The sequence below is a fragment of the Bradyrhizobium sp. CCBAU 65884 genome, assembly GCF_028128835.1.
GTDB lineage: Bacteria > Pseudomonadota > Alphaproteobacteria > Rhizobiales > Xanthobacteraceae > Bradyrhizobium > Bradyrhizobium ottawaense.
This window is the reverse complement of the sequence record NZ_LBJU01000107.1, coordinates 1-94,861: the sequence shown is the minus strand read 5'-3', so window position 1 is coordinate 94,861 and position 94,861 is coordinate 1. Positions and strand designations below refer to the sequence as shown.

Sequence of the window (94,861 nt, the reverse complement as noted above, 5' to 3'; positions counted from 1 at the left end):
AGCAGGGACCCATACCGCGTGATCTATCCGCGGAGGGTGGTGTGAGTACCTCGGGAACGCCGCTTCACTGCCAGTCTTCGCCAAACTTCTCCCTGTGGTTATGGGTCCCCGCGTGCGCGGGGACGACAGCAGGGACCGAAACCGCCTTGACTTCGGCCACATCTCCGCAGAAAGAGCCGGGGCCTTCGCATGATTTGACGGGCCCGCCCGCAGCACACAGGTCAACTCATTGAAGAAGCTACACTTCTTTCCGTAGGTTCGAATCCGCTTCGCCGCCTCGCCCCGTTCTCCCTATATTGAGTTGATGCAAGACCAGATGCGCAGCTATCTCGACTTCGAAAAGCCCGTCGCCGAGCTCGACTCCAAGGTCGACGAGCTCAGGACGCTGGCGGCCTCCGGCACCGACATCTCCGATGAGATCGGGCGGATCGAGGACAAGGCGGCGCAGGCGCTGGCCGACCTCTATCAAAACCTGACGCCGTGGCAGAAGACGCTGGTCGCGCGGCATCCGCAGCGGCCGCATTTCAACGATTTCATCAAGGGCCTGATCACCGAATTCACCCCGCTCGCCGGCGACCGCAAGTTCGGCGAGGACGAGGCGCTGGTCGCCGGCTTCGGCCGTTTCCGCGGCGAAGCGATCTGCGTGATGGGCCAGGAAAAAGGCGATTCCACCGAAAGCCGCATCAAGCACAATTTCGGCATGGCGCGCCCCGAGGGCTACCGCAAATGCGTGCGGCTGATGGAGATGGCCGAGCGGTTCGGCCTGCCGGTGCTGTCGCTCGCCGATTCCGCCGGCGCCTATCCCGGCATCGGCGCCGAGGAGCGGGGCCAGGCCGAAGCGATCGCGCGCTCGACCGATGCCTGCATGGCGCTGACCGTGCCGAACGTCGCCATCATCACCGGCGAGGGCATGTCGGGCGGCGCCATCGCGATCACCACCGCCAACAAGGTGCTGATGCTGGAGCACGCCATCTACAGCGTGATCTCGCCGGAAGCGGCGTCCTCGATCCTCTGGCGCGATGGCACCAAGGCCCAGGAAGCCGCCAACAACATGAAGATCACCGCCCAGGACATGCTCCGCTTCGGGGTGATCGACAGCATTTTGAAGGAGCCGGTCGGCGGCGCCCACCGCGACCCCGCCGCCATGATCGCCACCACCGGGGACGCCATCGCCAAGGCCTTCGACGAGCTCCGGGGCCTCGACGGCGACGCCATCCGCAAGCAGCGCCGGCAGAAATTCCTCGATATCGGCCGGAAACTGAGCTGATTCGTCCCGATTCCGGTGCCGTAGGGTGGGCAAAGGCGCGAAGCGCCGTGCCCACGTCTTCGCATCAATGGGGCAGAACCTGGGCACGCTGCGCTTTGCCCACCCTACGAGACCTGTCGGGCCGCCCCCGGTAACCCCGCATTAACCCTTTTTTTGCCCAAATCAGCGATCTCAGTCCCAGATGGGCCGAATGGCCCAAGTAAGGTCCAAAGTCGCGTCCATTCAGTCTTCGTTGACCATGCCGATGGGCCAACGGGCTCGTGATCCCCGCTCGGGTTGCGACCACATGACCCAGAGGTTAGAATTTTAATCAATGGCTTCAGGGCATAAGCGCTGGGGCGTGAGCTGAAAAAGCCCGTCACGACGGGTCCGGTTCTCCGGTCGGATCATGCTCCATCAGAATTGGGGTTCGCGCTTTCTGCCCGGCACGGTGTGGGGTCCATCTTGATTTCTCGTTCGCTTGCTCGCGCGCTTTTGGCTTCGGTCGCGCTGATGACGGCCAGCGTCCTGCTGGCCGGCTGCGATACCGACCAGGTCTCGCTCGCGACCAACGCCAAGGCCAACCAGCCGGTGCCGCCAAAGCTTCTCGCCGCGATGGTCGAGAAGGACATGGATCTGCAATCGCCGATCCTGGTGCGCCTGTTCAAGCAGGAGGCCGAGCTCGAGGTCTGGAAGCAGGCCCGCAACGGCCAGTTCGCGCTGCTCAAGACCTATCCGATCTGCCGCTGGTCCGGCGACCTCGGACCGAAGGTGCGCGAAGGCGACCGCCAGGCGCCGGAGGGATTTTATTCGATCAACCCGAGCCAGATGAATCCGCAGTCGGCCTATTACCTCTCGTTCAACACCGGCTATCCGAACGCGTTCGACAAGGCGCTGGGCCGCACCGGCTCGCAGCTGATGGTGCACGGCGACTGCTCCTCGCGCGGCTGTTACGCGATGACGGACGAGCAGATCGCGGAGATCTATTCGCTCGGCCGCGAATCCTTCTTCGGCGGCCAGAAGGCGTTCCAGCTGCAGGCCTATCCGTTCAAGATGACGCCGGTGAACATGGCCAAGCACCGGAACAATCCGAACATGCCGTTCTGGAAGATGATCAAGGAAGGCTATGATCATTTCGAGGTGACGCGGCAGGAGCCGAAGGTCGATTTCTGCGAGAAGAAGTACGTCTTCGACGCGGCGAAGCCCGCGGACGCAAAGCGCGATCCGGTGTTCGACGCCGCGGCAAAGTGCCCGGCCTATGTGATTCCCGAGGACGTCGTCGCCGCCGTGCGGGGCAAACAAGCCAAGGACGAGGCGGAATACGCGAGGCTAGTCGCCAAGGGCACGCCGGTGGCGCGCATGAACACCGGCATCGACGGCGGCATGAACAAGATCTTTGCGGCGAAGATCCCGGAAGGCTCGACCGGCCTGTCCGAGGGCGCCGAAGGCACCACGCTGCAGATGCTGGCGATGGCGAAGGCGCCGGGCACGATCCCCGGCCACGTCAATCCGCCCAAGCCGAACCTCGACAGCGTGGCGTCCGCGCCTGCGCCGCAGGAAGAGCCCGTCGTCGCCGTCAGCGCCCCCGCGACCGGTGCCCGCGTCGCGTCGGCTCAGCCTGCCGAGAAGTCCGGTGGCTTCTTCTCCAACCTCGGCCGCAAGATGGGCATGGGCTCATCCGACACCACCGCGACCACCCCGCCGCCGCAAGCCACGGCATCCGTGGCCCCGGCCACCACGACCACGACGCCGCCGACCGCGGCGTCGCGGCTCAAGGCCGCAGTGACCCGGTTCGTGCCGGGGCATGACAAGTCCAAGGACGCGACAAAGGAAGCGGCGAAGGACGCGCCGAAGCCGGCTGCGACCGTGGCCGCCAAGCCCGCCGAACCGGCAAAGCAGCCCGACACCCGCCTCGCCGCAACGCGCCCGGCGCTGAAGCCGTCGGTGGCGGATGGTGCGAGTGAAGCGACGCAGATCATGGGCGCCGCGCCGGTGATCTCGTCGAACTCGTTCGACAGCCGCTTTGGGGCGATGAAGTAAGCGGGCACACCGCGCACCTGTTCTCGCGATCGACCATGCCTCCCCGTCACCCTGAAGGTGGCCGCTTCTTCAGCGGCCCTCGAAGGGGGACGGCCCGGCTGGCAGCTCGCCCGTACATCCTTCGAGGCTCCCGGCGCGATGCTGCGCATCGCGCCACTCGCACCTCAGGATGACGGTGTTGGCAGGATGCGCAGTCCAAATGACGATCCATTCAATCGCCTCTTCGGATTAAATTAATTCTCTTTACCCGAACCGCGACACACCCTATACTCCCTCGCCATCTCATCCTGCCGGAAGGGGCGGGTCGCGATCGTCACGGTTCGTGGGATGAGTTGCGGTGGACGCGGGCGGTGTTGGCGCCAGGTGCGGTCGCAGGGCGGGTAGTCCCCGTGAGCGATCAGCGGGCGCGGTACGACAACGCTGGCTGCGTACGGCAAAATCGTGTGGTCCTGGCGCCCGCAGGCTGGCGTCAAGTCTCCGCGGTGGTGTGCGTGCCCGACCGGGTAGCGCACATCAGCGATCTCGCGAGGCGACGGGGGCAAGAGTGCATCGCTCCCCGGGGAGAGCGCGACATAAGCCGTCAAACCACTGCGCAGGGAAGGCCGGTTATCGGGCTGCACCTGTGTTTCCCCTGTGAGCGTCTATCTACGCATCATTGCACAGGGGCCCTCGGGTGCCAGCCGGTACCCGGCCTTCCCTGCGCCCTTCCGATTCCGAAGGGCGCCAGAAGCGAAGCAAAACCCGGGCGAAAAGCGCCGCGGGATCGCGATGTCATGTCGGCTGTTTGACGCTGGAAGAACCCGGGTGAGCGCGGATTAGCGAGGTGTCAGCCTTAGCTCGGAGAGCGAAGCCGGGAAGCGCTATCCGGCAATTTCGCGAGCGGACTCCCGCATCGTTCGCCGCGGCTCTCGCTCGGCCGAAAGTTACGCGTGCAAACCGCGTTGTCAGGACGTAATCAGATATCTTTCGACTGTCTCCGATAGAGCCAAAAGCATGCTGCAACGCACTTTCCTTCGTACGGTGATTTTTCTTTTCGTTCTGTCGGCGGTCGCAATTCCGGACCAGCACGCGCTGGCGGGACCACGCGACGATTTCAGGGGCACCGCCGTCGTCGAGCTGATGCAGAAATACGGCCACCCCGATCAGATCGTCCCTTTCGGCCGCAAGGACCAGGACCGCGCCTATCACTGGCGAATGAAGACGACGGCCACCTTCGAGGCAGCCGACCAAGGCGAGCGGCGCGGGGATTTCTTCTGCGATGTGACCGCCATCGTTGGGCAGAACGGGCGGGTCAAAACCTTCGAGGCCAGGCCCGCGGATGTCGGCGCCGGTGCCCTCGCATCCATCGAAGCCTTCGGGCCGCTGTGCCGCAAGGCATTCGGCTCACGACCGAACCGGACTCGCGGCGAAAAACTGGCCAGGATGCGGCTTTGAGCAGCGGAGGTTGAACAGAGCGGTCCATGGCATCCTTCTACGCAGAGAACCACCTTCGACACATCGCCGGGCTGGAAAAGCGCCACGGTCCGATCAGCGACGAGGTCGTCACAGCCCTGCGCACGCTGATCAAGCTGATCTGTCGTAGCGAGGACCCGGTCGAGGCCATCCCCTTTCTCGACCGCTGCATCTCGATCCAGGAGAGCCTGCATGGGCCGCAGTCCGTCCTGGGCGACCTCGATGAATGGATCGGCCATGCAGGCCGCGTCGACTTCAAATTGGTCGAGCCGTTTCAGCTGCGGCGGCTGGCTATCAGGACCAGGCTCTCCGGCGAGCACAGTTGGCAGGCCGCCGAGGAATGCGAAGCCATCGCCCGGAAATGGGCCTCCGCCGGGGATTATTCCCGCGCCAGGGCTTTTCTGGAGCGAAGCATCTCGATCCTGGAGAAGGTCCACGGCGCCGTCAGCGTCGAAGTGGCAGCCGCCGTCGACACGCTCGCCGAGATCGGCGCGCGCCTGGCGAAATGGGCGGACGCCGAGACGAATCTGCAGCGCAGCCTGCATCTGAAAGAGAAGATATTCGGGAAGAGAAGCGAGGAAGCGGCCCGGACGCTGCTCACCTCCGCCATCGTCCATGCCAATTCCTGCAAACTGCAGCGACACGGGGCCAAATTCGAGAGTCTGCGCAAGGCCGTGACCGCCTTCGCGTCCGGTCTCGACATCATCGAGGAACGATTTGGACCGGACAGCCTGGAGGTTCAGAAGGCTCTCGAAGCCATGATATCGGCCTATCTCGACTGTGGAGAGTTCTGGAAGGCCGAGCCTTTGCTGAAGCGGCTGCTGGAGATCTGCGAGCGGACTTATGGAGACGACGCTGCGGCCCTGCTCTGGATCCTGGCGGAGTTCGCCACGGGTTATGCGCGCGAACGGGTGGAAGATGCCGAGCCGGTCCTGGAGCGGGCCTTCGCGGTGCTGCGGACTTTCCTCGATGCCGGCAAGCCGATCTTTCGTCGCAGCATCCTGGACATGGCGGGCAACCGGAAGGTGCTCTACGGCGGCAGTCAGAAAGGCGTGCTCGAGACGCTGGTCCAGGCGTCGGAGACGTTTCGCGACAATCTGCGAAAGCGATGGGGCGCGTAGGTGGACCTCGGATGACAGATTACGACACCTGGAAGCTGCAATGCCATTGCTGCGGCAAGACCTCCGAGCATTCCGTGCTGATGAGCTCGAACTCGTTCGGCTCTCGCGACCTCGACCAGCGGCCGCCGAAAATGTACCGCTGGACCATCGCAAGCTGGCTGCAGGAATGCCCCTATTGCGGCTACGTCGCCCCGAGCATCGACAAGGGCGACGCGAAGGCGCGGAGCTTCCTCGATACCGCCGAATTCCGCGCCGCCTCGCTCGACCCTGCGCCCGACCCGGTATCGCGCCGCTTCCTGGTGCGCGCCGCGCAGCACGCCTATGACGGAGAACGCAGATCGGCGTTCCTGAGCACGCTGTCGGCGGCATGGGTGGCCGACGACAGCAACCGGCCGTCCGACGCGGCTGCACTCCGCCTCAGAGCCGCCGGTCATCTCGAGGGGCCCCGGATCACCTCGATCGATACCCGCCTGCTGCTGCTAGACGTGCTGCGACGGGCATCGAGCTGGGAAGCCGCCGAGGCGCTGACCGCCGAATTGACGGCCGAAGAGCTGGACTATCCCTTTGCCGAGATCGTTGCCTTCCATCGCGACAAGATCGCGGCCAGGGATGACCAGCGACATACGATCGGCCAGGCGCTCGAGGGCAAGCCGCCGCCGCCGGTCGCGGTCGAGGACCCGGAGCTGCTCAAAGCCATCGCACGGCACATCAAGATCGTTCCGAACCCGCGAAGGACGTGACCATGAAGGCCGCCGTCCTTGCCTTTGCCGTTGCACCTGCCTTGGCTCTCCTGACGGCTCCTTCTCTCGCTGCGGGAAGCTGGAAGCTGGAATTCGACAATCGCGATCTTCCCTCGCTGAGCTACAGGGATCAGGGCAAGGTGACGTTCATGCTGGGCTGCGGACGCGCTCTGGGCCTGCATGCAAGATATCCCGGCGAGGCCGGCCGCGCCGGAAAGGCAACGATCACGATCGGAAACGGCCGCAAGTCGATCAAGCTCGCTGGCGAATTCGAGGAGATTTCGGCAGACGACGACGCGACCAATTTTGTCCAATGGGATCTGGGCTACTCGAGGCAGGACCCCGAGCTGTTCGGCAAGCGCTGGAAGCGGGCCCAGGCGCGCCTGCTCGGCCTGATGGAGAGAGCGTCGCCGCTGACGATTTCGAGCAGGACGACGAGCTACCAACTTCCCAGGATCGATGCGGCCGGCTGGCGGGCCGCCATCGAAAGGTGCGGCGGCTAGACCACAATCGCCTTCAAGAAGGAACTTTCCGTGATTGGGCACTCTCGCGCGACCCGCCTTTCGGTTTCGGTCAGCGCCCTCTTTCTCGCCGCGATTTCGATCGTCTCGGCCGCTCGGGCGGGCGATTACTGGGAGCCGAAGAATTACGCACCCGTGACCGACCCCGCGAAGAAAAAGCAGATTCACGATGACGGAGCCGCCATATGGAGAGAAGGCAACGAGGTGTACGAAGCCGGAGACTACAAGAAGGCAATCGAGATATTCCAGCGGTCGATCGTCAAATATCAGATCCTTCGCCTGACTGACGACATCGAGATCGTCAAACGCGCGATAAAAGCGTCAGCCTGCTTGGATCGGCGCAAGTCCACCGATATCAACCAGCTCAAGGAGCTCATCGGGGAGCATGAAGACAAGACGTCGGGCTCGATGACTCCCTACCCGAATTCATGCCTGCCTTTTCCTGAGTTGGTGGCGGCGGTGCAAAAACGGATTGCGGCTCTTCAGAACACAAACAGATGACTCCGGACCTTTGCTCTTCGGCCGTCCATTCCTCGAGGCTCGCCGCACGATGACCGGACCAGCGGCACGTAGACCGGATGAGCGAAGCGATATCCGGGGATGCTGCGAATGCCCCCGCATGTCGCTTCGCTCATGGGGGCTACGGCAGCTCGAGCTACGGCGCCAGATACCGCATCAGCTCCGGATTGCCCCGCACCTCGCCCGCCTCTCCCTGCAGCGCGACGCGGCCGCGGTCGAGCACGTAGGCGTAGTCGGCGACGCGCAGCGCGAGGTCGAGGTGCTGCTCGACGATGATGACGGCGATGCTCTTGGCGAGCTCGATCAGGCGTTCGGTGATCTCCTCGATGACGCCGATCCAGACGCCTTCGGTCGGCTCGTCCAGCAGCAGCAGTTTTGGATCGCCGAGCATGGCGCGGCCGATCGCGAGCATCTTGCGCTCGCCGCCGGACAGCGTGCCGGCGGGCTGGTCAAGGCGCTGGCCGAGCTTCGGGAAGATGGTCAGCACCTGGTCGACTGCGTCTGCCTTCTTGCTCGCGAGCGAGCCGACGGCGAGATTGTCGCGCACCGACAGGCGCGCGAACACCGAATGCTCCTGCGGCACGTAGCCGATGCCGGCGCGCACCCGCTCCTGGGTGGCGCGGCGACTGATGTCGCGGCCGTCGAAGGCGACCTCGCCCTTCCAGGCCGGCAATTCGCCGACGATGGTCTTCATCAGCGTGGTCTTGCCGGCGCCGTTGCGCCCGAGCACGGCGACGCCGCCGCGCCAGGGAATGCCGAGGGTGACGTCGAACAGCACCTGGCTGCGGCCATAGCCGGCATCGAGATGTCTGATGTCCAAAAATTCAGGCACGGCGCAGATAAATCTCCTGGACGGCTTTGTTGGCCTGGATCTCGGACACGGTACCGGACGCCAGCACCTTGCCCTGGTCGAGCACGGTGAGGCGATCGCAGATGTCGCGGATGAAATCGAGGTCGTGTTCGACGATGACGAGCGAGCAATGCTGCTTGATCGGCTGAAGCAGTTCGCCGGTGACGCGGCGCTCCTCCAGGCTCATGCCGCCGGTCGGCTCGTCGAGCAGCAGCAATTTCGGCTTGCCGGCAAGCGCCATCGCGATCTCCAGCCATTGCTGCTGGCCGTGCGACAGCGCCGCTGCGGCCTCGAAGGCGCGATTCGCGAGACGGAACTGCGTCAGCATGGTCATGACCTGATCGTGCAGCGCGGCTCTCGTGCGCGAGAACACGAGGTCGACCAGCGAGGACTGCGCCTGCAGCGCGAGCAGGATGTTGTCGTACAGCGTCAGCGACGGCAGCACGCTGGTGATCTGGAATTTCAGGCTCATGCCGGCGCGGGCGCGCTCGGTCGGCGTGAACGCGGTGATGTCGGTGTTGACGAACGACACCTTGCCCTGCGTCGGCACCTCGGCGCCGGCGATGCACTTCATCAGCGTGCTCTTGCCGGAGCCGTTCGGACCGATCAGGCCGTGGAATTCGTTGGCGCCGACGCTGAGCGCGGCACCGTCGAGCGCGGTGAGCTTGCCGAAGATTTTCGTGATGCCGGCGGCCTCAAGGAGCATCGCGATGCTCCTTAGCGGCAGCACCGAAGCTGCCGACCCGCTCGCGTTCCCCGAGCACGAAGCTGATCAGGCCCAGCGGCCGGAACAGGATGACGAGCAGCAGCAGCAAGCCCAGAATGATCGGCCAGATATCGCGATAATTGTCCGAGAGCCAGAAGCTGACGCCCTCGACGATGACGGCCCCAATGACGGCGCCGATCAGCGTGCCGGAGCCGCCGAACAGCACGTAGAGCACGACCTGGGTCGAGACGACGACGCCGACCATGTTGGGCCAGACGAAACCCTCGTGGAAGGCGTAGAGGCTGCCGGCAAGCCCGGCAACGCCGCCGCCGATGGTGAAGATGATCGCCTTGAGGTGCTGCGCCTTGTAGCCGAAGAAAGCGATGCGCTGCTCGTTCTCGCGCAGGCCGGCGAGCGCGAGGCCGAACTGCGAACGCACCAGGAAACGGCAGAGCAGGTAGACCACGACGAGGATGCCGAGCACGAGATAATAGAACGCCGGTCCTTCCGTGAACTCGTAAGTCCCGAGCGACATCGGCGCGATCGAGGGGATGCCGTTCTGGCCGCCGAGATAGTACCAGCCGCGCGCCAGCCGATCGGCGGCGTAGGAGCCCGTCAGCGTGCCGAGCGAGACGAAGATCACGCTGGAGGGATGCCGCCCGAGCAGCAGGAAGCCGCCAAGCAGCAGCGCGAAGGTGAGGCCGATGATGGTGCCCGCCGGCAGCACCAGGAAGATGTTGGTGATGTCGAGGTCGCGCGCGAGCAGCGCCACGCCATAGCCGGCCGAGCCGAAGAACAGGGCCTGGCCGAAGCTCATGATGCCGGCATAGCCCCAGACCAGATCGAACGACAGCGCGAACAGCGCGAGAATGATCACGCGCGTCGCGAACACTGTGAGATAGTCCTGCAGCAGCAGCGGCGCGAGCAGCGCCGCGACCAGCACGACGCCCTCGACGATCGGCAGCACTTTCCGCGCCGACGCTCGCTTCGCCGTCCGACCGCTATCCATGGCGACGTCCGCCTCCCCGCCGATCTCGGCGGGGATCGCCTGTTTCACTGCGCCCATCGACTTCAGCATTCCACTTCAGCATTCCTTGGGATCGACGAGGCCGTTGCTGCGCCCGACGATCTCGTAGTTTCCGCCCTTGGCGACCGCGGTGTACATCTTCATCTTGCAGTGCCGCTTGCCCGGCACCATCTCGGCAGGCCCGCCCGGACCTTCGGCGATCTTGGCATGGTCGAGCGCCGCGGCGACCGACTCACGATCGATCTTGCCGGCTTCCTTCACCGCGGCCTCCCACAGCTTCAGGCCGCGATAGGTGCCGGTCGCCGCACTGCCGGCGGCGAACAGGAAGTTGCCGGGAAAATCCTTCTCGTAGGCCGCCTGGATTTTGGCGTCGAACGGGTTCTCCTTGGTCAACACCTTGAAATAGTCGAGGCAGCTGGCGAGTCCCTCGATCTCCGCGGCCTGATTGATGTTGAGCGTGTTCTCGTCATAGTAGACGCAGGCGAGCCGTCCGCCGTTCTTGAGGAAGCCCGCTTCATAGAGCTGCTTGAAGAACGGGCCGACGCCCGGCGGGATGACGGTGTTGAAGACGACGTCGACCTTGTTGGAGATGATGCGGTTGACGGTCGCGGAGAAATCGACCTGGTCGAGCGGGTAGTATTCCTCGAACACGACCTCGCCGCCATTCGCCTCGATCACCTTGCGGGCATAGACGTTGAGCGTGTGCGGCCAGACGTAGTTGGCGCTCGGCAGCGCGAACTTCTTGCCGCCGTTCTTAATCAGCCAGGGATGAACTCGTCGCATTGCTGCGCCGGCGTCGGCCCGGTGCAGAACAGATAGGGCGTGCACTCCTTGCCCTCGTAGAGCTGCGGATAGATGTAGAGCGTCTTGCCGCGCGCCACGATGGGATCCTTGATCGCGTTGCGCATTGAGGAGGTGATGCCGCCCAAGACCATGTCGACCTTATCGCGCTGGATCAGCTTGCGCACATTGCCGACGGCGACGGATTCGTTGGAGGCGGTGTCCTCGATGTAGAGCTCGACCGGACGGCCGAGCAGACCGCCGGCGGCATTGATCTCCTTGATCACCATTTTGGCGACGTTGGCGTCGGCATTGCCGGCATAGGCGATCGGGCCGGTGAGGTCGGTCGCGATGCCGACCTTGATCGGAGCCTCTGCGGCATTGGCCCAGGGCGCCGGAATCACCCAGCTGCCGACCCCGGTTGCGACCGCGCCGGAGGCAAAGGCGAAATTGGAGAGGAAGCGGCGACGTGAGAGCTGCGTGCGATCGAACATGACTAAACCCCTTTTCCAGCGATGAGGCCCTGCGGGCGGAATTTGATGAAGACAATGGCAAGGACGAAGACGAGCACGTCGGCGACGACGGGCGCCATTACCCAGGGCAGCGCGGCGCTGAGCGTGCCGATGACACCGGCGCCCGCGACCGGCCCGATGAAGGAGCCGACGCCGCCGACCATGACCGCGACGAACCCCTGGATCAGGAAGCGCAGGCCGAGATCGGCGTAGAGGCTGAACACCGGGACGATCAGCGCACCGGCAAGGCCGGCGAGCGCGGAGCCGAACGCGAAGGTGGCGCCGTACATCAGGGGCGTGGAAATGCCCGAGGCCCGCGCCAGCGATGGATTCTCGAGCGTGGCGCGCATGCGCAGACCAAAGTTGGTGCGCGACAGCAGCAGATAGCAGCCGGCCATCACCAGAAGCGTGATGATGATGATGGTGAAGCGCCAGGCCGAGATGTGCATGGCGCCGATGTCGATCGAGCCGCCGATCGGCTCGGGCACGGTGAGATAGAAGCCGCCGATCAGGCCGCGCACGGATTCGCGGATGATCAGACCGAGCGCATAGGTGCCGAGCATCGCCACGATCGGCGCGGCGTAGAATCTCCGGATGATCAACGCCTCCAGCACGAAGCCGAGCGCGCCGACGACGAAGGGCGCCGCGACCATGCCGGCCCAGATCGGCAGGCCCTTGGCGTAGGCGAGATAGGTGATGTAGGCCCCGAGCAGGACGAACTCGCCCTGCGCGAAGTTGAAGATGCCCATCATGCTGGCGATGATCCCGAGCCCTAGCACGATCAGGACGATGATCGCACCGAAGCTCAGGATCTCGAACGCCGCGACGAACGCGTTAGCCATGCTTTGCTGTTCCGCTCGTCTTCACTGAGGCCCCGCTCACATCTTCTTCCAGTCGCCGATCTGCTCGAAGGCGTGCGCGGCGCGGTAGATGGTGGATTCCTCGAACATCCGGCCGACCAGCATCAGCCCGACCGGCAGGCCATCGACCATGCCGCAGGGCAGCGACATCGCGGGATGATGGGTGATGTCGAACGGCGCGGTGTTGGAGATCATCTCGAGGGCGCGGGCGACGTATTCCTCGCGGCTGGCATTGGGCTCCGGCAGCTTGGTCGCCTTCATCGGCGTGGTCGGCATCAGCAGCAGATCGTAGTCCCCGAACGCCTTGTCGTAGGCCGCGGTCAGCCGGCGCGAGATGTTGAGCGCCTTGCCGTAGAAGCGTGGACCGAAATTGTTGTTGATGTAGGTGCCGAGCATCATGAACAATTTCGTGGTTTCGGACAGCGAATCGGCCTGCCGGCGCCAGCCGCGATGGAAATCCATCAGCGACGTCGAATAGAGATCGCCGCGGCTGAGGCCGTAGCCGTCGCCGAACATCATGGTCTGGGTCAGGCCTTCGGTGCCGATCGGAGTCCAGATCGCGCCGCCCAGGAGATGCATCGGGATCGACACCGTCTCGACGGTGGCGCCGATATCCTTGAAGCGCTTTGCGGCCTCGCGCACGCTTTCATTCACGGCGGCTTCTGCAACCGGCTGTTCAAAACCTTCCTTGACGATGCCGATCTTCATGCCCTTGACGCCCTGGCCGAGCGCCTTGGTGTACTCCTCGACCTTTGGCGACTTGATGCGCGGATCGTAGCCGTCGTCGCCGGCGAGCACTTCGAGCAGCAGCGCGTTGTCGGCGACCGTCGCCGTCATCGGCCCGGTATGGTCGACATAGATCTCGATCGGCATGATGCCGGTATAGGGCACGAGACCCCAGGTCGGCTTCATGCCGTAGATGCCGCAGAACGAGGCCGGCATGCGGATCGAGCCGCCCTGATCGCCGCCGATCGCCATGTCGACCTCGCCGAGCGCGACCACGACGCCCGAGCCCGACGACGATCCGCCGGCCGAGTAGCCCATCTTGTGTGGATTGTGCACTGGCCCGTAGGACCCGGTGTGGCTGCCGCCGGACAGGCAGAAGTGCTCGCAATGCACCTTGCCGGCGATCTCGGCACCGGCATCCAGCATGCGCGTGACGATGGTGGCGTCGAAATCGGGGACATAGCCTTCCAGCGTCGACGAGCCATTCGTCATGGGAACGCCGGCCAGCATGATGTTGTCTTTCAGCGCGACGGTCTTGCCCTTGAGCTTGCCGCTCGCGGCGCCCTTCACGGTCGACTTGCGATACCAGGCGTTGCGGGGGTTCTCCTCAGCCGAGGGGCGATAGCCCGGGGTGCGCGGATATTTCACCTCGGGCACCTCGTCCGGCATCGCGGCAACGAGATTGTAGGCCTCGATCGCTCCCTGCATCAGGCCGCGGAACGAGGCGACGTCGTCATCGGTGAGCGAAAGGCCGCATTGCTCGGCGACACTGCGCAATTGGGCGGGGGTGGGAAGGACAACTGTCACGGCGCTCTCCTCTGAGGCTTCTTGATCCCTGGCGTTGGACGGAGTCTCGCGGTCGCGCTTGCACAAGCGCGGCCCGTTCGGCTTCGCGTCGATATTACAGACGGAAATATTTTCCTTTTCAAGTATTATTTCGCGAAGCCGCTGCGACGTATCAACAGCCGCCCCTCAAAGCGTCTTGATGATCTTGAAGTCGAGACCGTCGGCTTCAGCGAGGTACATCGGCATCTCGGCGCGCCCGTCGCGAAGAACCACGGGACCGCGGCCCGCCGAGTAAACGGTGTTGCGTGCGGCCTTCAGCAGCGGACGAAAGGCCAGCGACCCGGCACGATTGGCCACCGACTCCAGGAACCGCAACCCCTCATAATTCGACTGGCCGACCGAGCCGACCGGCGGCGCGTGCGGGCCGAACATGGCCTGGTAGCCACCGAGGAACTCGTCATTGGCACGCGAGGCCATACAGTTGAAATAGCCGGAGGCGCAGAACAAATTCTCGGTGTTGTCGGCGCCGATGCCGAGCAGCACGGTCTCGTCCATCGCGCCGGCAAGCCGCAGCGTCGAGGTCGCAAGGCCGGCTTCCGCGAAGGCGCGATTGAAGGTGATGCTGTCGGTGCCGATCAGCGAGATCAGCACGACATCGGGCTTGGCGGCGCGGATGCGCGCCAGATGCGGCTCGTGATTGTCCTCGCCGACGGGGACAAATTCCTCGCCGACGACCTGGCCGCCGGCCTCCTTGATGTAGCGCTTCACCGCGCGATGCGACTGCCAGGGCCAGACATAGTCGCTGCCGATCAGATACCAGCGCGCCGCCTTCTTGACGTCCGCCAGCCAGTGGATCGACGGCCGACTCTGCCAGCGCGGCGTCTCGCCGATCGCCATCACGCCCGGCGTGCGCTCGCCGCCTTCATAGACGGGAGTGTAGATGTAGGGGATGCGGTTGCCGGTGACCTTGCGCAGGGCAACACGGACGGCGCTGATATGCGAGCCCATGATCAGGTCGACCTCGTCGAAGGCGATCGCCTGCTCGGCGCGTTGCACGACGTCTTCGATCGGGCCGCCGGAATCGTAGATCGAGAGCTCGAGCTCGCGCCCCAGGATGCCGCCGCGCTTGTTGATCTCGGCGACCGCGAGCATGGCGCTGTTGGTGGAGGTCGGGCCCCAGATTCCGGGCGAGCCGGTGAAGGTGAGGAAATTGCCGATGCGCAGCTTGTTGCGCGCGCCGCGGCGTTTCATGACATGCGTGTCAAACGGCGACAGGTCGAAATCCGCTGCCGCGGACGACAGATTCCTGAACAGCAAAGACGGTGGCAACGCCGGACCGCCATGAGCCGGGAAGTTTACCGTCGCGCGCACGCCAACTCCTGTCTGGCACCAGACCTGAAAGCACATTGAGCAGGCGGCCGCGGCTTCCGCCCTTTTGTTGTGCAATGATCCTATTTTGAAAATATTGAATATTCAAGAATTGAAGTGCATATAGATGCAGCATCGATTGCAAGACATTCACTCAATTAGGTCAAGACAAAGTCTTAGCCGTGGCAAAACCGTCGAAAGAAAACACCCCGATCACCGAACACCTCGCTTATTTGCTCGCGCAAGCCAACCGGGAGATCAACCGGCAGCTCGAGCTGCGGTTGAGCAAGGAAGGCGTGCCGGTCGAGCAGTGGCGCATCCTGAAGGTGCTGTCCGATGGCAACGGCCATTCGATGGGCGAGCTTGCGGGCGCCGTGCTGCTCAACCATCCGACGCTGACCAAGATGATCGACCGCATGGTCTCCGACACGCTGGTCTATCGCGTGCAGGACCCGGGCGACCGCCGCAAGGTGCTGATGTTCATCTCCGACCGCGGCAAGGTGTTGTGCAAGAAGCTCAACTCGCTCGCGGTCGACCAGGAGGAGCACATCCTGGAGAGCTACGGTGACAAGTCGACGAGCGAGCTCAAGCGGCTGCTGGAGAGCTTGATCGACAGCTCGAATTAGACCTCGTGAATTGGAGCGTGGGGGCCTTGCGAAGCCGACACACTCATATGCCATTCAATGCATGGAGAGAGGACCTCCATGAAAGCACGCGCGTTGGTCACGCTGGCATTGGTGGCGCTCACAGAGCGCAGCAGGCCTTATTCAGTTCTCAAGGCTCGCCCTCGCGTCCAGGCGGAGAATGAGCAGGCGCCGCATAATTGCATCATCGCCAGCACGAGAGGGAATAGCGTTGGCCGTTCCATGTCGTCCAGCCCGCGGACTTGTTGCTGACCGGTTTGGCTAAATACCATTTATTGCCGTCGGCATGGTTGAAGTACACGCCGCCCTGCGTTCCGCTGCGTGGATTTGTTAACCTCACCCATCGCGAGCCATTATCCGAGAAGCTGCCTGCCCAGCGTGCTCCCGAGCTGGTGGTGCAAGTGTCGCCGTTACAGCTTGTCTGACTGTCATCAACGGCGGCCCATTTCATCCGGGCCGACCGGCCGTCTATGTTGCACGACCATGTTCCGCCCCACCATCCGCCCACTTGGCTCGCAGAAACGGGACCGCAAGCGTAAAAACTCAGGGCAAGAACACACAAGGTGGTTGGCAGCACGCGTTTGGACATTGTCTGGCTCCCAATTTTCGGCCCCCGTGCGATTCAATCAAAACACGGATTGAGCTCATTAGAGGTGATCCAGATCACAATGAGCAGTGGCAAAATATTGGATGGTCTACCCCAAGGCGATCCCCGAGACACGATGCCGCGCTTTGACCGTCGGCTTTCCAGGCTTCAGCTGCGCAGCCGGACGAGCGAGTGGCCGCCGACAATCTGCTGCAGCGGCACCCGGGAGTGACCAAAGGAACAGGCGCTGCAGGCCACGCGCATGGAACAGGGCGATGCTTCTCACGAGGGTGATGAACGGGCCAAGTACCTGTTCGCTCAACATCGGGGCTGGTTGCCAGGTGGGCAAAGCGTGCTCAGCCGCGCGTGACGGAAGCCAGACCCCCTGACAAATGTGAGCCAGCCATCCTCAATGGCGTGTGCCTACCATTCGTGATGCACCTGAAGATCAGCAGGCACCATATGGATCGGAAGCATTTCAATCCCTCGCGAACTCGAAGGCCAATACAGCACCGCGAGTTCGCTGGGTATTGAGATCATCGATCAGGCATACCGCCCGTGGCAGTGCTTGTACTTCTTGCCTGAGCCGCACGGGCAATCCTCGTTGCGGCCGACCTTGCCCCAGCTTGCCGGGTTCTTCGGATCGCGCAACGCTGCATCGCTGGCCTGAGCGCCGAGCGTGACGCTGGCGAGCGCCATTTCGTCCTCGCCGGTGTTCGGGTCGAACTTGTGCGCCTCCATCGGCGGCAGGACGGGCGCTTCCTGCTCCGGCGGAACGATCTCGACCCGCATCAGCTGCGCCGTGACGGCCTCGCGCAAGTGAGCGCTCATCTCCTGGAAGAGATTGAAGGCTTCGGTCTTGTACTCCTGCAAGGGATCGCGCTGGCCGTAACCGCGCAGCCCGATGACCTGGCGCAGATGGTCGAGCATGATCAGATGCTCGCGCCAGAGATGGTCGAGCGTCTGAAGCAAAATGGTCTTCTCGACGTAACGCATCACGTCGGGACCCCATTGCGCCACCTTGGCCGCCATGTGCTCGTCGGCCTTGGTCTCGATGCGCGTGAGCAGCTCCTCGTCGGCGATGCCTTCTTCCTTGGCCCATTCGTCGACCGGCAGGTCGAGATCGAGCACGCGCTTCAATTCGTCCTTCAGGCCGGCGACGTCCCACTGCTCGGCATAGGCATGCTCCGGCACGTGCTTGGCGACGAGGTCGTCGATGAAGGCGTGACGCATGTCGGTGACGGTCTCGGCGACGCTCTCGTCCTTCATCAGGTCGACGCGCTGGTCGAAGATCACCTTGCGCTGGTCGTTCTGGACGTTGTCGAACTTCAGGAGGTTCTTGCGGATGTCGAAGTTGCGCGCCTCGACCTTCTGCTGCGCCTTCTCCAGCGCCTTGTTGATCCAGGGATGGATGATGGCCTCGCCCTCTTGCAGGCCGAGACGCTGGAGCATGCTGTCGAGGCGATCCGAGCCGAAGATGCGCATCAGATCGTCTTCCAGCGACAGGAAGAATTTCGAGCGGCCGGGATCGCCCTGACGGCCGGAACGGCCGCGCAGCTGATTGTCGATACGGCGGGATTCGTGGCGCTCGGAGCCCATGATGTAGAGGCCGCCGGGCTTGGTCACGGTCTTGGCGGGCTTGTTGCCCTTCGCCGGCTCGATCTCGACGATCTCTTCAGCCTTCAGCACGATGTCGCGGAAGCGCTCGACGTCGGCCTTGATCTGCTCGATCTTCCGGGCCTTCTCGGCCTCGTCCTCGATGCCCGCGGTCTCCTTCGGGATGCGCATCTCGAGCGAGCCGCCGAGCTTGATGTCGGTACCGCGACCGGCCATGTTGGTCGCGATCGTGATCGCGCCGGGCACGCCGGCTTCCGCGACGATATAGGCTTCCTGCTCGTGGAAGCGCGCATTCAGCACCGCGAACAGTTTCGCCGGCTTGCCGGCGCGCGCGGCAGCGTAGAGCTTGTCGAGCGCGTTCTCCTTGCCGAAATCGATCTGCTTGTAGCCGTTCTGCTTGAGAAACTCGGCCAGCACTTCCGACTTCTCGATCGACGCCGTGCCGACCAGCACCGGCTGGAGTCGCGAATTGGCCCGCTCGATCTCGGCGAGGATGGCCGCGTATTTTTCCTTGTGGGTGCGATAAACCTCGTCGTCCTCGTCGAGGCGGCCGATCGGCACGTTGGTCGGGATCTCAACGACTTCGAGCTTGTAGATGTCGAAGAGCTCGTCGGCTTCGGTCAACGCCGTGCCGGTCATGCCGGCGAGCTTCTCGTACATCCGGAAATAGTTCTGGAAAGTGATCGAGGCCAAAGTCTGGTTTTCCGGCTGAACCTGCACGTGCTCCTTGGCTTCCAGCGCCTGGTGCAGACCCTCGGAATAGCGGCGGCCCTGCATCATGCGTCCGGTGAACTCGTCGATGATGACGACCTCGTCGTCGCGGACGATGTAGTCCTTGTCGCGCGTGAACAGCGTGTGCGCGCGCAGCGCCTGGTTGATGTGGTGCACGACGGAGACGTTCTCGACGTCGTAGAGCGACTCGCCCTTGAGCTGGCCGGCATCGCGCAGCAGGGTCTCGATCTTCTCCATGCCGGCTTCGGTCAGCGTCACCGTGCGCTGCTTCTCGTCGACCTCGTAGTCGGTCTTGTCGAGCTTGGGCAGGAAGCCGTCGATGGTGTTGTAGAAATCGGAGCGGTCGTCGAGCGGACCGGAGATGATCAGCGGCGTGCGCGCTTCGTCGATCAGGATGGAATCGACCTCGTCGACGATGGCGAAGAAGTGCGGGCGCTGGACCATGTCCTCGAGCCGGTACTTCATGTTGTCGCGTAAGTAGTCGAAGCCGTATTCGTTGTTGGTGCCGTAGGTGATGTCGCAGGCATAGGCCGCCTTGCGCTCGGCATCGTCGAGGCCGTGCACGATCACGCCGGTGGTCATGCCGAGGAAGCCGTAGATCTGGCCCATCCAGCCGGAGTCGCGGCGGGCGAGGTAGTCGTTGACGGTGACGACGTGGACGCCCTTGCCGGCGAGCGCGTTGAGGTAGACCGCGAGGGTTGCGACCAGCGTCTTGCCTTCGCCGGTCTTCATCTCGGCGATATCGCCCTCGTGCAGCACCATGCCGCCGATCAGCTGGACGTCGAAATGGCGCTGACCGAGCGTGCGCTTGGCGGCCTCGCGCACGGTGGCGAAGGCGGGGACCAGCAGCTCGTCCAGCGTCTTGCCCTCGGCGAGCTGCTTCTTGAAGTCGGCGGTGCGGGCCTTGAGCGCCTCATCGGAGAGCTGCGAGACCTCTCCTTCCAGCGCGTTGATCGCGTTGACGCGGGACTGATATCCCTTCACCCGCCGGTCGTTGGCGGAGCCGAAAAACTTGCGGGCGAGCGCGCCGATCATGCCTAGTTCCTGTGTTCGCGATTCAAACGCGTTGCAGCCAAGAAGTTGTCACCCGCCTGCCTATCAACTCACCGTGACGCCTGATGGCGTCAGAGCCCGGACTGCGGGGGGTCATCCGCCATATGGGTGGGAATTGGGCAAGTCTGGGTTCAACGGCCAAAAACGCAGCAAAATAAACGCCATCGCCATGGTCGCGACCGGGCAGAGATATGGCCCGGTCAGGGCCTTGTCAACGGCGGGCGCATTGCGGCTAATTCATCATTTTGACAGACTTTTCGCGTTGCCAAGCCCCCCTGTATTGGGCGAGTGTCCGCCCCGCTCGAGCAGCCCCCTGCTTCAACATAAGGATTTTCCATGACCACCTCGTTCCCGGTAACCAAAACCGGCCTGCGCTTCGGCCTCGCCACCGCCCTCGTGGGCTGCCTTGCGCTGGCGCTGATCGCGGGTCCCGGCCGGGCCGCCGACGATCCGGTGCTGGCGAAGGTCAATGGCGCTGAAATCAAGAAGAGCGACGTCGCCATGGCCGAGGAGGAGCTCGGGCCGAGCCTCGCCCAGATGGACCCGGCGACCAAGGACGAGAACGTCCTGTCCTTCCTGATCGACATGAAAATCGTCAGCAAGGCTGCCGAGGACAAGAAGGTTGCCGATAGCGAGGAATTCAAGAAGCGCCTGGCATTCGCCCGCAACCGGCTTCTGATGGACAGCCTGCTCGCGGGTGAGGGCAAGGCCGCCACCACCCCCGACGCCATGAAGAAGGTCTATGAAGAGGCCTCCAAGCAGATCACCGGCGAGCAGGAAGTGCGCGCCCGCCACATCCTGGTCGAGACCGAGGACGAGGCCAAGGCGGTGAAGGCCGAGCTCGACAAGGGCGCCGATTTCGCCGAGCTCGCCAAGAAGAAGTCCAAGGATCCGGGTTCGGCCGACGGCGGCGATCTCGGCTTCTTCACCAAGGAGCAGATGGTGCCGGAATTCTCGACGATCGCCTTCGCGCTCGAGCCCGGCAAGATCTCCGACCCCGTCAAGTCGCAGTTCGGCTGGCACGTCATCAAGGTCGAGGAAAAGCGCAACCGCAAGGCGCCGGACTTCGAGCAGGTCAAGGCCCAGATCGAGCAGTACGTCACCCGCAAGGCCCAGGCCGACTACGTCGCCAAGCTGCGCGCCGAAGCCAAGGTCGAGCGGCTGGACCAGCCGGCGGCGGACGCCAAGCCGGCGGATGCGGCGAAGCCCTCCGACAGCAAGATGGCGCCGCCTGCAAAGAAGTAAGAATTCGCTGTCACTTCGGTGACGTGAAGAGTATCTAAGCCTTCGTGATGCCCGGCCCCCGCGCCGGGCATCTGCATATTCAGATCCCACCAAGGCGCCCCGCGATGTCCTCCTCCGTCTCCCCGCTCGCCCCGAAAACAGTTCCCGACATGCCCACCATTGCGGGCATCCGTCTCGCGACGGCCGAAGCCGGCATCCGCTACAAGAACCGAACCGACGTGTTGCTGGCGGTGATGGACAAGGGCACCGCGGTCGCCGGCGTCTTCACCAAGTCGAAATGCCCCTCCGCACCGGTGGAATGGTGCCGCGCCAAGCTGAAAGGCGGCAAGGCGCGCGCGCTGGTGGTCAATTCCGGCAACGCCAATGCCTTCACCGGCAAGACCGGCCGCGCCTCCACCGCGCTGACCGCGAAGATCGCGGCCAAGGCGGTCGGATGCAGCGAGGGCGAAATCTTCCTGGCCTCGACCGGCGTGATCGGTGAGCCGCTGGACGCGACCAAGTTCGACGGCGTGCTGGGCCGACTGGCTGAAGCCGCCGAGCCCGGCGACTACCTCGCTGCGGCCAAGGCGATCATGACCACCGACACCTTCCCGAAGGTCGCGACCGCGACCGTCAAGCTCGGCAAGGCCAAGGTCACCATCAACGGCATGGCCAAGGGCGCCGGCATGATCGCCCCCGACATGGCGACGATGCTGTCCTTCATCTTCACCGACGCACCGATCGCGCCCGCGGCCTTGCAGGCGCTGCTCAAGAGCGGCGTCGAGGACACCTTCAACGCGGTGACGATCGACGGCGACACGTCCACGTCGGACACGCTGCTGGCCTTCGCCACCGGCGCTGCCGCCGAGCACGGCGCACCGAAGATCAGCCGCGCCAGCGATCCGCGCCTGAAGGCCTTCGTCAAAGCCTTCAACCAGGTGCTCGCCAATCTTTCTGAACAAGTGGCCCGGGACGGCGAAGGCGCGCGCAAGCTGGTCGAGATCACTGTCGAGGGCGCCAAGACCAAGGCCTCCGCGCGCAAGATCGCGATGTCGATCGCCAACTCGCCGCTGGTCAAGACCGCGATCGCCGGCGAGGACGCCAATTGGGGCCGCGTCGTGATGGCAGTCGGCAAGGCCGGCGAGCCGGCCGATCGCGACAAGCTTTCGATTTCCTTCAACGGCATCCGCGTCGCCAAGAGCGGCGCGCGCGATCCGGATTATGACGAGGCGCAGGTCTCGGAAGCGATGAAGGCCCCGGAGATCGCGATCAAGGTCTCGCTCGGCCTCGGCAAGGGCCGCGACCGCGTGCTGACCTGCGACCTCACCAAGGAATATGTCGCGATCAACGGCGATTACAGGTCGTAGTTTCGCTACTCTCAGACCGTCATCCCCGCGCAATGGCGAAGCCATTGTCGCTGGAGGTGCGGGTGATGGGGCGCGAAGCGCCCCATCGGGAGCCTCTAAGGATGCACGGCCACCGCTACAGCCGCGTGCAGAGAGCCGGGCCGTCGCCCTTCGAGGGCCGCTGAAGGAACGGCCACCTCAGGGTGACGGTAAGAGAGCGCGAGAGCCGTGCTTCAAATCACCCTGAAATCCGCGCGTCCGCGACCGCTTTCTTGAACAGCGCGTTCATGGCGTCCGAGATGCCTTGCGTCGGGCTCACCTCGAAATAGAGCCCGGACGACGCGCAGCTCTGCATGTTCTGCGCGATCTCGCTGTTCGGCGACGGCCCGTAGGGGCCGGTATTGAACGGAGCGACCCATTTCATGTACCAGCTGTTGGTGGGCAGCGCGAGGTACGTGGTGTACAGCACGGCAATCTTGACGCCCCGGTCCTTCATCGTCTTGCAGAGCGCAGCATTGAGCGGCGATTGGCACCGCGTGGTGCCGGAGAGCGGTTTCAGGCATCCGGTGTTGCTCTCGTCAGCGACCCCGTCGGAGACGAAGAACAGATATTTGAGCGGGCTGGACGACGTGCCGGTTCCGGGGGAGCTGATCTCGCCGTTGATCGCAGGGAATATCGCGGTGAATGCCGTGTCCTGGTCGTTATTCTCGTTCTGACCGTTCACCGACATCAGGTCGATATTGCCCGCCGCCGATTTGGCGCTGGAGAGAGAGCCCGACAACGAAAACAGATTGCGCAGGCCGAGCGTGCTTGCGGAGCCGCCGAAATCGTAGATCGCCATTCTGAACTGGTTTGAATAGGTTTCAGTCGCACTCGCAGTATCCATCAACGACTGCGTTGCGGTCCGCAGCACGTCGATCCGGGTGGTCACGCCAAGCTTTTTGGCAAGGTCGTAGTAATTGTTCTTGTCCTTGAGGTCGTGGCAGGCGAAAGCGCACTTGTCCGATGTGTTGTTGACCATCGTCTGCACGTCGGTCGGCGTGGCGCCGACACCCATCGACGGCGAATTGTCCAGCAGCAGGTAGAAATCGATATAGAGCGGCATGCTGGCCGTCGCTTTCGACGTACCGGTCAGCGTCAGCGCGGTCTTGCCGATCAGGCCGAGAAACATGGTGTTCACGGTGGCGTTGAACGCGACGGTCGAGGTGACGGTCGATCCGGTTTTGACCACGGTCGGCGTGACGCTGTTGAGAGTGTAGCCGGTCTGATTGGCGCGATTGGCGTCGAAGATGTTCTGGGCGTCGGTGACGCCCACGGAGATCGAGCCATCCGACGTCATGGAGCCGGCGGCCTTGAAGGCCGGCGATGCCTTGGCGATCGAGCCGACGCTGGCAGCATCGGCTGCGGCCTGAAGCTTGGCCCGGGTCTGCGTCGCGCGCGAGTAGTCGACCGCGCAGCCGACCGCCGTGATCAACGGGACGCAGGCGAGCGCGAAGATCACCGCGATATTGCCGCGCCGGTCTTGGACGAACCGGCGGATGATGGTGGAATTCGCAGCGCGCATGGCTTGGGCCCGAGTGGTTTATGCGTTTCCACTCTAGGAACCGTCGATTAAATATGACTTATGGGAACCTCGAAAACATGGGCCGCAATAGGGTTAATAAACCGTTGCGGATGATCTTCAGCGAGCGAAATCGCGTATGGCCGATCTGAAACTGGCACTGGTTGTGGCTTGCGCGCTGATCGACCCCGACAAGCGCGTCCTGATCGCGCAGCGCCCCGCGGGCAAGACGCTGGCCGGCCTCTGGGAGTTTCCCGGCGGCAAGCTCGAGCCAGGCGAGCGGCCGGAGCAGAGCCTGATCCGCGAGCTGCACGAGGAGCTCGGCATCACCGTCGCCGAGCCGTGCCTGGCCCCACTGACCTTCGCGAGCTACGGCTACGAGACCTTCCACCTCCTGATGCCGCTCTATATCTGCCGGCGCTGGGAGGGACAGGTGACGCCGCGCGAAGGCCAGACCCTGGCCTGGGTCCGTGCCAACAAGCTGCGCGACTACCCGATGCCGCCCGCGGACATTCCGCTGATCCCGCATTTGATTGATCTATTGATGTGAGATGCACTGTGCCCCGGACGCAGCGCAGCGCTCCTTCAGCGATGCGCTGCAGAGCCGGGGCCCACGCTTGCCGCGGAGCTGGTCCCAGCTCTGCGCAGCAGCGTTTCACGCTGCAGCGCGTCCGGGACACGCATCACTCTTTCCCCGCCTTCTTCACCGCCTCCGCCAGGCTCGCTTTCGCCGATCCCGGCTTCAGCGGCTGCTGCTGGCTCGCATGCGGGGCCCAGCCGGAGAGCCAGATGATGTCGAAGGTCGCACGGATGCGGCCGTCGGCATCGGCAAAGCGCTCAGTGTAGATCTCGGCCATCCGCAGCAGCGTCGCGCGCCGGCTCGGTGTTCGCCGCCGCTCGATCAGCACATTGGCAGCGCCCATGCGCCGGAGATCCTGCATCAGCGCGAATGCGTTGGAATAGCGCACCACGACGCGGTCGACGTCGGTCACCGGCAGCGCAAAGCCCGCGCGCTGCAACAGCGCGCCGATGTCGCGCAGGTCAGCAAATGGCGCGACGCGCGGCGAAACGCCGCCCTCGCATTCGGCTTCCGCGGCGGCAAAGGCCTGGCGCAGCTCGGTCAGGCTGTCGCCGCCGATCATCGCCGCGAGCAGCAGGCCGTCGGGCTTGAGCGCGCGGCGGATTTGCGCGAGCACGCCCGGCAGGTCGTTGACGAATTGCAGCGCCAGCGCGGAGACGACGAGATCGAGGCTTTCGGGCGCAAAGGGCAGCGTCTCTGAACCCGCAGCATCGAGCGCGATCCGTTGGAGGGAAGGCAGGCGCGTGCGCAACGCCGCCAGCCCCTCACCAGGCGTCCAGAGATCGACCGCCGCGTGAAACTCCCGCATCACCGCAGCCAACCGGTCGGACATGTCCTCGGCGACGCGATCAAGCAGGAAGGTCACCTCGCCCTGTGTCTGCGCACGCCGCTGCCGCGATTGCAGCAAAGCGCGATCGAACAGAGCGGGCGGGGTTTGCGGGGACTGAACCATGCCGCTGGTTACGCCGATCATGCTGGTTCTGGCAATCGCTCCCGTGTCCCGGACGCGCCGCAGCGCTCTTGCGCTGCTGCGCAGAGCCGGGACCCAGACACCAACACCGGACGATGCCGTGAGATGGGCCCCGGCTCTGCAGCGCACCGCACCGGACGATGCTTCGCATCGCCGGGGGCGCTGCACTGCGTCCGGGGCACGAGAGCGTGGCTTGAGCCCGGAGCCTCAGAACGCTAGCCTTCCCGCATGGACGCCAACGCCGCCCCCACCCGTTCCATCGCCGCCCCCTTCCGGGCGGCGTGGACGGCCGGCCGCCACGCGCTGTCGCGCGCGGCACGGCTCGCGCTCGACATCGCGCTGCCGACGCAGTGCGTGTCCTGCCGCGAACCGGTCGATGGCGAGGGCGTTTGCGCTTCGTGCTGGGCGCGGCTGTCATTCATCGAACGTCCCTACTGCCCGCGGCTCGGCATTCCCTTCGTCTATGATCCCGGCTCCGACATGCTGTCGATGGAGGCGATCGCGAGCCCGCCGGCCTACCAGCGCGCCCGCGCGGCCGTGCGCTATGACGACGTCGCGCGCACGCTGGTGCATGCGTTGAAATACCAGGACCGCACCGATTTGGCGCCCGCCATGGGCCGCTGGATGGCGCGCGCGGGCGGCGAGCTGCTGGCCGGGGCCGACATGCTGGTGCCGGTGCCCCTGCATTGGCGGCGGGCCTGGCGCCGCCGCTACAACCAGTCCGGGGCGCTGGCGCAGATCATCGAACGGCAGAGCGGGGTCAGGGCGAGGGCTGCGGTGCTGCGCCGGGTGCGCGCCACCGAGCAGCAGATCGGCCTGTCGCGGGCCCAGCGCGCCACCAATGTGCAGGGCGCGTTCCAGGTATTCCCCGACCGTCAGGCCGAAATCCAGGGCCGCCGCATTGTCCTGATCGACGACGTCCTGACGTCGGGGGCGACGCTGGATGCCTGCGCCCGGGTCCTGCTCCGGGCCAAAGCCGCCCAGGTCGACGTGCTGGTCTTCGCCCGGGTTGTCGAGAGCGGCCCCCGTCCCATATAATTCAATGACTTCATGACATGAGAGCGCCGGACGCCATGACTGCTGCTGTCGAGATCTACACCAGGCCGGGCTGCGGCTATTGTTCCGCGGCGAGGTCCCTGCTGACCCGCAAGAAGGCGACCTTTACCGAATTCGACGTCGCCAAGAACCCCTCCTGGCGGGACGAGATGTACGACCGCGCCGGCGAAGGCTCGACATTCCCGCAGATCTGGATCGGCGGAACCCATGTTGGCGGCTGCGACGATCTCTACGCCCTCGATCGCGAAGGCAAGCTCGACGGCATGCTGGACAGCGTGAAGGCGGTGTCATGAGCGAGAACCGCACCTTCACGGCCGCCATGGTGCAGATGCGTACCGGCCTGATGCCCGGGCCCAGCCTCGAACAGGCCACGAAGCTGATCCGGCAGGCTGCGGCGGGCGGCGCCGACTACGTGCAGACGCCCGAAGTCAGCAACATGATGCAGCTGAACCGCAAGGCGCTGTTCGAGCATCTGCAGAGCGAGGAGGACGACACTTCGCTGAAGGCCTACCGGGCGCTCGCGGCGGAACTGAAGATCCATCTCCATGTCGGCTCGCTGGCGCTGCGCTTCTCGGCCGAAAAGGCGGTCAACCGCTCCTTCCTGATCGGGCCCGAGGGCAATGTGCTCGCGAGCTACGACAAGATCCACATGTTCGATATCGAGCTGCCGGACGGCGAGAGCTATCGCGAATCCGCCAATTACCAGCCGGGCGAGACCGCGGTGATCTCCGACCTGCCGTGGGGCCGGGTGGGCTTGACGATCTGCTACGATTTGCGCTTTCCCGCGCTTTACCGCGCCCTCGCCGAGAGCGGTGCATACTTCATCACCGTGCCCTCGGCCTTCACCCGCAAGACTGGCGAAGCGCACTGGCACGTGCTGCTGCGCGCGCGCGCGATCGAGACCGGCTGCTTCATCTTCGCAGCTGCCCAGGCAGGCACCCACGAGAACAAGCGCGAGACCTATGGCCATTCGCTGATCATCGATCCCTGGGGCGAGATTCTCGCCGAGGGCGATGTCGAGCCCGGCATCATCATGGCCAGGATCGACCCGGCCAAGGTCGAGACTGCCCGCCGCGCGATTCCCTCGCTCCAGCACGGCCGCCGCTTCGGCGTGTCCGATCCCAAGGCCGGGCCGGATCATTTGCACCTCGTGCGGGGATCGGCATGATCCGCTACGCGCTTCGCTGCGACCGCGACCACGGCTTCGAGAGCTGGTTCCAGAGCTCGTCGGCCTATGATTCGCAGGTCAAGCGCAAGCTCGTGACCTGCCCGATCTGCGGCTCCGCCAAGGTCGACAAGGCGATCATGGCCCCGCGCATCGTCGGCAAGAAGGGCCGTGGGCGCGCGGCGCCGCCGCCGGAACCGGCGGCTGCCCCCACGCCCGAGGCAGCACCATCAGGACCGACCTCGCTGATGCTGGCGCAGGAGAAAGAGCTGCGCACCAAGCTGAAGGAGCTGCGCGATCACATCGTGAAGAACGCCGACAATGTCGGCGAGCGCTTCGCCAATGAAGCCCGCGCGATGCACTATGGCGACAAGGAGCACCGTCCGATCTACGGCGAGGCCTCGCCGGAGGAGGCGAAGTCGCTGATCGATGAGGGCATCGAGGTGTCGCCGCTGCCGACATTGCCGGAAGACCGGAATTAGGCCCCCACCAGCACCGCCACACCGATGATGATCAGCGCGATACCTGCAAGCTCGCGCGGCGCGATCGGCTGCTTGAACGAATAATACGCCACCGCTTGCGCGAACAGCACCTCGATCAGAGCGAGCGTGCGGACATTGGCGGCGGCCGTCAGCGCGAACGCCAGGAACCAGAATTGTGACGCGAAGGCGCCCATGAAGCCGGCCAGCATCGACGGCTTCCACAGGCCGAGGATCGCCTGCAGCACCTTTGGCGCGCGCCAGAGCAGATAGATCGTCAGCACCAGCGTCTGCACGAACAGGCCGAGCACCAGCGTGAACGAGGCCGAGGTCACGAATGTGACGCCGGGCACGTTGATGATCGCGCCGCGAAAGCCAACCGCAGACAGCGCGAACGCGGCAGCCGCAACGAGGCCGGTGATGGTCGGCTTCAATTCGGCAAAACTCTTCTCGCCGCCGGGCCTGAGCGCGGTGATGACGACGCCGACGGTCGCGATCACGATCGCCAGCACCTTCAGCCAAGTCAGGTGATCGCCGAGGAAGACGAAACCGAAGATCGCGGTCTGGATCGCCTCGGTCTTCAGGTACGCCGTCGTCACCACGAAGGAGCGATCGTTCATGGCGAGCAGCATCAGGCCGGTGGCGACGATCTGGCTGAGCGCGCCGAGCAAGAGCCACGGCCAGAACACGGTCGGCGGCATGCCCAGACGATCGCCGGTGGCGACCAGCACCACGCCGAGGAACAGCACCGAAAACGGGAAGCCGAACAGGAAGCGGATATTGGTCGCGCCCCAGGTCCCCAGCGGCTTCGTCAACGACCGCTGCATCGCATTGCGCGCGACTTGGCCGAGCGCAGCAACGAGGGTGAAGGGAATCCAGAGGCTGGCGATGGTGAGCATGGGGTGGGCGGGCATTAGCGGGAAATAACTGCGGCCAACCTGCAAGTTGAGGCCAGCGCGGTCAACCGCACGGACGTCATGGGAGCGATGCTCTCGCCACAAACTCGGTGTCGTCCCTGCGCACGCAGGGACCCATAACCCCAGGGAGCAGTTTTGCGACGACTGCCAGCCCGCGCATCCAACACCGCGCCCCACCGATAGATCACGCGTTCGCAGGGACGACAGCATTTTCTGGGCCGCGTCACACCGTCAAACCAACAGATCACTTGGATCCCGCCACTTGGGATTATCGCGCTCGATCAGCTCGATCTTCCAGTCGCGCTTCCAGCGCTTGAGCTGTTTTTCGCGGGCAATCGCTTCTTCCGCTCGCTCGAAGGATTCGGTGTAGACGAGGCGGTGCACGCCATAGCGCTTGACGAACTCCGAGCCCTTGCCGGCGCGGTGCTGCTCCAGGCGCTTCTGGAGAGAGTTGGTTACGCCGATGTAGAGCGTCCCATGATGGCGGCTGGCGAGGATGTAGACGTAGTACATGCTCGGGGCGCCTGATTGGGCTAACTAGACGGGCCTGTGGTTATGGGTCCCTGCGTTCGCAGGGACGACATCGGCAGAGGAGTCGCAACTCGCATCACACTCACACCATCCCTTCCGCCACCACCATGTAGTTCACGTCCATGTCCGACGAGAGCGTCCATTTGTCAGCGAAGGGGCTGTAGACCACGCCGGTCTGCTCGGTGATGACGAGGCGATTGTCGAGCAGGTATTTTGTCAGCTCGTCGGGGGTGACGAACTTGTTCCATTCGTGGGTGCCGCGCGGCAGCCAGCGCAGGACGTATTCGGCGCCGACGATGGCGAGCGCGAAGCTCTTCCAGTTGCGGTTCAGCGTCGAGACCACCATGAGGCCGTTCGGCTTCAGCATCGCCGCGCAGCGCTTCAGGAAGACGCCGACATCGACGACGTGCTCGACCACTTCCATCGCCAGCACGATATCGAAGCGCTCGCGCGGGTCGATCTCCTCCACCGTGGTACAGCGGTAGTCGATCGCAAGATGGCCCTTGTCGGCGTGCAGCTTGGCCGCGGCGATGTTGCTCTGGGAAGGGTCGACGCCGATGACCTGCGCTCCCAGCCGCGACAGCGGCTCGCACAGCAGGCCGGCGCCGCAGCCGATGTCGAGCACGCGAAGCCCGCCGAGACAGTTGAGGCTGCGCACGTTGCGCTCGAACTTGCGGCAGGCGGCGTCGCGGATGTAGCCGAGCCGCAGCGGGTTGATCCGGTGCAGCGGCGCCATCTTGCCGTTGGGGTCCCACCACTCCGCCGAGAGCTTCGAGAATTTTGCGATCTCGGCGGCGTCGACGGTCGAGCCCGGCTGCGGGCTGGCGGAGAGGGAAGTATTTTGCTGCATGCTCATGGTTACGCGCGGTCCTACCGCGTGGTGATCGAACTACGGAAGGCGAGCGGCGAGGCGATGGTCTTGATCGTCTCGATCCCCTCGCCGACGCCGCGAATCGTCACGTCGCCGTAGTTGAGAATACGTCCAAGGATGGTCTGATCGACATCGACGCTCTCGACCTTGTCGAGCGCCATCTCGAAGGTGCGGCGCTTGATGAAGCCGGTCTTGTGCACGACCCTGAGATTGGTGACGTCGGTCTCGGTGGTGAAGCGGTGGAACCAGCCCTTGAGGGTCCAATACACGGCCGCCAGCGCCGCGACACTTGCGGCTCCCAGGCAAAGCAAAACGAGCCAGTCGACGGCCGCCTGCCGCGACAGGATCAGCAGGCCCAAAGCCACGATCCAGGCCAAAATCGCCGGAAAATAGAAGATCCAATGCGCATTGGTCGAATACAGCACCCGCTCCCCGGGCTGCAGGATTTCGTCAATATAGCGCGCCATAACCTCTGATAACCCATTGCCCGGATTGGCCGCAGCAGGAACCCGCTTGCCCCCGGCCCCGCCCCTCTGTATACGCGCGGTCGGGCCTGCGGCATCGCCTCGCGCGGGTCACCATACTTATCCTTATGAGGGAATGCACGCGTCGTCATGAGCCGCCTCGTGATGAAATTCGGCGGCACATCCGTCGCCAACATCGAACGTATCCGCAACGTCGCACGCCATGTGAAGCGTGAGGTCGACGCCGGCCACGAAGTGGCCGTGGTCGTCTCGGCGATGTCCGGCAAAACCAACGAGCTGGTGGCCTGGTGCACCGAGGCCTCGCCGATGCACGACGCGCGCGAATACGACGCCGTCGTCGCCTCCGGCGAACAGGTGACATCCGGCCTGCTTGCCATCGTGCTTCAGGGCATGGGCATCCAGGCCCGCTCCTGGCAGGGCTGGCAGATCCCGATCAAGACCAGCGACGCCCACGCCTCGGCCCGGATCGAGGACATCGACGGCAGCGAGATCATCAGCCGTTTCAAGGATCGCAAGGAAGTCGCGGTCATCGCCGGCTTCCAGGGCATCGACCCGAAGACCAACCGCATCACCACGCTCGGCCGCGGCGGCTCCGACACCTCGGCCGTGGCGATCGCCGCCGCCGTCAAGGCCGACCGCTGCGACATCTACACCGACGTCGACGGCGTCTACACAACCGACCCGCGAATCGTGCCGAAGGCCAAGAGGCTCGACAAGATCGCATTCGAAGACATGCTGGAACTGGCCTCCCAGGGCGCAAAAGTGCTCCAGGTCCGCTCGGTGGAACTCGGCATGGTCCACAACATGCCGATCTTCGTCCGCTCGAGCTTCGACAAGCCCGAGGATATCGACCCGCATGCCAACCAGCCGCCCGGCACGCTGATCTGCAGCGAGGAGGAGATCATGGAAAGCCACGTCGTCACTGGTATCGCCTTCTCCAAGGACGAGGCCCAGATCTCGGTGCGCCAGATCGAGGACAAGCCGGGCGTTGCGGCCTCGATCTTCGGCCCGCTGGCAGAAGCCAACATCAACGTCGACATGATCGTGCAGAACGTCTCCGAGGACGGCAAGACGACCGACCTCACCTTCACGGTGCCGGCGGCCGACTATACCCGCGCCAAGGACACGATTACCGCCGCCAAGGGCAAGATCGGCTACGCGCGGCTCGATACCGCCACCGACGTCGCCAAGATCTCGGTGATCGGCAGCGGCATGCGCAGCCATGCCGGCGTCGCCGCCCAGGCGTTCTCGGCCCTCGCCGGACGGAATATCAACATCCGGGCCATTACAACCTCCGAGATCAAATTCTCGGTTTTGATCGATACCGCCTATACCGAGCTCGCGGTGCGCACCCTGCACACGCTCTACGGTCTCGATCAGGCCTGAAACGCGACCATCGTCGCGCTTCAGGTTGTTGTTTGAGCATGGTCTTTCCGGAAAACCGTTTCGCACTTTCCGGACCATGCCTGGACTAATTTTCTCTTAGCGGTCGCAGCAAACGCGAAGGTGTACACACCTTCGCGTTTGGCAGGCGTTTTGCTTGGCAAAACAAGCCTCAATTCGCTATACGGCGAACAGGGTGGGCTGCCGCAGACTGTGTCCCAGTTAGGCGGCGCTGATTCGGTGCAAGCGCTAAATCTCCAGTGGATTTTGGGCTTGTGCCGGCGCCGGACAAACAAATTGGTTGTTTTTCTGGAATTTTAGGCCAGCCGCCGGCCGATACGGCCGGGCCGGGCACACGGAGGAGATTGACGGGACATGCGGAGCGCGTCGGGAGGTCCCCGCGTCTTGTTGAGACGGCTCCGCGAAACCATGGCGGAACAGGTCTCGGCCCAGGAGCGGCTGGACAAGATCGTGGTGCTGATCGCCGCCAACATGGTGGCCGAGGTGTGCTCGGTCTATGTGCTGCGCATCGACAACACGCTGGAGCTCTATGCCACCGAAGGCCTCAACCGCGAGGCCGTGCATCACACCGTGCTGAGCGCCCATGAGGGCCTGGTCGGCCTCGTCGCCAGTGAGGCGACGCCGCTCAACCTGAGCGATGCGCAAACCCACCCGGCCTTCTCGTTCCGCCCGGAGACCGGCGAAGAAATCTACCACTCCTTCCTCGGCGTGCCGATCCTGCGGGCCGGCAACACGCTTGGCGTGCTGGTGGTGCAGAACCGCGCCAAGCGCAACTATGTCGAGGAGGAGCTCGAGGCGCTGCAGACCACCGCGATGGTGCTGGCCGAGCTGATCGCCTCGGGCGAGCTGTCCGCGCTGGCCCAGCCGGGGCTGGAGCCGGCCGCGCGCCATTCCGCGCAGAAGGTCGGCGCGATCCTGTCGGAGGGCATCGCGCTCGGCCATGTCGTGCTGCACGAGCCGCGCGTCGTCATCAAGGACTATATCGCCGAGGACCTGCCCAAGGAAATCAAGCGGCTCGACACCGCGCTGGCCAAGCTCCGCGCCGATCTCGACCGCATGCTGGAGCGCGGCGACGTCGCCGAGGGCGGCGAGCATCGCGAGGTGCTGGAAGCCTATCGCATGTTCGCCAACGACCAGGGCTGGTCGCACAAGCTGCACGAGGCGGTCGCCACCGGCCTCACCGCGGAAGCCGCCGTCGAGCGCGTGCAGTCCGACACCCGCGCGCGCATGCTGCGCTCGACCGACCCCTATCTGCGCGACCGGCTGCACGATCTCGAGGATCTCGGCTACCGCCTGATGCGGCAGCTGGTCGGCCAGGACCACGCGCCCTCGCGCGAGCAGCTGCCCGACAACGCCATCGTCATCGCCCGCGCGATGGGCCCGGCGGCGCTGCTCGACTACGACCGCAAGCGCCTGCGCGGCATCGTGCTGGAGGAAGGCACCGCCAACTCCCACGTCTCGATCGTGGCGCGCGCGCTCGGCATCCCCGCGGTCGGTGAGGTGCCGAACGCGCCCGGCATTGCCGATCCCGGCGATGCCATCATCGTCGACGGCACCTCCGGTTCGATCTATGTGCGCCCCTCGCAGGAAGTCGAGGCGGCCTTCGCCGAGCGCGTGCGCTTCCGCGCCCGCCGCCAGGCGCAATATCTGGCGCTGCGCGACCTGCCCTGCGTCACCAGGGACGGCCAGAAGGTCGAGCTGATGATCAACGCGGGCCTTGCCATCGACCTGCCGCATATCGAGGACACCGGCAGCGCCGGCATCGGCCTGTTTCGCACCGAGCTGCAATTCATGGTCGGCCAGAGCCTGCCGCGCACCAGCGACCAGCTGGCGCTGTATCGCACCGTGCTGGATGCGGCCGGCACCAAGCCCGTCACCTTCCGCACCCTCGACATCGGCGGCGACAAGGCGCTGCCCTATATGGAAGCCGTGATCGAGGAAAATCCCGCGCTCGGCTGGCGCGCGATCCGGCTCGGGCTCGATCGTCCCGGCCTGCTGCGCGGCCAGATCCGCGCGCTGCTGCGCGCCGGTGGCGGCCGCGCGCTGCGCATCATGTTCCCGATGATCTCGGAGGTCGCCGAATTCGATTCGGCGAAGGCGCTGGTCGAACGCGAGCTCACTTATCTGCGCCAGCACGGCCACACGCTGCCGGAGCGTATCGACATCGGCACCATGGTCGAGGTCCCCGCTTTGCTCTATCAACTCGACGAGCTCTTGAAGAAGGTCGACTTCATCTCGGTCGGTTCCAACGATCTGTTCCAGTTCCTGTTCGCGGTCGACCGCGGCAATGCCAAGGTCTCCGAGCGCTTCGACACCATGTCGGCGCCGATCCTGCGCGCGCTGCGCGAGATCGCACGCAAGTCGCAGGCGGCGAAGAAGTCGCTCTCGCTCTGCGGCGAGATGGCGTCCAAGCCACTTGGCGCGCTGGCGCTGATTGCGCTGGGCTACCGCTCGCTGTCGCTTTCGGCAACCGCGCTCGGTCCGGTCAAGGCCATGGTCATCGATCTCGATGCAAAGAAGGCCGAAGCCGTGCTCGGTCCGCTCCTCGACGCGCCGGCGGGCAGCGTCTCGATCCGGCAGAAACTGACGGAATTCGCCGAGGCCGAAGGCCTGGCGTTGTAGCGGGCCTGTCGCCGCTCCCTGCCGCCTCGCCTCCTTCCGCCATTTGAGACTGAACCGATGTCGTCACTCCCCGAAGCCAAACTGGACGTGCTCCTTGCACATCATGCCTCTCTCGAGGCCGAATCGTTGGGACAGCTCGCCTCCGAGCGCTACGTGCAGATCACGCGCGAACTCGCCGAGATCACCCCGCTGATCGAAGCGGTGAAGGCATATCGGTCTGCCGTCAAAGAACTCGCCGACACCGAGGCGCTGATCGCCGATCCCGCGACCGATGCCGAGATGCGCGGCATGGCGGAAGCCGAGCGCGACGAGCTCGCGCCGAAAATCGAGGAGCTGGTCCAGAAGATTCGCGTTGCGCTGCTGCCCAAGGACGCCATGGACGACCGCAACGTGGTGCTGGAAATCCGCGCCGGCACCGGCGGCGACGAGGCTTCGCTGTTTGCCGGCGACCTGTTCCGGATGTACGAGCGCTTCGCTGCCTTGCAGGGCTGGAAGGTCGAGGTGATCTCGGCCAGCGAAGGCACCGTCGGCGGCTACAAGGAAATCATCGCGGAGGTGCAGGGCCGCGGCGCGTTCTCCAAGTTGAAGTTTGAATCCGGCGTGCATCGTGTGCAGCGCGTGCCGGACACCGAGACGCAGGGGCGCATCCACACTTCGGCCGCGACGGTGGCCGTGCTGCCGGAGGTCGAGGACGTCGACGTCGACATCAAGAACGACGATTTGCGCATCGAGACCATGCGCGCGCAAGGCGCCGGCGGCCAGCACGTCAACAAGACCGAATCGGCGATCCGCATCACCCACATCCCGACCGGCATCGTGGTGATGATGCAGGACAGCCGCTCGCAGCACAAGAATCGCGCCTCCGCCATGAACATCCTGCGCTCGCGCATCTACGACGCCGAACGCCAGCGCGTCGATGCGGCACGGTCGGCCGAGCGCAAGGAGAAGGTCGGCTCAGGCGGCCGCTCCGAGCGCATCCGCACCTACAATTTTCCGCAAGGCCGCGTCACCGACCACCGCATCAACCTGACGCTCTACAAGCTGCCGCAGGTGATCGCGGGCGAAGCGCTCGGCGAGTTGACCGACGCGCTGACCACCGAACACCAGGCCGCGCAGCTGGCCGCACAAGGCGCGGCAGCCTGATCCCTGCCTCAGCGCACTTTTGCCGGGAACGATCGCAGGATCTTGCCCAATGCGGGTGCAGCGGCGCTCAGCTCGTCCAGGTGAATGCGCGAAAGCGAGCGAAGCTTATGCTCGCCCTTGGCCGTCAGCTTGACCAGGACGCGCCTTGCATCCTCGGGATCGGCCTCCCGGCCGATCAGCTTCAACTTCGCCATGCGGTCCACCAGCTCCACCGCCGTATGGTGCCGGATCAAGAGGAAGCCGGCGATGTCGCCGACGCTGGCGCCGTTGGGGTCGGCCAGTCCCTTGATCGCCAGCAGCGCCTGGTGCTGCTGCGGCGTCAATCCGGCGTTCTGGGCCGCCGCTTCGCTGAAGGCGAGGAAGGTGCGCAGCTGGTAGCGGAATTGGGCGAGCGCGGCGTAGTCGGCCTCGCGCATCGCGCCGCCCCTCGAGGGCGCAGCACGCGCCGTGCGTCCGGTCTTCCGCTTCGAGTCAGCCATTCCGTGCCTTTCGACCTCCGCCCGCCGGTGGAGCGGGCGCTGCCGAGACTAGCAAGGAAGGCGGGGCGGAACCACCGATGGGCCTCGCAGATGCACAAATATAGCGGGCTTTGCAGCCCTCCTATTCGAAGTTGGAGAGCAGGATCTTCACCATGATGACCTGAAACGCGATCGGAATACGAACGCTCTTCCGCCTGATCGAGCGCTGGAGCGCACTGGCGATCTCGGCGCTGGTCAAGGCCCCTTCGGATGCATTCGTGATCAACTCGCCCCACATCTGCGACAGCGAGCCGCCGGGCGGGATCACCGGCTTGATGGTCACGCCGCAGCCCTGCGCCCAGTCGACGATCTCCCGCATGGTGTGAGGACCGCAATTGCGCGTCGTCGCAAGCCGCTCCGCCGTCAGTGCGAGCAGCAGCTCGCGCGAGGGCGACCAGGTCCCCTTCGGCGGCTGCTCGCCGGTGAGCTCGACCGCGAGCTCCTTCAGGACATTCTGGGCCCGCACGCTCAGTCTCTGCATCGGCACCGGCGTGCGCTTGGCCTGAACGGAGCCGATGGCCGGCCCCCGCTGCCCGGCGGACCGGCCGCGCGACTCCGGCATGCGCGAGGCATCGCCGGACTGCGGCGATGCGCGCTGGTCGCTTCCATCCCCGGCAGGCCGCGCCGCCTCCTGCCGCTCCGCCTCTTGCGGCCAGGACCGTCGCTTCCGGGTACCCGCTACTGTCGTCTGCCGCGGCATCTCTCTCGCCGAACCCGCCAATCTCGTACTCACAAAGACTAATATATATCGTGATCCGATATGTTTTCACGCGATAATTTTCGTCGTTCGACCAAAGGCGAAATTGACAGATGGTGCTCACGAGCAATGTTTAGGTCCAGGAGCTACACGCGGATGTGACGTGCCCGGTGCAGGCAGGCCTTTCGAGGCCGGTTGCCGCCGGACAGGTCGTGTTTTGCCTGAAAACAAGAACGATATCCGGAGGAAACGATCATGACCGACCATCTCATTCGCCGTGGCCTCTCGCGCCGCGGCCTGCTCCAGACCACGGCAGGCCTCATCGGCGGCTCGGTGCTGCCTGCGATGCCGGCCTTCGCCGAGGACAAGCCGGCCGTCGGCTCCTATCCCGCGGGCGTTTCGGGCTCCACCGCCTTCATCGGCATCTCCGTGCCGCGCACCGGCACCTATGCCGTGCAGGGCGAGGACGAGCTCAAGGGCTATCAGCTCGCGATCGAGCACATCAACAGCGGTCACGACCTGATCAAGAAGATCTCGCCGAAGACCAGCAAGGGCGTGCTCGGCAAGGAGCTTAAATTCGGCGTCGCGGATTCCGCGGCCAAGCCGAACGAGGCGGTGCAGGCGCAGCAGCGCTTCATCAGCGAGAACAAGGCGATCATGATCACCGGCGGCACGTCGAGCGCCGTTGCGGTCGCGCTGAACAAGCTCGCCCAGCGCGAGAAGGTGATCTTCGTCTGCGGCATCTCCGGCTCGAACGACACCACCGGCAAGGACTGCGTCCGCTACGGCTTCCGCCAGAACTTCTTCGGCCAGACCGCCGCGGCGGCGATCGGCCCCGTCATGGTCAAGGAGTTCGGCAAGGGCAAGAAGGCTGCGTATCTCACGCCTGATTACACCTACGGTCACACCGTCACCAAGTCGATGCAGGACTTCCTTGCGACCGCCGGCTGGACCACCGTCACCAACCAGGTCGCGCCGCTCGGCGCGCCCGACTATTCCTCGTATCTGCTGAACGTCGCGAATTCCGGCGCCGACGTGCTGATCAACGTCAACTGGGGCCACGACGCGGTGCTGTCGACCCAGCAGGCCAAGCAGTTCGGCGTGCTCGACAAGATGAAGCTGGTCGTCCCCTACCAGGTGCCCTTCATCGCGCGCGAGACCGGCGGGCTGATGCAGGGCGTCTACGCCGCGACCGACTATTGGTGGACGCTCGAGGACAAGTTTCCGCTCGCCAAGATGTTCAACGAGGCCTTCGAGAAGAAGTACGGCTACAAGCCGGAATGGGGCGCGGAGAACGCCTATGTCAGCTTCGCGCACTGGGCCCGCATGTGCGAGCAGGCCGGCAGCTTCAACCCGCCCGACGTGATCAAGGCCTATGAGAAGGGCGAGACGCTGCCGTCCCTGGTCGGCGACGTGCATTACCGCCCCGAGGACCATCAGTGCGTCCGCCCCGTGATCATCGTCAAGGGCAAGCAGCAGAAGGACATGAAGACCAAGGAAGACTGGTACGATGTGGTCGAGATCGTGCCCGGCGAAGGCTTGATGCAGAAGCCGGACGCCTTTGGCTGCCATCCCGGCGACTACAGCTGAGCTCGCGCTAACCCCCTGTGACGCCGTAGGTCGCTTCCGGCTCCTGCGGCGTCACCCTTTTTTGCGCACCGCCGGAACGCGCCACAACCGTGACCATTGCATGATTAGTTGGCCCAACCTCGTCTCGCAGCTCTTCAACGGGCTCGCGCTCGGCGCGCTGCTCGCGCTGATCAGCTCCGGCCTGACCATTATCTACGGCACGCTCGGCGTGCTCAACCTCGCGCATGGCGCGATGTTCATGATCGGCGGCTATGCCGGCTTCGTCGCCTACCAGTACACCGAATCGTTCATCCTCGCGGTGATCGCCGGCTCGCTGTTCGTGATGCTGCTGGGCGTTGCGATGGAACGCGTCATCATTCGCCATTTCTATCATCGGCCGCACGAGGACCAGTTGCTCGTGACCTTCGGGCTCGGCATCTGCTTCGTCGAGATCATCCGGCTGATCTTCTCCAGCCAGTCGCAGCTGGTGCCGCCGCCGGCGATATTCCAGGGCATCACCAATCTCGGCTTCATGTTCTATCCGACCTACCGCCTCGCGGTGGTCGGCATCGTCGCGATCGCACTCGGCGCGCTGTTCATCATCCTCTACCGGACCCGTCTCGGCATGATCGTGCGGGCCGGCATTGAGGATTCCGTGATGGTGGATTCGCTCGGCATCAATGTCTACCGGGTCTTCATGGTGGTGTTCGGCATCGGCGCGATGGCCGCCGGCTTTGCCGGCATCGTCAACGCGCCGGTGGTGTCGCTGACGCCGGGCATCGGTGACGACATCCTGGTCCAGACCTTCGTGGTGGTGGTGATCGGCGGCGTCGGCTCGTTTCCAGGCGCGATCCTGGGCGGCCTGATCGCCGGCGAGATCATCAGCGTCACCTCCATGTTCAACCCCGGCTACGCCTATGTGATGCTGTTTGCGGCGATGACGCTCGTGCTCGTGGTGCGACCGCATGGCCTGCTCGGCGTCCAGGGCCGCGAGTAAGTGATCTCCTGATGCTCAAGCAACGCCCCTTCCTGATCGAGACGCTGACGGCCATCGGCCTGATCGTGGCTCCCTTCGTGCTGCCCCATCTCGGCTTCGCGCCCAACACCGTGAACCGGATCCTGGTCTGGGGCCTGTTCGGCCTCGGCTTCGACATCCTGTTCGGCTTCACGGGCCTGTTGTCGTTCGGCCAGTCCGCCTTCTACGGCACCGGCGGCTTCGTCGCCGCCTACCTCCTGACCCGCGCCGGCTTCGGCAACGTGCTGGGCGCGCTGATCATCGGCATGATCGCGGCGGCTGCGACCGGCTATCTGATCGGCCTGATCGCGCTCCGCCGCACCGGCATCTACTTCGCCATGATCACCGTGGCGATCGCAGAGGTGTTCTTCTTTGTCGAGTTCAATCCGCTCTCCGACTTCACCGGCGGCGAGAACGGCCTGCCGGGCGTGCCAACGCCGAGCTTCAATCTCGGCTTCACCACCGTCCACTTCACCAATGGCTGGTCGCTCTACCAGTTCATCGCGCTGTGCTATTTCATCGGCGTCATCATCGCACTCAGGATCGTGCGCTCGCCGGTCGGCGCCATCCTCAGCGCAATCCGCGACAATCCGCTGCGCGCCACCGCGGTCGGCCACAACATCCACGGCTACAAATTGACTGCTTTCGTGATCGCAGCCGCCTACGCCGGTTTCGCCGGCGGCCTGCTCGGCGTGCTCCAGGCCTTCATGCCGCCGGACGCCTTCACTTTCGACACGTCCGGTCAATTGGTGATGCAGACCGCCATTGGCGGCCGAGGCACGCTGTTCGGGCCGCTGGTCGGCGCGACCGTCTGGCTCTTCCTCCAGGATTTCCTCCAGTCCGCGCTGGGCCTGGGCGCCGCCTGGAAGCTGGTGCTCGGCGTCGTGTTCGTGCTGCTGGTCTGCTTCCTGCGCGGCGGCATCATCGGCGGTCTTGCGGACCTTTATCGCCTTCTCTCCGGCAGGCGTAAGCGGAGCGATACGGAGGCCGAGCCTGACACTGAGACGACACTGCACCTTGCGCCCGCGCCGATGCAGGCCAAGGAGGTCGCGCACCCCGCCTATTCCGGGCCGATCCTGAAAGCCACCGGTCTCACCAAGCGCTATGGCGGCCTCGTCGCCAACAGCGACATCGATTTCAGCGTCAATCAAGGCGAGCTGCGCGGCATCATCGGCCCCAACGGCGCCGGCAAGTCGACCTTCTTCAAGATGCTGACCTGCGAGATCGCGCCGACATCGGGCCAGATCGTGTTCGAGGGACGCGACATCACGGGATTGAAGGTCACCGAGGTTTGCCAGCTCGGGCTCACCAAGAGCTACCAGGTCAACCAGCTCTTCACCGGGCTGACGGTGCGGCAGAACCTGACGATCGCCGCGCTCGCCGAGCTGCGCGGCAAGTTCCGCCTCGATCTCTTCCGCAAGCTCTCCAGCGTCAAGGGCCTGGCGGAGCAGGTGGAGCATACGCTCGCTTTGGTCAATCTGACCCGCCGTGCCGACACGCCGGTCGCCGAACTCGCTTATGGCGAGAAGCGCAGGCTCGAGATCGGGCTCGCGCTGGCGACCTCGCCGCGGCTGCTGCTGCTCGACGAGCCGCTCGCGGGCATGAGCCCGCGCGAGCGGGTCGAGACCGTCAAGCTGCTCAAATCGATCGCGCGCGGCCGCGCCATGATCATCATCGACCACGACATGGATTCGCTGTTCGAGCTGGTCGAGCGCGTGACGGTGCTTCAGGAGGGCAAGGTGCTGCTCGACGGCACGCCGGAGGAAATCAGGACCAATGCCGCGGTGCAGGAGGCCTATCTCGGCGGCGTGCACGGGGAGATCGCCGCATGAGCCTGATCGAGGTCAACGGCCTGAACAGCTATTATGGGGATTCCCACATCCTGTTCGACGTCGCCATGCACGTCGAACGTCACGAGGTGGTGGCGCTGCTCGGCCGCAACGGCGCCGGCAAGAGCACGACGCTGAAGAGCCTGATGGGCGTCGTGACGCCGCGCAGCGGCAGCGTGAAGTTCGACGGCATCGATATCGCCGGACGCAGGAGCCACAGGATCGCGCAGGCCGGCATGCAGCTCGTGCACGAGGAGCGCCGTATCTTCGGCAGCCTGTCGGTGGAGGAGAACATCACCCTTGCCGGGATCACCGCGCCGAAACGCTGGCCGCTCGACCGCGTCTACGAGATGTTTCCGCGGCTGAAGGAGCGACGGAGCAACCGCGGCACCGAGCTCTCCGGCGGCGAGCAGCAGATGCTCGCGATCGCGCGGGCGCTGGTGCGCGATCCCAAGATCGTGCTGCTGGACGAGCCGTTCGAGGGGCTCGCGCCCGTCATCGTCCACGATCTCGTCAAGGCCTGCGGCGAGCTGGCGGCGGCCGGCCAGACCATCGTGCTGGTCGAGCAGAATTTGGCGGCGACGCTGGCGCTGGCAAGCCGGATCTACATCGTCAACAACGGCCACATCGTGCACGAGGGTCCGGCGCAGGAGCTCAAGGCGCAGCCGGAGCTGCTGCAGCGCTATCTCGGCGTCTAGCCACCCGCCGATCTCGGCTGTCAGGCTCAGCCGCCAAGCGCCGCGATCATCCGCTTGGCGTGATCGGCGAGCACGGCCATATCTTCCTTGCGCGTCTGCGCCGGCAAGAGATCGACGCCGGCCCTGACAGGCATGACGTGCATGTGCAGGTGAAGCACCACCTGCCCGCTGGCCGGCTCGCTGAACTGCTGGAGGATGATACCCTCCGCGTCAAACGCCTTCATCGCCGCAATCGCGATTCGCTTGGCCGTCCGGGCGACGGCGGCCAGATCGTCCTCCGCGATATCCAGGATGCCGCGCGCCGGCGCCCGCGGAATCACCAGCGTGTGTCCGGGCGCGCGCGGCATGATGTCGAGGAAGGCCAGACTGCGGTCGTCCCTGAAAACCTCGAAGCAGGGAATCTCGCCGCGCAGGATCTTTGCGAAGACGTTCTGATCGTCATAGGCCGTCATGGACCCCTCCACGCTTGCGAGGCGCGATCAAACGCGCTCCTTTCCGTTGACGCAAGCGAGCCGGCCGATCTATCCACGATGGCAGGCAGGATGGCTCCATTGGCGACAAATATCGATCCCGGACATAATGTCGAGAGTGCGCGGCGCGCGCTCGGGGCACGGCTGCAAGCGGCCGGCATCGAGCAGGCGGCCCTCGATGCGCGCCTGCTCGTCGGGGCCGCGTTGGAGCTCGATCTGACCGGTATGGTGACGCAGGCATCGCGACAACTCTCGCCTGAGGAGACCACGCGGCTCGAACGATACGCGCAACGCCGGCTCGCGCATGAGCCGGTCGCCCGCATTCTCGGCGTGCGAGACTTCTGGGGCATGCCGTTGCGGTTGTCGGAGGCGACGCTGGTACCGCGGCCGGACACCGAGACCGTCGTCGAACTGGCGCTCGAGATCTTCTGGGGGCTGTCGATATCGGGGCGGCGCCCGCGAATCGCTGATATCGGCGTCGGATCGGGCGCCATCCTGCTCGCATTGCTGCGGGAGATTCCCGACGCGTTTGGCGTCGGCACCGATGTCAGCCCGACGGCGCTCGATACGGCGCGCGACAATGCGGCCGCCCTCGGCCTCGTTGATCGCGCCGGCTTCGTCGCCTGCTCCTATCTGACGGCGCTGCGCGGGCCATTTGACCTCATCGTCTCGAACCCGCCCTATATTCCCTCCGCCGAAATTCCGAAACTGAGCATCGAGGTGCGCGAGCACGATCCGCATCTGGCGCTCGACGGCGGCAATGACGGATATGACGCCTATCGCGCCCTGATCCCGCAGGCCGCCGAGCGTCTCGCCCCCGGCGGAGCGCTGATCGTCGAGGCCGGACAGGGGCAGGCCCGAAATATTGAAACCTTGATGATAGCTGGCGCGTTAACGGTGGACAGGCCACCCAAGGCCGACCTGGCGGGCATTCTGCGGGCCGTTTCGGCCCGAAAAATGCCCCCATAAAAGCCGGATTGGCTTGCAAAAAGCTCTTGGAATATCCCTTGGGAACGACTACGTTCCGATCAACACATCGGTGCCGGCCCCGTAGACCTACGGGCGAAAGCCGGGCTCTCGGGCGAGAGCTTTACTGATAAAGGTTCCAAGCCGCAGGTCCTGTGAAGCGCGATAGCCATTGGAGCTGCGCTGCTCTCCGACCGCAAAGTGAACGAAAGCCTGATATTGCGCTTGAAGACTTACGCAACACAGCTGGGCTTGTTTCGGCAGGCAAAATGAATGGGTTCGCTGGCGATCAGTGCTGGCGGGTGGGGAACGCGTCCTTGTTTGAACGCGACGGTCGACGAACATCGGCAGGGTTCGATCCGCTCTTGCGCGCGGTGCGCGCGAGCGATGTGAACCGCTGTCCAGGTCACTCCTAGCAATCAAGTAATGCGTGCAACGTTTAGGGCTGGAATTAAAGGCAGGACATGAGAAACGGTCAGAACAAGCAGCGGATGCGCAACCGCAACAATAACAATAACAACAACAACCGGCGCAGCCAGAACCCGATGACCCGGGTCTACGAGTCCAACGGACCCGACATCAAGATCCGCGGCACCGCCTCGCACATCGCTGAAAAGTATCTCCAGCTCGCGCGCGACGCGCGCTCTTCCGGCGACCCCGTTGCAGCCGAGAACTACTACCAGCACGCCGAGCATTATTTCCGTCTGATCGCCGCGGCCCAGGAACAGTTCCGCCAGAATCAGCAGCCGCGCGGCGACGAGCCGATCAGCAGCAACAGCGACGACGGCGACGACGACGGCGAGAATTTCTCGAATTTCGGCCAGGAGCCGGGCTTCGTCCCGCAGCCGCAACAGCAGCAGCCCTTCGCGCGCGACCGCGACGGCCAGCGCGATCATCACCAGCGTGACCATCAGCAGCGCGAAAACCAGCCTTATCAGCGCGATCAGCAGCAACCGCGCGAGCACCGCGAGCGCGACCATCGCCCGCAGCCGCAATATCAGCCCCAGCCGCAACCGCAGAATCAGCCGCAGCCCGTCGTCACCGACACCGGCAGCGTCGATCGCCTGCCCTCCTTCATCACCGGCGCGCAGCCGCAGGTGAATGGCGGCGCGAATGGCGGCCAGGCCGGTTTCGAGGGCGGTGCCGGCGGTGGCGAACGCTTCCCGCGCCGGCGGCGCCGGCCGCATGGCCCGCGCCCCGAGCGCGAAGCAGCTCCGGCCGCGTCCGGCGATGATCTCGCGCCCAGCGAGTAAGTGAGCTTCTTCTAATCGACTGATCTGGAATCGTCCCGGCCTCGCCGGGACGATTTTGTTTTTGACGACCATCGGTCGCGGCAACGCTTGTGACCTAGCCGCGCGTCACCGTCGTCGAGGATGGCACCAGCACGGGCTTCGCGAGCGAGGGAATGAGCCGCGCCCGCTCGCGCTTGGCGGGGATCGCGCGGTAGACCTGCTTGGTCGCCTCCACGATATGGACGCCGGCAAAGGGCAGCGACAGTGCCGCACCGGCGCGCTCCCACATCTGCGCCGATTTCAGCACCCAGCCGCCGGCATAGGGCGGCATGAACAGCGCCTCTCCCCAGGCGGTCGGCGTGAACCAGGTCTGGCGCAGCAGGTCGGTGATCTGCGAGCGCGAATAGGGCCGGCCGTGACCGAACGGCGTGCTGTCGGTGCGGGTCCACACCCCGCGCCGGTTCGGGATCACCGCGATCACGCGCCCGGACGGCGACAGTACCCGCCAGACCTCGCGCAGCAGCGCGGCCGGATCGTCCGACATCTCCAGCGCGTGAACCAGCAGGATGCGGTCGACCGCGGCGTCGGGAAGCGGCAGCGAGAATTCGTCGACCAGAGAGGCCAGCGCCGGCCGTCCCGTCGGCCATTTCAGGACGCCCTGGGCCGCCGGCATGAAGGCGAGGCAGCGCTCGGCGTCTTCGCGGAACAATCCCAGATAGGGGGTGGGATAGCCGAGGCCGAGCACGCGGTGGCCCTCCGCCCTCGGCCAGCGTTCCCTGATGCCGCGATTGATCATTTGCCGCGCCACGATCCCGAGGCGGCGGGAATAGAACTCGCGGAGGTCGACGACGTCGATGGTCATGACGGCAATGTAACATGCGCAAGACCGCCGCCGCGCGCGGAATATTGCATTGCCTGCGCAACGTTAACGCCATATTTGTCTGGCGGGGCTGAGCCCGATGGAGATGACATGGCCGCCGAAATTCGTACTTTCAGCTGTTTAAACGACAATTTCGGCTATCTGATCCACGATGTGGAAACCAAGGCGACGGCATCGATCGACGCGCCCGAGGCCGGCCCCATCCTGGCAGCGCTGGAGCGCGAGGGCTGGCAGCTCACCGACATCCTGATCACCCATCATCACGGCGATCATGTCGGCGGGGTCGCCGAACTCAAGCAGAAATTCAACTGCCGCGTCGTCGCGCCGCACGACAAGACCACGAAAATTGCGGACGTCGATCTGCGTGTTGCCAATGCCGACGTGATCAAGATCGGCAATTTGCTGGCGCGCGTCCTGGAGACGCCCGGCCACACGCTCGACCACATCTCCTACGTGTTCGACACCGAGAAGACGGTGTTCGCCGCCGACACGCTGTTCTCGATCGGCTGCGGCCGGGTATTCGAGGGCACCTATCCGATGATGTGGGATTCGCTTCTGAAGCTGCGTGCCCTGCCCGACGACTTCAAGCTCTATTGCGGCCACGAATACACGGCCTCCAACGTCAAGTTCGCGCTCACCGTCGATCCCGACAATGCGGCGCTCCAGGCGCGCGCGGCGGAGGTGACGAGGCTCCGGGCCGAGAACAAGCCGACCATTCCCACGCTGCTTGGCGACGAGAAGCGGGCCAACGTGTTCCTGCGCGCCGATGAGCCACAGGTCGCTGCAAGGCTGCACATGAAGGGCGCGGATGCCGCCGCAGTCTTCGGCGAGCTGCGCGAGCGCAAAAACAAGTCCTGAAGTACAAGTCCTGCAGAAGAAAGTCCTGACTGGATCGATGCCGACTGCAGCCGAGATCATCGCGCGCCTCGAACTCCGTCCGCATCCCGAGGGCGGCCACTATCGCGAGACGTTTCGCGACCAGACCACGGACGCCAACGGGCGTTCGCGCTCGACCCTGATCTACTTCCTGCTGGCACGCGGCGAGCGTTCGCACTGGCATCGCGTCGACGCGGTCGAGACATGGCACTATTACGCCGGCAGTCCCTTGATGCTGCGCATCGCCCACGACGGCTGCTCGCAGCACCAGGTGCGGCTCGGCACTGACCTTGCGAATGGAGACCGGCCGCAGGCGATCGTGCCGGCACAGGCCTGGCAATCGGCGGAGACGACGGGCGAGTGGACGCTGGTCGGCTGCACCGTGGCCCCGGCATTCGAATTCGCAGGCTTCGAGCTCGCACCACAGGGCTGGGAGCCGTAGTCCCGCACCGTCATTCCGGATTCGCCCGGAATGACGATCACCGCTTCCGTAGCACCATATCCTTCGCGGCAATCAAACCGCCGCCGGCAATCAGGATCGCAGCAATCGCGATGTTGGCGCTGGCCTTGGCGAAACCGGCGGCGATGAGGAAGCCGGTCGAGAGCAGCGGCGTCGCGTAGGAGGCAGCGCCGAGCACGCGGATGTCACCGCGCTTCATGCCGATGTCCCAGGCGTAGAACGCGGCACCGACGGGACCGATGCCGAGCGCGATCACCGAGAGCCATTGCAGCGTGGTCTCCGGCCAGACGGTGGTCTCGAGCAGGCCATGCATCAGCGCGGCAAGCAGGGCAGTGGCCAGACAGAATCCGGCGACCGCATCGGTCGGAACGGCCTTGAGCCGGCGCGACAGCACCGAATAGGCCGCCCAGACGAACGCGGCGATGAAGGCCGCAGCCAATCCCGGCACCTGCCCCGCCAAGAAGCCGGAGGTGTTGCCGGCGAACAGCAGCACGGTGCCGACAAGGCCGAGCATCGCGCCGACGATGTGATGGAGGGCGAGCCGCTCGCCCGGCAGGAAGGACGAGAACAGCACGATCAGCAGCGGCCACAGATAATTCAGCAGGCCGGCTTCGGCCGGCGGCGCAAAGCGCAGCGCGAGAAAATACAGCGCGTGATAGCCGAACAGGCCGCCGACGCCGACAGCCCAGACGACCAGCGGCTGACGCAGGCTCTTCGCCGCCTCGCCGCGGCCGATCCAGGTGAGCAGGCCGACCAGGCCGCCGATCGCGAAGGTCATCGCGGCGAGCTGGAACGCCGGGATCGTTCCGGTCGCCACCGTCATCACCGACAGCAGCGACCACATCAGGATCGCGGTCAATCCGATCAGCGTGGCTGTGCGCGGGGTCATTGACGAAGGCTCTGAGGACAACGATGCCCGGCACGAGGCCGGGCATTGTCGTCTTCACTAACGCCTTGTCGCGCCTGAAGCTACAGGCTTTTGACCTGAAGGCTTGGCGCCATATCAGGCCTGATACTGGCCGCCATTGATGGTCATCGTCGAGCCCGTGATGAAACCGGCTTCGTCGGCCGCCAGGAACACGACCGCCCGCGCGATCTCCTCGGGCTCGCCGAGCCGGCTGACCGGGATCTGCGGGATCACGTTCTTCTCCAGGACGTCCTTCGGCACCGCCTGCACCATTTCGGTGTTGATGTAGCCGGGGCAGATCGCATTGACGGTGATGCCGCCCTTGGCATTCTCCAGCGCGAGCGCCTTGGTGAAGCCGATGTCGCCGGCCTTCGCCGCGGAATAATTGACCTGACCGAACTGCCCCTTCTGGCCGTTGATCGACGAGATCGAGATGATGCGGCCGAACTTGCGCGAACGCATGCCCTCGATGACCTGGCGCGTCATGTTGAAGAGCGAGCCGAGATTGGTGTTGATGACCGCGTTCCACTGCTCCAGCGTCATCTTGTGGAAGGCGGTGTCGCGAGTGATGCCGGCATTGTTGACGAGCACCTCGATCGGTCCGAGTTCGGCCTCGACCTTCTTCACGCCCTCGGCGCAGGCATCGAAACTGCTGACGTCCCATTTGTAGACGGCGATGCCGGTCTCGGCCTTGAACTTCTCCGCCGCCGTATCGTTGCCGGCATAGCTCGCCGCAACCTTGTATCCCGCCGCCTTCAGTGCCTTGCTGATCGCAGCACCGATGCCCCGCGTACCACCCGTGACCAATGCAACACGTGCCATGTCGTATTCCTTCCCTTGGACTCTTCGGACGTTTCTGAAGCGATTGTTTTTTAACGTTGGATTATGCGGTTGGTTTGACGGACATCAAGAACAAAACGCCCGGCGTTGAGCCGGGCGTTTGTATTTAGTCGAGGCCTGCAAGATTGCGAAGAATATTTGATTTGCAACCGCTGCCTTTTTAGTCGCGTGCAACGCACTCACTGACGTGTGCAGCGCACGCGCAAACTGCGCGCAAGCTACGTGTCAGCCATCTTCAGTCGCGCGCGATGCACATCGCGATGCCCATGCCGCCGCCGATGCACAGCGTGGCGAGGCCCTTCTTCGAATCGCGCTTCTGCATCTCGTGCAGCAGCGTCACCAGGACGCGTGCGCCGGACGCGCCGACCGGATGACCGATCGCGATCGCGCCGCCGTTGACATTGACCTTGGAGGTATCCCAGCCGAGATCCTTGTTGACGGCGCAGGCTTGCGCCGCGAAGGCCTCGTTGGCCTCGATCAGGTCGAGATCGCCGACATTCCAGCCGGCCTTCTTCAGCGCGGCGCGCGAGGCCGGGATGGGGCCGGAGCCCATGATCTTCGGATCGACGCCGGCCTGCGCCCAGGACACGATCCGGGCGAGCGGCTTCTTGCCTTCCTTGGCGGCCTGCTTGGCGGTCATCAGCACCACGGCGGCGGCGCCGTCATTGATGCCGGATGCCGAGCCCGCGGTGACCGTGCCGTCCTTCTCGAAGGCGGGCTTGAGCTTGGCCATGCCGTCGAGCGTGGCGCCATGACGCGGATATTCGTCGGCGCTGACGACGATGTCGCCCTTGCGGGTCTTGATGGTGACGGGAACGATCTCGTCGGTGAACTTGCCGGCCTTCTGCGCCGCTTCGGCCTTCTGCTGCGAGGCGACCGCGAACTCGTCCTGCTGGGCGCGGGTGATCTGCCACTGCCGTGCGACGTTCTCGGCGGTGTTGCCCATGTGGTAGCCGTTGAAGGCATCCCAAAGGCCGTCCTTGATCATGGTGTCGACGAACTCGACAGGACCCATCTTGACGCCGCCACGCAGATACTGGGCGTGCGGGGCCATGCTCATGGATTCCTGGCCGCCGGCGACCACGATCTCGGAATCGCCGTTGAGCAGCGCCTGGTAACCGAGTGCGACCGTGCGCAGGCCCGAACCGCAAAGCTGGTTGACGCCCCAGGCCGGGCTCTCCACCGGAATACCGGCGGCGATCGAGGCCTGACGGGCCGGGTTCTGGCCCTGGGCGGCGGTCAGGATCTGACCCATGATGACTTCCGAGACCCGACCGGGCTCGATGCCACCGCGCTCCAGCGCGGCCTTAATGGCAATGGCGCCGAGATCGTGGGCGGGAAGTGTCGCGAACGCTCCGTTGAAGCTTCCGACCGGGGTGCGGGCGGCGCTGACGATGACGACATCGTCTGACATGGGCATCTCCTGAGGCTTGAGGTTTCTTGAAAGGGGCAGGCGGGGCTTTGAGAAAACGGCTCGCCAGTCTCGTCAGCCATCCTGTTAACGTCGTTGAGGCATGTCAATCGGCCGGCGACCGAATTCATACCGCAGCGCATTCAAAATAGCGTTCTTGGCGCTTTCGCAAGCAAGATTTTGCTCTGCGATTAACCGTGCCGCACAAAACGGTAGCGTGAGCCCTTTGAAAATGCTTATTTTGTTGCGTTGCGTACTCTTCCCGCCCTGCGGCATAGCCCGCTCGGTTCCCGTTCTCCGCGCTTGCAAGTGAGAGCCCATGGCGAAATCAGACCAACCCACGACCATCAAGAAATACGCGAACCGCCGGCTCTATAACACCGGAACGAGTACCTATGTGACGCTGGAAGACCTCGCCGCGATGGTCAAGGATGGCGAAGATTTCCTGGTCTATGACGCCAAGACCGGCGACGACATCACCCGCTCCGTGCTCGCCCAGATCATCTTCGAGCAGGAGAACAAGGCCGGCCAGAACCTGCTCCCGACCACCTTCCTGCGCCAGCTCATCCGCTTCTACGGCGACAGCATGCAGATGGTGGTGCCGAAATATCTGGAGCAGTCGATTGCGACCCTGACCCAGGAGCAAGAGAAGTTCCGCAAGCAGATCGCCAACACCCTGTCCGGCACTCCTTTTGCTCCTCTGGAAGAACAAGTCCGCCGGAACATGGAGCTGTTCCAGCAGACCTTCTCGATGTTCAAGCCGTTTGCTCCCAATGCGGGCCGTCCGGCGGCCGCCGCCGAGCCGGAGTCCGACGCGAACGCCGAGACGCCGAAGGACAGCAACATCGACGATTTGCGCCAGCAGATGAAGGACATGCAGGAGCGACTCGAGCGCATGTCGAAGAAGGACGAGTAGGACCTTTCGCGTCGACCAGCGCGTCCGCCCGCGGCGGGCGCGCGATTGGCAATTTCGCGCGCGCCTACCATTTCTTCCTCACCGGCTTTAACCAGTCATCCTCGCGCAACGGCGAAGCCGTTGTCGCTGGAGGCCTCCGCTCCGGCGCCTCAGGATGACGGGTTGACACGCACGGAGCGCGCGATGCCCGACCGCACCATGCATTGGGACAACGTCTACGCCACCAAGGGCGAGGCCGAGGTCAGCTGGTTTCAGGATAGCCCGACGATCTCGCGCGACATGATCCGCGCTGCCAATCCGGATCGCGACGCGGCGATCATCGATATCGGCGGGGGCGCTTCGCGGCTGGTCGATGCTCTTCTTCAAGACGGATATCGCGATCTCACCGTGCTGGACCTCTCCGCCAACGCGCTCGACGCGGCGAAGACGCGAATCGGTCGGGCCTCTTCCGCGGTCGACTGGATCGTCGCCGACGCCACGACTTGGCGGCCGACCAGGACTTACGATGTGTGGCACGACCGCGCGGCGTTTCACTTCCTGACCGACCCCCACGACAGGGCGGCTTACGTCGAGCGCCTGCGATCCGCGATTGCGCCTGGCGGCCAGATCATCATCGCGACCTTTGCGCCCGATGGTCCGGAGAAATGCAGCGGCTTGCCGGTGCAACGCCATGACAGCGCCAGCCTTGCTGCGGAGCTCGGGCCGGATTTCGAGCTGGTCGAGACGCGCCGCGAGACGCATCATACGCCCTGGGGTTCGACGCAGGCGTTTCAGTTCAGCCGGTTTCGAAAGCGCAACTAAGATCAGCTGTCATGCCCCGCGAAGGGGCATCCAGCACGCCGAGGCCCATCGGTTCAATCATGCTGTCTCTGGAATGCTGGATGACAGCGGAGTAAATGGCAGCTATGCCGCCAGCTTCACCGCATGCGCGAAGTCCCAATAGAGCTTGCGCGCACGGGTGTAGAACGGGCCCGGCTTCAGCTCACGCTCGTCGATGCGGATCACCGGGGCGACCTTGGCGAAATTGCCGGTGGAGAAGATCTCGTCGGCAGCCAGGAAGTCGGCATAGCGCAGCGTCTTCTCGACCACGGTGACGCCGTCGCCGCGAAGCAGGGTGATGACGCGCTGGCGCGTGATGCCGTTGAGGAAGGTGCCGTTCGGCACCGGCGTATAGACCACGCCGTCCTTGGCCATGAACACGTTGGAATTGCCGAACTCGGCGACGTTGCCGAGCATGTCGAGCATCAACGCGTTCTGGAAGCCGCGCGAGGCGGCTTCCGCGAGCGCGCGCGAATTGTTCGGGTAGAGGCAGGCCGCCTTGGCCTCGACCGGGGCGCATTCGGCGGTCGGCCTGCGGAATGGCGACAGGGTGATGGCGTTGCCGACGGGTTTGGGCATCGGCGCCTCGTAGATGCACAGGCACCAATTGGTGGTCTCGGGGTCGAACAGCACGCCGCCGCCCGAGCCGTTCTGCGCCCAATACATCGGACGGACGTAGAGCTCTGCATCGGCAGCAAAGCGGGCAATGCCTTCGGTTGCGAGCGTGAGCCAGGTGCCGGTATCGACTACCGGCTTCAGGCCAAAATTGATCGCGGATTGATTGGCGCGGGCGACGTGACGATCGAGATCGGGCGCAACACCCTCGAACGCGCGTGCACCGTCGAACACGATCGAGCCGAGCCAGGCCGCATGCGTGCGCGGGCCCATGATCGGCACATTGCCGTCGTGCCATTTACCCTCGAAGAAGGTCCAGCTCGGCGAATATTCGATCGGCTTCCTGATCTCGGCCATATCAGGCCTCCCCTTGGCGTGCTGCCGCAATATAGCGCCACTATTGGACGCAACATCTAAATGATTCCCTGCGCGGAATTGGTGGGTTACCCTCTCCTGCCAGGGGAAAAAGGAAGCAGCATGTCGCTCGATCCGCTCGCAAAGCGCTTGTTGGCCATGATGGCTGCGGCTGGGCCGCGGGCGAGGGGCCGGCCGAGCGTGGAGGCGCGGCGGCAATCGCTGGCGAAGCTGATGCAGTTCGCGCGCACCGATGCGCCGGAGGTGACGGTGCGCGACGGTATGATGCCCGGCCGCGCCAGCGAACTGCCCTATCGGCTCTACACGCCTGCAAATGCCGATCAGCGTGCGCCTGGCTTCGTGTTTTTCCATGGCGGCGGCATGGTCGCGGGCGGCATTGCCACGCATGATCGCATCGCGGCGGCGCTGGCGCATGCCACCGGCTGCCGCCTCGTCTCGGTCGACTACCGGCTCGCACCGGAGCACAAATTCCCTGCCGCCGTCGATGACGCGATTGCCGCCACCGAATGGGTCGCGCGCGAGGCCGAGTCGCTCGGCATCGATGCGGACCGTCTGGTGGTCGGCGGCGATTCCGCGGGTGCAACACTCGCTGCGATCGTATGCCAGGAGGCGGCGCAGACCGCCGGCCTCGCCATCGCCGCGCAATGCCTGATCTGCCCGGTGCTGGATTTCGAGGAAACCTCGCCCTCACGAGAGGCCTTTGCCGAGGGCCATCTGATCGACCGCGTCACGATCGAGGCCGATCTCTCCGACTATCTGCCTGACGGTATCGACACCGCCGATCCCCGCGTTTCTCCCTTGCGGGCAACACGGCTCACGGGTCTGCCGACCGCGATCATCCACACGGCCGAGTACGATCCGATGCGCGATGAAGGCAATGCCTATGCCCGCAAGCTGCTCGCCGCGGGCGTCGCCGTCGAGCATGTCTGCCATGACGGCATGGTTCACAATTTCCACGCCATGGGCGCGATCCTGCCGCAGGCGCAGCTGGTGCTGTCGCAGATCGGCGAGCAGGTCCGACGAGCGGTTGCGAGGTAAGAGCGCGAATCAGGCGCGCGCATCGATAACGGCCCTGGCTGCCACAACATAGTCAGGCCAATGCGCGTCCGCATAACGTTCGGCCTGCCGGGCGCAGGTGACATCGGGCGCATGCGCCGCGGCGATCATGCGCGCAAAACGTTCTTCGGCAACCGTCGCGTCATCGCGCACTGGCGCGGGTGCGGCCGCGACAGCGGTCGGAGCGACGGCGAGCCCCGCCATTCCGGCGAGCAGGATGCGGCGTGACGTGGTCATGGCTGTCGTCCTCCATTGCCCGGCCTGCACTCTGGCCGGCGAAGCGTATCGGTGCAATCACGACAGGGTAGCCGCGCACATCGATGCCGTCCATCGTTTGCGGATAGCGCTTGACCACGGGAGCGATCACGTTCCATCTAGCACACGATTTCGCCACACAGTCCCCGCGCGTCGGATTGTCACGTGCCCAGTCACTGCCTATCGCATCGTCCGGCTCTGCGCACTGTCGCAATGGGACTGGCCTGTCTGGCGATTTCGACCAGCGCCGCCTTCTCCGCCGAAGCCGAGGAGGGCGCACCGGCAAAGGCGGCGGTCCCGAACATCTATCTCGATCTGCGCACGACCTACGCGACGATTCCGGCGGGCGCGCTCGGGCTCGGCTTCGGCAACACGTCACTCTCGGCCGCGCTCGAGGCTTTGGCGGTGCGCAGAGGCGCAGCGCTGTCGAACGGCTTGCCGCCCGCGAAATCGATTGCCGTCGACCTGCCGCTGACCGTCGACGTCAGCGACCGCGTCTCGCTCTATGGCGGCGTGTCGGGCTCGACGACCGACATCGGCGGCGGCTGGTCGACGTCCGACATCACAAGCTGGAACATTGGCGTGCAGGCCGACCTCTATCGGCAGAATGGCGGCTCGATCCCGACCATCACGTTGCAATCGACCTTGACGCAATCGGTGCCGAACGATCAGGGCATGACGAACTCGTTCAACAACATCCTGGAATTCGACTACGCGCTCGACGAGGACGAGACGCGCGGCTGGCTGGCCGGAGTGCAGTACACCACCACCACCATCGCCAGCCCGTTCGCCAGCATCCGGCCCAACACGATCCTCTATGCCGGCGGCTATTACCAATGGCCGAGCAACTGGAAGTTCACCGGGCGCCTCGGCATGCAGTCGTTCGGCGGGGCGCAGCTCGCGGGCCGGACGCTGGCGGAGTCTTTCACGCAACCGATCCTGCGGCTCGACCTCGATCGCATGGACGACAACGACAACCGCCTGTTCGGCATCACCGCGCAGATCGCCTGGATGCCGAAGCCGTCCTACCAGGTGACCCTGCGAACGCCGCTCTATGCGATCCGCAACTGACTGGGATCATGGTGGATAGGTGGTAAACCGGATCTCCCGAGACCAGCCTGTCTCGTGCAAGGACCGTGGCCGATCGCATCCGCAAACGTGTGATGAGCGCGCAAATCGTCGCCGGCGAAATTCAGTTCGGCCTCACCGTGAGCGTCGGGATCGCCGAGGCCGCCGTCAGCATGTCCGGCATCGACGCGCTGATGGGCGCGGCCGATCATGCGCTCTACCAGGCCAAGGCCGAGGGCCGCAACCGCTGCATCGCCTTCGCGCCCCCGCCGCCTGCAAGCAAGGCGGCGGAGTGATCGAAGGACGCGGCTTTTAGTCCGGCACCGGCACGTCGAACGTGTTGAGCGTGACCGACACCATGCAATAGACGCCGACGAGATAGGACAGCTCGGCCGCGCCGTGCTCGCCGAACTCCTTCACGGCGGCGCGCCAGGTCAATTCCGGCAGCACGCCGCCACTGACCAGCGCGGACGCCACGTCATACGCGATGGCCTCCTGCCTGGTGAGATCCACCGGACGCTGACCGGCGACGATGGTCGCGAGCTTTTCGTCAGACAGGCCGCGCTGCTCGGCGACCAGCACATGGGCATAAAGCTCGTAACCGGAGCGGAAGTGCGAGCCGGTGACGAGGATGGCGACCTCGCGCACCGGGGCCGGCAGCAGCGGGTTCGACGCGATCGCCTTGACCAGCTCCCACACCGGCTTGCCGAAGCGCGGCTCGCGGACCCAGGGATTCCAGGGCCCGAGCAGCGCGCCGTCGTCGCGCATGTTCACGAAGCCCTTGAAGTGGTCCTTGATGCCGGCTCGCATGTCGTCATAGAGCGGCTTCTGTTCGTCGGTCAGATCCTTCGGATCGAGAATGGGAAGGCGCACGGTGGAGATCTCCTCGTTGAGAATACGAGGCTTGCCCGCAGGTGCGCGCAACGCAAGTGAAGTTGCCGTGACATCGCGCGCCAGGCGGGCGTTCCGACAAATTCGATTATGTCGCCTCGGGGCCTCGTGCGCTCTGGGGATTTGCGAAATCGTCGACGCCGAGCGTCAGCGGCTCACCTGTCGCGAGAAACGACGACAAATTGGCCTCGAACGGCGTCGGATCGAGCCCGCGCGCCTTCAGCCAAGCGGGCTCGTAATAGGTCTGCCGATAGCGCTCGCCGGAATCGCAGATCAGCGTAACCAGCGATCCCGTCGCGTTCGACTGGCGCATCTCCGAGGCAAGCCGGCACAGCGCCAGGAAATTGGTGCCGGTGGAGCCGCCCACCGGGCGGCGCAGCCGGCGCGACAACACGTTCATCGCCGCGATCGTGGCCGCATCCGGGATCTTCATCATGCGGTCGACCACGCCAGGCACGAAGGAGGGCTCGCAGCGCGGACGGCCGACGCCCTCGATCAGCGACGGGCGGTCGCACACACGAGACCGGTCCTGCGAGCGGAAGCAATCGAAGAAGGCGGAATGCTCGACATCGGCAACGCAGAGCCGCGTCGGATACTGGCGATAGCGCAGATAGCGTCCGATGGTGGCCGAGGTGCCGCCGGTGCCCGCGCCCATCACGATCCAGTCCGGCAACGGCCGCGGCTCGCCCTGCAATTGCGTGAAGATCGATTCAGCGATGTTGTTGTTGCCGCGCCAGTCCGTCGCGCGCTCGGCGAAGGTGAACTGGTCCATGTAATGGCCGTTCAGGCGCGCGGCGAGCGCGGCGGCCTCCGCATACAGCGCGCGGCCGTCGTCGATCAGATGGCAATTGCCGCCATAATGCTCGATCGCGGCGATCTTCTCCGCCGAGGTCGTGCGCGGCATCACGGCGTAGAAGGGCACGCCGATCATCTGCGCGAAATAGGCCTCCGACACCGCGGTCGACCCGGACGAGGCCTCGACGACGGGCGTGCCTTCACGGATGTGGCCGTTGCAGAGCGCGTAGAGGAACAGCGAGCGCGCGAGGCGATGCTTCAGGCTGCCGGTCGGATGGGTCGACTCATCCTTCAGATAGATGTCGATGCCTGATAGCGCCGGCACGATCAGCCGGATCAGATGCGTGTCCGCTGTGCGGCACTGGTCGGCCTCGATCGCGGCAACGGCCTCGTCGACCCAGCCGCGCCGATAGGCCGGTCCGGCCGGATTGTGCGGGCGGAAGGGAAATGTCTGCATCGAGCGAATCTCTCACGACACGCATTGCGCATCAAGGGCGCGCTCAAAATTCCAGCGGCGCGTTGTCGACGACTTCCTTCATCACGAAGAAGGTGCGGGTCTGGCGCACGCCGGGCAGTGCGATGAGCTGCTCGCCATGGATGCGGTTGAAATCCTCCATGTCGCCGACGCGGATCTTGAGGAAATAGTCGAAGTCGCCGGCGACGAGGTGGCAGTCGAGCACGAATTTCAGCTTGGCGATCGCCTGCTCGAAGATCGCAAAGCTCTCCGGCGTCGAGCGGTCGAGCACGACACCGACCATCACCAACGTGCCCTTCGCCACCTTCTTCGGCGCGACCATGGCGCGCACAGTGGCGATGAACCCGTCCTCGAACAGGCGCTGGGTGCGGCGATGGCAGGTGGCGGGGCTGATTGCGACCGTTTCGGCCAGCTCGGCATTGCTCAGCCGACCGTTGTTTTGGAGCAATCTCAATATCTTAAGGTCGGTCCGATCGAGCCGCGCAGCCATGAAAGAAGCTCTCATAAACAGGTAATCTTCTGGAAGGATTATTAGCGCTTGCCACTATTTCCGCAAGAAATGGCGCAACATTGGCGCAATATTCGAGAGCACATTTTTCCGACGCGATGCTAGGCAGCTGCCAACACCAACGCCAATCGGGATGACCCATGAAGCTGGACAAATTTCCGCGCTACCCGCTGACCTTCGGCCCCACGCCCATCGAGAAGCTGGAGCGGCTGTCGAAGCATCTCGGCGGCAATGTCGAGGTCTACGCCAAGCGCGAGGACTGCAATTCCGGCCTCGCCTATGGCGGCAACAAGCTGCGCAAGCTCGAATACATCATCCCCGACGCGATCGCGTCCAACGCCGACACGCTGGTCTCGATCGGCGGCGTGCAATCGAACCACACCCGCATGATCGCCGCCGTCGCCGCCAAGATCGGGATGAAGTGCCGCCTCGTACAGGAAGCCTGGGTGCCGCACGAGGACGCGGTCTATGACCGTGTCGGCAACATCATGCTCTCGCGCATCATGGGCGCCGACGTGCGCCTCGTCGACGACGGCTTCGACATCGGCATCCGCAAGAGCTGGGAGCAGGCGATCGACGAAGTGAAGGCGGCGGGCGGCAAGCCCTACGCGATTCCCGCCGGCGCCTCCGTGCACAAGTTCGGCGGCCTCGGCTATGTCGGCTTCGCCGAAGAGGTGCGCAAGCAGGAAGCCGAGCTCGGCTTCAAGTTCGACTACATCGTCGTCTGCACCGTCACCGGCTCGACCCATGCCGGCATGCTGGTCGGCTTCGCCGCCGACGGCCGCGCCCGCAAGGTGATCGGCATCGATGCGTCCTTCACGCCGGCGCAGACGAAATCGCAGGTGCTCGAGATCGCGCAGAACACCGCAAAGCTGGTCGAGCTCGGCAAGGACCTCGTCACTGAGGACGTCGTGCTGATCGAGGACTACGCCTATCCCGCCTACGGCGTGCCGTCGGAAGAGACCAAGGAAGCGATCCGCCTCACCGCGCGTCTCGAAGGCATGATCACCGACCCCGTCTACGAGGGCAAGTCGATGCAGGGCCTGATCGACCTCGCGCAGAAGGGCTATTTCGAGAAGGGCGCGAAGATTCTGTACGCGCATCTCGGCGGTGCGCCCGCCCTGAACGGGTACGCTTACGCGTTTAGGAATGGGTGAGGCTGCGCCGTACCTCGCGCCTCCACTCGCTGTCGTCCCGGGCAAGCGGAAGCGCAGACCCGGGACCCATAACCCCAGGGAGACGTTTGGCGAAGAACGTCTCCCCGCGTGCCCCAAGATAAATCACGCGGTATGGATCCCGGATCTGCGCTTCCGCTTGTCCGGGATGACGAGAAGCCCTACCGCGTCCTGACGATCTGCAGCAGCTCGTCGCCGTAATGCTCGAGCTTCTTGTCGCCGATGCCGGGCACGTTGCGCAGCTCGTCGAGTGTCGTCGGCCAGGCCCGGACGATGCCGTCGATGGTGGCATCGTGCAGCACCACATAGGCCGGCACACCGCGCTCGCGCGCAATGTCCGAACGCCACGAGCGCAGCCGCGCGCGCAGTTCGGGATCGACATCGCCTTGCGGGGCGTTGGCGGCGGGCGCAAGGTCGCCGCGGCGGGATTTGCCGCGGCTTGCGCGAAGGCGCGTGCCGGGCGCTTCCTCGCGCAGCCACACCTCGGTCTCACCGCGCAACACGCCGCGCGCGGTCTCGGTCAGCTTCAGCGCGCCATAGGCTTCGCTGTCGCTCTGCAAATGCCCCATCGCCACCAATTGCCGCAGCACGGTGCGCCACTGCTTTTCGTTGAGCTCGCGTCCGATGCCGAACACGGACAATTTGTCGTGGCCGAACTGCGTCACCTTCTCGGTCAGGCGCCCGACCAGCACGTCGATCAGATGCATCGCGCCGAAACGTTGCCCGGTGCGATAGACGCACGACAGCAGCTTCTGCGCCAGCACCTTGCCGTCCCGCATCTTTGGCGGCGTCAGGCAGTTGTCGCAATTGCCGCAGCTCTCGCCCATCACGATCTCGCCGAAATAGGCGAGCAGCCGCCGACGCCGGCAGTGCGGCGTCTCGGCAAGGCCGACCAGCGCATCGAGCTTGCCGATCGAGACTCGCTTGAATTCGTCGGAGGCGCTGGATTCGTCGATCATGCGACGCTGCTGCACGATGTCGGAGAGGCCGTAGGCCATCCAGGCCGCCGACGGCTTGCCGTCGCGACCGGCGCGCCCGGTCTCCTGGTAATAGGCCTCGATGCTCTTGGGCAGGTCGAGATGGGCGACGAAGCGCACGTCGGGCTTGTCGATGCCCATGCCGAACGCGACGGTCGCGACGATGACGATGCCGTCCTCGTTGAGGAAGCGGTCCTGGTTGCGCGAACGCACCTGGCTGTCGAGCCCGGCGTGATATGGCAGCGCGGCTATGCCGGCCTCGTCGAGCGCGGCGGCGACCTCCTCGACACGGTTGCGGGACAGGCAATAGACCACGCCGGCGTCCCCGGCATGGCGCTCCCGGATGAACTCCTTCAGCTGCGACACCGCACTGCGCTTGTCGACGATCTCGTAGCGGATGTTGGGCCGGTCGAAGCTGGAGACGAACTGCGGCGAGTCCGTGAGCTGAAGCCGGGCAACGATCTCCTTGCGCGTCAACTCGTCGGCGGTCGCGGTCAGCGCGATGCGCGGCACGTCGGGGAACCGTTCGGCGATGATGGAGAGGCCGACATATTCGGGGCGGAAGTCGTGGCCCCATTGCGAGACGCAATGCGCCTCGTCGATCGCGAACAGTGCCACCTTGGCCTGCGCCAGCAGCGACAGGCACCGCGGCGTCACCAGGCGTTCCGGCGCGACATAGAGCAGATCGAGATCGCCCGCGAGCAGGCGCCGCTCGATGTCGGAGGCCTCCTGCAGCGTCAGCGACGAATTCAGCGCGGCGGCGTTGACGCCGGCCTCGAGCAGGCCGGCAACCTGGTCGCGCATCAGGGCGATCAACGGCGACACCACGATGCCGCAGCCTTCGCGCAGCAGGGACGGCAGCTGATAGCACAACGACTTGCCGCCGCCGGTCGGCATCAGCACCAGGCAATTGCCGCCGTCCGTGACGTGCCGGATGATCTCGCCCTGCGAACCGCGAAAGCCCGGCAGGCCGAACACCGAATGCAGCACCGACAGCGCATCGCGGCCGTTGGCCGGCGCAGGTCGCGGGGCGGTGGAAGGGACATTCATGGGCGTTCGGGGAACAAGGCCAAGAGATTCGTCACAAGGCCAGTCGCATGCTGGCGTCGGCGTGGCAAGAGCGTTTGAGGGTCGAGGCGCGGCTGCTTCCTCCCTCTCCCCATTCCTACGGGGAGAGGTGAATAAGCCCTACGCCCCGATCCTGCGCAGCGCTTCTGCGACCGTCACGATCGGCATGTTGCGCTGTCCGGCGGCTTCCAGCGCATGACGCATCAGGTCCGGCGTGCAGCCATAGGGGCTCGGCGCGTCCGCGACGTCATGGCCGTAGAAGATCAGCCATCCACCGCTCGCCACCGCCTCGTCGAAATAGCGATCGACGCCTGCCTTGTCGATCTCACAATTGACCAAGGGCGACGCACGCAGGAACTGGAGATCGATGACGTCGCTGTTGACGCCGGGAAGGATGCCGCGCGCAGAACGGAAGGCCTTGGCGAGCTGCGGCTTGCGCCAGACCGAGGCAATCCCATAGGGATAGGCGAAGTTCTCCAGATTGATCGAGGAATCGATGCTGCGAAAATAGGTGCGGTTCCGCTCGATCTCGCGAGCCATCGCGGCCTCGTCGAGATTGGCCGAGCTCTGGTGCGAGAAGGTGTGGCAGGCAATCTCGTGACCGGCGCGGTGAAGCCGCACGATCGCATCGTCCGACAGGCCATGCCAATGGTCCGACGGCTGCCCGATCAGGCTGCCGGCGAGATAGAAGGTACCGCGGCCGCCATGCTCTTCCAGTAGCGCGGCGCCCTCGCCTGCGGCGCTATCCGGGGCATCGTCGAAGGTGAAGCTCACGATCGGCGCATGCGCAGGCAGCCGGTGCGACGCGGCGCGGAAATGCCGGGCCAGCCGATTGCTCACGCGTCCCTGGAGTGCCGACCACACGACTGCGTTTCCCGTGATTCCGTATGTCTGTACTGAAACATTCGCGCGCTGGTCGAGGCAAGCCTAACGCCTGGGTAATCCTAACGCGGAACCAATATCCTTCGCTAACGCGCAAGGGCCGGCGCTTCGGTTTCCACACTGAGATATTGCAACCAATTGCGGAAAAGCACCGCGGCCGCACTGCCGGCGCCGATATCGGCGCGCAAATTCAGCCCGGGCAGTTCGTTGGTGAGCGCCGGATGGCGTTGGTGCGCCGCCTTCTTCTCGAAGCGGACCAATTTCTCTTCCGTCGCTGCGTCAAAATAGCCCACGGGCAGGCGCGGATAGTTCTCGCGCTCCCGCGCAAGGTAGCGGCCGATGTCGCGCAGATATTCGCGCTGGAGCGACAGCGCGTCATATTCCGGATGCCCCTGGAAGAACACGAACCGGCTGGCATATTGGCGAACGAAAACGTCGACGCCGGCCTCCGCCGAGCGTGTCAGCACCTGATAACCGGCCTGCACCAGGTCGCTCTCCGCGAGCTCGTTGAGGCGCGAATGCGACACCTTCAGCGGCGCCGGCGCGGCACGCGTCAGGGCATCGCTCGTCACGGCGTCGCAATCGAAGATGCCGTGACATTTGGCCGGCAGCCGCCGCCGTTCGATGCCGTCGAGATGCAGCACCGCCGCATGCGCGGCAAGGCACGACCAGATCGTCGAGCGCGTGTTGGCCTTGGCCCAGTCAATGAGATCGGCGAGGTCACGCCAATAAGGCTCCTGGTCGAGCTCGGGCGCAACCGGCTCGGCGCCTGTCACGATCAGCCCGTCGAATTTCTGGCGCTTCAGATCGGAGAGGTCGGAATATTCGCTCTCGACATGCCACTTCGCCTCCGGCGAGCGCTTCACGCTGGGCAGCGAGAAGCAATGGAAGCGGATGCGGCGCGGACCGGCCGCCGCCTGAAGCAGCTTCAAGAACTGACGCTCGGTCGCCTTCAGCGCCGGATCCGGCATGTTGTTGACGAGCCCGATCGTGAGCTCAGCGCCGTGATCGCGCGCGAGATCGCGCTCGGCCGGCACCAGCGCCGGGCTCGATATGACTTGATCCCTGTCGATCAAGATCGTCATTGACGCCGCCGCCTACTCCGCGGCCTCGAGGCGCGCCGAGAGGCAGGCCTTGTCCAGCGCCTGGTCGATGTCCTCGATGATGTCAGAGACATGCTCGATGCCGATCGAGAGCCGGATCGTTTCCGGCAGCACGCCGGCGACGCGCTGCTGCTCTGCCGACATCTGCCGATGGGTGGTCGAGGCCGGATGGCAGGCCAGCGACTTGGCATCGCCGATATTGACGAGGCGCGTGATCAGCTTCAGCGCGTCATAGAAGGACTTGCCGGCCTCCATTCCGCCCTTGATGCCGAAGGTGAACAGTGACGAGGCGTTGCCATCGAGATATTTCTGCACCAGCGGATAATAGGGGCTGTCGGGAAAGCCGGTGTAATTGACCCAGGCAACGCGCGGATCCTTGCGGAGGAATTCGGCGACCTTGCGCGCGTTCTCGACATGGCGCTCCATGCGCAGCGCCACGGTCTCGATGCCCTGCAGCAGCAGGAAAGCGTTGAACGGCGACAGCACCGAGCCCATGGTGCGCTGATAGACGCTGCGCGCGCGCTCGATATAGGCGGTCTTGCCGAAGCGCTCGGCATAGACGAGGCCGTGATAGGAGGCGTCGGGCTTGTTGTAGGCCGGGAAGCGATCGGCGTATTTCGCCCACGGGAAGTTCCCGGAATCGACGATGGCACCGCCGAGCGTGGTGCCGTGGCCTCCCAGAAACTTTGTCAGTGAGTGCACGGCGATGTCGGCGCCGTAGTCGAACGGCTTGAGCAGAATCGGGGTTGCGACGGTGTTGTCGACGATCAGCGGCACGCCATGTGCATGCGCGATTTTGGCCAGCGCCTCGATATCGCAGACATTGCCGGCGGGATTGCCGATGGTCTCGGCGAACACCGCGCGGGTGTTCTCGTCGATCAGCTTCGCGACCGCCTCCGGCTTGTCGCTCTCGGCGAAGCGGCCAGTGATGCCCTGCCGCGGCAGGATGTGTGAGAGCAGCGTGTGCGTGGTGCCGTAAAGCTGCGGCACGGAAACGATGTTGCCGCCGTGATCGGCGACGTTGACGAAGGCGAAATGCAGCGCCGCCTGTCCGGTCGCAACCGCAAGCGCACCGACGCCGCCTTCGAGCTGGGCGATGCGCTTCTCCAGCACGGCGCTGGTCGGATTGGCGATGCGGCTGTAGCGAAAGCCTTCGGCCTCGAGATTGAAGAGCGCCGCGCCGTGATCGGCGCTATCGAAAGCGTAGGCCGCGGTCTGGTAGATCGGCACGGCGACCGCGTGCGTGGTCGCTTCGGGCTCGTAGCCGGCGTGAATAGCGATCGTCTCGTTGCGCATCGTGCCACCTCCGCGTGGGGCGGGCCGCACTTATTGGCCTGTATGAGGCATGTGCGTTGTCCGCCGCCCCCGTGTTAGAGGCGGGTGGTAAAGCGGACAATAATTCGCTTAGAGATCGAGGAAGTAACCCTAATGCTTGTCGGCGAATTGGCCGGAATCCGGGTTAAAGCGGATTAACGAAGTGCGACCTGCACGGCCGTGGCGGCGCCATGCCTTCTCCTTGCGGAGAAAGATGGCGCCGCCAATGCGGCGACAATCATGGACTAAACCATGCTCTCCCACAGCCGATGCGCGAGCACGCCGGCGCGCTTCTCGATCGCGGCCGCCGCGTCGAGCGCGAGGTCCTCGCGATAACGCCCGGCAATGAGCTGCACGCCGATCGGCTTGCCGTCGTGCACGGCCACCGGCACCACGGCGCCGGGCAGGCCCAGCACGTTGATCGCCGAGATGAAGCGGATCTCGCCCCAGAAGATCTCGCGTACGCGCTCGGGGCTGACGGTATCCTCGCGCGGGCCCGGCGTCGGCTTCACCGTGGTCGGCGCCAGCACGACCGGGTACTCCTCGAAGAACAATTGCCAGGCGCGGATGTGGCCGTTGCGCGCGGCGGTCGCCTGCATCCAGGCCTTGAGATCGAGCACATTGGCCTTGGCCTTCATGCCGCCCCAGGCCTTGTGGAAGTCCTCGGACGTGACCTTCAGCATGCCGGCCTCCTGCATCACCACGGTCTCGTTGGTGATGATGTCGCACCAGGTCTGCCAGACGCCGTTGATGTCGGGCACCTCGACCTCGCTGACGCGATAGCCGGAACGTTCGAGATGATCGGCGGCCTGGCGCAGTGCGGCGCTTACGGAGGGGTCGACCTCCATGTCCTCGGGGATCTTGGCCAGCGCCACCTTGATCGGCCCCTTCGGCCTCTCGCCGACCAGCGGCGCCGGCACCCACCAGGGATCGCGCGGATCGCGCCGGCTCATCACCTCGAGTGCAAGGCGAACGTCCGCGACATGGCGCGCGAGCGGCCCCTGCGCCGACATCAGATGCGCCAGCATCGGCCGCTCGGCCGTTGCGCTCGCGTTGAACGCGGGGATGCGCCCCTGCGTCGGCTTGATGGTGGCGACACCGTTGCAATGCGCGGGCCAGCGCAGCGAGCCGCCGATGTCATTGCCATGGGCGATGGTGCCGATGCCGGCGGCGACCGCCGAACCCGCACCGCCCGAGGAGCCGCCGCAGGTGATATTGGGATCCCAGGGATTGAGCGTCAGCCCGTGCAGCGGATTGTCGGTAAAACCGCGAAAGGAGAATTCCGGCGTGTTGGTGAGCCCAATGACGATCGCGCCTGATTTCTTCAGGTTGCGCACGACCGGCGCATCCGACGGCGCGACCAGATCCTTGTTGGCGGGCACACCGTTGAAATTCGGCCGCCCCTCGTAATCGACGTTTTCCTTGATGGTGATGGGCACGCCGTGCAGGAGGCCGAGCTCGCCGCCCTTGGCGCGCTGCTTGTCCGCAGCATGCGCGGCCTTCAACGCCTCTTCCGAGAGATCGACGACGACGGCGTTCAGCTTCGGATTGACGGCGCGCATCCGTTCGAGATGGGCTTCGACGGTTTCGACTGCGGAGATTGCGCCGGAGCGGATTGCAGCCGCGGTCTCCACCGCCGACCATTGCCAGGCCGGTCCCTTGGGACGGCGCGATGAAGCCGGCTTGAGCTGCGCGGCCTTCTTCGCCTTCTTTGCAACGACGGCCTTGCGGCTTGCGCTGGTCCTGCTGGAGGTCTTCGCCGGTTTCTTCGAAGCAGTCTTCTTCTCGGCAGTCTTCTTGGCCGTCTTCTTCGCCACGTCGCACCTCCTGAAATTGCGCCGAGGAAGTTACGGATGGCGAAAGGATGTGTACAGGTGCGTTTTCTGCATGGGCCAACGGCGCGACGCGGCGAATTGTCCGCGATCGCGCCGCTTGCGCTATTCCGCGGGGCAGGCCGCGACGGCCGCCGGCGCGCGGTCGAGCCGCAGGCTCCACAGCGCCAGCACCAGACCGACAGCGGTGATGCCGGCTGCGACCAGAGGCAGCGCCGAGAGGCCGAGCCCGCGGTCGATGGTGACGCCGCCGGCCCAGGCGCCAAGCGCGTTGCCGAGATTGAACGCGGCGATGTTGAGGCTGGAGGCGAGCGTCCGGCCGCTGGGGCCGGCCGCTTCCAGCACGCGAAGCTGGAGCGGGGCGACGGTCGCAAAGGCCGCGATACCCAGCAGCAGGATCAGCACGATCGCCGCGATCTTGACCGACAGCACGGCGGCAAGCCCAAGCAGCACGATGGCGAGCGCGGCAAGCGTTCCGATCAGCGCGCCGGCGAGGGCCCGGTCGGCAAGCTTGCCGCCGGCAACGTTGCCGATCGCGAGGCCGACGCCGAACACCAGCAGGATCGGCGACACCGCTGCTTCCGAAAAGCCGGTGAAGCGCGTCAGGATCGGCTGGATGTAGGTGAAGACGACGAACAGGCCGGCAAAGCCGAACACGGTCATGGCAAGGCCGAGCAACACTTGCGGGCGGCCGAGCACCGATACTTCCTCGGCAAGCGAGACCGGCTTGTCGCCGTTGCCGACATGGCCGGGCACGAGGGCCGCAACCACGGCAAAGGCGATCACGCCGATGACCGTCACGGCCCAGAACGCCGCGCGCCAGCCGAGCATCAGACCGAACCAGGCGCCGAAGGGCACGCCCAGCAACGTCGCGACGGTGAGACCGATGAACATGGTGGAAATCGCGGAGGCCCGCTTGTCCTCGGCGACGAGGCTCGTCGCCACCACCGACCCGACACCGAAGAAAGTACCGTGGGCAAGCGAGGTCAGCACCCGCGCGGCCATCAGCAATTCGTAGTTCGGCGCCAGCGCACAGGCCGCATTGCCGAGCGTGAAGATCGCCATCAGCGCGAGCAGCACGGTTTTGCGCGGCATCCGCCGCGTCGCCAGCGTCAGGACGGGCGCACCGACGAACACGCCGAGGGCATAACCGGAGATGAGCAGGCCCGCGACCGGTACCGAGACATGCATGTCGGCGGCGACCTGGAGCAAGAGGCCCATGATGATGAATTCAGTGGTGCCGATGCCGAAGGCACCGGCGGTGAGCGCGAGGACGGCGGGAGGCATGCGTGGGCTCCGATGGATGAGACGAGCCACAGATAGCCGTGCCCGTGCAAAACCATTAGAATGTCCTCAATCCAATCATTTGTGACGTGAATTCAACATGGCCCGCTTCGACACCAACCGCTCCGCCGAGATGGAGGTCTTCGTCCGCGTCGTCGATCTCGGCGGGTTCACCCAGGCCGCGCGAAAGCTGCGGCTGACGCCGTCGGGCGTGAGCAAGCTGATGTCGCGACTGGAGGCCCGCCTCGGCTCGCGCCTCGTCAACCGCACCACGCGCAAGCTGACCCTGACCGAGGAAGGCCAGGCGTTCTATCAGCGGGCCGTGCGGATCCTCGCGGAGATGGAGGAAGCCGAGCGCGAGGCGGCGTCAGGCGCGGCGCCGCGCGGCCGCCTCACGGTCAACTGCAACATCCCGTTCGGCATGCTGCATATGATGCCGTTGATCCCCCGTTTCCTGGAACAGCATCCCGAGGTCACGCTCGATCTCGTGCTGACCGACACGCTGGTCGACCTGATGCAGGAGCGTGCCGACGTTGCGATCCGCGTAGGGCCTCTGAAAGCGTCCCGCCTGATCGCGCGCAAGCTCGGCAGCAGCCGCATGGTGGTCGTCGGCACCCCCAACTATCTGGCGCGCTTTGGCACGCCCAGGACGCCGGCGGATCTCACTGAGCACCGCGGCATCGGCTGGACCTTTCCGCGCATCCGCGGCGGGTGGCCATTCCGGCGCGGCGATCGCACCGAGGAAGCCGTGCCGCCGCCGGTCGCACGCGCCAGCGACGGCGAAGTCGCCCGCCGGCTGGCGCTGGGCGGCGTCGGCCTCGCCCGCCTCGCGCTCTTCCATATCGGCCCCGACATCGAATCCGGCCGCCTCGTGCCGGTGCTGCAGAACTACAATCCCGGCGACCGCGAAGACATCCACGCCGTCTATGTCGGCCACACCGCCCCCCTGCCCGCACGCGTCCGCGCGTTCATCGATTTCCTTGCCGAGCATGTGCGAGTGAGCGATCCCGCGCTGAAGCGGGCGGGGGATGGGAGGTGGAAACTGGCGGGATGAGGCTGATGGCGGAGAGAGCGTCAGTCAATCCAGACTGATGCGATCGTGTTCCGCGTGGCTGGACCGTTGAGGACGCACCGCCGACGCTTGCGCGAGGGTGCCGAAACCGCGAAAGTCCTAACTGTTTCAGATCTTGTCGGGGGAATTCCACACAAATGCAGTTCGATGACGTCATCCTCGGTCGCCGGAGTATCCGCGGCTACAAACCCGATCCGGTACCCAAGGAGCTGATTGCGGAAATCATTGGTTTGGCGATGCGCGCTCCCTCGTCGATGAACACCCAGCCCTGGAATTTCTATGTCATCACCGGCGAACCGCTGGATCGGATCCGCGCCGGCAACACCGAACGGATGGTGGCGGGCATCCCGCAGTCGCGCGAGTTCCGCACGGGCCAGGCCTTTGCAGGCAAGCACCGTGACAGGCAGGTCGGCGTCGCCAAACAATTATTCTCCGCGATGGGAATCGAGCGCGACAACACGGAAAAGCGCCAGGACTGGGTGCTGCGCGGCTTCCGCCAGTTCGACGCGCCCGTCTGCGTGATCATCACCTATGATCGCGTGCTTGACGGTAGCGACGATACGCCCTTCGACTGCGGCGCCGTGGCGACCGCCCTGGTCAATGCCGCGTGGTCCCGCGGGCTCGGCGCCGTGATCAACAGCCAGGGCATCATGCAGTCCCCCGTGGTGCGCGAGCACGCGGGCATAGCCGACGATCAAGTCATCATGAAAAGCATCGCGCTGGGCTGGCCGGATGAAACTTTTCCGGCGAATGCGGTGGTGTCGGAGCGGAAGTCCGTCGAGGAAGCGACGGTGTTCGTCGGTTTCGAGACGTAGCGGCGTGCGGTCGGAAGGGCTGGAGGCACAGCATTGATCCGCGCCATGGTCCGACGTGTACTTGTGCTGGCGGCGGCTTTTGCCACTGCCTTGACGCCGGTCATTTGTCTTGGCGAAAGCAGCAAGCCTTTGCCAGCCAAGGCAACGAGGGAGCTACCCGCTGAGCTGCTCTCGCTGCTCGAACAGAAGAAGATGCCGAAATATTCACCTATCGTCGTGCGCCTGTTCAAGGAGGAGGCCGAGCTCGAGGTCTGGAAGCAGGACGCGACCGACCGTTTCCAGATCCTCAAGACCTATCCGATCTGTCGGTGGTCGGGCGATCTCGGGCCGAAATTGTACGAGGGCGACCGACAGGCTCCGGAAGGGTTCTATACGATTACACCCGAGCTGATGAATCCCAACTCCAACTTCCATCTTTCGATCAACCTCGGCTTCCCCAACACGTTCGACAAGGCGAACAAGCGCAACGGCAGCTTCCTCATGATCCACGGCGACTGCTGGTCGAGCGGTTGCTATGCCATGACCGACGAACAGATCAGCGAAATCTATTCGCTGGCACGCGACTCATTCCTCGGCGGCCGGCCGTCGTTCCAGGTCCAGGCCTATCCGTTCCGCCTGACGCCGGCAAACCTGGCGCGGCATCGAAATAGTCCCAACCTGGCCTTCTGGAAAATGCTCAAGATCGGCAACGATCATTTCGAGACGACGCGACTCGAACCAAGGGTGGATGTGTGCGACCGCCGCTATGTGTTCGATGCGCGACCTCCCCCGAATTCGCCGTCGCCTCCAGTGTTCAACCCTGCCGAAAAATGTCCCCCCCTTCGTCGTCAATCCGGAAATCGCGCGGCGGGCGCTGGAGAAGAGGCGCTCCGACGAGCTCGAATACGCGCGATTGCTTGAAGACAACGTTCCGGCTGCCCCGATATACAGCGGACTGGACGGCGGAATGAACAAGGCATTCCTCACACAATTTCCGGGCAGAGTGACGCTTGCGAAAGTCATGCCGTATGCATCCTACCTGCCGCAATTGCCACCGATCCCCTGGATCGACAATGACGGCTCGTTGGCGAGTAGATGGTTTGGCAGCTCGTTGGACAAACCGCCGGAGTGTAATCCGACGCGTGTCGGCTTCCCGTCAGGTCGGTGCTGAACGCTCGTGCGGCGTCCGCGGTGGATCATCAGAAGAGGATGGCATCGGCATTCCGTCCAGGGAATGCTGGCGGCGTCGGAGCGGAGACCTTGAAAAAAATTCGTCCCGGCTTGCTGAACCAAAGCAAACGGCAACGAGTCCGCCTCCGCCCCGCGGGCTTCGGCGCGACAGCCTTGCGCAAACTTTGTTTGCGAAGGCTGGCGGAGAGAGTGGGATTCGAACCCACGGTACGGTTTCCCGCACACACGCTTTCCAAGCGTGCGCCTTAAGCCACTCGGCCATCTCTCCGGAGCGCCCTCTCTTGAAGCGGCGCCGATGATTTTGCAAGGGATCGCCGGGAAATCGGGTGAATTTTCCGTAAGATGTTGTATTTACGGGATAATATCTGGCGTGGCAGATGCCCTGACCGGCTTGCCGGCTGAACCGGTGACGGGTTTGGCGCGACGATTCACGTAAGAACAGCAGACACGACCGGGGACGCCATGACCATCCGCAGCACCATCGTCGCCGTTGGCCTGATTTCGGCCCTTGGCTCCGCCTTCGCCGTGCCCGCCGCCGCCCAGGTCTGCACCCGGCAGGGGGTCGATGTCAGCTGCAACGACGGCCGGCGCGGGGTGCTGTCGGGCGATGCCATCATCTGGCCGGACGGCACGCGCTCGAGCTCGACGCCGCATCCGAGCGTGATCATCGGCAACAAGAGCTCGGTGCATGTCGGGCCCGGCGTGTTCGTCGGCCAGGGCAAGGGCATGGTGCCGATGGACGATCCCAACGCGCCGAACAAGCGGCAATGCGCGATTTTGGATGGCGTGTCGTATTGCTATTGAGGCCGCGGTCGTACGCCGTCATGCCCGGGCTTGTCCCGGGCATCCACGTTCTTAAGGACTTGGGGTGAGACGTGGATGGCCGGGACAAGCCCGGCCATGACGCGGAATCCTATATCAACCTTACGCCTGAGATCGCCGACCTCAACCAGCGCAGTGCCTGCGGCGGCTGCGTGGCGAGCGGGGTGACAGCGGCCTTCTCGGTCCGGCACTTCTCGAGCTCGGCGACGAAATCGGCCGACCATTGCTGGATGGTGTGGCCGCGCAGCTTCTTCATCATCGCGTCCCAGCGCATCTTGCGCTCGGTGAGCGGCATCGCGGCGGCGATCGCGATCGCGCGGGCCATGCCGTCGATGTCGTGCGGATTGACGACCAGCGCGGCGTCGAGCTCGTTGGCCGCGCCTGCAAATTTCGACAGCACCAGCACGCCGGGATCGGCCGGGTTTTGCGCGGCGACATATTCCTTCGCGACGAGGTTCATGCCGTCATGCAGCGGCGTCACCACGCCGATCTGCGCGGTCCGGTAGAGCCCTGCGAGCACCGCCTGGCTGAAGCCCTTGTTCAAATAGCGGATCGGCGTCCAGTCGACCTCGCCGTGGCGGCCGTTGACGTCGGTGACGAGGCGCGCGACGTCGTTCTGCAGATTGCCATAGGCTTCGATGCCGCCGCGCGAGGGGTTGGCGATCTGGAGCAGCGAGATGCTGCGCGAGAATTGCGGCTGTTCGGTCCAGAGCCGGTCGAACGCGCTGATGCGGTTGACGAGGCCCTTCGAATAGTCGAGCCGGTCGACACCGATCGCGAGGCGCTCGCCATTGAGGCTGCGCCGCAGCCGCGACACATCGGGATGCGAGGCCGATTTCGCCGCGTATTGCGCGAACTTCTCCGCATCGATTCCGATTGGGAAGACCTCGCAGCGGGTGCGGCCATGCTGCGAGACGGCAACGCCGTCCTCGACGGCGAGGCCAAGCTCGCTCGCGACGTAGCCGAGAAAATTCTGGCAATCCTCCTCGGTCTGGAAGCCGAGCAGATCGTAGGCCAGCATTGCCGTGATCAGCTCGCGATGATTGGGCACGCCCTGCATCACCGCGGCGACCGGCCACGGCGTATGCAGGAAGAAGCCGATCGGATCGTCGACGCCGAGATCACGCAGTTCGGCGCCGAGCGCGAGGAAATGATAATCCTGCACCCAGAACGCGGTCTTGGCTTTTCGGAAGCGCATCAAGGCGCGCGCCATGAAGGCGTTGACCTCGCGATAGCTGACGTAATCGTCGCGCGAGACGCGGATCAGATCGCTGCGCGAATGCAGCGCGGGCCACAGCGCCGAATTGGCAAAGCCTTCGTAATAGCCGCCGTAATGCGCCGCCGGCAGGTCCAACGTCGCAATCGCGCCCGATCCGAGCGCTTCGATCTCCGCGAACGGCTCCTTCTGATGGCCGTCACGCACACGGCCCGAAGAACCCACCCAGATCGCGCCCGAATGTTCCACCACCGGCAACAAGGCCGCCGCGAGGCCGCCCGTCATGGGCTCGTTAGGCTTGCCGCGCGCGACGCGATTCGAAACGACGACTAAATTCACAGGTCGTCCCCTCCTGTTTCATTCCACCCCGTTTAACTGCCGTTCATCAATATGGTTCCTGTCATCGTTTCAACCAATTGAAACCAAAATCGGGCACGCGCGTTGGAACTGGTTTCGCTTCGGGAACTCGAGATTTCGTTGCAAAGTCAGCGTATGCGGCCATCTTGCGCAGCACGCATAGCGGCGCGCGACGGCGCCGTTCCCAAAGCATCATGTCTGCGACGTGGCCTTGCCTTTATTTCACCTCGGGTCGAGCAGGCGGGCAAGGAACGCACGCACATCGCTCGGCGCGTCGAAATGGCCATTCACGCCCATAGCACGGCGACCGACGGAGAAGGCAAGCCCGTCCATGTCGGGCATGATCGCGAACACGGTTTCATCGGTGACGTCATCACCGATGAAGATCGGACGCCGTCCCTTGAACGGCTCCCGCTTCATCAGCTCGCGCACGCCGGTCGCCTTGGTGAATCCGGAATGCTTGATCTCGCAGACGAACTTGCCGGGCAGCACTTCGATCGGCGCATTGGGCAGGTCGGCGCGGATCACCGAGACCGATTCGTAGATCGCTTTCTCCGCGTGCGGGGCGAGGCGGTAATGCAGCGCGAGTGAATACCCCTTGTCCTCGAGCAAAATGCCGGGCGAAAGCTTGGCGATGGCGGCCAGGCGCCGCTTCAGCTCCTTGTCCAGCGGCGGGGCGTGCACGTCATCGGCCTCATTGTCGATCGACAGCCGCATCTCCGCGCCGTGGCCGGCGACGGCGCGGAACACATCGGGTGCGAAGATCAGGTCGATGTCGTTGAGCGAGCGGCCGCTGACCAGCGCCAGCGCGCCGGAAGTGCGCTCGGTCAACCGGTTCAGCGTGTCCGACAGGCCCGGCGGCACCCACACCTCACGCGGCGTCGGCATCAGGTCGAGCAGCGTGCCGTCGATGTCGAGCAGAATCGCGATCTCGTCGAGATGCGGCACCAGCGCATGCGGCACCGGCACCGCATCGGGTGCTTCGTCGTCCGGCATGGTGCGCTTCTGGTCCAACGCCATTTCTGCAAATTCCGATTTCATCAGTCTACTCCATAAAGGCGAGCGGCCGCGCGATTTGTTCGAGCGATTTGCGCTCCGCAGGGACGGCATAGCGCCACGCCACGATCGCGGCCGCGATCATCAGGGCTGACCCCAGCAGATAGCCGGCGAACACGCTGGTGCGCGATCCCGTGTCGATCAGCACGCCGAACAGCGCCGGCCCGATCACGCCGCCGATGCCGGTGCCGACCGCGTAGAACACCGCGATCGCCAGCGCGCGAACTTCGAGCGGAAAGGTCTCGCTGACGGTGAGATAGGCCGCGCTCGCGGCCGGCGAGGCGAAGAAGAAGATCACCATCCAGGCGATGGTCTGCCCCTGCGCCGAGAGGACGCCGATGGAGAACAGATAGCCCGAGATCGCCAGCAACAGGCCCGACACGCCATAGGTGAACATGATCATGATGCGGCGCCCGAGCGTATCGAACAGCCGGCCGAGCAGCAGGGGCCCAAGGAAATTGCCGGCGGCGAAGGGGAGCAGGTACCAGCCGACATGATCGGCGCTGATGCCGTAGAAATCGGTCAGCACCAGCGCGAAAGTGAAGAAGATGGCATTGTAGAAGAACGCCTGCGCGCTCATCAGCACGAGGCCGACCAGCGCGCGCTGGCGATATGCCGAGAATAGCGTGTGCACGACCTCGCGGATCGGCGTGTGATCGCGCATCTTCAGCCGGATCTTTGTGAAGCGTCCGTCGCTCGTATCCTGGTCGTGTCCGATCACCGAGCGTTCGATCTCGTCGACGATTGCGTGGGCCTGATCGGGGCGGCCATGGATCATCAGCCAGCGCGGACTCTCCGGAATCCACATCCGCATCAAGAGCACGACGAGGCCGACGGTCGCGCCGATGAGATAAGCCAGGCGCCAGCCGAGATCGGGGTTGATCACGGCAGGATCCAGCAGCACGATCGACGCCACCGCGCCCATTGCGGCCCCGATCCAGAAACTGCCGTTGATGACGAGATCGGTCCAGCCGCGATAGCGCGCCGGCACCAGCTCCTGGATGGTCGAGTTGATCGCGGTGTATTCGCCGCCGATGCCGGCACCGGTGAGGAAACGAAACAGCGCGTAGCTCGCGACATTCCATGACAGAGCGGTCGCGGCCGTCGCCGAGAGATAGAGCGCCAGCGTGATGAAGAACAGCTTCTTGCGGCCGATGCGGTCGGTCAGCCAGCCGAAGCCGAGCGCACCGAGCACGGCGCCGGCGAGATAGGCGGAATTGGCAATGCCGAGATCGAGATTGGTGAATTGCAGCGACGGGCTCTGCTTCAGCGCACCGGAGAGCGCGCCGGCCAGCGTCACCTCGAGTCCGTCGAGGATCCAGGTGATGCCGAGCGCCAGCACGACGCGAGTGTGAAAGCCGCTCCAGGGCAGCGCGTCGAGCCGCGCGGGGATACTGGTCTCGACGATGCGATCGGCCGCGGCTGCCGCGACCACAGGAGCATAGTTCGGCGCTGGGCTTTGCTGCAATTCCATCGGGTTGTTGTGTCTGATCAATGGAAGCGCCCCCGGCTCACATGACGTGGACGGGGTTGATCCGATCATCGGGGTGCGGCATTCCGCCTGCCACCTGCGACAACGTCTGCGGCGAGGCCGGGTTCCCACGGGAACGCCCTTCGTACCGCTCGTTTCCGATGGAGCCGCAAGGAGTTGACGCATGGCTCATGTCAGAAAGACGACACAATCCCGCAAAACAGCCTTGCGCAGGACGACGAGCGCCAAGCGCGGCGCCGTGCGGACGAGTGCGAAGCGCGCTGTCGATGCTGACCTTCTACATCAACCGCGCAAACTCCGCTGTCGTCCCGGACAAGCGGAGCTCTTGGCAACGCGTAGCGTTGCCGGGAGCGGAGCGCTGATCCGGGACCCATAGCCACAGGGAGTGGTTTGGCGATAGCTCGAAGTTGTCAGCGTCCGTCCCAACTCCTCGCTGGGAGTATGGGTCCCGGATCGGCGCGCGCTTGAGGCGCGCTTGTCCGGGACGACAGCGGAGTATGAGGCGGCGGCGCGAACTTCAGAGGCCGCGAATTTACGCCGCCCTGATATTCCCCATGAAGCGATCGAGCTCGGCGCGCAGGCGGGTGCTTTCGCTGGACAGCGTCTTGGCCGAGTGCAGCACCTCCTCTGAGGCCGTGCCGGTCTCGGCGGCGCCGCGGTTGACCTCGCCGATGTCGGTGGCTGCGGTCTGGGTGCCCTGCGCGACGGTCTGGACGCTGCGCGCGATCTCCTGCGTCGCGGCACCCTGCTGCTCGACCGCGCTGGCGATCGAGGTCGAGATCGACGAGATCTGGCCGATGGTCGCACCGATCTCCTTGATCGCGGCTACCGATTCGGCCGTGGCGCCCTGCATGCCCGTGATGTGCGAGGAGATCTCGTCGGTGGCCTTCGCGGTCTGGCTCGCCAGCGACTTCACTTCGCTGGCAACCACGGCGAACCCGCGCCCGGCTTCACCGGCGCGTGCCGCCTCGATGGTGGCGTTGAGCGCGAGAAGATTGGTCTGCTCGGCAATCGCCGTGATCAGCTTGACCACCTCGCCGATCTGCTGGGCGGCATGCGAGAGCTTGCCGATGCGCCCGTCGGTCTCCTTGGCCTGGACCACGGCAGCTTCCGCAATCCGGCTGGAGTCGCGGACCTGGCGGCCGATCTCCTCGACCGAGGCCGAGAGCTCTTCCGTCGCGGTGGCGACCGACTGCATGTTGGAGGACGCCTGCTCGGAGACGCCGGCGACCTGGCTCGACAGGCTCTGGGTGGTCTCGGCGGTGCGGGTCAGCGTGGAGGCCGCCGATTCCAGCTGCACGGCCGAGGCCGAGACGTTGGAGACGATGGCGCCGACCGCGCTCTCGAAATCGTCGGCGAAGCGGATCAGCTCGGAGCGGCGGGCAGCGCTCGCCTCCCTGTTCTGGGCTTCGCTGGCAGCGGCATCGCGCTCGGCTTTTGCCACGGCTTGAACCTTGAACTCCTCGACCGCACCGGCCATCTCGCCGATCTCGTCCTTGCGGCCGAGACCCGGCAGCACCACGTCGAAATTGCCCGAGGCGAGCTCACGCATCGCCTTGCACATCGCGATCATCGGACGCGAGATGCCGTTGCCGAGCCACAGGGCCAGCACGGCACCGATGGCAAGGCCGCCGAGCGCCATCATCAACATCAGTTGCTCGGTCTCTCCGATCGTCGCGTTGGCGCTCGCCTCGATGCGCTGCTGGTCGGCAGTCAAATCCGAACGCAGCTCGGCCGAGAGCTTGAGGATGGTCGCCGCCGTCTTGGTCATCTCACCGTTCGACTTGACGATGATCTTCACGTTCTCGGTCAGCTTTGAGAAGGAGGTGCGGTACTGCTTCAGCAGATTGCCGATCTCGGTGACGCGGTCGGTGATCTTCTGGTCGCTGGCATAGATCGAGACCAGCAGGGTCTCCAGGAATTTGATGCGGGCGATCACGCCGTCGGCGGTCTTCGGCTCCGGCTTGGCGACGAAGGCGCTGACCGAGGTGGAGACAGCCAGATATTGCGAGGTGATGTCCTTGGCCGTGGTCTGGACCGATGCCAGCCCCGCCAGCGCGGCGGTATCGGCGAGGTCGTCGAACTTGAAGCGGATCTTGTTGCCGACGCTGTTGAGCTCATCGGCCGCGATCTTGTTGTTCTCGCGCGTCAGGACGATGATCTCCCCGAACACCTTCGTGAAGCGCTGAAACTCGGCCTCCAGCTTGCCGACCTGCTCGCGGCGGGCGGCGCCTGTCGTGGCGGACATCGACTTGGCGATCGCGCTCTTCAGATTGTCTTCGGCAGCCTTGGCTGCGGTCTCGTCATCCACCGCCCCCGTCAGGGTATAGGCCCGAGCCAGTCCCTGATAGGCGATCAGCTCGCGATCGACCGTCCGGGCGAGGTCGGCTTCCGACACGCTGGTGCGGTAGGAAGCCACGGCGGCCTGGATCCGCTCGAAGCCGAAATAGGCGAAAGCCATGCTGACGGCGAGGATGGCTAGCACCGCCACGAAGCCGAGGATGATTTTTGCGCGAAAACGCAAGCTTGGCAGCTTCGATTGGTTCGACTTCGACTTGACCGACATTCCCCCACCCCATTCCATTCGCGGAAAACCAGGCGCAGCCCGGAAGCAGCCCGCTTCCTGACTCGCCCGCACGGTAATCGGCAAAGGATAAGCTGTGGTAAATTTGTGGCGCCGCAACTCGCGGTTAGGTGACGCGGGGATTTGTTAAGGCGCGCTTTTCCGCGCCGTTACAAATGCCGTCATAAATTAAGTGCGGGCACCAAATCTCCGTTGTCGTCCCGGACAAGCGGAGCTCTTGGCAACGCGTAGCGTTGCCGGGAGCGGAGTGCTGATCCGGGACCCATAACCACAGGGAGTGGTTTGGCGAAGACTCGGAGTTGCCCGCTCGCTCCATATCCGCTCCCTGTGGTTATGGTTCCCCGCTTTCGCGGGGACGACAGCGGAGAGTGGGGTGACAGCTGAGCGTCTGACTCGCAACGAGGCCAAGCAACTTACGCCGCCCTGATATTCCCCATGAAGCGATCGAGCTCGGCGCGCAGGCGGGTGCTTTCGGATGACAGTGTCTTGGCCGAGTGCAGCACTTCCTCGGAGGCCGAGCCGGTCTCGGCGGCGCCGCGGTTGACCTCGCCGATGTCGGTGGCTGCGGTCTGGGTACCCTGCGCGACGGTCTGGACGCTGCGCGCGATCTCCTGCGTCGCGGCACCCTGCTGCTCGACCGCGCTGGCGATCGAGGTCGAGATCGACGAGATCTGGCCGATGGTCGCACCGATCTCCTTGATCGCGGCTACCGATTCGGCCGTGGCGCCCTGCATGCCCGTGATGTGCGAGGAGATCTCGTCGGTGGCCTTCGCGGTCTGGCTCGCCAGCGACTTCACTTCGCTGGCAACCACGGCGAACCCGCGCCCGGCTTCACCGGCGCGTGCCGCCTCGATGGTGGCGTTGAGCGCGAGAAGATTGCCCCCCCCCCCCCCCCCCCCCCCCCCCCCCCCCCCCCCCCCCCGTCTGCTCGGCAATCGCCGTGATCAGCTTGACCACCTCGCCGATCTGCTGGGCGGCATGCGAGAGCTTGCCGATGCGACCGTCAGTTTCCTTGGCCTGCACGACGGCAGCTTCCGCAATCCGGCTGGAGTCGCGGACCTGGCGGCCGATCTCCTCGACCGAGGCCGAGAGCTCTTCCGTCGCGGTGGCGACCGACTGCATGTTGGAGGACGCCTGCTCGGAGACGCCGGCGACCTGGCTCGACAGGCTCTGGGTGGTCTCGGCGGTGCGGGTCAGCGTGGAGGCCGCCGATTCCAGCTGCACGGCCGAGGCCGAGACGTTGGAGACGATGGCGCCGACCGCGCTCTCGAAATCGTCGGCGAAGCGGATCAGCTCGGAGCGGCGGGCAGCGCTCGCCTCCCTGTTCTGGGCTTCGCTGGCAGCGGCATCGCGCTCGGCTTTTGCCACGGCTTGAACCTTGAACTCCTCGACCGCACCGGCCATCTCGCCGATCTCGTCCTTGCGGCCGAGACCCGGCAGCACCACGTCGAAATTGCCCGAGGCCAGCTCACGCATCGCCTTGCACATCGCGATCATCGGACGCGAGATGCCGGTGCCGAGCAGGAAGGCGAGGACCGCACCAAGCAGCGTACCGCCGATGGCGAGCATCAGAACCAGTTGCTCGGTCTTCCCGATCGTCGCTTCCGATTCCGAATCCAGCCGCTGCTGGTCGGCGACGAGGTCCGCCTTCATGGCGGTGGCGCCTTGCAGGATCGCACCGGCCGAACCGCTCATCTCGGTGACGAGCCCGTCGACCAACTTGGCGTTGGCGATCAGCTTCTCCAGCGCTTCGCGATAGGCGCCGAGGATGGTCTTGGCTTCCTTCAGGCCGGCGACGATCTTGTCGTCCATCGAATAGACCGCGCCGAGCGAGTTCTCCACGAATTTCAGCCGCGCCAGCGCGCTGGTCGCGATCGCCTGATCGGACGTGAGCACGAAATTGGTGGCTGCAGCACTCGCGGTTTGGAACTGGGCGTTGACCTGCTTGGTACCGAACTCGATCGACTGGGCCTCGGAATCGGAAGCGTTGTTACCGATATCGTCCAGCTTGTACTTCAGGAGATTGGCTTGGCGCTGCAGCTGGTTCTGCACCAGCAACGTGCTGTCACGCTTGGCCTGCAGAACCTTGGCGAAGGTTGCGGAGAAATTCGCGAACTCCTTGGCGAGCTTGTCGAGACTCTCCCCCCGCGCCGGGGTCTTGGCGCTCTTCACGGCCTGGTCGATGGCGTTCTTCAGGCTGGCCTCGGCCTCGAGCGCCGCCTTGGCGTCATCTTCCTTGCCGGTGACGACGAAATATTTGACGGCCGAACGGTAGCCGAGCAGCTCGCGGTCGATGTTGCGGGCGAGGTCGGCCTCCGACACGCTGCTGCGGTAGGACCCGACCCCGGCCGAAACCCGCTCGAAGCCGAAATAGGAGAAGGCCATGCTGCCGGCGGAGATCGCCAGCACGACCGCGAAACCCAGGATGATCTTGGCGCGGAACCTCAGGGTGGGAAATATTGTGCGCTTTGATGGCGACGCGATACGCCCGGACATTCCCACCCCCATTACTTATTCCAAACAGCCGCGATCCGAAGGCGCCCCGCCTCCCCGACCGCATGCGCAAAACTAAGGCAGAATCGTCAAGGGGCGGTAAATTCCTCCGGCTCGCAATCGCGGGCTGCGCAAGCACCAGACCGGCGACTTCCAGTCCGGGCCGGACACCGCGCGACTTGTTGCGGGTAGACTGGAAAAGCCCTACTGTTTTCGGCACTTGGCGGCAGATCTTGGCGACAGACCAAGCCGGTCCTTGAGGAGAGAAACGAAGTGGGGCAGGCCGATCTTCGGTTTGGCGGTTCGTCCAGCGTTGCGGTCGCGAAATCGAAAGCTCCGACCGTCGACGAGGCCGTTGCCGAGCTGGTCGCCCAGCTTCCGTCGGACGAGCTGGCCCTGGTCCTGGTCTTCCTCTCCCCCCGCTACGATCCTCATCGATTCATCGCCGAGATCACGAGACACTTTGCGGACACGCCGGTCTGCGGCTGCACGACGGCAGGCGAGCTGGCGCCGGACGGCTGGGACGAGAACAGCGTTGTCGCGATGACGTTCAGCCAGGCTGACTTCAACGCCGTGGTCCGGCCGATCCTGAATCTCGCCAATTTCCACGTCGAGGACGGCCGCCGGATCGGCAGCGAGCTTCGCCACGAGCTGCTGCGGGCAACCTCGGAGGTCAGCGGCCGCAACCCGTTCGGCCTGGTGCTGATCGACGGCATGTGCCGCCGCGAAGAAGCTGTGATGTCCGCCCTCTATGCCTCACTCGACAATATCCCGATCGTCGGCGGGTCGGCCGGCGACGGCCTGCGCTTCGAAAGGACCTGGGTGTTCTTCGACGGCAAGGCCCACACCGACGCGGCCCTCCTCATTCTCCTCAACACGTCGCTGCCGTTCCGCGTGTTCAAATGCGACAATTTCGAGCCGACCGCACAGAAGATGGTGGTCACCGAGGCCGATATCGAGCAGCGCGTCGTCAAGGAATTGAACGCCGAGCCTGCCGCCGCGGAATATTCCCGTGCCGTCGGAATCATCGACGCCAAGCTCGACCCGTTCTCCTTCGCATCCCATCCGGTGCTGGTCCGGGTCGGCGGGTCCTATTATGCGCGGTCGATCCAGCGCGTCGATCCCGACGGCTCGCTGCGCTTCTTCTGCGCGATCGACGAGGGCATGGTGCTGACGACGGCAACCTCGTGCAGCCTGGTCGGAGCCACCCGCGACGCCTTCGCGGAAACCCGTGACCAGATCGGCGACGTCTCTCTCTATATTGGCTTCGAATGCCTGCTACGCCGGCTGGATGCCGAGCAGCATCAGCTTTCACGCGAAATGTCCGAGCTGTACCGGCAGAACCGCGTCGTCGGGTTCCATACCTACGGCGAACAGTTCGGCTCGATGCACGTGAACCAGACCTTCACCGGCGTCGCCATCGGCAGGCGGCCGACGTAACGGAGCCGACGTGGCAGAGACCTGGCAGGATGCCGAAACGATCGAGCAGCTCCGGCGGGAGTCGGTCAAGCTGAAGAAGATCAATGCGGCGCTGATGTCGCGCGTCGAGCGGTCGATGGACCAGCAGCTCAATGCGTTCTCACTATTCGAAACCGCAATCGCGCTCGACCATCAAGTTCGCGACCGGACGCATCAGTTGCGGGATGCCCTGCGTTCGGTCGAGCGGGCCAACGAAGGCTTGTACCGCGCCAAGCAGCAGGCGGAAGCTGCAAGCTCGCTGAAATCGTCCGTGCTGATCTCGGTCACCCACGATCTCCTGCAGCCGCTGAACGCGGCACGCCTGACCCTGTCGGCCCTCACCGAGATGATGGAGTCGCAGGAAGCAGGCCTGCTCATCGACCAGGTCGACCGGTCCCTGGTCACGCTGGAAGACCTGCTGCGCTCGCTTCTGGAGATCGCGAAGCTCGATGCGGGCGCGCTCCGGCCCGACGTGCGGCCGATCGCGCTTGGGCCGCTGCTCGACCAGCTCCGCGACGAGTTCGAGCCGATCGCCTGGAGGCAGGGACTGTCCCTGCGCGTCCGCAGCTCGCCGCTCGCGGTCCTGTCCGACCCGATGATGCTCCGGAGGATCCTGCAAAATCTGCTCGCGAATGCGATCCGTTATACCCGCAGCGGCGGCGTCATCATGGGATGCAGACGGCGTGGCGATCGCATCGCGATCCAGATCTCCGATACCGGGCCCGGAATTGCGCAGGCGCAGCAGGAGGCGATCTTCCGGGAGTTCCAGCGCGGCGACGCGAGCGCGACCGACCAGGCCGGCTTCGGCCTCGGTCTTTCGATCGTGCGCCGCTTCGCGACGGCGCTCGGCCACGACGTGCGGCTGTCGTCGCATGTCGGCCGCGGATCGACCTTTGTGCTCGAGCTGGAGCAGGCCGATCGCGCCGATGTCAGCGACGACCTGCAGGAGATGAAGCCCGCAGACCTGCACTATGGCGGTCTGGGAGGGGCCAAGATCCTGCTCATCGAGAACGACGCCTCGGGCGCGGAGGCGCTGGCCGCCTTGCTGGAAGGATGGGGCTGCGATGTCGCGACCACGAGATCCGCCGCGGATGCCGCCCAGCGCTTGAGTGAGCTCGGCGGCACGCCGGACGCCATCATCGCCGATCTCCATCTCGATCACGGCGAAAGCGGATTGTCGGCCGTCGAGGGAATCCGGCAGCGGTTGAAGTCGGACGTGCCGGCGATGATCATCACCGCGGATTATTCCGAAAAGGCTGCGGCGGAAGCCAGCCGCTACGGGCTGGAAGTGCTGAAGAAGCCGATCAGGCCGGCGGAAATGCGCGCGCTGCTGTCGTTCCTGCTGAGCTAAAGCATGATGCGGAAAAGTGCGCAGCGGTTTTCCGAAAAGATCATGCTTAAACAACAACCTAAAAGCGCGATGACGATTCATCCTGATCGCATATCGCGCTTTAGTTCATCACCTCGCGTCGCATCGGCGGCGAACGAGGTGGCAATCATGCCTGCGGATCGGTCCGGGCGCGGTCGCGCTTCGCGGCCGCTCCCGAGCCCGCCAGCGTCGCAAAATCGATCTTCGACATTTCGACGATCGCCTTGGTGCGGCTCATCACGTTCAGCTTGCGCAGGATATCCGAGACGTGAACCTTCACGGTGGTCTCGGAGATCTTCAGCTCAAAGGCGATCTGCTTGTTCTGCAGGCCGCGCTTGAGCATTTCGAGGACACGCAATTGCTGGGGCGTCAGATCGTGAAGGCGCTTCAGCAGCTCCTGGGCCGCGATCGGCGAACGCTGCGGGCGGGCCAGCGCGCGAAAAGCGGCCGGCAGACACACCGCGCCGCGCACGACTTCGCCGATCGAATGCGCCAGCTCCTGCTTGGACGAGGATTTGAGGATGTAGCCGGATACGCCGAGCGACAATGCGCCCGAGATGATCTGCGCGTCCTGGTGCCCCGACACGATGACGACGGGAACGCGCGGAAACGCCTTGCGGATGCGGATGATGCCGGACAGTCCGGTCGTCCCGGGTATCGACAAGTCGAGGAGAATGAGGTCGACATCGGGCCTCGACGCCAACAATTCGAGCGCACCGTCGATCGAGTTGGCCTGAAGCATCTCGGCATCCGGCGTCGCCATTTGCAGCGCTCCCTCGAGCGCCTCGCGAAACAGCGGATGATCCTCGACAATCAGAAACCGCATCAGATTTGGGCCGTTCCCAGCTCGTCACCGAAGTCAGCGATCAGACCGGCGAGCATGCCGTCGCCGGAGCAACCCGGCTTGATCCAGATCAAATCGGACCAGCAGCTCATTGCGGCCTCCCGCGATCGATCCTCGGATGGGGCCGCTGCCGCGGATCCGGCAGATCGACCTTGCCGATCTCGACGATCGCCTTGTTGCGGCTGAACAGTCCGAGCTTGCGCAGGATCTCGGTGATGTGCGCCTTCACGGTCGATTCGGCGAGTTGAAGCTCCTGCGCGATCTGCCGGTTCGGATAGCCGCGGCGAAGGAGATCGAGCACGCGAAGCTGCTGCGGCGTCAGTTCGCGAAGCTTGACCCTGAGTGCCTTGCTGCTGTCGGCCCGCTTCCGCTGCGGCTCCGCCACGAAATCCTTCGGCACCGACACCGATCCGCCGAGCACGCCTTCGATCGACTGCGCGAGCTCGCGCTTGGACGTGGATTTCGGCAGATAGCCGGCAGCACCCAGCGCCAGTGCCTCGCGGACCACATGCTGATCCTCCTCGCTCGAGACGATGGCGACCGGCAGGCGCGGATAGGTCTCGCGCAGCCTGAGAAAGCCGGAGAAACCGGTTGCGTCGGGAAGCGAGAGATCGAGCAGCGCAAGGTCGATCCCCCGTTCGACCGAAAGCACCCGTAAGGCGTCCTCGATCGACATCGCTTCCAGAATGCGGGCCTCCGGCAGCGCCAGCCGCACGGCATTGCCGAGCGCCTCGCGAAACAGCGGATGATCGTCGATGATCAGGAAGCTGGTCATGGCACCTTCCCCGGGGTCCATCGCGCGGGCGCATCCATCGGACGTTCGTGCCGATGGATGCGAAACGGACCCTAGAACATCTCCCCGATGCCGTCCGGTCAAGACCATTCAGTCGTTCGATTCGGCCTGAACCGTCAGCAGAAAGGCGTAGATGTTGTCGAACTGGCTGTCGGTGAAGACCTCTTTCCAGGACGGCATGCCCTTGGCCGGACGCCCCTCATGCACCGTGGTCAGGAATTTCTCTCGCATCTCGTCGCCGTAGCGGTGACGTAGCAGCCTCAGATCGATCTTCCGCTCGCTCTGGATCGCGTCGGGACCATGGCAATGCGCACAGGTGCCGTTGAAGATCTCCTTGCCCTGACCGACAGCTTCGGCATTTGACGCCAGCGCGTCGCCCTTGGTCTCGGTCGCGACGACGCTGGCCACATGCGCCGCGCCGGTCCCGGCTCCGGTCGTGGTTCCCGCCGGCGTCTGCACGGCATTGAAGTGGAGAGCCTGACCGGTCGGCAGGCCATACTTCACCTTGAGGTCGGCGATGGTCCGCTCGAGGTCCGGCAAAACCGCATCGATCTGGTCGCGCAGTTCTGTCGAGGCCTTCGCGAAGCCGATCGCCGCGTCCCACGACAAACCTTCGCCTTCGGTGAGCTGAACGCGATACCGATCCTGGTAGACGGTCTTGTTCAGCCAGCCGGCCACGGGTCCCCAGATAAAGGCGACGTCGGCCTTGCCCCGATCGAGCGCCTGCATGCCTTCCTCGGGCGACAGCACCGTCACCTTTTGGATGTCGTCACGCGTCGCCAGGAGGTTCTGTGGCGTGCTGGCGAACTGCACGGCGACCCGCTTGCCCCGGAGTTCGTCGATCCCGGAGATCGTCCGGTCCTTTGCCGTCACGAGGGCGTAACCCTCACGCGCAACCGTGCTCGAGAAGATGACGGCTGGCCCCATGAAATCCTCGGAGCGCGGCAGGCCGATCATGGCGTCGCACTGCTTGCCGAGCAGCGTCACGCGGACGGTGCGCTTGCCGAAATACGATTTGTACCAGTCGTAGGCGATCGGCCGCCCGAGCGCCCGCGCCAGCGCCTGCCCGATCTCGACATAGAGGCCGGGTTGCGAGGGGCTGTTGCTCGAGAACGGAAGATTGGTCGGATCGGCACAGAGCCGGAACGGCTTCACTTCGTCGGCGCGGCTTGTGGCGGCTGGCACGATGAGCGCGGAACCGGCAACACATGCAAGTAAAGCTGCGATGGCGCGACGTCTGCTATTGCCAAGGCCAGAACGATTTGGACGCATCCTCACCTCCCGTGGTTGGGCATCGTTGGCGTCACGTTGCGACAAGGCCCTGCCTCGGCCGCAACGACGCGATCACACTTTGGGAAAAGAGCGCGTGTATCCCCTCACCTCGGGATACACGCGCCAGTGGTCACTGGACGGAGAACACGAAGAGCGAGCCGCCCTCGGGAGCTGCAGCCGTCATCTTCTTGCCAACCTCGCCCAGGAACGCGGGCAGTGCTGCCGTACGGCCGACGACGATGGCGACGTATTGCTTGCCGTCGACCATGTAGGTCACAGGACCCGCACCGATGCCGGAGCCGAGATTCTTGCTCCAGAGCATTTTGCCGGATTTCGCATCGATCGCGCGGAAATCGCCATGGATGTTGCCGGCGAACACCAGGCCCCCGCCAGTGGTCAGCGTGCCGCCATTGAAAGGCAGGTCTTCCTTGATGGACCAGACTTTCTTCTGGTTGACGGGATCCCAGGCCACGAGCTCGCCGAGGAAGCCACCGGGGCCTTCCTTGGTCGGGAATTCGGCGCCGAGATAGAACACGCCGCGCTTGTAGGCGACGTCACTGACCGACCAATCCATGCAGACATTGTTGGAGGGAATGTAGACGAGGCCGGTCTGCGGGTTGAACGACATCGGCTGCCAGTTCTTGCCGCCGATCAGATTGGGGCAGATGTCCTTGGCGGGATGGCCGGGGCCCGGACGCTTGTCGGGATCCTCGACCGCGCGCATGGTGGCGAGATCGAATTTCTGCGCCCAGTTCGAGAAGACGTACTTCTCTGCCGAAAGAACCTTGCCGGTCTCGCGGTTGGCGACGAAGAAGAACCCGTTGCGATCCGCCTTCATCAGCGCCGGAACGTTGCTGCCGCCGATGTTGAGGTCGGCGAGCACGGCCTCGTTCACGCCGTCATAGTCCCAGGCGTCGGCGGGCGTGGTCTGGATATGCCACTTGATCTTGCCGGTGTTCGGGTCGAGCGCCAGCGTCGAGGCCGTGTAGAGGTTGGTCAGCTTGCCGAAATCACCATTGCCGGTCGAGCGCACGGCAGTGTTCCACGGCCCGGGATTGCTGGTGCCCCAATACACGGTATCGGTCTTGGGATCATAGGAGCCGACCAGCCAGGCCGCGCCGCCGCCATGCTGCGCGGAATCGCCCTTCCAGGTATCGCCGCCGGGCTCCTCCGGCGTGGGAACGGTAAAGGTCTGCCAAGCGAGCTTGCCGGTGTTGATGTCGAAGGCCTGAAGCGCGCCGCGCACGCCGTACTCGCCACCGCCGAAGCCGGTGATGACCTTGTCGCGCACGACCAGCGGCGGCGAGGTGATGACCGAGCCCTGCTTGTAATCGACCACCTTCGCCGTCCACAGCGCCTTGCCCGTCGCAGCGTCGAGCGCGGTCAGCTTGCCGTCGAGTCGGCCGACGAAGATCTTGCCGTCAGCGTAGGAGACGCCGCGATTGTTCACGTCGCAGCAGGCGTATTGCAGCACGTCGTCCGGAATCTCCGGCTCGTAGGTCCACTTGCGCGCACCGGTCGCGGCGTCGAGCGCGTAGACGTATTTCGGCCCCCATGACGTCGAGACGTACAACGTGTTGCCGATGACGATCGGCGAGGATTCGTTCGAGCGCAGCGATGCAAGCGAGAACGAATAGGCAAGCGACAGCTTGCCGGCGTTCTCGGCGTTGATCTGGTTGAGCGGGCTGAACCGCGTGTTGGCGTAGTCGTGGCCCGCCACCGCCCATTGATTGGAATCGGATTGCGCTTTGAGCAGTGAATCGTTGGCGCGAACGCCAATCGTGCCGGCGCCCAGCATCGCGATCATCGAAATGCCGGCCAAGAAGCCCCTCGTTCCAAAGGTCATTATTCCCTCCGTGATGTTGCTTTGCGCGCCACGTTGGGCGCCGATGCGCTTTTGCGCTTTCGATACGCAGTTCGCCTGCGAACCATCACGGAAATTACAGCATCGACTTTTCGCGCTTAGTATAGGCGGAAGGTAGTAGTGCAAATCACTGTCAGGCTTGGCCACTCATCTCGTTGTCGGCACTCGCTTCTTGTCGCTCGTTGGCAGCTCGAAACCAGTGATTGGATTGCGGCAACATCGTGCAGCCATCCGCGCGTTCCGTCGAAAGTCGGCATAAGCGACGTCCACAAATCACGACGACGGTTCAACCGCGACGGATGGCCGCTGGGCGTTACGATATCCGTCAATGTCACGGTGTCGTTGTCGCTTTGACCGGCCCGCCTTCAGGACGACGGTGGGCGCTCGATTGGCGAAGCCATCTCGAGAGATCGGTTGTCTTCTTCGCGTCCATTGATCGCCAGGAGGTACAGGCGGACTTGGTCAGTCCGCTTCCCGGCAGCCCCCCGAGCCGGCCACGGCTCGTCGTGGCGACCAACGCTTCAATGAAATCAATGGCTTACCGCGCCAAATCCTACTACCAAGATCGCGATTACAAAGTTGCCCGGCCGTGCTCCTATTTGCGGAACGACGACAAGAATCCCAAGGGAGAGACAATCGGCGGCGCCAAGGACCGACATCCGCGGGCGAGCAACCTTCGCGCGATGGCAGAGGTGGACGCCGCGGAAGACGAGAGACCATCTCCTTGCAGGTTTCGGACAGGTCGCGCCATGCGCTGGCGGCGGCACGGATCGCTGTTGTCTGATCGCGGCGCCTCGACGACCGTTTCGTGACGCCGGCGACCCAAAATCCCAGTTGCAAAGTTTCATCGCGCTGTTTCTAATTGGAATAACTACAAACATTCTGGGAGGACGACATCGTGTCTACAGTCAAACTGACGGTGAACGGCAAGGCCGTTGCTGTCGACGTCGAGGACCGCACGCTGCTGGTCCAACTGCTGCGCGATCACCTCAATCTCACGGGTACCCATGTCGGCTGCGACACCAGCCAGTGCGGCGCCTGTGTCGTGCACATGGACGGCCGCGCGGTGAAATCCTGCACCATGCTGGCGGGCCAGGCCGACGGGGCCAGCATCACCACCATCGAAGGCATCGCCAAGGGCGACGAGCTGCACCCGATGCAGGCCGCCTTCCGCGACAATCACGGCCTGCAATGCGGCTATTGCACGCCGGGCATGATCATGTCGGCGATCGACATCGTGCATCGTCACGGCGGCCAGCTTGACGAGGCGACCGTCCGAACCGAGCTGGAAGGCAATATCTGCCGCTGCACCGGCTACCACAACATCGTCAAAGCCGTGCTGGATGCAGCCGGGCGCATGAAGGTCTCGCAGGCGGCCGAGTAAAGCGGCACGCCTCGAAAAGAACCACGGCTGCAGCTTTCGAGGGAAAGCGCGGTCAAAGAAATTTCCGGTCGGGAGGACCAGACATGGGTGTAGAAGGCATCGGCGCGCGAGTCGTGCGCAAGGAAGACAAGCGTTTCATTACCGGCAAGGGCCGGTACGTGGACGACATCAAGCTGCTGGGCATGACCCATGCCCATTTCATCCGCAGCCCGCACGCACACGCCAAGGTGAAGGGGATCGATTCCTCCGCCGCGCTGAAGATGCCGGGCGTGGTCGCGGTGCTCACGGGCCAGCAGATTGTCGACGACAAGGTCGGCAACCTCATTTGCGGCTGGGCCATCACCTCCAAGGACGGCAGCCCGATGAAGATGGGCGCATGGCCGGCGATGGCGCCGGAGACCGTGCGCTTCGTCGGTCAGGCCGTCGCGGTCGTGATCGCCGACAGCAAGAATCTGGCGCGCGACGCGGCCGAGGCCGTCGTCGTGAATTATGAAGAGCTCCCGGCGGTCGCCGACGTCCAAGCCGCGATCAAGTCTGGCGCGCCGCAGCTTCACCCCGAAGCTCCCGGCAACCAGGTCTATGACTGGGTGATCGGCGATGAGGGTGCCACCGATGCCGCCTTCGCCAAGGCCGCCAATGTGGTCAAGCTCGACGTCACCAACAACCGCCTCGCCCCGAACGCGATGGAGCCGCGCGCGGCGATCGCCGATTACGACGCGGCGGAAGAGCATTTCACGCTCTACACGACCTCGCAGAACCCGCACGTCGCCCGCCTCGTGCTGTCGGCGTTCTACAACATCGCCCCCGAGCACAAGCTGCGCGTGATCGCCCCCGACGTCGGCGGCGGCTTCGGCTCCAAGATCTTCATCTATCCCGAAGAGATGGTGGCGCTGTGGGCCTCCAAGAAGATCGGCCGTCCCGTGAAATGGACCGGCGACCGCACCGAGGCATTCCTCACCGACGCGCATGGCCGTGACCACGTCACCCATGCCGAGCTGGCGTTCGACGCCAGCAACAAGATCACCGGCCTCAAGGTGAAGACCTACGCCAATTTCGGCGCCTACATGTCGCTGTTCTCGTCCTCGGTGCCGACCTATCTCTACGCGACGCTGCTGTCGGGCCAGTACAACATCCCGGCGATCCACGCCGAGGTGATCGGGGTCTACACCAACACCACGCCGGTCGACGCCTATCGCGGCGCGGGCCGCCCCGAGGCGAGCTATCTGATCGAGCGGCTGATGGAAACGGCGGCGCGGCAGTTGAAGGTCGATCCGGCCGAGCTGCGCCGGACCAACTTCATCACCCAGTTCCCGCATCAGACGCCTGTCATCATGGCCTATGACATCGGGGACTTTAACGCCTCGCTCGATGCTGCGATGAAGGCGATCGACTATGCCGGCTTCCCCGCCCGCAAGGCCAAGGCGAAAGCCGACGGCAAGCTGCGCGGCATCGGCGTGTCCTGCTACATCGAGGCCTGCGGCATCGCGCCGTCGAAGGCGGTCGGCAGCCTCGGCGCCGGCGTCGGTCTTTGGGAATCGGCCGAGGTGCGCGTCAACCCGGTCGGCACCATCGAGATCCTGACGGGATCGCACAGCCACGGCCAGGGTCACGAGACCACGTTCTGCCAGCTCGTCGCGGAGCGCCTCGGCGTTCCCATCAGCCAGGTCTCGATCGTCCATGGCGACACCGACAAGGTGCAGTTCGGCATGGGCACCTACGGCTCGCGCTCGGCGGCCGTCGGCCTCACCGCGATCCTGAAGGCGATGGAGAAGATGGAGTCGAAGGCCAAGAAGATTGCGGCGCATGCGCTGGAAGCTTCCGAGGCCGACATCGTCATCGAGAACGGCGAGTTCAAGGTCACCGGCACCGACAAGGCGATTGCCCTGCCGATGGTCGCCCTTGCAGCCTATACCGCGCACAATCTGCCTGACGGGATGGAGCCGGGTCTGAAGGAAAGCGCCTTCTACGACCCCACCAACTTCACCTTCCCGGCCGGCACCTATATCTGCGAGCTCGAGGTCGATCCCGGCACCGGCAAGACCTCCTTCGTCAACTTCGTCGCGGCCGACGATTTCGGCCGGCTGATCAACCCGATGATCGTCGAGGGCCAGGTCCATGGCGGCCTTGTTCAAGGCATCGGACAGGCGCTGCTCGAGCATGCGATCTACGATGCCAACGGCCAGCCGGTCACGGCCTCGTTCATGGACTACGCCATGCCGCGCGCCGACGATGTGCCCTCCTTCAACCTCTCCCACACCACGACGCTGTGCCCGGGCAATCCCCTGGGCATCAAGGGTTGCGGTGAGGCCGGCGCGATCGGCGCCTCTGCGGCCGTGATCAATGCGATCACGGATGCGATCGGCAAGAACAACCTGGAAATGCCCGCAACCCCTGACCGGGTGTGGCGCACGATCCACGCGGCTTAAGAGGGAGGAACGAAGATGTACCAGACCACCTATCATCGCGCTTCCTCGGTCGACGAGGCCGCCAGCCTGTTCGCCAAGGGCAGCGAGTCGAAGTTCCTTGCCGGCGGCCAGACGCTGCTGCCGGTGATGAAGCAGCGCCTCGCAAGCCCCTCCGACGTGATCGACCTCGGCAAGATCAAGGAGCTGCAGGGCGTCGAATTGTCGGGCGACACGCTGACCATCAAGGCCGCCACGATCTATTACGACATCATGACCAATGCCGACGTGAAGAAGGCGATTCCCGCGATCTCCTATCTCACCTCGGTGCTCGGCGACCCCGCGGTGCGTTACCGCGGCACGATCGGCGGCTCGATCGCCAACAACGATCCTGCCGCGGATTTCCCGGCCGCGCTGCTCGCGCTCGGCGCCACCGTAAAGACCAACAAGCGGTCGATCTCGGCCGAGGACTTCTTCCAGGGCCTGTTCACCACGGCACTTGAAGACGGCGAGATCATCACCGCCGTGTCGTTCCCTGTGCCGGCGAAGGCAGGCTACGAGAAGATGCGGCATCCGGCCTCGCGCTTTGCGTTGACCGGCGTGTTCGTCGCGCAGACCAAACCGGGCGAGGTTCGGGTTGCCGCGACCGGCGCCTCGCAGAGCGGCGTGATGCGGGTGCCCGCGATTGAGGCGGCGCTGAAGGCGAACTGGTCGCCGTCGGCGATCGACGGCGTGACGATTTCGGCGAACGGATTGCTGGCCGACATCCACGGCACTGCCGAGTACCGCGCCAACCTCATCAAGGTAATGGCACAGCGCGCGGTGGCCGCGGCGCGCTGATAGCGCCTCGACACAAATTTTCCGCGGCGCGCACTTCGGTGCGCGCCGTTTTATTTTGGCCATGCGGCATCAAAAGCGCTTGCCTCGCGGGCATGAAGGCGAGAAAAGTTAATCAGCCGATTAACTCGCTCCAAAGAAGAATGTCAGCGGCGATGGCCGAACCATCGGCATCCGCCCGCGACCCGAGGAAACAACAACGTGCTCGACAAATCAGCGCCCACCTCGACCGTCCGCGCCTCCGGCCCGCTCTCGGGCTTCCGCATCGTCGAATTCGCCGGCATCGGCCCCGGCCCGTTCGCCTGCATGATGCTGGCCGACATGGGTGCCGACGTCGTCACGCTCGACCGGGTCGGCGCGAAGAAGAGCATGAAGTCGGTGGCGGGGCGCGGCCGCAAGGTGATCGAGCTCGACCTCAAGGACAAGGCCGCGATCGCGGAGGTGCTCGACCTGCTTGCCAGCGCCGATGCGCTGGTCGAGGGCTTTCGTCCCGGCGTGATGGAGCGGCTCGGGCTCGGCCCGGACGTCGTGCTCGAACGCAATCCCAAGCTGGTCTATGGCCGCATGACCGGCTGGGGCCAGGAAGGCCCGCTCGCCAATGCGGCCGGCCACGACATCAATTACATCTCCATCACCGGTGCGCTCGCCGCCATCGGCACGAAGGAAGCACCGGTGCCGCCGCTCAATCTGGTCGGCGATTTCGGCGGCGGCGCGCTCTATCTCGTCGTCGGCGTGCTCGCAGCCCTGCTGGAGGCGCAGCGATCCGGCAAGGGCCAAGTCGTCGATGCCGCGATGTGCGACGGGGCGGCCTCGCTGATGTCGTTCTTCTTCGACATGACCACGCTCGGCCGCTGGACCGAGGGCCGCAACCAGAACTTTCTCGACGGCGGCGCGCATTTCTACGGCGTCTATGAATGTGCCTGCGGTCATTTCGTCTCGATCGGCTCGATCGAGCCGCAGTTCTACGCGCTGCTGCGCGAGCATGCGGGCCTGACCGATGCCGATTTCGACGCGCAGATGAACCCCAAGGCCTGGCCGGCGCTCAAGGAGAAGCTGAAGGCCGTGTTCAAGAGCAAGACGCGCGAGGACTGGTGCAAGATCATGGAAGGCACCGACATCTGCTTCGCGCCGGTGTTGACCATGTCGGAAGCAACCCAGCATCCGCACATGGTCGCCCGCAACGTGTTCGTCGAGCGTCATGGCGTCAAGCAGCCCGCGCCGGCGCCGCGGTTCTCGCGGACACCGTCGACGGTGCGTGAACCGGAGGCGGCGGAGATCGCCGCGGTGACGCAGGCGTGGAAGAGATAGACTCTCCGCTGCCGCTTCAAACTCCGCCGTCGTCCCGGACAAGCGAGCGTAGCGAGTGCAGATCCGGGACCCATAACCACAGGAAGCGGTTTGGCGGAGACTCGGAGTTATCTGCTCGCGCCGCAACTACTCCCTGTGGGTATGGGTCCCCGCCTTCGCGCTAGGGCATGCACATATCTCTGAGGCTCCATCCTGCTGCGACGGCGTTGAAGTATTCGAGGCCGTTTTTGAAGGTGA

General features: G+C 64.6%; 83 protein-coding genes, 1 tRNA gene and 2 pseudogenes. 42 read left to right on the top strand and 44 right to left on the bottom strand.

The window, feature by feature from the left end; translation table 11 throughout:
* Positions 1 to 304 precede the first annotated feature (304 nt).
* The 7 genes from XI03_RS12725 to XI03_RS12695 all read left to right on the top strand — a co-directional run bounded on the left by XI03_RS12725 (position 305) and on the right by XI03_RS12695 (position 7,621).
* Complete coding sequence (locus XI03_RS12725; protein ID WP_028141872.1) at positions 305 to 1,267, top strand: acetyl-CoA carboxylase carboxyltransferase subunit alpha; 963 nt, start codon at positions 305 to 307, stop codon at positions 1,265 to 1,267.
* A 492-nt stretch (positions 1,268 to 1,759) separates the two neighbouring features.
* Complete coding sequence (locus tag XI03_RS12720) at positions 1,760 to 3,286, top strand: L,D-transpeptidase family protein (RefSeq protein WP_271592316.1); 1,527 nt, start codon at positions 1,760 to 1,762, stop codon at positions 3,284 to 3,286.
* 993 nt (positions 3,287 to 4,279) lie between these two features.
* On the top strand, positions 4,280 to 4,720 hold the full coding sequence (locus XI03_RS12715) for a hypothetical protein (protein ID WP_097669147.1): 441 nt from the start codon (positions 4,280 to 4,282) through the stop codon (positions 4,718 to 4,720).
* A 26-nt stretch (positions 4,721 to 4,746) separates the two neighbouring features.
* Positions 4,747 to 5,859, top strand: a complete 1,113-nt coding sequence (locus XI03_RS12710; protein WP_271592315.1) for a tetratricopeptide repeat protein — start codon at positions 4,747 to 4,749, stop codon at positions 5,857 to 5,859.
* 11 nt (positions 5,860 to 5,870) lie between these two features.
* Positions 5,871 to 6,599, top strand: a complete 729-nt coding sequence (locus XI03_RS12705; protein WP_097669145.1) for a hypothetical protein — start codon at positions 5,871 to 5,873, stop codon at positions 6,597 to 6,599.
* A gap of 2 nt (positions 6,600 to 6,601) precedes the next feature.
* Positions 6,602 to 7,102 carry a hypothetical protein gene (locus tag XI03_RS12700; protein WP_271592314.1) on the top strand — a complete coding sequence of 167 codons (501 nt, stop codon included), beginning with the start codon at positions 6,602 to 6,604 and terminating at the stop codon, positions 7,100 to 7,102.
* Between the two features lie 30 nt (positions 7,103 to 7,132).
* Positions 7,133 to 7,621, top strand: coding sequence for a hypothetical protein (locus XI03_RS12695; RefSeq protein ID WP_028141878.1), 489 nt, complete (start codon positions 7,133 to 7,135; stop codon positions 7,619 to 7,621).
* 154 nt (positions 7,622 to 7,775) lie between these two features.
* On the opposite strand, the gene XI03_RS12690 is transcribed toward XI03_RS12695, so the two are convergent.
* From XI03_RS12690 to XI03_RS12655, 8 genes and pseudogenes are all read right to left on the bottom strand, one after another.
* Positions 7,776 to 8,471 carry a branched-chain amino acid ABC transporter ATP-binding protein gene (locus XI03_RS12690; protein ID WP_028141879.1) on the bottom strand — a complete coding sequence of 232 codons (696 nt, stop codon included), beginning with the start codon at positions 8,469 to 8,471 and terminating at the stop codon, positions 7,776 to 7,778.
* Entirely contained in the window at positions 8,464 to 9,195 is a 732-nt protein-coding gene (locus XI03_RS12685) for an ABC transporter ATP-binding protein (protein ID WP_028141880.1), read from the bottom strand. The genes XI03_RS12690 and XI03_RS12685 overlap by 8 nt, the downstream gene beginning before the upstream one ends.
* Complete coding sequence (locus tag XI03_RS12680; RefSeq protein ID WP_271592313.1) at positions 9,185 to 10,273, bottom strand: branched-chain amino acid ABC transporter permease; 1,089 nt, start codon at positions 10,271 to 10,273, stop codon at positions 9,185 to 9,187. The genes XI03_RS12685 and XI03_RS12680 overlap by 11 nt, the downstream gene beginning before the upstream one ends.
* Positions 10,274 to 10,279: 6 nt before the next feature.
* Positions 10,280 to 11,496, bottom strand: a pseudogene (locus XI03_RS12675) (substrate-binding protein).
* Between the two features lie 2 nt (positions 11,497 to 11,498).
* On the bottom strand, positions 11,499 to 12,356 hold the full coding sequence (locus XI03_RS12670; RefSeq protein WP_038972796.1) for a branched-chain amino acid ABC transporter permease: 858 nt from the start codon (positions 12,354 to 12,356) through the stop codon (positions 11,499 to 11,501).
* A gap of 36 nt (positions 12,357 to 12,392) precedes the next feature.
* Positions 12,393 to 13,907: an amidase gene (locus XI03_RS12665; RefSeq protein WP_271592312.1), complete on the bottom strand. Its 1,515-nt coding sequence runs from the start codon at positions 13,905 to 13,907 to the stop codon at positions 12,393 to 12,395.
* 165 nt (positions 13,908 to 14,072) lie between these two features.
* Entirely contained in the window at positions 14,073 to 15,257 is a 1,185-nt protein-coding gene (locus tag XI03_RS12660) for a substrate-binding domain-containing protein (protein WP_028141885.1), read from the bottom strand.
* Complete coding sequence (locus tag XI03_RS12655) at positions 15,148 to 15,399, bottom strand: hypothetical protein (RefSeq protein WP_162130963.1); 252 nt, start codon at positions 15,397 to 15,399, stop codon at positions 15,148 to 15,150. The genes XI03_RS12660 and XI03_RS12655 overlap by 110 nt, the downstream gene beginning before the upstream one ends.
* A 37-nt stretch (positions 15,400 to 15,436) precedes the next feature.
* Between XI03_RS12655 and XI03_RS12650 the strand changes: the two genes are divergently transcribed.
* Positions 15,437 to 15,880, top strand: a complete 444-nt coding sequence (locus XI03_RS12650) for a MarR family winged helix-turn-helix transcriptional regulator (protein ID WP_018320557.1) — start codon at positions 15,437 to 15,439, stop codon at positions 15,878 to 15,880.
* A gap of 202 nt (positions 15,881 to 16,082) precedes the next feature.
* Here the strand turns inward: XI03_RS12650 and XI03_RS40515 are convergent, their stop codons facing one another.
* The gene (locus tag XI03_RS40515; protein ID WP_442869713.1) at positions 16,083 to 16,487 is read right to left on the bottom strand and encodes a DUF6006 family protein; all 405 of its coding nucleotides are present in this window, start codon (positions 16,485 to 16,487) and stop codon (positions 16,083 to 16,085) included.
* A 540-nt stretch (positions 16,488 to 17,027) separates the two neighbouring features.
* Positions 17,028 to 19,868: a preprotein translocase subunit SecA gene (gene secA / locus XI03_RS12645; protein ID WP_028141886.1), complete on the bottom strand. Its 2,841-nt coding sequence runs from the start codon at positions 19,866 to 19,868 to the stop codon at positions 17,028 to 17,030.
* 354 nt (positions 19,869 to 20,222) lie between these two features.
* Between secA and XI03_RS12640 the strand changes: the two genes are divergently transcribed.
* Together XI03_RS12640 and argJ are read left to right on the top strand one after the other, a co-directional pair.
* Positions 20,223 to 21,131 (top strand): peptidylprolyl isomerase, encoded by a 909-nt coding sequence (locus XI03_RS12640; RefSeq protein ID WP_028141887.1) that lies wholly within the window; start codon positions 20,223 to 20,225, stop codon positions 21,129 to 21,131.
* A 104-nt stretch (positions 21,132 to 21,235) separates the two neighbouring features.
* Positions 21,236 to 22,477: a bifunctional glutamate N-acetyltransferase/amino-acid acetyltransferase ArgJ gene (gene argJ, locus XI03_RS12635; RefSeq protein WP_038972797.1), complete on the top strand. Its 1,242-nt coding sequence runs from the start codon at positions 21,236 to 21,238 to the stop codon at positions 22,475 to 22,477.
* A 217-nt stretch (positions 22,478 to 22,694) separates the two neighbouring features.
* On the opposite strand, the gene XI03_RS12630 is transcribed toward argJ, so the two are convergent.
* On the bottom strand, positions 22,695 to 24,020 hold the full coding sequence (locus XI03_RS12630) for a TadE/TadG family type IV pilus assembly protein (protein WP_028141889.1): 1,326 nt from the start codon (positions 24,018 to 24,020) through the stop codon (positions 22,695 to 22,697).
* Between the two features lie 136 nt (positions 24,021 to 24,156).
* Between XI03_RS12630 and mutT the strand changes: the two genes are divergently transcribed.
* On the top strand, positions 24,157 to 24,567 hold the full coding sequence (gene mutT, locus XI03_RS12625; RefSeq protein WP_271592311.1) for an 8-oxo-dGTP diphosphatase MutT: 411 nt from the start codon (positions 24,157 to 24,159) through the stop codon (positions 24,565 to 24,567).
* A gap of 133 nt (positions 24,568 to 24,700) precedes the next feature.
* On the opposite strand, the gene XI03_RS12620 is transcribed toward mutT, so the two are convergent.
* Positions 24,701 to 25,570, bottom strand: coding sequence for a methyltransferase domain-containing protein (locus tag XI03_RS12620; RefSeq protein WP_028141891.1), 870 nt, complete (start codon positions 25,568 to 25,570; stop codon positions 24,701 to 24,703).
* A 225-nt stretch (positions 25,571 to 25,795) separates the two neighbouring features.
* On the opposite strand from XI03_RS12620, the gene XI03_RS12615 reads away from it, so the two are divergent.
* From XI03_RS12615 to XI03_RS12600, 4 genes are read left to right on the top strand one after another with little or no spacing between them, the layout of a single operon-like run.
* Complete coding sequence (locus tag XI03_RS12615; RefSeq protein ID WP_271592310.1) at positions 25,796 to 26,605, top strand: ComF family protein; 810 nt, start codon at positions 25,796 to 25,798, stop codon at positions 26,603 to 26,605.
* 35 nt (positions 26,606 to 26,640) lie between these two features.
* Entirely contained in the window at positions 26,641 to 26,916 is a 276-nt protein-coding gene (gene grxC, locus XI03_RS12610; RefSeq protein WP_028141893.1) for a glutaredoxin 3, read from the top strand.
* The gene (locus XI03_RS12605) at positions 26,913 to 27,791 is read left to right on the top strand and encodes a carbon-nitrogen hydrolase family protein (RefSeq protein WP_028141894.1); all 879 of its coding nucleotides are present in this window, start codon (positions 26,913 to 26,915) and stop codon (positions 27,789 to 27,791) included. The genes grxC and XI03_RS12605 overlap by 4 nt, the downstream gene beginning before the upstream one ends.
* Positions 27,788 to 28,270 carry a DUF1178 family protein gene (locus XI03_RS12600; protein ID WP_028141895.1) on the top strand — a complete coding sequence of 161 codons (483 nt, stop codon included), beginning with the start codon at positions 27,788 to 27,790 and terminating at the stop codon, positions 28,268 to 28,270. The genes XI03_RS12605 and XI03_RS12600 overlap by 4 nt, the downstream gene beginning before the upstream one ends.
* Here XI03_RS12600 and XI03_RS12595 read toward each other — a convergent pair.
* From XI03_RS12595 to XI03_RS12580, 4 genes are all read right to left on the bottom strand, one after another.
* Positions 28,267 to 29,166, bottom strand: a complete 900-nt coding sequence (locus XI03_RS12595) for an EamA family transporter (RefSeq protein WP_271592319.1) — start codon at positions 29,164 to 29,166, stop codon at positions 28,267 to 28,269. The two genes, XI03_RS12600 and XI03_RS12595, sit on opposite strands and share 4 nt — an antisense overlap.
* Positions 29,167 to 29,415: 249 nt before the next feature.
* Positions 29,416 to 29,697: a GIY-YIG nuclease family protein gene (locus XI03_RS12590; RefSeq protein ID WP_038950275.1), complete on the bottom strand. Its 282-nt coding sequence runs from the start codon at positions 29,695 to 29,697 to the stop codon at positions 29,416 to 29,418.
* Between the two features lie 100 nt (positions 29,698 to 29,797).
* Entirely contained in the window at positions 29,798 to 30,571 is a 774-nt protein-coding gene (gene ubiG, locus XI03_RS12585) for a bifunctional 2-polyprenyl-6-hydroxyphenol methylase/3-demethylubiquinol 3-O-methyltransferase UbiG (RefSeq protein ID WP_161966326.1), read from the bottom strand.
* A gap of 14 nt (positions 30,572 to 30,585) precedes the next feature.
* Positions 30,586 to 31,053 (bottom strand): PH domain-containing protein, encoded by a 468-nt coding sequence (locus XI03_RS12580; RefSeq protein ID WP_038950272.1) that lies wholly within the window; start codon positions 31,051 to 31,053, stop codon positions 30,586 to 30,588.
* Between the two features lie 147 nt (positions 31,054 to 31,200).
* On the opposite strand from XI03_RS12580, the gene XI03_RS12575 reads away from it, so the two are divergent.
* The 3 genes from XI03_RS12575 to prfA all read left to right on the top strand — a co-directional run bounded on the left by XI03_RS12575 (position 31,201) and on the right by prfA (position 36,240).
* Entirely contained in the window at positions 31,201 to 32,457 is a 1,257-nt protein-coding gene (locus XI03_RS12575; RefSeq protein WP_038950271.1) for an aspartate kinase, read from the top strand.
* A 372-nt stretch (positions 32,458 to 32,829) separates the two neighbouring features.
* Positions 32,830 to 35,097 (top strand): phosphoenolpyruvate--protein phosphotransferase, encoded by a 2,268-nt coding sequence (gene ptsP, locus XI03_RS12570; protein WP_038950269.1) that lies wholly within the window; start codon positions 32,830 to 32,832, stop codon positions 35,095 to 35,097.
* A 57-nt stretch (positions 35,098 to 35,154) separates the two neighbouring features.
* Entirely contained in the window at positions 35,155 to 36,240 is a 1,086-nt protein-coding gene (gene prfA / locus XI03_RS12565) for a peptide chain release factor 1 (RefSeq protein ID WP_271592309.1), read from the top strand.
* An 8-nt stretch (positions 36,241 to 36,248) separates the two neighbouring features.
* Here the strand turns inward: prfA and XI03_RS12560 are convergent, their stop codons facing one another.
* Both XI03_RS12560 and XI03_RS12555 read right to left on the bottom strand, forming a co-directional pair.
* The gene (locus tag XI03_RS12560) at positions 36,249 to 36,719 is read right to left on the bottom strand and encodes a MarR family winged helix-turn-helix transcriptional regulator (RefSeq protein WP_271592308.1); all 471 of its coding nucleotides are present in this window, start codon (positions 36,717 to 36,719) and stop codon (positions 36,249 to 36,251) included.
* A 121-nt stretch (positions 36,720 to 36,840) separates the two neighbouring features.
* The gene (locus tag XI03_RS12555) at positions 36,841 to 37,458 is read right to left on the bottom strand and encodes a hypothetical protein (protein WP_271592307.1); all 618 of its coding nucleotides are present in this window, start codon (positions 37,456 to 37,458) and stop codon (positions 36,841 to 36,843) included.
* Positions 37,459 to 37,710: 252 nt separating this feature from the next.
* Here XI03_RS12555 and XI03_RS12550 point away from each other — a divergent pair, with 252 nt between their 5' ends.
* From XI03_RS12550 to XI03_RS12535, 4 genes are all read left to right on the top strand, one after another.
* Positions 37,711 to 39,045, top strand: coding sequence for a substrate-binding protein (locus tag XI03_RS12550; RefSeq protein WP_038950268.1), 1,335 nt, complete (start codon positions 37,711 to 37,713; stop codon positions 39,043 to 39,045).
* A gap of 100 nt (positions 39,046 to 39,145) precedes the next feature.
* Positions 39,146 to 40,021, top strand: coding sequence for a branched-chain amino acid ABC transporter permease (locus XI03_RS12545; RefSeq protein ID WP_026202378.1), 876 nt, complete (start codon positions 39,146 to 39,148; stop codon positions 40,019 to 40,021).
* Between the two features lie 11 nt (positions 40,022 to 40,032).
* Positions 40,033 to 41,871: a branched-chain amino acid ABC transporter ATP-binding protein/permease gene (locus tag XI03_RS12540; protein ID WP_271592306.1), complete on the top strand. Its 1,839-nt coding sequence runs from the start codon at positions 40,033 to 40,035 to the stop codon at positions 41,869 to 41,871.
* Positions 41,868 to 42,566, top strand: coding sequence for an ABC transporter ATP-binding protein (locus tag XI03_RS12535; protein ID WP_271592305.1), 699 nt, complete (start codon positions 41,868 to 41,870; stop codon positions 42,564 to 42,566). The genes XI03_RS12540 and XI03_RS12535 overlap by 4 nt, the downstream gene beginning before the upstream one ends.
* 26 nt (positions 42,567 to 42,592) lie before the next feature.
* On the opposite strand, the gene XI03_RS12530 is transcribed toward XI03_RS12535, so the two are convergent.
* Complete coding sequence (locus tag XI03_RS12530) at positions 42,593 to 43,018, bottom strand: HIT family protein (protein WP_038950266.1); 426 nt, start codon at positions 43,016 to 43,018, stop codon at positions 42,593 to 42,595.
* A gap of 90 nt (positions 43,019 to 43,108) precedes the next feature.
* Here XI03_RS12530 and prmC point away from each other — a divergent pair, with 90 nt between their 5' ends.
* Positions 43,109 to 44,005, top strand: coding sequence for a peptide chain release factor N(5)-glutamine methyltransferase (gene prmC / locus XI03_RS12525; protein ID WP_271592304.1), 897 nt, complete (start codon positions 43,109 to 43,111; stop codon positions 44,003 to 44,005).
* A 461-nt stretch (positions 44,006 to 44,466) separates the two neighbouring features.
* Entirely contained in the window at positions 44,467 to 45,255 is a 789-nt protein-coding gene (locus XI03_RS12520; RefSeq protein ID WP_038972811.1) for a DUF4167 domain-containing protein, read from the top strand.
* Between the two features lie 94 nt (positions 45,256 to 45,349).
* On the opposite strand, the gene XI03_RS12515 is transcribed toward XI03_RS12520, so the two are convergent.
* The gene (locus XI03_RS12515; protein WP_028141910.1) at positions 45,350 to 46,096 is read right to left on the bottom strand and encodes a methyltransferase domain-containing protein; all 747 of its coding nucleotides are present in this window, start codon (positions 46,094 to 46,096) and stop codon (positions 45,350 to 45,352) included.
* 108 nt (positions 46,097 to 46,204) lie between these two features.
* Here XI03_RS12515 and gloB point away from each other — a divergent pair, with 108 nt between their 5' ends.
* The gene (gene gloB, locus XI03_RS12510) at positions 46,205 to 46,972 is read left to right on the top strand and encodes a hydroxyacylglutathione hydrolase (RefSeq protein WP_271592303.1); all 768 of its coding nucleotides are present in this window, start codon (positions 46,205 to 46,207) and stop codon (positions 46,970 to 46,972) included.
* 37 nt (positions 46,973 to 47,009) lie between these two features.
* A complete protein-coding gene (locus tag XI03_RS12505; protein ID WP_018320528.1) occupies positions 47,010 to 47,432 on the top strand; it encodes a cupin domain-containing protein in 423 nt (140 codons plus the stop codon).
* A 37-nt stretch (positions 47,433 to 47,469) separates the two neighbouring features.
* Here XI03_RS12505 and yddG read toward each other — a convergent pair whose 3' ends face one another.
* From yddG to XI03_RS12490, 3 genes are all read right to left on the bottom strand, one after another.
* The gene (yddG, locus tag XI03_RS12500) at positions 47,470 to 48,339 is read right to left on the bottom strand and encodes an aromatic amino acid exporter YddG (protein WP_271592302.1); all 870 of its coding nucleotides are present in this window, start codon (positions 48,337 to 48,339) and stop codon (positions 47,470 to 47,472) included.
* Between the two features lie 114 nt (positions 48,340 to 48,453).
* Complete coding sequence (gene phbB, locus XI03_RS12495; protein WP_028141913.1) at positions 48,454 to 49,179, bottom strand: acetoacetyl-CoA reductase; 726 nt, start codon at positions 49,177 to 49,179, stop codon at positions 48,454 to 48,456.
* 253 nt (positions 49,180 to 49,432) lie between these two features.
* Positions 49,433 to 50,611 carry an acetyl-CoA C-acetyltransferase gene (locus XI03_RS12490; protein ID WP_028141914.1) on the bottom strand — a complete coding sequence of 393 codons (1,179 nt, stop codon included), beginning with the start codon at positions 50,609 to 50,611 and terminating at the stop codon, positions 49,433 to 49,435.
* Between the two features lie 316 nt (positions 50,612 to 50,927).
* Between XI03_RS12490 and phaR the strand changes: the two genes are divergently transcribed.
* Both phaR and XI03_RS12480 read left to right on the top strand, forming a co-directional pair.
* Positions 50,928 to 51,524, top strand: a complete 597-nt coding sequence (gene phaR / locus XI03_RS12485; protein ID WP_038950262.1) for a polyhydroxyalkanoate synthesis repressor PhaR — start codon at positions 50,928 to 50,930, stop codon at positions 51,522 to 51,524.
* Positions 51,525 to 51,707: 183 nt separating this feature from the next.
* Positions 51,708 to 52,325 carry a class I SAM-dependent methyltransferase gene (locus tag XI03_RS12480; protein ID WP_038950261.1) on the top strand — a complete coding sequence of 206 codons (618 nt, stop codon included), beginning with the start codon at positions 51,708 to 51,710 and terminating at the stop codon, positions 52,323 to 52,325.
* Between the two features lie 102 nt (positions 52,326 to 52,427).
* On the opposite strand, the gene XI03_RS12475 is transcribed toward XI03_RS12480, so the two are convergent.
* On the bottom strand, positions 52,428 to 53,315 hold the full coding sequence (locus tag XI03_RS12475) for a branched-chain amino acid aminotransferase (protein ID WP_271592301.1): 888 nt from the start codon (positions 53,313 to 53,315) through the stop codon (positions 52,428 to 52,430).
* A gap of 120 nt (positions 53,316 to 53,435) precedes the next feature.
* On the opposite strand from XI03_RS12475, the gene XI03_RS12470 reads away from it, so the two are divergent.
* The gene (locus XI03_RS12470; RefSeq protein WP_271592300.1) at positions 53,436 to 54,371 is read left to right on the top strand and encodes an alpha/beta hydrolase; all 936 of its coding nucleotides are present in this window, start codon (positions 53,436 to 53,438) and stop codon (positions 54,369 to 54,371) included.
* 9 nt (positions 54,372 to 54,380) lie between these two features.
* On the opposite strand, the gene XI03_RS12465 is transcribed toward XI03_RS12470, so the two are convergent.
* Entirely contained in the window at positions 54,381 to 54,626 is a 246-nt protein-coding gene (locus XI03_RS12465; RefSeq protein ID WP_038972815.1) for a hypothetical protein, read from the bottom strand.
* A 216-nt stretch (positions 54,627 to 54,842) separates the two neighbouring features.
* Here XI03_RS12465 and XI03_RS12460 point away from each other — a divergent pair, with 216 nt between their 5' ends.
* The gene (locus XI03_RS12460) at positions 54,843 to 55,715 is read left to right on the top strand and encodes a hypothetical protein (RefSeq protein WP_271592318.1); all 873 of its coding nucleotides are present in this window, start codon (positions 54,843 to 54,845) and stop codon (positions 55,713 to 55,715) included.
* 47 nt (positions 55,716 to 55,762) lie between these two features.
* The gene (locus XI03_RS12455) at positions 55,763 to 56,008 is read left to right on the top strand and encodes a diguanylate cyclase (RefSeq protein ID WP_085971847.1); all 246 of its coding nucleotides are present in this window, start codon (positions 55,763 to 55,765) and stop codon (positions 56,006 to 56,008) included.
* 16 nt (positions 56,009 to 56,024) lie between these two features.
* On the opposite strand, the gene XI03_RS12450 is transcribed toward XI03_RS12455, so the two are convergent.
* The 3 genes from XI03_RS12450 to XI03_RS12440 form a co-directional block, all read right to left on the bottom strand.
* The gene (locus XI03_RS12450; protein ID WP_038950256.1) at positions 56,025 to 56,585 is read right to left on the bottom strand and encodes a carboxymuconolactone decarboxylase family protein; all 561 of its coding nucleotides are present in this window, start codon (positions 56,583 to 56,585) and stop codon (positions 56,025 to 56,027) included.
* Between the two features lie 106 nt (positions 56,586 to 56,691).
* Complete coding sequence (locus XI03_RS12445) at positions 56,692 to 57,855, bottom strand: PLP-dependent cysteine synthase family protein (RefSeq protein ID WP_271592299.1); 1,164 nt, start codon at positions 57,853 to 57,855, stop codon at positions 56,692 to 56,694.
* A 43-nt stretch (positions 57,856 to 57,898) separates the two neighbouring features.
* Entirely contained in the window at positions 57,899 to 58,363 is a 465-nt protein-coding gene (locus XI03_RS12440) for an Lrp/AsnC family transcriptional regulator (RefSeq protein ID WP_152102070.1), read from the bottom strand.
* 158 nt (positions 58,364 to 58,521) lie between these two features.
* On the opposite strand from XI03_RS12440, the gene XI03_RS12435 reads away from it, so the two are divergent.
* Positions 58,522 to 59,538, top strand: coding sequence for a 1-aminocyclopropane-1-carboxylate deaminase (locus XI03_RS12435; RefSeq protein ID WP_038950252.1), 1,017 nt, complete (start codon positions 58,522 to 58,524; stop codon positions 59,536 to 59,538).
* A 179-nt stretch (positions 59,539 to 59,717) separates the two neighbouring features.
* On the opposite strand, the gene recQ is transcribed toward XI03_RS12435, so the two are convergent.
* The 6 genes from recQ to XI03_RS12405 all read right to left on the bottom strand — a co-directional run bounded on the left by recQ (position 59,718) and on the right by XI03_RS12405 (position 68,019).
* Positions 59,718 to 61,583, bottom strand: a complete 1,866-nt coding sequence (recQ, locus tag XI03_RS12430; RefSeq protein WP_271592298.1) for a DNA helicase RecQ — start codon at positions 61,581 to 61,583, stop codon at positions 59,718 to 59,720.
* Positions 61,584 to 61,721: 138 nt separating this feature from the next.
* Positions 61,722 to 62,465 carry a polysaccharide deacetylase family protein gene (locus tag XI03_RS12425; RefSeq protein ID WP_028141927.1) on the bottom strand — a complete coding sequence of 248 codons (744 nt, stop codon included), beginning with the start codon at positions 62,463 to 62,465 and terminating at the stop codon, positions 61,722 to 61,724.
* A gap of 104 nt (positions 62,466 to 62,569) precedes the next feature.
* The gene (gene metA / locus XI03_RS12420; protein ID WP_271592297.1) at positions 62,570 to 63,568 is read right to left on the bottom strand and encodes a homoserine O-succinyltransferase MetA; all 999 of its coding nucleotides are present in this window, start codon (positions 63,566 to 63,568) and stop codon (positions 62,570 to 62,572) included.
* Between the two features lie 12 nt (positions 63,569 to 63,580).
* On the bottom strand, positions 63,581 to 64,882 hold the full coding sequence (locus XI03_RS12415; protein WP_038950247.1) for an O-acetylhomoserine aminocarboxypropyltransferase/cysteine synthase family protein: 1,302 nt from the start codon (positions 64,880 to 64,882) through the stop codon (positions 63,581 to 63,583).
* A 263-nt stretch (positions 64,883 to 65,145) separates the two neighbouring features.
* On the bottom strand, positions 65,146 to 66,717 hold the full coding sequence (locus tag XI03_RS12410; protein ID WP_271592296.1) for an amidase family protein: 1,572 nt from the start codon (positions 66,715 to 66,717) through the stop codon (positions 65,146 to 65,148).
* A 120-nt stretch (positions 66,718 to 66,837) separates the two neighbouring features.
* Positions 66,838 to 68,019 (bottom strand): MFS transporter, encoded by a 1,182-nt coding sequence (locus XI03_RS12405; protein WP_271592295.1) that lies wholly within the window; start codon positions 68,017 to 68,019, stop codon positions 66,838 to 66,840.
* A 97-nt stretch (positions 68,020 to 68,116) separates the two neighbouring features.
* Between XI03_RS12405 and XI03_RS12400 the strand changes: the two genes are divergently transcribed.
* The 3 genes from XI03_RS12400 (at position 68,117) to XI03_RS12390 (ending at position 70,803) form a co-directional block, all read left to right on the top strand.
* The gene (locus tag XI03_RS12400) at positions 68,117 to 69,070 is read left to right on the top strand and encodes a LysR family transcriptional regulator (RefSeq protein ID WP_152102073.1); all 954 of its coding nucleotides are present in this window, start codon (positions 68,117 to 68,119) and stop codon (positions 69,068 to 69,070) included.
* Positions 69,071 to 69,225: 155 nt separating this feature from the next.
* The gene (locus XI03_RS12395; RefSeq protein ID WP_038950243.1) at positions 69,226 to 69,903 is read left to right on the top strand and encodes a nitroreductase; all 678 of its coding nucleotides are present in this window, start codon (positions 69,226 to 69,228) and stop codon (positions 69,901 to 69,903) included.
* 33 nt (positions 69,904 to 69,936) lie between these two features.
* Positions 69,937 to 70,803 carry a L,D-transpeptidase family protein gene (locus XI03_RS12390; protein WP_271592294.1) on the top strand — a complete coding sequence of 289 codons (867 nt, stop codon included), beginning with the start codon at positions 69,937 to 69,939 and terminating at the stop codon, positions 70,801 to 70,803.
* Positions 70,804 to 71,251: 448 nt separating this feature from the next.
* Here XI03_RS12390 and XI03_RS12385 read toward each other — a convergent pair.
* Positions 71,252 to 71,341 (bottom strand) — tRNA-Ser (locus XI03_RS12385).
* A gap of 194 nt (positions 71,342 to 71,535) precedes the next feature.
* Between XI03_RS12385 and XI03_RS12380 the strand changes: the two genes are divergently transcribed.
* Positions 71,536 to 71,877 (top strand): hypothetical protein, encoded by a 342-nt coding sequence (locus XI03_RS12380; protein ID WP_271592293.1) that lies wholly within the window; start codon positions 71,536 to 71,538, stop codon positions 71,875 to 71,877.
* A gap of 109 nt (positions 71,878 to 71,986) precedes the next feature.
* Here XI03_RS12380 and XI03_RS12375 read toward each other — a convergent pair whose 3' ends face one another.
* The 5 genes and pseudogenes from XI03_RS12375 to XI03_RS12355 form a co-directional block, all read right to left on the bottom strand.
* On the bottom strand, positions 71,987 to 73,450 hold the full coding sequence (locus XI03_RS12375) for a trehalose-6-phosphate synthase (RefSeq protein WP_271592292.1): 1,464 nt from the start codon (positions 73,448 to 73,450) through the stop codon (positions 71,987 to 71,989).
* 240 nt (positions 73,451 to 73,690) lie between these two features.
* Positions 73,691 to 74,509: a trehalose-phosphatase gene (gene otsB, locus XI03_RS12370; protein WP_271592317.1), complete on the bottom strand. Its 819-nt coding sequence runs from the start codon at positions 74,507 to 74,509 to the stop codon at positions 73,691 to 73,693.
* Positions 74,510 to 74,513: 4 nt separating this feature from the next.
* A complete protein-coding gene (locus XI03_RS12365; protein WP_028142004.1) occupies positions 74,514 to 75,998 on the bottom strand; it encodes an MFS transporter in 1,485 nt (494 codons plus the stop codon).
* A 550-nt stretch (positions 75,999 to 76,548) separates the two neighbouring features.
* Positions 76,549 to 78,582 (bottom strand): methyl-accepting chemotaxis protein, encoded by a 2,034-nt coding sequence (locus tag XI03_RS12360; RefSeq protein ID WP_271592291.1) that lies wholly within the window; start codon positions 78,580 to 78,582, stop codon positions 76,549 to 76,551.
* A gap of 431 nt (positions 78,583 to 79,013) precedes the next feature.
* Positions 79,014 to 81,096 (bottom strand): annotated as a pseudogene (locus XI03_RS12355) (methyl-accepting chemotaxis protein).
* Positions 81,097 to 81,366: 270 nt separating this feature from the next.
* Between XI03_RS12355 and XI03_RS12350 the strand changes: the two are divergent.
* Both XI03_RS12350 and XI03_RS12345 read left to right on the top strand, forming a co-directional pair.
* Positions 81,367 to 82,533 carry an FIST N-terminal domain-containing protein gene (locus XI03_RS12350; protein WP_212429550.1) on the top strand — a complete coding sequence of 389 codons (1,167 nt, stop codon included), beginning with the start codon at positions 81,367 to 81,369 and terminating at the stop codon, positions 82,531 to 82,533.
* 10 nt (positions 82,534 to 82,543) lie between these two features.
* Positions 82,544 to 83,902, top strand: coding sequence for a hybrid sensor histidine kinase/response regulator (locus XI03_RS12345; RefSeq protein WP_271592290.1), 1,359 nt, complete (start codon positions 82,544 to 82,546; stop codon positions 83,900 to 83,902).
* 145 nt (positions 83,903 to 84,047) lie between these two features.
* Here the strand turns inward: XI03_RS12345 and XI03_RS12340 are convergent, their stop codons facing one another.
* The 4 genes from XI03_RS12340 to XI03_RS12325 all read right to left on the bottom strand — a co-directional run bounded on the left by XI03_RS12340 (position 84,048) and on the right by XI03_RS12325 (position 88,675).
* A complete protein-coding gene (locus XI03_RS12340; RefSeq protein WP_271592289.1) occupies positions 84,048 to 84,746 on the bottom strand; it encodes a response regulator in 699 nt (232 codons plus the stop codon).
* A gap of 106 nt (positions 84,747 to 84,852) precedes the next feature.
* A complete protein-coding gene (locus XI03_RS12335) occupies positions 84,853 to 85,539 on the bottom strand; it encodes a response regulator (protein ID WP_028143914.1) in 687 nt (228 codons plus the stop codon).
* A 108-nt stretch (positions 85,540 to 85,647) separates the two neighbouring features.
* A complete protein-coding gene (locus tag XI03_RS12330; protein WP_442869712.1) occupies positions 85,648 to 86,829 on the bottom strand; it encodes a c-type cytochrome in 1,182 nt (393 codons plus the stop codon).
* A gap of 130 nt (positions 86,830 to 86,959) precedes the next feature.
* The gene (locus XI03_RS12325) at positions 86,960 to 88,675 is read right to left on the bottom strand and encodes a PQQ-dependent methanol/ethanol family dehydrogenase (RefSeq protein WP_152102082.1); all 1,716 of its coding nucleotides are present in this window, start codon (positions 88,673 to 88,675) and stop codon (positions 86,960 to 86,962) included.
* A 916-nt stretch (positions 88,676 to 89,591) separates the two neighbouring features.
* On the opposite strand from XI03_RS12325, the gene XI03_RS12320 reads away from it, so the two are divergent.
* The 4 genes from XI03_RS12320 to XI03_RS12305 all read left to right on the top strand — a co-directional run bounded on the left by XI03_RS12320 (position 89,592) and on the right by XI03_RS12305 (position 94,624).
* Positions 89,592 to 90,077, top strand: coding sequence for a (2Fe-2S)-binding protein (locus XI03_RS12320; protein ID WP_018321562.1), 486 nt, complete (start codon positions 89,592 to 89,594; stop codon positions 90,075 to 90,077).
* Between the two features lie 83 nt (positions 90,078 to 90,160).
* Positions 90,161 to 92,503, top strand: coding sequence for a xanthine dehydrogenase family protein molybdopterin-binding subunit (locus XI03_RS12315; RefSeq protein WP_271592287.1), 2,343 nt, complete (start codon positions 90,161 to 90,163; stop codon positions 92,501 to 92,503).
* 15 nt (positions 92,504 to 92,518) lie between these two features.
* Complete coding sequence (locus tag XI03_RS12310) at positions 92,519 to 93,319, top strand: FAD binding domain-containing protein (RefSeq protein ID WP_271592286.1); 801 nt, start codon at positions 92,519 to 92,521, stop codon at positions 93,317 to 93,319.
* Positions 93,320 to 93,517: 198 nt separating this feature from the next.
* The gene (locus XI03_RS12305; RefSeq protein ID WP_212429552.1) at positions 93,518 to 94,624 is read left to right on the top strand and encodes a CaiB/BaiF CoA transferase family protein; all 1,107 of its coding nucleotides are present in this window, start codon (positions 93,518 to 93,520) and stop codon (positions 94,622 to 94,624) included.
* Positions 94,625 to 94,861: the final 237 nt, after the last annotated feature.

Excerpts from the sequence above, each read along its gene's own strand:
- XI03_RS12710 (WP_271592315.1), top strand. The coding sequence starts at position 4,747 with ATGGCATCCTTCTACGCAGAGAACCACCTTCGACACATCGCCGGGCTG.
- XI03_RS12725 (WP_028141872.1), top strand. The coding sequence starts at position 305 with ATGCAAGACCAGATGCGCAGCTATCTCGACTTCGAAAAGCCCGTCGCC.
- XI03_RS12405 (WP_271592295.1), bottom strand. The coding sequence starts at position 68,019 with ATGCCTCCCGCCGTCCTCGCGCTCACCGCCGGTGCCTTCGGCATCGGC.
- XI03_RS12400 (WP_152102073.1), top strand. The coding sequence starts at position 68,117 with ATGGCCCGCTTCGACACCAACCGCTCCGCCGAGATGGAGGTCTTCGTC.
- XI03_RS12505 (WP_018320528.1), top strand. The coding sequence starts at position 47,010 with ATGCCGACTGCAGCCGAGATCATCGCGCGCCTCGAACTCCGTCCGCAT.
- XI03_RS12470 (WP_271592300.1), top strand. The coding sequence starts at position 53,436 with ATGTCGCTCGATCCGCTCGCAAAGCGCTTGTTGGCCATGATGGCTGCG.
- mutT (WP_271592311.1), top strand. The coding sequence starts at position 24,157 with ATGGCCGATCTGAAACTGGCACTGGTTGTGGCTTGCGCGCTGATCGAC.
- XI03_RS12540 (WP_271592306.1), top strand. The coding sequence starts at position 40,033 with ATGCTCAAGCAACGCCCCTTCCTGATCGAGACGCTGACGGCCATCGGC.
- XI03_RS12615 (WP_271592310.1), top strand. The coding sequence starts at position 25,796 with ATGGACGCCAACGCCGCCCCCACCCGTTCCATCGCCGCCCCCTTCCGG.
- XI03_RS12310 (WP_271592286.1), top strand. The coding sequence starts at position 92,519 with ATGTACCAGACCACCTATCATCGCGCTTCCTCGGTCGACGAGGCCGCC.
- recQ (WP_271592298.1), bottom strand. The coding sequence starts at position 61,583 with ATGAATGTCCCTTCCACCGCCCCGCGACCTGCGCCGGCCAACGGCCGC.
- XI03_RS12440 (WP_152102070.1), bottom strand. The coding sequence starts at position 58,363 with ATGGCTGCGCGGCTCGATCGGACCGACCTTAAGATATTGAGATTGCTC.
- XI03_RS12415 (WP_038950247.1), bottom strand. The coding sequence starts at position 64,882 with ATGCGCAACGAGACGATCGCTATTCACGCCGGCTACGAGCCCGAAGCG.
- XI03_RS12520 (WP_038972811.1), top strand. The coding sequence starts at position 44,467 with ATGAGAAACGGTCAGAACAAGCAGCGGATGCGCAACCGCAACAATAAC.
- ubiG (WP_161966326.1), bottom strand. The coding sequence starts at position 30,571 with ATGAGCATGCAGCAAAATACTTCCCTCTCCGCCAGCCCGCAGCCGGGC.
- XI03_RS12575 (WP_038950271.1), top strand. The coding sequence starts at position 31,201 with ATGAGCCGCCTCGTGATGAAATTCGGCGGCACATCCGTCGCCAACATC.
- XI03_RS12465 (WP_038972815.1), bottom strand. The coding sequence starts at position 54,626 with ATGACCACGTCACGCCGCATCCTGCTCGCCGGAATGGCGGGGCTCGCC.
- metA (WP_271592297.1), bottom strand. The coding sequence starts at position 63,568 with ATGACGATCTTGATCGACAGGGATCAAGTCATATCGAGCCCGGCGCTG.
- XI03_RS12680 (WP_271592313.1), bottom strand. The coding sequence starts at position 10,273 with ATGCTGAAGTCGATGGGCGCAGTGAAACAGGCGATCCCCGCCGAGATC.
- XI03_RS12325 (WP_152102082.1), bottom strand. The coding sequence starts at position 88,675 with ATGACCTTTGGAACGAGGGGCTTCTTGGCCGGCATTTCGATGATCGCG.
- ptsP (WP_038950269.1), top strand. The coding sequence starts at position 32,830 with ATGCGGAGCGCGTCGGGAGGTCCCCGCGTCTTGTTGAGACGGCTCCGC.
- XI03_RS12605 (WP_028141894.1), top strand. The coding sequence starts at position 26,913 with ATGAGCGAGAACCGCACCTTCACGGCCGCCATGGTGCAGATGCGTACC.
- gloB (WP_271592303.1), top strand. The coding sequence starts at position 46,205 with ATGGCCGCCGAAATTCGTACTTTCAGCTGTTTAAACGACAATTTCGGC.
- XI03_RS12490 (WP_028141914.1), bottom strand. The coding sequence starts at position 50,611 with ATGTCAGACGATGTCGTCATCGTCAGCGCCGCCCGCACCCCGGTCGGA.
- XI03_RS12365 (WP_028142004.1), bottom strand. The coding sequence starts at position 75,998 with ATGGAATTGCAGCAAAGCCCAGCGCCGAACTATGCTCCTGTGGTCGCG.
- XI03_RS12475 (WP_271592301.1), bottom strand. The coding sequence starts at position 53,315 with ATGGCCGAGATCAGGAAGCCGATCGAATATTCGCCGAGCTGGACCTTC.
- XI03_RS12630 (WP_028141889.1), bottom strand. The coding sequence starts at position 24,020 with ATGCGCGCTGCGAATTCCACCATCATCCGCCGGTTCGTCCAAGACCGG.
- prfA (WP_271592309.1), top strand. The coding sequence starts at position 35,155 with ATGTCGTCACTCCCCGAAGCCAAACTGGACGTGCTCCTTGCACATCAT.
- XI03_RS12315 (WP_271592287.1), top strand. The coding sequence starts at position 90,161 with ATGGGTGTAGAAGGCATCGGCGCGCGAGTCGTGCGCAAGGAAGACAAG.
- XI03_RS12590 (WP_038950275.1), bottom strand. The coding sequence starts at position 29,697 with ATGTACTACGTCTACATCCTCGCCAGCCGCCATCATGGGACGCTCTAC.
- XI03_RS12555 (WP_271592307.1), bottom strand. The coding sequence starts at position 37,458 with ATGCCGCGGCAGACGACAGTAGCGGGTACCCGGAAGCGACGGTCCTGG.
- secA (WP_028141886.1), bottom strand. The coding sequence starts at position 19,868 with ATGATCGGCGCGCTCGCCCGCAAGTTTTTCGGCTCCGCCAACGACCGG.
- XI03_RS12515 (WP_028141910.1), bottom strand. The coding sequence starts at position 46,096 with ATGACCATCGACGTCGTCGACCTCCGCGAGTTCTATTCCCGCCGCCTC.
- XI03_RS12580 (WP_038950272.1), bottom strand. The coding sequence starts at position 31,053 with ATGGCGCGCTATATTGACGAAATCCTGCAGCCCGGGGAGCGGGTGCTG.
- XI03_RS12715 (WP_097669147.1), top strand. The coding sequence starts at position 4,280 with ATGCTGCAACGCACTTTCCTTCGTACGGTGATTTTTCTTTTCGTTCTG.
- XI03_RS12535 (WP_271592305.1), top strand. The coding sequence starts at position 41,868 with ATGAGCCTGATCGAGGTCAACGGCCTGAACAGCTATTATGGGGATTCC.
- XI03_RS12335 (WP_028143914.1), bottom strand. The coding sequence starts at position 85,539 with ATGACCAGCTTCCTGATCATCGACGATCATCCGCTGTTTCGCGAGGCG.
- XI03_RS12595 (WP_271592319.1), bottom strand. The coding sequence starts at position 29,166 with ATGCTCACCATCGCCAGCCTCTGGATTCCCTTCACCCTCGTTGCTGCG.
- XI03_RS12640 (WP_028141887.1), top strand. The coding sequence starts at position 20,223 with ATGACCACCTCGTTCCCGGTAACCAAAACCGGCCTGCGCTTCGGCCTC.
- XI03_RS12445 (WP_271592299.1), bottom strand. The coding sequence starts at position 57,855 with ATGCAGACATTTCCCTTCCGCCCGCACAATCCGGCCGGACCGGCCTAT.
- XI03_RS12560 (WP_271592308.1), bottom strand. The coding sequence starts at position 36,719 with ATGGCTGACTCGAAGCGGAAGACCGGACGCACGGCGCGTGCTGCGCCC.
- prmC (WP_271592304.1), top strand. The coding sequence starts at position 43,109 with ATGGCTCCATTGGCGACAAATATCGATCCCGGACATAATGTCGAGAGT.
- argJ (WP_038972797.1), top strand. The coding sequence starts at position 21,236 with ATGTCCTCCTCCGTCTCCCCGCTCGCCCCGAAAACAGTTCCCGACATG.
- phbB (WP_028141913.1), bottom strand. The coding sequence starts at position 49,179 with ATGGCACGTGTTGCATTGGTCACGGGTGGTACGCGGGGCATCGGTGCT.
- XI03_RS12435 (WP_038950252.1), top strand. The coding sequence starts at position 58,522 with ATGAAGCTGGACAAATTTCCGCGCTACCCGCTGACCTTCGGCCCCACG.
- XI03_RS12600 (WP_028141895.1), top strand. The coding sequence starts at position 27,788 with ATGATCCGCTACGCGCTTCGCTGCGACCGCGACCACGGCTTCGAGAGC.
- XI03_RS12700 (WP_271592314.1), top strand. The coding sequence starts at position 6,602 with ATGAAGGCCGCCGTCCTTGCCTTTGCCGTTGCACCTGCCTTGGCTCTC.
- XI03_RS12705 (WP_097669145.1), top strand. The coding sequence starts at position 5,871 with ATGACAGATTACGACACCTGGAAGCTGCAATGCCATTGCTGCGGCAAG.
- XI03_RS12340 (WP_271592289.1), bottom strand. The coding sequence starts at position 84,746 with ATGCGGTTTCTGATTGTCGAGGATCATCCGCTGTTTCGCGAGGCGCTC.
- phaR (WP_038950262.1), top strand. The coding sequence starts at position 50,928 with ATGGCGAAATCAGACCAACCCACGACCATCAAGAAATACGCGAACCGC.
- XI03_RS12670 (WP_038972796.1), bottom strand. The coding sequence starts at position 12,356 with ATGGCTAACGCGTTCGTCGCGGCGTTCGAGATCCTGAGCTTCGGTGCG.
- XI03_RS12685 (WP_028141880.1), bottom strand. The coding sequence starts at position 9,195 with ATGCTCCTTGAGGCCGCCGGCATCACGAAAATCTTCGGCAAGCTCACC.
- XI03_RS12480 (WP_038950261.1), top strand. The coding sequence starts at position 51,708 with ATGCCCGACCGCACCATGCATTGGGACAACGTCTACGCCACCAAGGGC.
- XI03_RS12360 (WP_271592291.1), bottom strand. The coding sequence starts at position 78,582 with ATGTCGGTCAAGTCGAAGTCGAACCAATCGAAGCTGCCAAGCTTGCGT.
- XI03_RS12545 (WP_026202378.1), top strand. The coding sequence starts at position 39,146 with ATGATTAGTTGGCCCAACCTCGTCTCGCAGCTCTTCAACGGGCTCGCG.
- XI03_RS12395 (WP_038950243.1), top strand. The coding sequence starts at position 69,226 with ATGCAGTTCGATGACGTCATCCTCGGTCGCCGGAGTATCCGCGGCTAC.
- XI03_RS12620 (WP_028141891.1), bottom strand. The coding sequence starts at position 25,570 with ATGATCGGCGTAACCAGCGGCATGGTTCAGTCCCCGCAAACCCCGCCC.
- grxC (WP_028141893.1), top strand. The coding sequence starts at position 26,641 with ATGACTGCTGCTGTCGAGATCTACACCAGGCCGGGCTGCGGCTATTGT.
- XI03_RS12720 (WP_271592316.1), top strand. The coding sequence starts at position 1,760 with ATGACGGCCAGCGTCCTGCTGGCCGGCTGCGATACCGACCAGGTCTCG.
- otsB (WP_271592317.1), bottom strand. The coding sequence starts at position 74,509 with ATGAAATCGGAATTTGCAGAAATGGCGTTGGACCAGAAGCGCACCATG.
- XI03_RS40515 (WP_442869713.1), bottom strand. The coding sequence starts at position 16,487 with ATGTCCAAACGCGTGCTGCCAACCACCTTGTGTGTTCTTGCCCTGAGT.
- XI03_RS12550 (WP_038950268.1), top strand. The coding sequence starts at position 37,711 with ATGACCGACCATCTCATTCGCCGTGGCCTCTCGCGCCGCGGCCTGCTC.
- XI03_RS12380 (WP_271592293.1), top strand. The coding sequence starts at position 71,536 with ATGACCATCCGCAGCACCATCGTCGCCGTTGGCCTGATTTCGGCCCTT.
- yddG (WP_271592302.1), bottom strand. The coding sequence starts at position 48,339 with ATGACCCCGCGCACAGCCACGCTGATCGGATTGACCGCGATCCTGATG.
- XI03_RS12530 (WP_038950266.1), bottom strand. The coding sequence starts at position 43,018 with ATGACGGCCTATGACGATCAGAACGTCTTCGCAAAGATCCTGCGCGGC.
- XI03_RS12330 (WP_442869712.1), bottom strand. The coding sequence starts at position 86,829 with ATGCGTCCAAATCGTTCTGGCCTTGGCAATAGCAGACGTCGCGCCATC.